At 38.0% G+C, this 115343-nt stretch carries 113 protein-coding genes, 4 tRNA genes and 1 pseudogene (1 of these 118 running past the window's edge); 69 read left to right on the top strand and 49 right to left on the bottom strand.

Annotated features, from left to right (window positions below; all coding sequences use genetic code 11):
* Together EG365_RS01760 and EG365_RS01755 are read left to right on the top strand one after the other, a co-directional pair.
* A protein-coding gene (locus EG365_RS01760; protein WP_000569997.1) for an ABC transporter permease crosses the window boundary here: on the top strand, positions 1 to 550 show its 3' portion. 164 nt of this gene lie to the left of the window's left edge; the window shows 550 of its 714 coding nt (coding positions 165-714); the start codon falls outside the window, past its left edge; it ends in the stop codon at positions 548 to 550.
* Positions 551 to 559: 9 nt separating this feature from the next.
* Entirely contained in the window at positions 560 to 1336 is a 777-nt protein-coding gene (locus EG365_RS01755; protein WP_000438614.1) for an ABC transporter ATP-binding protein, read from the top strand.
* 71 nt (positions 1337 to 1407) lie between these two features.
* Here EG365_RS01755 and abeS read toward each other — a convergent pair whose 3' ends face one another.
* From abeS to EG365_RS01735, 4 genes are all read right to left on the bottom strand, one after another.
* On the bottom strand, positions 1408 to 1737 hold the full coding sequence (gene abeS, locus EG365_RS01750; protein WP_000121131.1) for a multidrug efflux SMR transporter AbeS: 330 nt from the start codon (positions 1735 to 1737) through the stop codon (positions 1408 to 1410).
* 236 nt (positions 1738 to 1973) lie between these two features.
* A complete protein-coding gene (locus EG365_RS01745) occupies positions 1974 to 2237 on the bottom strand; it encodes a YfhL family 4Fe-4S dicluster ferredoxin (RefSeq protein ID WP_001196299.1) in 264 nt (87 codons plus the stop codon).
* A 2-nt stretch (positions 2238 to 2239) separates the two neighbouring features.
* The gene (gene yegQ, locus EG365_RS01740; RefSeq protein WP_000845862.1) at positions 2240 to 3610 is read right to left on the bottom strand and encodes a tRNA 5-hydroxyuridine modification protein YegQ; all 1371 of its coding nucleotides are present in this window, start codon (positions 3608 to 3610) and stop codon (positions 2240 to 2242) included.
* A gap of 56 nt (positions 3611 to 3666) precedes the next feature.
* Positions 3667 to 5136 (bottom strand): PLP-dependent aminotransferase family protein, encoded by a 1470-nt coding sequence (locus EG365_RS01735; RefSeq protein WP_085916934.1) that lies wholly within the window; start codon positions 5134 to 5136, stop codon positions 3667 to 3669.
* A 228-nt stretch (positions 5137 to 5364) separates the two neighbouring features.
* Here EG365_RS01735 and EG365_RS01730 point away from each other — a divergent pair, with 228 nt between their 5' ends.
* Positions 5365 to 6234 carry a PhzF family phenazine biosynthesis protein gene (locus EG365_RS01730; RefSeq protein ID WP_000117606.1) on the top strand — a complete coding sequence of 290 codons (870 nt, stop codon included), beginning with the start codon at positions 5365 to 5367 and terminating at the stop codon, positions 6232 to 6234.
* A gap of 54 nt (positions 6235 to 6288) precedes the next feature.
* Here EG365_RS01730 and EG365_RS01725 read toward each other — a convergent pair whose 3' ends face one another.
* The gene (locus tag EG365_RS01725; RefSeq protein ID WP_000718711.1) at positions 6289 to 7068 is read right to left on the bottom strand and encodes a ferredoxin--NADP reductase; all 780 of its coding nucleotides are present in this window, start codon (positions 7066 to 7068) and stop codon (positions 6289 to 6291) included.
* 104 nt (positions 7069 to 7172) lie between these two features.
* Here EG365_RS01725 and tsaA point away from each other — a divergent pair, with 104 nt between their 5' ends.
* On the top strand, positions 7173 to 7901 hold the full coding sequence (gene tsaA / locus EG365_RS01720) for a tRNA (N6-threonylcarbamoyladenosine(37)-N6)-methyltransferase TrmO (protein ID WP_002022825.1): 729 nt from the start codon (positions 7173 to 7175) through the stop codon (positions 7899 to 7901).
* A gap of 9 nt (positions 7902 to 7910) precedes the next feature.
* On the opposite strand, the gene EG365_RS01715 is transcribed toward tsaA, so the two are convergent.
* Positions 7911 to 9179: an MgtC/SapB family protein gene (locus tag EG365_RS01715; protein WP_001052956.1), complete on the bottom strand. Its 1269-nt coding sequence runs from the start codon at positions 9177 to 9179 to the stop codon at positions 7911 to 7913.
* A 287-nt stretch (positions 9180 to 9466) separates the two neighbouring features.
* On the opposite strand from EG365_RS01715, the gene EG365_RS01710 reads away from it, so the two are divergent.
* The 4 genes from EG365_RS01710 to EG365_RS01695 all read left to right on the top strand — a co-directional run bounded on the left by EG365_RS01710 (position 9467) and on the right by EG365_RS01695 (position 13790).
* Positions 9467 to 11224, top strand: coding sequence for a GspE/PulE family protein (locus EG365_RS01710; RefSeq protein ID WP_001020922.1), 1758 nt, complete (start codon positions 9467 to 9469; stop codon positions 11222 to 11224).
* Between the two features lie 81 nt (positions 11225 to 11305).
* Positions 11306 to 11665, top strand: coding sequence for a NirD/YgiW/YdeI family stress tolerance protein (locus tag EG365_RS01705; RefSeq protein ID WP_000783090.1), 360 nt, complete (start codon positions 11306 to 11308; stop codon positions 11663 to 11665).
* Positions 11666 to 11772: 107 nt separating this feature from the next.
* Positions 11773 to 12435: a response regulator transcription factor gene (locus EG365_RS01700; RefSeq protein WP_001221447.1), complete on the top strand. Its 663-nt coding sequence runs from the start codon at positions 11773 to 11775 to the stop codon at positions 12433 to 12435.
* Complete coding sequence (locus EG365_RS01695) at positions 12432 to 13790, top strand: sensor histidine kinase (RefSeq protein WP_001257360.1); 1359 nt, start codon at positions 12432 to 12434, stop codon at positions 13788 to 13790. Before EG365_RS01700 ends, EG365_RS01695 begins: the two co-directional genes overlap by 4 nt.
* Positions 13791 to 13855: 65 nt before the next feature.
* On the opposite strand, the gene hemP is transcribed toward EG365_RS01695, so the two are convergent.
* Positions 13856 to 14026 (bottom strand): hemin uptake protein HemP, encoded by a 171-nt coding sequence (gene hemP / locus EG365_RS01690; RefSeq protein ID WP_000993415.1) that lies wholly within the window; start codon positions 14024 to 14026, stop codon positions 13856 to 13858.
* Between the two features lie 136 nt (positions 14027 to 14162).
* Between hemP and EG365_RS01685 the strand changes: the two genes are divergently transcribed.
* A complete protein-coding gene (locus tag EG365_RS01685; RefSeq protein WP_001125744.1) occupies positions 14163 to 15062 on the top strand; it encodes an NUDIX domain-containing protein in 900 nt (299 codons plus the stop codon).
* Positions 15063 to 15083: 21 nt separating this feature from the next.
* Here the strand turns inward: EG365_RS01685 and EG365_RS01680 are convergent, their stop codons facing one another.
* Positions 15084 to 15635, bottom strand: coding sequence for a tetratricopeptide repeat protein (locus EG365_RS01680; RefSeq protein WP_000913439.1), 552 nt, complete (start codon positions 15633 to 15635; stop codon positions 15084 to 15086).
* 20 nt (positions 15636 to 15655) lie between these two features.
* Entirely contained in the window at positions 15656 to 18052 is a 2397-nt protein-coding gene (gene mrcB, locus EG365_RS01675; RefSeq protein WP_000667420.1) for a penicillin-binding protein 1B, read from the bottom strand.
* Between the two features lie 185 nt (positions 18053 to 18237).
* Here mrcB and EG365_RS01670 point away from each other — a divergent pair, with 185 nt between their 5' ends.
* Both EG365_RS01670 and EG365_RS01665 read left to right on the top strand, forming a co-directional pair.
* Positions 18238 to 19146: an NAD(+) kinase gene (locus EG365_RS01670; protein WP_001167242.1), complete on the top strand. Its 909-nt coding sequence runs from the start codon at positions 18238 to 18240 to the stop codon at positions 19144 to 19146.
* Positions 19143 to 19415, top strand: a complete 273-nt coding sequence (locus EG365_RS01665; RefSeq protein WP_001019667.1) for a YeaC family protein — start codon at positions 19143 to 19145, stop codon at positions 19413 to 19415. Before EG365_RS01670 ends, EG365_RS01665 begins: the two co-directional genes overlap by 4 nt.
* Positions 19416 to 19616: 201 nt before the next feature.
* Here EG365_RS01665 and EG365_RS01660 read toward each other — a convergent pair whose 3' ends face one another.
* Entirely contained in the window at positions 19617 to 20630 is a 1014-nt protein-coding gene (locus tag EG365_RS01660; RefSeq protein ID WP_001093417.1) for a glycosyl transferase family protein, read from the bottom strand.
* 499 nt (positions 20631 to 21129) lie between these two features.
* Here EG365_RS01660 and EG365_RS01650 point away from each other — a divergent pair, with 499 nt between their 5' ends.
* Both EG365_RS01650 and EG365_RS01645 read left to right on the top strand, forming a co-directional pair.
* Positions 21130 to 22488 (top strand): dicarboxylate/amino acid:cation symporter, encoded by a 1359-nt coding sequence (locus tag EG365_RS01650; protein ID WP_001085436.1) that lies wholly within the window; start codon positions 21130 to 21132, stop codon positions 22486 to 22488.
* A gap of 163 nt (positions 22489 to 22651) precedes the next feature.
* Positions 22652 to 23797, top strand: a complete 1146-nt coding sequence (locus tag EG365_RS01645) for an acyl-CoA dehydrogenase family protein (RefSeq protein WP_000881868.1) — start codon at positions 22652 to 22654, stop codon at positions 23795 to 23797.
* A 43-nt stretch (positions 23798 to 23840) separates the two neighbouring features.
* Here EG365_RS01645 and EG365_RS01640 read toward each other — a convergent pair whose 3' ends face one another.
* Positions 23841 to 24785: an alpha/beta hydrolase gene (locus EG365_RS01640; protein WP_000920189.1), complete on the bottom strand. Its 945-nt coding sequence runs from the start codon at positions 24783 to 24785 to the stop codon at positions 23841 to 23843.
* Positions 24786 to 24970: 185 nt separating this feature from the next.
* On the opposite strand from EG365_RS01640, the gene pheA reads away from it, so the two are divergent.
* From pheA to EG365_RS01620, 4 genes are all read left to right on the top strand, one after another.
* Positions 24971 to 26080, top strand: a complete 1110-nt coding sequence (gene pheA, locus EG365_RS01635) for a prephenate dehydratase (RefSeq protein WP_000606364.1) — start codon at positions 24971 to 24973, stop codon at positions 26078 to 26080.
* A gap of 108 nt (positions 26081 to 26188) precedes the next feature.
* Positions 26189 to 28435 (top strand): bifunctional prephenate dehydrogenase/3-phosphoshikimate 1-carboxyvinyltransferase, encoded by a 2247-nt coding sequence (locus EG365_RS01630; protein ID WP_000082057.1) that lies wholly within the window; start codon positions 26189 to 26191, stop codon positions 28433 to 28435.
* A 127-nt stretch (positions 28436 to 28562) separates the two neighbouring features.
* Complete coding sequence (locus EG365_RS01625) at positions 28563 to 28946, top strand: hypothetical protein (RefSeq protein WP_000735997.1); 384 nt, start codon at positions 28563 to 28565, stop codon at positions 28944 to 28946.
* 170 nt (positions 28947 to 29116) lie between these two features.
* Positions 29117 to 30577, top strand: a complete 1461-nt coding sequence (locus EG365_RS01620) for an aminoacyl-histidine dipeptidase (protein ID WP_000195372.1) — start codon at positions 29117 to 29119, stop codon at positions 30575 to 30577.
* Positions 30578 to 30648: 71 nt separating this feature from the next.
* Here EG365_RS01620 and EG365_RS01615 read toward each other — a convergent pair whose 3' ends face one another.
* Positions 30649 to 31605, bottom strand: coding sequence for a ribonuclease Z (locus tag EG365_RS01615; protein WP_000902243.1), 957 nt, complete (start codon positions 31603 to 31605; stop codon positions 30649 to 30651).
* A 196-nt stretch (positions 31606 to 31801) separates the two neighbouring features.
* A complete protein-coding gene (locus EG365_RS01610; protein ID WP_000003114.1) occupies positions 31802 to 32434 on the bottom strand; it encodes an alpha/beta hydrolase in 633 nt (210 codons plus the stop codon).
* Between the two features lie 127 nt (positions 32435 to 32561).
* On the opposite strand from EG365_RS01610, the gene yaaA reads away from it, so the two are divergent.
* Positions 32562 to 33335: a peroxide stress protein YaaA gene (gene yaaA, locus EG365_RS01605; protein WP_000880404.1), complete on the top strand. Its 774-nt coding sequence runs from the start codon at positions 32562 to 32564 to the stop codon at positions 33333 to 33335.
* A 19-nt stretch (positions 33336 to 33354) separates the two neighbouring features.
* The gene (locus EG365_RS01600; protein WP_000928993.1) at positions 33355 to 33978 is read left to right on the top strand and encodes a metal-dependent hydrolase; all 624 of its coding nucleotides are present in this window, start codon (positions 33355 to 33357) and stop codon (positions 33976 to 33978) included.
* Between the two features lie 138 nt (positions 33979 to 34116).
* Here the strand turns inward: EG365_RS01600 and EG365_RS01595 are convergent, their stop codons facing one another.
* From EG365_RS01595 to EG365_RS01575, 5 genes are all read right to left on the bottom strand, one after another.
* Complete coding sequence (locus EG365_RS01595) at positions 34117 to 34902, bottom strand: thiazole synthase (protein WP_001154366.1); 786 nt, start codon at positions 34900 to 34902, stop codon at positions 34117 to 34119.
* Positions 34903 to 34915: 13 nt separating this feature from the next.
* A complete protein-coding gene (gene thiS, locus EG365_RS01590; RefSeq protein WP_001167820.1) occupies positions 34916 to 35113 on the bottom strand; it encodes a sulfur carrier protein ThiS in 198 nt (65 codons plus the stop codon).
* 13 nt (positions 35114 to 35126) lie between these two features.
* Complete coding sequence (locus tag EG365_RS01585; RefSeq protein WP_000264715.1) at positions 35127 to 35492, bottom strand: DUF423 domain-containing protein; 366 nt, start codon at positions 35490 to 35492, stop codon at positions 35127 to 35129.
* Between the two features lie 111 nt (positions 35493 to 35603).
* Complete coding sequence (gene rpoH, locus EG365_RS01580; protein WP_001285359.1) at positions 35604 to 36470, bottom strand: RNA polymerase sigma factor RpoH; 867 nt, start codon at positions 36468 to 36470, stop codon at positions 35604 to 35606.
* 133 nt (positions 36471 to 36603) lie between these two features.
* On the bottom strand, positions 36604 to 36849 hold the full coding sequence (locus EG365_RS01575; protein WP_000108398.1) for a sulfurtransferase TusA family protein: 246 nt from the start codon (positions 36847 to 36849) through the stop codon (positions 36604 to 36606).
* Positions 36850 to 37223: 374 nt separating this feature from the next.
* Here EG365_RS01575 and EG365_RS01570 point away from each other — a divergent pair, with 374 nt between their 5' ends.
* Both EG365_RS01570 and rhlB read left to right on the top strand, forming a co-directional pair.
* The gene (locus EG365_RS01570; RefSeq protein WP_000126912.1) at positions 37224 to 37436 is read left to right on the top strand and encodes a cold-shock protein; all 213 of its coding nucleotides are present in this window, start codon (positions 37224 to 37226) and stop codon (positions 37434 to 37436) included.
* A gap of 103 nt (positions 37437 to 37539) precedes the next feature.
* On the top strand, positions 37540 to 38691 hold the full coding sequence (rhlB, locus tag EG365_RS01565; RefSeq protein WP_000200418.1) for an ATP-dependent RNA helicase RhlB: 1152 nt from the start codon (positions 37540 to 37542) through the stop codon (positions 38689 to 38691).
* A gap of 38 nt (positions 38692 to 38729) precedes the next feature.
* Here rhlB and EG365_RS01560 read toward each other — a convergent pair whose 3' ends face one another.
* Positions 38730 to 39110 (bottom strand): hypothetical protein, encoded by a 381-nt coding sequence (locus EG365_RS01560; RefSeq protein WP_000720499.1) that lies wholly within the window; start codon positions 39108 to 39110, stop codon positions 38730 to 38732.
* 203 nt (positions 39111 to 39313) lie between these two features.
* On the opposite strand from EG365_RS01560, the gene EG365_RS01555 reads away from it, so the two are divergent.
* The 12 genes from EG365_RS01555 to EG365_RS01500 all read left to right on the top strand — a co-directional run bounded on the left by EG365_RS01555 (position 39314) and on the right by EG365_RS01500 (position 51675).
* Positions 39314 to 39889 carry a nitroreductase gene (locus EG365_RS01555; RefSeq protein ID WP_000132179.1) on the top strand — a complete coding sequence of 192 codons (576 nt, stop codon included), beginning with the start codon at positions 39314 to 39316 and terminating at the stop codon, positions 39887 to 39889.
* 34 nt (positions 39890 to 39923) lie between these two features.
* A complete protein-coding gene (locus tag EG365_RS01550; RefSeq protein WP_000807316.1) occupies positions 39924 to 40997 on the top strand; it encodes an NAD(P)H-dependent glycerol-3-phosphate dehydrogenase in 1074 nt (357 codons plus the stop codon).
* Positions 40998 to 41053: 56 nt separating this feature from the next.
* Complete coding sequence (locus tag EG365_RS01545) at positions 41054 to 41509, top strand: SixA phosphatase family protein (protein ID WP_001177595.1); 456 nt, start codon at positions 41054 to 41056, stop codon at positions 41507 to 41509.
* Between the two features lie 22 nt (positions 41510 to 41531).
* Complete coding sequence (gene gspL / locus EG365_RS01540; RefSeq protein WP_001989189.1) at positions 41532 to 42671, top strand: type II secretion system protein GspL; 1140 nt, start codon at positions 41532 to 41534, stop codon at positions 42669 to 42671.
* Positions 42671 to 43150 (top strand): type II secretion system protein GspM, encoded by a 480-nt coding sequence (gene gspM, locus EG365_RS01535; protein WP_000783000.1) that lies wholly within the window; start codon positions 42671 to 42673, stop codon positions 43148 to 43150. The genes gspL and gspM overlap by 1 nt, the downstream gene beginning before the upstream one ends.
* 89 nt (positions 43151 to 43239) lie before the next feature.
* Positions 43240 to 44244, top strand: coding sequence for a quinone-dependent dihydroorotate dehydrogenase (locus tag EG365_RS01530; protein WP_000966986.1), 1005 nt, complete (start codon positions 43240 to 43242; stop codon positions 44242 to 44244).
* A 6-nt stretch (positions 44245 to 44250) separates the two neighbouring features.
* On the top strand, positions 44251 to 44838 hold the full coding sequence (locus EG365_RS01525; RefSeq protein WP_001091968.1) for a CvpA family protein: 588 nt from the start codon (positions 44251 to 44253) through the stop codon (positions 44836 to 44838).
* Positions 44839 to 44863: 25 nt separating this feature from the next.
* Complete coding sequence (purF, locus tag EG365_RS01520; RefSeq protein ID WP_000334670.1) at positions 44864 to 46405, top strand: amidophosphoribosyltransferase; 1542 nt, start codon at positions 44864 to 44866, stop codon at positions 46403 to 46405.
* Between the two features lie 78 nt (positions 46406 to 46483).
* Complete coding sequence (locus EG365_RS01515) at positions 46484 to 48373, top strand: M48 family metalloprotease (RefSeq protein WP_000665946.1); 1890 nt, start codon at positions 46484 to 46486, stop codon at positions 48371 to 48373.
* 100 nt (positions 48374 to 48473) lie between these two features.
* Entirely contained in the window at positions 48474 to 49124 is a 651-nt protein-coding gene (locus EG365_RS01510; RefSeq protein ID WP_000580181.1) for a hypothetical protein, read from the top strand.
* A gap of 11 nt (positions 49125 to 49135) precedes the next feature.
* Positions 49136 to 50101 (top strand): 2-hydroxyacid dehydrogenase, encoded by a 966-nt coding sequence (locus tag EG365_RS01505; protein ID WP_000758326.1) that lies wholly within the window; start codon positions 49136 to 49138, stop codon positions 50099 to 50101.
* Positions 50102 to 50247: 146 nt separating this feature from the next.
* Positions 50248 to 51675 (top strand): M48 family metalloprotease, encoded by a 1428-nt coding sequence (locus tag EG365_RS01500; protein WP_002000697.1) that lies wholly within the window; start codon positions 50248 to 50250, stop codon positions 51673 to 51675.
* A gap of 90 nt (positions 51676 to 51765) precedes the next feature.
* Here EG365_RS01500 and EG365_RS01495 read toward each other — a convergent pair whose 3' ends face one another.
* Together EG365_RS01495 and rpsU are read right to left on the bottom strand one after the other, a co-directional pair.
* Complete coding sequence (locus EG365_RS01495) at positions 51766 to 52212, bottom strand: GatB/YqeY domain-containing protein (RefSeq protein WP_000209410.1); 447 nt, start codon at positions 52210 to 52212, stop codon at positions 51766 to 51768.
* A 26-nt stretch (positions 52213 to 52238) separates the two neighbouring features.
* The gene (gene rpsU, locus EG365_RS01490) at positions 52239 to 52454 is read right to left on the bottom strand and encodes a 30S ribosomal protein S21 (protein WP_001136722.1); all 216 of its coding nucleotides are present in this window, start codon (positions 52452 to 52454) and stop codon (positions 52239 to 52241) included.
* Positions 52455 to 52599: 145 nt separating this feature from the next.
* Between rpsU and tsaD the strand changes: the two genes are divergently transcribed.
* The gene (tsaD, locus tag EG365_RS01485; protein ID WP_000636263.1) at positions 52600 to 53610 is read left to right on the top strand and encodes a tRNA (adenosine(37)-N6)-threonylcarbamoyltransferase complex transferase subunit TsaD; all 1011 of its coding nucleotides are present in this window, start codon (positions 52600 to 52602) and stop codon (positions 53608 to 53610) included.
* A 2-nt stretch (positions 53611 to 53612) separates the two neighbouring features.
* Here the strand turns inward: tsaD and EG365_RS01480 are convergent, their stop codons facing one another.
* Positions 53613 to 54716 carry a DUF6670 family protein gene (locus EG365_RS01480; RefSeq protein WP_000744455.1) on the bottom strand — a complete coding sequence of 368 codons (1104 nt, stop codon included), beginning with the start codon at positions 54714 to 54716 and terminating at the stop codon, positions 53613 to 53615.
* Between the two features lie 103 nt (positions 54717 to 54819).
* A complete protein-coding gene (locus tag EG365_RS01475) occupies positions 54820 to 55701 on the bottom strand; it encodes an ATP-binding protein (protein WP_000190819.1) in 882 nt (293 codons plus the stop codon).
* 178 nt (positions 55702 to 55879) lie between these two features.
* Between EG365_RS01475 and EG365_RS01470 the strand changes: the two genes are divergently transcribed.
* From EG365_RS01470 to EG365_RS01445, 6 genes are all read left to right on the top strand, one after another.
* The gene (locus EG365_RS01470; protein ID WP_000461855.1) at positions 55880 to 57388 is read left to right on the top strand and encodes a DUF3336 domain-containing protein; all 1509 of its coding nucleotides are present in this window, start codon (positions 55880 to 55882) and stop codon (positions 57386 to 57388) included.
* Positions 57375 to 58178, top strand: a complete 804-nt coding sequence (locus tag EG365_RS01465) for a protein kinase domain-containing protein (RefSeq protein WP_000912071.1) — start codon at positions 57375 to 57377, stop codon at positions 58176 to 58178. The genes EG365_RS01470 and EG365_RS01465 overlap by 14 nt, the downstream gene beginning before the upstream one ends.
* Positions 58179 to 58283: 105 nt before the next feature.
* Positions 58284 to 58368: transfer RNA gene (locus EG365_RS01460), tRNA-Leu, on the top strand.
* A gap of 54 nt (positions 58369 to 58422) precedes the next feature.
* Positions 58423 to 58496: transfer RNA gene (locus tag EG365_RS01455), tRNA-Trp, on the top strand.
* 27 nt (positions 58497 to 58523) lie between these two features.
* Positions 58524 to 58608 (top strand) — tRNA-Leu (locus EG365_RS01450).
* Between the two features lie 65 nt (positions 58609 to 58673).
* Positions 58674 to 58747, top strand: a tRNA-Trp gene (locus EG365_RS01445).
* 57 nt (positions 58748 to 58804) lie between these two features.
* Here EG365_RS01445 and EG365_RS01440 read toward each other — a convergent pair.
* A complete protein-coding gene (locus EG365_RS01440) occupies positions 58805 to 59722 on the bottom strand; it encodes a LysR family transcriptional regulator (RefSeq protein ID WP_000802863.1) in 918 nt (305 codons plus the stop codon).
* Positions 59723 to 59819: 97 nt separating this feature from the next.
* Here EG365_RS01440 and EG365_RS01435 point away from each other — a divergent pair, with 97 nt between their 5' ends.
* The 3 genes from EG365_RS01435 to EG365_RS01425 all read left to right on the top strand — a co-directional run bounded on the left by EG365_RS01435 (position 59820) and on the right by EG365_RS01425 (position 64381).
* Complete coding sequence (locus EG365_RS01435; RefSeq protein WP_001989184.1) at positions 59820 to 61202, top strand: aspartate aminotransferase family protein; 1383 nt, start codon at positions 59820 to 59822, stop codon at positions 61200 to 61202.
* 110 nt (positions 61203 to 61312) lie between these two features.
* Positions 61313 to 62881, top strand: coding sequence for a CoA-acylating methylmalonate-semialdehyde dehydrogenase (locus EG365_RS01430; RefSeq protein ID WP_000181284.1), 1569 nt, complete (start codon positions 61313 to 61315; stop codon positions 62879 to 62881).
* A gap of 102 nt (positions 62882 to 62983) precedes the next feature.
* Positions 62984 to 64381, top strand: a complete 1398-nt coding sequence (locus EG365_RS01425) for an amino acid permease (protein WP_001058168.1) — start codon at positions 62984 to 62986, stop codon at positions 64379 to 64381.
* A gap of 147 nt (positions 64382 to 64528) precedes the next feature.
* On the opposite strand, the gene EG365_RS01420 is transcribed toward EG365_RS01425, so the two are convergent.
* The gene (locus EG365_RS01420; protein WP_001094391.1) at positions 64529 to 64762 is read right to left on the bottom strand and encodes a DUF2171 domain-containing protein; all 234 of its coding nucleotides are present in this window, start codon (positions 64760 to 64762) and stop codon (positions 64529 to 64531) included.
* 298 nt (positions 64763 to 65060) lie between these two features.
* Between EG365_RS01420 and EG365_RS01415 the strand changes: the two genes are divergently transcribed.
* The 6 genes from EG365_RS01415 (at position 65061) to EG365_RS01390 (ending at position 69315) form a co-directional block, all read left to right on the top strand.
* On the top strand, positions 65061 to 66035 hold the full coding sequence (locus EG365_RS01415) for an acyl-CoA dehydrogenase (protein WP_000947660.1): 975 nt from the start codon (positions 65061 to 65063) through the stop codon (positions 66033 to 66035).
* Positions 66023 to 66817 carry a PIG-L deacetylase family protein gene (locus EG365_RS01410; protein WP_000536980.1) on the top strand — a complete coding sequence of 265 codons (795 nt, stop codon included), beginning with the start codon at positions 66023 to 66025 and terminating at the stop codon, positions 66815 to 66817. Before EG365_RS01415 ends, EG365_RS01410 begins: the two co-directional genes overlap by 13 nt.
* Entirely contained in the window at positions 66792 to 67391 is a 600-nt protein-coding gene (locus EG365_RS01405; protein WP_000581927.1) for a class I SAM-dependent methyltransferase, read from the top strand. The genes EG365_RS01410 and EG365_RS01405 overlap by 26 nt, the downstream gene beginning before the upstream one ends.
* Positions 67388 to 68032 carry a glycosyltransferase gene (locus EG365_RS01400; RefSeq protein WP_000690470.1) on the top strand — a complete coding sequence of 215 codons (645 nt, stop codon included), beginning with the start codon at positions 67388 to 67390 and terminating at the stop codon, positions 68030 to 68032. Before EG365_RS01405 ends, EG365_RS01400 begins: the two co-directional genes overlap by 4 nt.
* A gap of 286 nt (positions 68033 to 68318) precedes the next feature.
* A complete protein-coding gene (locus EG365_RS01395; RefSeq protein ID WP_000721834.1) occupies positions 68319 to 68681 on the top strand; it encodes a NirD/YgiW/YdeI family stress tolerance protein in 363 nt (120 codons plus the stop codon).
* 163 nt (positions 68682 to 68844) lie between these two features.
* Positions 68845 to 69315, top strand: coding sequence for an AnBLUF65 family BLUF photoreceptors (locus tag EG365_RS01390; RefSeq protein WP_001102889.1), 471 nt, complete (start codon positions 68845 to 68847; stop codon positions 69313 to 69315).
* Here the strand turns inward: EG365_RS01390 and EG365_RS01385 are convergent.
* From EG365_RS01385 to EG365_RS01370, 4 genes are all read right to left on the bottom strand, one after another.
* Positions 69312 to 69638: a hypothetical protein gene (locus tag EG365_RS01385; RefSeq protein WP_000469223.1), complete on the bottom strand. Its 327-nt coding sequence runs from the start codon at positions 69636 to 69638 to the stop codon at positions 69312 to 69314. The two genes, EG365_RS01390 and EG365_RS01385, sit on opposite strands and share 4 nt — an antisense overlap.
* Positions 69639 to 70205: 567 nt before the next feature.
* Positions 70206 to 70811 (bottom strand): LysE family translocator, encoded by a 606-nt coding sequence (locus EG365_RS01380; RefSeq protein ID WP_000429471.1) that lies wholly within the window; start codon positions 70809 to 70811, stop codon positions 70206 to 70208.
* Between the two features lie 50 nt (positions 70812 to 70861).
* The gene (locus EG365_RS01375) at positions 70862 to 71698 is read right to left on the bottom strand and encodes an AraC family transcriptional regulator (protein ID WP_000097866.1); all 837 of its coding nucleotides are present in this window, start codon (positions 71696 to 71698) and stop codon (positions 70862 to 70864) included.
* Positions 71699 to 71855: 157 nt separating this feature from the next.
* Positions 71856 to 73004, bottom strand: coding sequence for an alpha/beta fold hydrolase (locus tag EG365_RS01370; RefSeq protein ID WP_000054921.1), 1149 nt, complete (start codon positions 73002 to 73004; stop codon positions 71856 to 71858).
* A gap of 360 nt (positions 73005 to 73364) precedes the next feature.
* Between EG365_RS01370 and gltS the strand changes: the two genes are divergently transcribed.
* Positions 73365 to 74600, top strand: a complete 1236-nt coding sequence (gene gltS, locus EG365_RS01365) for a sodium/glutamate symporter (protein ID WP_000397471.1) — start codon at positions 73365 to 73367, stop codon at positions 74598 to 74600.
* Positions 74601 to 74651: 51 nt separating this feature from the next.
* On the opposite strand, the gene EG365_RS01360 is transcribed toward gltS, so the two are convergent.
* Positions 74652 to 75554 (bottom strand): ATP-binding protein, encoded by a 903-nt coding sequence (locus EG365_RS01360; RefSeq protein WP_000423647.1) that lies wholly within the window; start codon positions 75552 to 75554, stop codon positions 74652 to 74654.
* 96 nt (positions 75555 to 75650) lie between these two features.
* Here EG365_RS01360 and EG365_RS01355 point away from each other — a divergent pair, with 96 nt between their 5' ends.
* Positions 75651 to 76364: a FadR/GntR family transcriptional regulator gene (locus EG365_RS01355; protein ID WP_000572513.1), complete on the top strand. Its 714-nt coding sequence runs from the start codon at positions 75651 to 75653 to the stop codon at positions 76362 to 76364.
* A gap of 5 nt (positions 76365 to 76369) precedes the next feature.
* Positions 76370 to 76561 (top strand): hypothetical protein, encoded by a 192-nt coding sequence (locus EG365_RS01350; RefSeq protein WP_000637306.1) that lies wholly within the window; start codon positions 76370 to 76372, stop codon positions 76559 to 76561.
* Positions 76562 to 76629: 68 nt separating this feature from the next.
* Here EG365_RS01350 and EG365_RS01345 read toward each other — a convergent pair whose 3' ends face one another.
* Positions 76630 to 77268, bottom strand: coding sequence for a TetR/AcrR family transcriptional regulator (locus EG365_RS01345; RefSeq protein ID WP_000590088.1), 639 nt, complete (start codon positions 77266 to 77268; stop codon positions 76630 to 76632).
* Positions 77269 to 77850: 582 nt separating this feature from the next.
* Here EG365_RS01345 and csuAB point away from each other — a divergent pair.
* From csuAB to csuE, 6 genes are all read left to right on the top strand, one after another.
* Complete coding sequence (gene csuAB / locus EG365_RS01340) at positions 77851 to 78387, top strand: Csu fimbrial major subunit CsuAB (protein WP_000790104.1); 537 nt, start codon at positions 77851 to 77853, stop codon at positions 78385 to 78387.
* 74 nt (positions 78388 to 78461) lie between these two features.
* The gene (gene csuA / locus EG365_RS01335) at positions 78462 to 79010 is read left to right on the top strand and encodes a Csu fimbrial biogenesis protein CsuA (RefSeq protein ID WP_000576999.1); all 549 of its coding nucleotides are present in this window, start codon (positions 78462 to 78464) and stop codon (positions 79008 to 79010) included.
* 5 nt (positions 79011 to 79015) lie between these two features.
* Positions 79016 to 79534: a Csu fimbrial biogenesis protein CsuB gene (gene csuB / locus EG365_RS01330; RefSeq protein ID WP_000876480.1), complete on the top strand. Its 519-nt coding sequence runs from the start codon at positions 79016 to 79018 to the stop codon at positions 79532 to 79534.
* Complete coding sequence (gene csuC, locus EG365_RS01325) at positions 79528 to 80361, top strand: Csu fimbrial biogenesis chaperone CsuC (protein ID WP_001988023.1); 834 nt, start codon at positions 79528 to 79530, stop codon at positions 80359 to 80361. The genes csuB and csuC overlap by 7 nt, the downstream gene beginning before the upstream one ends.
* Positions 80358 to 82856, top strand: a complete 2499-nt coding sequence (gene csuD / locus EG365_RS01320; RefSeq protein ID WP_000603301.1) for a Csu fimbrial usher CsuD — start codon at positions 80358 to 80360, stop codon at positions 82854 to 82856. The genes csuC and csuD overlap by 4 nt, the downstream gene beginning before the upstream one ends.
* Entirely contained in the window at positions 82853 to 83872 is a 1020-nt protein-coding gene (gene csuE / locus EG365_RS01315; protein WP_001022735.1) for a Csu fimbrial tip adhesin CsuE, read from the top strand. The genes csuD and csuE overlap by 4 nt, the downstream gene beginning before the upstream one ends.
* 57 nt (positions 83873 to 83929) lie before the next feature.
* Here the strand turns inward: csuE and EG365_RS19360 are convergent, their stop codons facing one another.
* The 3 genes and pseudogenes from EG365_RS19360 to EG365_RS01300 form a co-directional block, all read right to left on the bottom strand.
* Complete coding sequence (locus tag EG365_RS19360) at positions 83930 to 84163, bottom strand: hypothetical protein (protein WP_000437831.1); 234 nt, start codon at positions 84161 to 84163, stop codon at positions 83930 to 83932.
* Between the two features lie 425 nt (positions 84164 to 84588).
* Positions 84589 to 86076 (bottom strand): glycine betaine/L-proline transporter ProP, encoded by a 1488-nt coding sequence (gene proP, locus EG365_RS01305; RefSeq protein WP_001260530.1) that lies wholly within the window; start codon positions 86074 to 86076, stop codon positions 84589 to 84591.
* A 390-nt stretch (positions 86077 to 86466) separates the two neighbouring features.
* Positions 86467 to 86589: pseudogene (locus EG365_RS01300) on the bottom strand (ADP-ribose pyrophosphatase); the annotation flags it as partial.
* A 645-nt stretch (positions 86590 to 87234) separates the two neighbouring features.
* On the opposite strand from EG365_RS01300, the gene EG365_RS01290 reads away from it, so the two are divergent.
* Together EG365_RS01290 and EG365_RS01285 are read left to right on the top strand one after the other, a co-directional pair.
* Positions 87235 to 87789, top strand: a complete 555-nt coding sequence (locus EG365_RS01290) for a TetR/AcrR family transcriptional regulator (RefSeq protein ID WP_000792950.1) — start codon at positions 87235 to 87237, stop codon at positions 87787 to 87789.
* Positions 87790 to 88023: 234 nt separating this feature from the next.
* Positions 88024 to 88926 carry a DMT family transporter gene (locus tag EG365_RS01285; RefSeq protein WP_000340895.1) on the top strand — a complete coding sequence of 301 codons (903 nt, stop codon included), beginning with the start codon at positions 88024 to 88026 and terminating at the stop codon, positions 88924 to 88926.
* A gap of 50 nt (positions 88927 to 88976) precedes the next feature.
* Here EG365_RS01285 and EG365_RS01280 read toward each other — a convergent pair whose 3' ends face one another.
* Together EG365_RS01280 and aspT are read right to left on the bottom strand one after the other, a co-directional pair.
* Positions 88977 to 90575 carry a bifunctional aspartate transaminase/aspartate 4-decarboxylase gene (locus EG365_RS01280; RefSeq protein ID WP_000520927.1) on the bottom strand — a complete coding sequence of 533 codons (1599 nt, stop codon included), beginning with the start codon at positions 90573 to 90575 and terminating at the stop codon, positions 88977 to 88979.
* A 56-nt stretch (positions 90576 to 90631) separates the two neighbouring features.
* Positions 90632 to 92317: an aspartate-alanine antiporter gene (gene aspT / locus EG365_RS01275; protein WP_000574045.1), complete on the bottom strand. Its 1686-nt coding sequence runs from the start codon at positions 92315 to 92317 to the stop codon at positions 90632 to 90634.
* Positions 92318 to 93319: 1002 nt separating this feature from the next.
* Between aspT and EG365_RS01270 the strand changes: the two genes are divergently transcribed.
* From EG365_RS01270 to EG365_RS01250, 5 genes are all read left to right on the top strand, one after another.
* A complete protein-coding gene (locus tag EG365_RS01270) occupies positions 93320 to 93937 on the top strand; it encodes a paraquat-inducible protein A (protein ID WP_000768105.1) in 618 nt (205 codons plus the stop codon).
* Complete coding sequence (locus tag EG365_RS01265) at positions 93925 to 94731, top strand: paraquat-inducible protein A (protein ID WP_001062699.1); 807 nt, start codon at positions 93925 to 93927, stop codon at positions 94729 to 94731. Before EG365_RS01270 ends, EG365_RS01265 begins: the two co-directional genes overlap by 13 nt.
* Before the next feature lie 7 nt (positions 94732 to 94738).
* Positions 94739 to 96406, top strand: a complete 1668-nt coding sequence (locus EG365_RS01260; RefSeq protein ID WP_002016783.1) for an intermembrane transport protein PqiB — start codon at positions 94739 to 94741, stop codon at positions 96404 to 96406.
* Complete coding sequence (locus EG365_RS01255) at positions 96396 to 97106, top strand: PqiC family protein (RefSeq protein ID WP_000791373.1); 711 nt, start codon at positions 96396 to 96398, stop codon at positions 97104 to 97106. The genes EG365_RS01260 and EG365_RS01255 overlap by 11 nt, the downstream gene beginning before the upstream one ends.
* A gap of 192 nt (positions 97107 to 97298) precedes the next feature.
* Positions 97299 to 98027: an aspartate/glutamate racemase family protein gene (locus EG365_RS01250; protein WP_000848609.1), complete on the top strand. Its 729-nt coding sequence runs from the start codon at positions 97299 to 97301 to the stop codon at positions 98025 to 98027.
* Positions 98028 to 98041: 14 nt separating this feature from the next.
* On the opposite strand, the gene yddG is transcribed toward EG365_RS01250, so the two are convergent.
* On the bottom strand, positions 98042 to 98953 hold the full coding sequence (gene yddG, locus EG365_RS01245; protein ID WP_000042002.1) for an aromatic amino acid DMT transporter YddG: 912 nt from the start codon (positions 98951 to 98953) through the stop codon (positions 98042 to 98044).
* A gap of 350 nt (positions 98954 to 99303) precedes the next feature.
* Between yddG and EG365_RS01240 the strand changes: the two genes are divergently transcribed.
* Together EG365_RS01240 and EG365_RS01235 are read left to right on the top strand one after the other, a co-directional pair.
* Positions 99304 to 100671 (top strand): PQQ-dependent sugar dehydrogenase, encoded by a 1368-nt coding sequence (locus EG365_RS01240; RefSeq protein WP_000957803.1) that lies wholly within the window; start codon positions 99304 to 99306, stop codon positions 100669 to 100671.
* Between the two features lie 27 nt (positions 100672 to 100698).
* Positions 100699 to 101151 (top strand): GNAT family N-acetyltransferase, encoded by a 453-nt coding sequence (locus tag EG365_RS01235; RefSeq protein ID WP_001166571.1) that lies wholly within the window; start codon positions 100699 to 100701, stop codon positions 101149 to 101151.
* 57 nt (positions 101152 to 101208) lie between these two features.
* Here EG365_RS01235 and EG365_RS01230 read toward each other — a convergent pair whose 3' ends face one another.
* A complete protein-coding gene (locus EG365_RS01230) occupies positions 101209 to 102411 on the bottom strand; it encodes an MFS transporter (RefSeq protein ID WP_001066100.1) in 1203 nt (400 codons plus the stop codon).
* Positions 102412 to 102548: 137 nt separating this feature from the next.
* On the opposite strand from EG365_RS01230, the gene EG365_RS01225 reads away from it, so the two are divergent.
* Positions 102549 to 103115: a TetR/AcrR family transcriptional regulator gene (locus EG365_RS01225; protein ID WP_001151708.1), complete on the top strand. Its 567-nt coding sequence runs from the start codon at positions 102549 to 102551 to the stop codon at positions 103113 to 103115.
* 428 nt (positions 103116 to 103543) lie between these two features.
* Complete coding sequence (locus tag EG365_RS01220) at positions 103544 to 104842, top strand: dicarboxylate/amino acid:cation symporter (RefSeq protein ID WP_000347180.1); 1299 nt, start codon at positions 103544 to 103546, stop codon at positions 104840 to 104842.
* Between the two features lie 235 nt (positions 104843 to 105077).
* Here EG365_RS01220 and EG365_RS01215 read toward each other — a convergent pair whose 3' ends face one another.
* From EG365_RS01215 to EG365_RS01165, 11 genes are all read right to left on the bottom strand, one after another.
* The gene (locus tag EG365_RS01215) at positions 105078 to 105281 is read right to left on the bottom strand and encodes a hypothetical protein (RefSeq protein WP_000758190.1); all 204 of its coding nucleotides are present in this window, start codon (positions 105279 to 105281) and stop codon (positions 105078 to 105080) included.
* A gap of 356 nt (positions 105282 to 105637) precedes the next feature.
* Positions 105638 to 106369: a hydroxyacylglutathione hydrolase gene (gene gloB / locus EG365_RS01210; RefSeq protein ID WP_001270570.1), complete on the bottom strand. Its 732-nt coding sequence runs from the start codon at positions 106367 to 106369 to the stop codon at positions 105638 to 105640.
* 157 nt (positions 106370 to 106526) lie between these two features.
* Positions 106527 to 107222 carry a methionine ABC transporter permease gene (locus EG365_RS01205; RefSeq protein ID WP_001205190.1) on the bottom strand — a complete coding sequence of 232 codons (696 nt, stop codon included), beginning with the start codon at positions 107220 to 107222 and terminating at the stop codon, positions 106527 to 106529.
* Entirely contained in the window at positions 107219 to 108244 is a 1026-nt protein-coding gene (locus EG365_RS01200; RefSeq protein WP_000614025.1) for a methionine ABC transporter ATP-binding protein, read from the bottom strand. The genes EG365_RS01205 and EG365_RS01200 overlap by 4 nt, the downstream gene beginning before the upstream one ends.
* A 75-nt stretch (positions 108245 to 108319) precedes the next feature.
* Entirely contained in the window at positions 108320 to 109186 is an 867-nt protein-coding gene (locus tag EG365_RS01195) for a MetQ/NlpA family ABC transporter substrate-binding protein (protein WP_000733783.1), read from the bottom strand.
* Between the two features lie 248 nt (positions 109187 to 109434).
* Positions 109435 to 110721, bottom strand: coding sequence for a phosphoribosylamine--glycine ligase (purD, locus tag EG365_RS01190; protein WP_001024112.1), 1287 nt, complete (start codon positions 110719 to 110721; stop codon positions 109435 to 109437).
* Between the two features lie 125 nt (positions 110722 to 110846).
* Positions 110847 to 112421: a bifunctional phosphoribosylaminoimidazolecarboxamide formyltransferase/IMP cyclohydrolase gene (gene purH / locus EG365_RS01185; RefSeq protein ID WP_000153210.1), complete on the bottom strand. Its 1575-nt coding sequence runs from the start codon at positions 112419 to 112421 to the stop codon at positions 110847 to 110849.
* 89 nt (positions 112422 to 112510) lie between these two features.
* Entirely contained in the window at positions 112511 to 112780 is a 270-nt protein-coding gene (gene fis, locus EG365_RS01180; RefSeq protein ID WP_001086304.1) for a DNA-binding transcriptional regulator Fis, read from the bottom strand.
* A 376-nt stretch (positions 112781 to 113156) separates the two neighbouring features.
* Positions 113157 to 113999 (bottom strand): zinc-ribbon and DUF3426 domain-containing protein, encoded by an 843-nt coding sequence (locus tag EG365_RS01175; RefSeq protein WP_001003277.1) that lies wholly within the window; start codon positions 113997 to 113999, stop codon positions 113157 to 113159.
* Positions 114000 to 114012: 13 nt separating this feature from the next.
* Positions 114013 to 114918, bottom strand: coding sequence for a 50S ribosomal protein L11 methyltransferase (gene prmA, locus EG365_RS01170; RefSeq protein WP_000871703.1), 906 nt, complete (start codon positions 114916 to 114918; stop codon positions 114013 to 114015).
* 156 nt (positions 114919 to 115074) lie between these two features.
* A complete protein-coding gene (locus EG365_RS01165; RefSeq protein ID WP_000859008.1) occupies positions 115075 to 115305 on the bottom strand; it encodes a hypothetical protein in 231 nt (76 codons plus the stop codon).
* Between the last annotated feature and the right edge of the window lie 38 nt (positions 115306 to 115343).

The following is a 115343-nucleotide window of genomic DNA, read 5'->3' as shown; positions in this document are numbered from 1 at the left end:
GCGTGGTCCAGTTTGGTTGTTTACTTATGTTTTTCGTGGCACACCACTGTACATCCAACTACTGATTATTTACTCGGGTATTTATAGCTTTGATTATATCCACGAGCATCAGACACTCGATGCATTCTTTCGAGAGGGCATAAATTGCACCATTTTGGCATTCGCGCTCAATACTGGTGCATATACCACTGAAATCTTCACTGGAGCAATTCGTTCTATTCCACATGGTGAGATTGAAGCTGCCCAAGCTTTTGGTATGTCAAAATGGAAACTCTACACACGTATTATCATTCCGTCGATGTTACGCCGTGCTTTACCGTTTTACGGAAATGAAGTCATTTTAATGTTGCATGCCACAACCATTGCATTTACAGCAACAGTTCCCGACATTTTAAAAATTGCGCGTGATGTGAATGCGGCAACCTATGACACTTTCAGTGCTTTTGGAATTGCTGCGGTGTTGTATGCGGTGTTGGCTTTTATTTTGATTTGGATATTTCGTAAGTTGGAAAAACGTTGGTTGGCATTTTTAAAGCCATCGAATCATTAGGAGACATAAATGGAACAGGTTGCAAAACTAGTGATTCGCGATTTACATAAGACATTCGGCGATCATGAGGTACTTAAAGGAATATCACTTGATGCAAATGCCGGTGATGTAATTAGTATTATTGGTTCATCTGGTTCAGGTAAAAGTACCTTGCTGCGTTGTATCAACTTTTTAGAACAACCGAGCAATGGTACGATTAAGCTCAATGGTGAAAAATTACGCACGGTCTTTGATAAAAAAGGCAATTTAAAAGTGGTTGAACCAAAGCAACTACAAAAAATGCGTACCCAGCTGATGATGGTATTTCAGCACTTTAATTTATGGTCTCACATGACAGTACTGGAAAATGTCATTGAAGGGCCAATCCATGTACTTGGAGTAAAGTGTTCTGAAGCGGAAGAACGTGCGCGCAAATATTTACGTAAAGTGGGATTACCTGAAAGCGTTGAAAGTAAATATCCGGCATTTTTATCTGGTGGTCAGCAACAACGTGTAGCGATTGCTCGTGCTTTGGCTATGGAACCGGAAGTGATGTTGTTTGATGAACCAACCAGTGCGCTTGACCCAGAGTTGGTAGGTGAAGTACTAAAAGTAATGCAGGGCTTGGCTGAAGAAGGACGTACCATGATTGTGGTGACACATGAAATGGGTTTCGCGCGTCATGTATCTAATCAGGTGATTTTTTTGCATCAAGGGAAAATTGAGGAACAGGGCCATCCTGATGAAGTACTCAATAACCCGAAAAGTGAACGTTTAAAGCAATTTTTGACGGGCAGTTTAAAATAAGCTGCTGATACCGAGTATGATGAAATTTTTTAAAAGGCTTCTCAGCATACTCGGTTGCTTTTTATTATATTTTATAGATGGGTGTTTTTAGAAAACACATTAATAATCACAATACCTGCGATCATTAAAGCCAAACCAATACAGGCAGCCAAGTCTAAATGCTGTTTGTAAAATATCCAGCCAATTGCAGAAATTAAAATAATACCTGCGCCTGACCAAATGGCATAGGCAATCCCGATCGGAATTGTTTTGAGCGTAAGAGATAATAAATAAAAAGCAACTGCATAACCCACAACCGTAATAATAGACGGAATTGGAACAGTAAAACCTTGAGATGCTTTTAATGCTGAAGTTGCAATAACTTCACAAGCAATCGCAATTGCTAAATAAAGATAAGACATGGGAAGCTGCGCCAGAAAGGGTTTTAATCAATCTACATGAGATGTTGATATAGTTTGACCAGTTTTAACGATTGTTCAATTTTTTTGGTACAAAAGTACCAGTAAATGGAACTAAACTGATAAATTGATTTTATCACTAGCAATATGCTCTAGACCATTTCTTCATTTATTTAATAGCTGGTCAGCATAGTCATAAAAAGAGGATCAGCGATTTTAACTTGAACCTCTAAATGGTTTTAAAAAGAGAATGAGCCGATTAAATTCAGGTCTTTAAATTTCTCTAATAATTGTTCTTTGTTTTCAATATGCACAGGGTCTTGTTTTATGCAATCGATGGGGCAAACAACCTTACATGTTGGCGCATCGTAAAAACCTACACATTCTGTACAACGAAGTGGATCGATTTCATAAACTTTGTTGCCTTCAAAAATAGCCGTATTGGGGCATTCTGGTAAGCACATATCACAATTGATGCAGTCATTTGTAATTAAAAGTGCCATATTTAACTCGCTGAATAAGCCAATGTAGATGCAGTAATACTTTCTTTTGCATGCGGCAAATTGCGTATGAGTAGGGCATAACTGATATCAACATCTTGTGAGAGCGGAATTTCAACAAAATGCCCCGAACCTTTAGCATCTGTAATTGGGTTGCCTTTTAAATCGCGCATTTCGGTTAAGTTAAAGGTGATATTGCCTTGAGGCGTCATCAGCTCAAGTGAGTCGCCCACCACAAAACGGTTTTTAACTTCAATCCGAATATAATTGCCGTGACGTTCTACAACCTCTCCACAAAATTGTTGGTAGTCGAAATGTGATGATCCGTCAGCATAGTTTTGATATTCGCTATGCACATGCCGTCTTAAAAAGCCTTCGGTATAACCGCGATTTGCCAACCCTTCGAGTTGAGTCATTAATCTTGGGTCAAAAGGTTTACCTGCTAAAGCATCATCAATGGCTTTTCGATAAATTTGAGCAGTACGGGCACAGTAAAAATAGGATTTAGTACGGCCTTCTATTTTGAGTGAGGCGATGCCCATTTTTGTTAAACGATCTACATGTTGTACCGCACGTAAATCTTTGGAGTTCATAAAATAGGTGCCGTGTTCATCTTCTTCGGCAGCAAACATTTCTTCATCATTACGTTGTACGAGTAAAGTTTGAACCGAGGTTGTTTCTGATTGTCCTGATGAGCAGCAAGACTTTTCTGGTGTATTTAGCTGAGTGACTGGAATTACATCGCCGTTTAAATCTTCTTGGGCTTCATGCAGTTTATAGTCCCAACGGCAAGCATTGGTACAAGCACCTTGGTTGGCATCACGCTTGTTCATATATCCAGAAAGTAAACAGCGGCCTGAGTAGGCCATGCATAGTGCACCATGTACAAAAACTTCGAGTTCAATATCTGGCACATGTTGCTGGATTTCTTCTATTTCTTCTAAAGATAATTCACGAGATAAAATCACACGGCTTAGGCCGTAGTCTTTCCAAAATTTAACAGTGGCCCAGTTAATAGCGTTGGCTTGAACCGATAGATGAATTTGTATTTCTGGAAAATGCTCACGTACCATCATAATTAAGCCGGGATCAGACATAATGAGTGCATCTGGCTGCATAGCCACAATCGGTTCAAGATCACGAATAAAGTTTTTTAATTTGCTGTTATGTGGCTGGATATTCACCACAACATAAAACTTTTTACCCAAAGCGTGGGCTTCATCAATTCCGATTTTTAAATTTTCATGGTCAAAAGCATTATTTCGTACACGTAAGCTATAACGTGGTTGTCCTGCATATACGGCATCTGCACCATAGGCAAATGCATAGCGCATGTTTTTAAGTGAACCTGCGGGAGAGAGAAGTTCGGTTTTCATAAAATAAAAGGCATAAAAAATATATGGTTTTATTTTATTAACTCTATATTTTCGATTCAACCTACTGAATTAGTAAGGATTTGATCTATAGCTTTTTGTACAGGTAGCATATTTTTTGCTAACTCTCCTAAACGCATCAAAGCATTTAACATTTTAGGATTTAACTCAAAACAAGCTGCAATACGTAAACAATGACTAAAACGTTTATCAGCCGAGCACAAAATTCCCGGCATACATAAGATTTTTTCATCCATGGCCTGATGAAACAGTTCTAGGGTATCAATTGATTCGGGTAGCTCTAACCATAAAATAAATCCCGCTTGTGGACGACTGACTCGAGTACCGACTGGAAAATAACGACAAATATAAGATTTGATGGTGTCAATTTGTTGTTGATAGCGTTTTTTGAGCTGACGTAAATGTAGATCATATCCGCCATTTTCTAAAAAAAGTCCCAACGTTTCTGTGAGTAAAGCTGGCTCGGCAACAGTGGTTGTAAATTTAAGCTGCTGCACAATATTGCGGAAGCGTCCAGCTTCTAGCCAACCAATTCGATAGTCGGGTGCCACAGTTTTGGTGTAGCTGCCACAGACCAAAACCCATCCATTTTGGTCAAATGCCTTAATGTTGGGCAAAAGAGGCTCGGTGAGTTGTAATTCGGCATACATCGCATCTTCAATAACAGGAATTTGGAATTGATTAGCGAGCTCTGCTAAACGACGTCGGTTGTTTTCAGGCATGCTAAAACCAAGAGGATTATGTCCTGTTGGAATAGTTAATATGGCTTGTACGCTTTGAGATTTTAAGAGTTCTTCAAGTGCGTCTAGACACATCCCTGTATGCGGCGAAGTAGGCACTTCTACAATTTTTCGTCCTAAATTCTGAAGAAGTGGATATAAGTTATGAAAAGTAGGGATCTCAAGCGCTATGCTGTCACCTGCTTGGGTGGTTGCCATAATCGCGAGACTTAAAGCCTCCATAGTGCCATGAGTCAGCACAATGTCATCTGCGGATAGAAACATACCAAGCTGTAAACTACGTCTAGCAATTTGAGTACGTAAACGTATAGAGCCGCCGGGCGGTAAAGTATAGCTTTTAAAAATATCCGGCTGTGTTCGTAAAACCTGAGCAGTTAAACGTTTTAAGCGTTCAATCGGGTAGAAGTTTTCACCAGATGGGCAAGCTAGGGCCAAATTGATATAGTCGGGGTCCATCTGCTTTTTAACAATTTGCGCGAGAAAACAGCTAATTCCTGAAAGGGGCACTTTTTCTTCACTGATATAACGCTCCTCAAGATCTGGCAAGTTTGAAGGTGCATGACAAACATAGTAGCCAGACTGTGGGCGAACTGAAATTAAACCTTGGTCTTCAAGCTTCCGATAAGCTTCTTTTACGGTATTAATACTAACTTGATAATGTTGGGCACAGTCTCGAATTGATGGCAACCGAGAACCCACAGGTTGCCTGCCATTCTGAATTTGAAGAGTAAGGTCATCACTCACTTTTTTATATTTGTACATATCAATTTATTAAAAAGCAAAAACAATGGATACACTTTATAGTGATCTCATATTTATCTCAAACATTGTGATTAATTTAGATTAATGCTTTTAGCGGAGATTTAGTTTTAAAAACTGTGTCTATTATTTTTCATATTAACTGATACTGTGACCATTAAAAATAAAACAGTAAGATCAAAAAATGGTGAGGATTTAAAGCAATATTTTAAATTACAAAATCAGTAGGAGAGGTCTATGTCTGTTGTTGCATTTAAACAAGTTGATGTTTTTACTTCACAAGCATTTAAAGGTAATCCTGTTGCGGTGATTATGGACGCCAGTACCTTAACATCTGAACAGATGCAGGAAATTGCGAATTGGACCAATCTTTCTGAAACGACATTTGTGCTCCCTGCGACCGATTCTCATGCTGATTATCAGGTTCGAATTTTTACTCCGCAAAGTGAGTTGCCATTTGCAGGCCATCCTACAATTGGTACTGCCTATGCTTTGCTTGAGGCGGGCCTCGTGACAGCTAAAGGCGGTAAACTGGTACAGCAATGTGGTGCGGGTTTGGTGACTCTGACTGTAAGTGACTCAAAGCATATTTCATTTGAATTACCTCAGCCTAAAATTACACCACTCGATGCAATACACACTGAAAAATTGGTAGAGATTTTAAAATGCGAAATTAATACTCAATGGAATGCTACATTGGTGGATGTAGGCGCGCGTTGGGTTGTATTGCAAGCGGTCAATGCAGAAGCTGTTTTAGCGACTCAACCAGACTTTGCAGCCTTGAAACAACATGATTTAGAAATGAAAGTTACGGGCGCGACTGTTTTTGGTTTTTATGAAAATAATGATGAGCAAAAACATATAGAAGTTCGTTCATTTGCCCCTTCATGCGGAATAAATGAAGATCCAGTTTGTGGTAGCGGGAATGGTAGTGTGGCGTCTTTTATTCGTTACCATGGGATTTTGCCGGCACAAAATGATGTCGTGTTTTCTTCACAAGGTCAGGCTTTAGGCCGTGATGGACAGCTGAAACTTGAATTGTATCAAGATAAAATTTTGGTGGGTGGAACCGCTGTTACCTGTATCGATGGCAGTATCACCTTATAAAAGAGGTATTAAAAAACCGAGGACTTAGCCTCGGTTTTTTAATTAGAAAAAATCTTATTTTTCTACGAACGCACGTTCAATGACATAGTCGCCCATTTCACCCATACGAGGTGATTCAACTAAACCGTGTTGGTCAAGTAACGCAGCAACATCTTTCAAGAATGCAGGGCTACCACAAAGCATTGCGCGGTCAGTTTCACGGTTGAAACGTGGTAAACCAATTTTTTCAAATAAAGCACCAGTTTCAATTGCAGTTGTTACACGGCCTTGAGTATGGAAAGGTTCACGAGTAACGGTAGGGTAGTAAACAAGTTTGTCTTTAATACCTAATTCTTCAAAGAACTCATTGTTTGGTAATTCGTTCAAGATTAGGTCTTGATAAGCTAATTCAGAAATATAACGCGTACCGTGAACTACGATTACTTTTTCAAAGCGTTCGTAAGTTTCTGGGTCACGAATAATTGACAAGAATGGAGCAAGACCAGTACCAGAAGATAATAGATACAAGTTTTTACCAGGTAAAAGGTCATCATGAACCAATGTACCTGTTGGTTTTTTAGAAACTAAAATTTCGTCGCCAACTTGTACTTTTTGCAAAATCGAAGTTAAAGGACCGTCTTGTACTTTAATCGAGAAGAATTCTAACTCTTCTTCGTAGTTCGCACTTGCAATCGAATATGCACGCATTAACGGTTTGCCATTCACTTCAAGTCCGATCATCACGAACTGACCATTTTTAAAACGTAAGCTAGCGTCGCGTGTAGTTTTAAAACTGAAAAGGGTGTCATTCCAGTGGTGCACATGAGTAATGCGTTCAACGTTAAAAGCAGCCATTAAAGGTCTCGATCACGATTAAAAGAAAACAGGTTGCTATTCTAATCTAATTTCATTCCCGATAAACTGAATATATTTAATTGTGTTTATAAGAAAAAGTGATGATGAATTCTGTCACCCTCCCAATAGTCGGGCACATGTGCTCACCTTTTCGAGAAAAATTTGGTATTCCACGTCAGCCTAATTTGGTCAATATCGAGTCTTATATCGAAATGGTAGAACCTTATAATGACTTATTAGCTTTTGAGGGAATCGAACAATTTAGTCATCTTTGGCTCATCTGGCAGTTTCATGACAATAAAAATCAGGAGACTGCGACTAAATTCCGGCCTCAAGTTCGCCCACCACGTCTAGGGGGCAATGAAAAAATTGGTGTGTTTGCGACACGTAGTATGTATCGTCCAGCGCCTATAGGCTTATCTGTAGTACGTTTAAACAAGGTTGAAAAAGTCGGTAAATCATTAAGAGTTTATGTTACTGGCAGTGATTTATTAAATGGCACGCCAATTTTAGATATTAAGCCTTATATTCACTATTCAGATGCAATTGTTGATGCTCAAAGTGGTTATGCGCAGGCCGAACCAGAACGAAAATCGGTCTTGTGGTCTGAAAATGCATTGTCTACCCAGCAGTCTCTTTTTAAAAATAAAGAAATTAATGCACAATATCTTGATGAATTAGAAAAAGTATTGTCATTAGATCCTAGACCTGCCTATCAAGAAGACCCTGAACGAGTCTATAAAATGAAATTTTCGAATTTTGATATTCATTTTAAAGTTAATGGCAATGTCATTACAGTTGTTGATATGGTGAAAGACACATCTCTCGTGTAATAAAGCTATTTAGAACCAATGTATGTTCATCCATAGCAAGCTAATAAATATTGTCATATGCAAAATTTGGGCAGGTATGAAAGCAAGGGCATAATGCAGTCCACCAGAAATGGCAGAGTTAATGCTCTTGGCAATTGCATGAACAGCAAAGCCACCCATGAACGCGATTAATAACGAAGTCTGAGAGTTATTTGGTTCACCTTGTACAATCACTGCTGCAATAGCGGCATGTATTTCGAATAAAGAAGCAAGTAGTGTCCCCGCGATTAAGCCTGCATTGCCTAAATATAGACTTAGGCCATAAACCCCTGCCTGAATGAGCGTAAGTGTCCCAGCAATAATAATCGCTTCTTTTAAGCTGAACATTCTGGTATCGAGTTCAGATGAAGTCGTACTTAGTTCTGCCTTACGTAATAAGATGAAAGCCCATACCGCTAAAAAAGCCAATGCAATGAGTGTTGGAAATATAATGAGTTTGAACCATGCCAAACTTATACCGACGACAATAATTAAGGTTTGTACCAATGTGGAAACGCATGACATTAATGCTGCACCTGCATTTGTTTTTGCATTCGCGCGACCAGAGCGTACTTCTAAGCCTAGACTCGCGATGGTGGCAGTACTTGAAACAAAACCCGAGGCTAAAGAAGAAAGTAATAAGGCATTTTTAGAGGATAAAAGCCGCTTTGCAATATGTGCGAGGGCTTGTACAAATAAAATCAACGTCAGTAACTTTAAAATCACATGAGGGTTTAGAACGGGTCCCCAAAAAGGTTTATTGGGAACTAAGGGTAAAGCAATTAGAAGTAGAGCAAGTAAAAAAATCCCGTCGCGCAATTCCGATTCGGTAATCCATTGACTGGCAATGCCGTGCATTGATTGTTTTGCTAATAAAATAATCGTCATGATGACGGCGAGTCCCGCAGCTAACGAAATATTCCAGATACAAAGTGCCCCAATAAAGTAAGTCATAATAAAGGCAAGTTCTGTGGTGACACCGGGGTCATTTGGCTGATTTTTAAGAGATACAATACTGATCGCGCCTATAAGTAGAGCGCCTACAATCCCGATTGCGGTACCAAATAAAAAACAAACTGCTCCGAGTAAGGAACTAATTGCAAAAGAGCGAAAACCCGCGAAAGTTTTATATTCGTGTTTTAACTTACTTCGTTCGCGCTCCAGACCTACCAATAAGCCGCAGCCTAATGCAGCCGCAATAGTGGTAATAAACTCTTCAAAAGATACGGTTTGTAATGACATTGTCATTGGAAGATTCATAATACTTCCTCTTTGGTTTATTGTTATATGTAGATGTCAGCCATTTAAAAATCATGTATTCCATTTCAGTTTATGCTTTTTCTTGTATTGAGCCTAGTCTCTTTTTTAATCAAACTATCACAATAAGCATCTTTATAAATATGATCTATGACACAAAAAAATACTAAGTTGAGAATTGGATTAATTATTTGAAGTTCAAAGATATTTAAAAGCTAAACTTGGGTTTTTTATACAGGCTAAACCTAAAACTTCTCTGATATATTATAAAAATATATTGGGGAAAACACATGAATATACATGTAGAAATAGACACACATTGGTGTCTAGAACAACTATTACAAGAAGGCCGTATCACTGAACGAGATAAGTTACTTGTACAAACCACAAATAGGCAAAAAGATCAGTTGAAATGGCATCCATTACAGTGGATTGCGCATTTTAATTTAAAAGACCAACATCATGTGCAAGCACATTTAAGTTTAAACCGTCTGTGCCAATGGTTTGCAGATCGGGCGCAATTACCTTTATTTGTGATTGATCCTTTAAAGGCGGATGTGAGTGCTTTAACTCAAGTCATGTCGCAAGAGTTTGCGATCCGTAATCATATTTTAGCTGTAGAAGTCCACACGGACCGAATTGTGATAGGAACAGACCAGCCTTTTCAAACAGACTGGCTAAATAATTTAGAGAAGAGTTTAGCACCCAAAAAAATTGAACGTGTATTTCTCAACCCCGAGCAATTACAACGTTATTTACGAGAATATTATCAAGTCAGCCGAGCAGTAAACTCAGCTCAAAAAGATGCGGCTCATGACCGTGATAACAACGGTGTAGAGGCACTTTTACAACTTGGTGATAGCCAAAACCCTGATGCCAATGATCAGCATATTGTGAAATTGGTAGACTGGATTTTGCAATTTGCATTTGAACAGAGCGCCAGTGACATTCACATGGAACCGCGTAAAGACAATGGCAAAGTTCGGTTCCGTATCGATGGTGTTTTACATACCATTTATAACATGCCTTCAAATACCCTGACCGCCGTGATTTCTCGGATTAAAATTTTAGGGCGGCTAAATGTAGCAGAAAAGCGTAAACCGCAAGATGGTCGATTAAAAACACGTACGCCGAAAGGACAAGAAACCGAACTACGTCTATCTACCTTACCAACAGCGTTTGGTGAAAAACTGGTTATGCGTATTTTTGATCCAGATGTGTTAGTACGTTCCTTTCAGCAATTGGGTTTTGACCAGTCTTTATTACAACAATGGCAGCGTATTACGCAAAATAGTCACGGCATTATTTTAGTTACGGGGCCAACAGGTTCTGGTAAAACCACAACGCTATATTCTTCTTTAAAGCAGCTTGCAACCGAGCAGGTTAATGTCTGTACCATTGAAGACCCGATTGAAATGCTAGAGCCTAGTTTTAACCAAATGCAGGTCAATCATGCAATTGAACTGGGCTTTGCAGATGGTGTGCGTGCGCTTATGCGACAAGACCCAGACATTATTATGATTGGGGAAATTCGTGACCAAGATACTGCGAATATGGCCATTCAGGCTGCACTCACAGGCCACTTGGTATTATCAACTTTACATACCAATGATGCGCCGTCTAGTTTGACCCGTTTACATGATTTAGGTGTACAACCATTTTTGACTGCTGCAACAATTTTGGGTGTTCTCGCGCAGCGCTTAGTGCGTAAGCTTTGCCCAAACTGCAAACAACAAACTCATATTAATGAAGATGAATGGCAGCACCTAACATTTGACTACATTATGGAAATGCCAGAAAAAGTTTATCGGGCAGTAGGTTGTGAAGAGTGCCGGCATACGGGTTATAAAGGTCGAATCGGCATTTATGAGTTTATGCCAGTTAGTCTTGAGCTTAAGCATCTTATTAGCAGTCATGCGACATTAAATGAATTAAGAAGCCAAACTAAAAAAGAAAGTGTAGAGCCTTTAAGAATTGCAGGAGCTCGCAAAGTTCTTGAAGGTTTGACCACCTTGGAAGAGGTATTGCGGGTTGTTCCATTAAATTAAATTTTTCTTAAGATTCACCTCATCTATCGATGGTGTAATTGTTTTATTCCAAGGGTAAACCAAATAACAGAGGGTAATTTTATGAAAATGCTTAAAGTAATTTTGATGACTGCGGGTATGGCAACTGCGGGTGTGGTTGTAGCAAATACACCTGTGAATCAGGCAGCTATTGCTCCAGCGACAGTTACTACAGTGAAACAAGCTTTAGCATCAAAAGATAATACACCTGTAAAATTACATGGTCAGGTCGTAAAATCTTTAGGTGATGAAAAATATCAATTCCGCGATAAGAGCGGTAGCATTACAATTGATGTAGATGATGAGCTTTGGCAAGGACGTCCTGTTTCAGCCAATACAAATGTGACTTTAATTGGTGAAGTAGACATAGATTATAAGCCTTTAAAACGTGTAGAAATTGATGTGGACCAGGTCCAGTTCTAATAAATTAATTTCTATATTAATTCCTTTTAGCCGCATTTAAATCATGCGGCTTTGCTTTTTTTATAAAGACTTGGCAACATCCAATCAGGATATAACAGGAAAAACAGATGAGAATTTTGCTTGCAGAAGATGATCGCTCTCAAGCTGAAAGTATTCAATCATGGTTAGAATTAGACGGTTATCAAGTAGACTGGGTCGAAAGAGGTGATTATGCCCTTACAGCAATTGAGCAGCATGATTATGACTGCATTTTGCTTGATAGGGGCTTGCCCCAACTGGCTGGTGAAAAAGTTTTAACAACCATCCGCCACAAACAAAAAAACGTTCCCGTGATTTTTATTACTGCACGTGACAGTATTCATGACCGCGTAGAAGGGCTTGATTTAGGTGCAAATGATTATTTGGTTAAACCATTTAGCCTAGAAGAATTATCGGCTCGCATCCGTGCTCAATTACGTAAACAAACTCTGAATCAGCAATCGATTTTAACTTGGGGTGATTTGCAACTTGATACACAAGCGAAAGTTGTATTATGTGCTGGTAAAACTATCGATTTAACAGCAAAAGAATTTCAAATATTACGTAAACTTATGGTTCATCCTGAGCATATTATTACCCGTGATCAATTAGAAGAAGCACTTTATGCATGGGGCGAGGAAATCGAGAGTAACGCAATCGAAGTTTTTATTTACCAACTTCGAAAGAAAATCGGAAGCAGCAGTATTAAAACCATACGGGGGCTAGGCTACCGTATGGGAGACTTAAAATGAGATCAAATCGTTCATCCTTGCAGTCACAACTGGTTAAAACCACCATGTGGAGCAGTATTGTGGTGGGGCTACTGGCATTAAGTTTACTCACTATATTTTCGATTTATCACAACATGTCAGTACAAGATGAAATCATGGATGAAATTTCAGATACCTTACTGGTTTCTGACCTTTCTAAACACTCGATGAAGCAGTTTGATGAGCTGAGTGATGAGTTTGATATTCAATATGAGTTATTAGATACAGGTCAGGTGCTTACCCATTCTCATACCTATCAGCATGAACTTTTTGAAAAAGGTAATTTATCAGAAGGTTTTTCATATTTTTGGTTTGATGGCCAATTATGGCGTAGTCTGGCTGCACAACAAGAAGATTCTCAACTACAAGTTGAAGTTTTTCAGCCTATCAGTACACGCATTGAAGAGGTATTGAAAGCACTAGCTGGATATAGCGGCCTTATGGTGCTGTTCTGGTTACTACAGTGGGTTATTGTAAGTTGGCGTACCGAGCAACAATTGGCTGCGCTGAATTTACTCTCTAAACGTATTGCTCAAAAAACTGCCTCAAACTTAGAGCCAATTCAAGAACCAGATGTTATTACAGAAATTCAGCCTGTGATTGATGCTTTAAATCAGCTACTTGCAAGGCTACAAAGGGCACTGGTTGCTGAACAGCGTTTTACTGCAGATGCTTCACATGAACTACGTTCACCTTTATCAGCCATACAAATGCGTCTTCAGGTGTTGCAACGGAAATATCAGCATATTCCAGAGCTTGATCATGATTTTGAGCGTATTCAAGAAGACGTTTCAAGAAGTACAAAAATACTGGAAAATTTATTGTTACTCGCTCGCTTGGAACCTAATGAAACAGAGCAATTAGAACTCTCTAAGAGTGTCGTTGATTTAAATCATGTATTAGCTAGAGTGATAGATACAGTAAATATTGATGCACAAGCCAAACACATGGTAATTGGGACAAACATTCTGTCAAATGAAACCAAAACATTTGCAAATGAAGAGCTCATGTTTATTGCTTTTAGAAATCTATTTGATAACGCTATTCGTTATAGTCCGGCTTTGGGTGCTATTCATGTTGAGCTAAGCCAGTACCAGCAAAAGCTGAAGATTTCTATAGAAGATACTGGGAATGGTGTGGATGATGAGGTCTTAAGGCGTTTAGGACAGCGTTTTTTTCGTGTATTAGGGACAAAGCAACAAGGCTCAGGGTTAGGGTTATCAATTACTAAAAAAATTATTCAACTCCATGGTGGGGAATTACATTTTATGCATGCAAGCCAAGGTGGCTTAAAAGTTGAAGTAATACTGCCTTTTAACCGTGAAATACAAAAATAGCATGGTTACCCATGCTATCCATTTTTTGTTTTCCCACGAATATTATTGAAACGCGAGGATCGTTCTTATTTAGTTAAAATGAGACGGTTATTGCGAGTAAGGCGTAAACGATATTCCTCGCCAGCATGCATAATTCGAATTTCACGACCTAAGGCGAATAGGTTGTTAGAATGCAGCATTGGTAAGGCATGAGCTGAATCTGTATTGCGTGTAAATAAGCTAAAAGGTGCGTTCATTTGTTGTGCTCCGTGGTATATTCTTGAACGATTTAAATGATAATCATTATCGAATAGATCTGTCAATGAGATTTTAAAGATTTTATAAATTGATAAAATTTGCTTACACTTGTGAAAAATTTTAGTGAGTAGAAAAATGCCCAAACCGATTGTCGATGTCGCAATAGCTATCTTAATTCATCGTGGAAAAATATTAGTGGGATGGCGTGGTGAACAGCAGCATCAAGGTGGAAAGCATGAGTTTCCTGGTGGAAAGGTAGAGCAGGGTGAAACGCCTGAAGAAGCCTGCCGCCGTGAAATTTATGAAGAAGTCGGTATTGGTTTAAAAGATTGGCATCAATTTGATTATATTCACCATGAATATGATGACATTATTGTCAACCTTCATTTGTTCCATAGTTATGTACCTGATGAGTTATTAAATCTTATCCATCAGCCTTGGACATGGTACACACGTGAACAGCTACTTCACCTAAACTTCCCGAAAGCTAATAAAGACATTATTAAAAGATTATATTGGCCTCATTTTATTAAAATTAGCCATACACTTACATCTGTAGAGAATAGTGATGCTTTATTATATTGGCGTATAGAAGATGAATTTGGCCCGCGAGAAGTAGAACAATTAACGGCCTTAGATGAAGGGCAACGATCAAATTTAATTATAAATGTAGATATTTGGCAGCAATTGAACCCCGAGTTAAAAAAACAGATCAAGACTGTTCATTTAAAACAATCTCAGCTCATGAGTTTACATAAAGGTGATTTAGAGGTAGGAGTACGTTTTATTGCTGCTTGTCACGATGCAGTTTCTTTACAACATGCTCAGCAAATTGGCTGTGATGCCGTTTTTGTTAGTCCTGTAAAAGTGACGGCTACTCATCCGGACGTTAGTGCATTAGGATGGGATCGTTTTGCTGATTTAATCGAGAAGTGCCAAATTCCCGTATTTGCTTTGGGAGGCATGAGTCCTGATGATTTAGCCACTGCACAACAACATGGTGCATATGGCTTGGCGGGTATTCGTAATTTTTAATAAGAAATAAAGCATTAAAAGCTAGAAAGCTTTCAATGCTTGTTGTGCTTCTTGAACAGTTTTTGGGTTATTGCGCTGTTGTCCAGCTTTTAAAATGACCAACCAAAGTTGTTTTTTCATGGCTTGACTCTGCGCAAAGCTTAAACCACGTCTTGCAAGAGACTCAGCGTTAGAATATTGCTGTTTATGATTTGCAGTTAATGCCAGAAATAAATAGGTCTCGGCTGCCTGTGGCGCTAAACGCTGTGCTTGAAGAGCGTAGCGCTCAGCCTCGGACCATTGTTGGTTTTTGTAAGCCTGCTCGGTTTTTTGCATTAAAGTTTTAAAAGCGGGTAACTGGCTTCCATCATCATTAAAGCGTTGCGGCTTTTTCTGCTGAGGAACAATCACTTGTAAACTTTTACGTTGAATTTCCGGATGATCATAAGGTGTAATTTTTACACCAGATGAGGACTCGGACTTCTTCTTTTCAGAAACAGGAGGTGTTTTCTCTTTTGGAGCTGAATGATCTGGTAAAGTTGTACAGCCGACCATAAGTACAGCACCAATATAAAAAACACCTTTCTTTAACATATCCTGTTTCCTGTTAACGCTTAGTTGTTATAACTACCACTTGAAATGATTCGTGTGTTATTCGACAGATCTTGTTCCATCTGGTTTTCACTTTCACGAATATAACTGTCGGTATTATCATCCTGAGGCTCAGGAATTGTGTTATCACTTTGTGGCGTATATGTTGGATCAACTTGATAATACGGTGCTCCACATGGCGTAGCACGATGTGGGACTGTATGCGCTAGCATTGGAATATACATGGCACCATCACAAGCTTGTGCTGATAAGTCACCCGATGCACGGTCAATCCATTGCCACTGTACAGAGTCTGGTTGACGTAAGTTTACTGGTGTCTGGCGTAATTGTTTCATCACATTAATCCATACTGGTAATGCACCAGATGAACCTGTTAAACCAGTTACTTTATTGTCATCTAAACCTAACCATACTACTGCAACATGATTACCTGAATAGCCGGCAAACCATGAGTCACGTGTATCGTTAGTCGTACCTGATTTACCCGCTAATTTTAAAGCTGGAGATAAGCTGTTATAGGCTGCACGTCCTGTACCTGATGACATGACCTGTTGTAAACCATAGTTCATGATATAACCGACAGATGGATCAATGGTTTGTTGTACGTTTAGACCATAACGATCAAGTAAACGTCCATTTGCATCTACAACAGAACGAATCGCACGAGTCGGATATTTGAAACCGCCTGTAGCAAAGTTTTCATAAATACCCAGTACTTCCATTGGTGACATATTGACTGCACCAAGGAAAATAGAAGGGTAGGCCGGGATTGTCGATTCAACACCAAATTTTCTTAAATTGTTGGTAAATGTAGATAACCCGAACTCTTGACCTAAGCGCACAGCAGAAAGGTTATAAGAATTTGCTAAGGCTTCACTTAAACTCACAATTCCATGACCACCGCCGCTATAGTTCTTCGGTGTCCAACTTTTACCGCCGTCTACTGGAACACTAATTGGAGCGTCTTCAATCTGGCTTGCCCAGTTATAACGTCCAGATTCAATTGCGCTCAAATAAATGACAGGTTTCAATAAAGAACCGACTTGGCGTTTTGCATCTAAGGCACGGTTAAAGCCGGTAAAGTCTTGCGTTGACCCGACAGCTGCAATTAATTCGCCATTTTCAGGATGGGCAATCAGTACAGCCCCTTGCAGGTTTTTCAAGCGAGCAGGGTTGCTATTAGCTAAGCGCTCTACAGAAGCTTTAAAGGCATTTTGAACTTGTGTTTGAGCAATTGGGTCCAAGGTCGTAAAAATACGTAATCCTTGATTGGTTAAATCACTTTCCTGATATTCGGTACGTAATTGACGACGCACAATATCTAAAAAGTCAGGGAATTTTGCTGGACCTAGGCTTGGTTTGCTTAGAACATTTAAAGGACGCGCAATTTCAGTTTCATACTCTGCTTGAGTTAAATACCCCATGACACGCATGTTATTTAATACTGTATCGCGACGATTTTTTGCCCCTTCGGGGTTTTTCCAAGGATTATATAAAGATGGACCTTGAACCAAACCGACTAAATAAGCTTGTTGTGCAACATTAAGCTCACGTAGTGGTAAACCGAAATAAAACTGAGAGGCCAATCCATAACCATTGATTGAATAGTTACCGTTTTGACCTAAATTCACTTCATTTAAATATGCTTCTAAAATTTCATCTTTGCTGTAATGCAACTCAATAAGTAAAGCCATTAATGCTTCATTAACTTTACGTTTAAGTGTGCGTTCAGGGGTTAGATAGAAGTTTTTGACTAACTGTTGGGTGAGGGTCGAACCACCTTGGCGACGTCCTCCAGTTACATTACTTACCAAAGCACGTGCTGTACCACGAATCGAAATACCGTGGTGATGATAAAAGTTACGGTCTTCTGTAGAAATTAAAGCTTCAATAAGTGGTTTAGGAACACTATTAAGCTTAATCAAAACGCGGTCTTCATTATGTTGAGGATAAATGCCCCCAATTAATAAAGGTTCTAAACGGGCAACTCCAGTTGAGGAAGGTTTTGTACTGCGAACTTCTACAACTTGGTCGTTTGCAAAACTCAGTTCTAAAACCTGTTCAGACTCTACGCTGTCGCCATAGTCGAAACCACGTGTATGGACATACATGTTGCTGCCTTGAGCAACATAGGTTCCAGACTTGTCATAATTACTTGAAGTTTTGTAACCTAGTAATTTTAATTCTTGGGTGAAATTTGCTTGAGTAATTGGCGCATTATTATAAATTTCCAAAGGTCGAGCAAACACCTTGGCCGGAATGTCCCAGCGTTGTCCTTCAAATTTTTCACGTATAATATTATCTAAACGAATCAGATAGATACTAAGAGCAATAAAAGCACCAATCACCAAAATGGAAAAAATTAGCGCGAAGAAACCGATACCACGTTCAAACTTCATATAAATGAGATAAAACCCTAAACAATGCGTTAATGATGCGATAGCTTGTCATCAATTTGCAATGATAAAACTGTGAATAAATGGAAAACTTAGATTGAATTTTACAGTATCTTGTTGTTATGTTTTTTTAAATTAATCTGGTTAATGTTATGATAGCGTAGAATCGCAGCGGAGCTTACTCATTCGTGCAAATTTCACATAAGTCCTTCAGAAACGTCGGGTTAATTGGTCGACCAGATAAATCATCAGTTGTAGAAACACTATGTTTAATTCATGACCATTTGCTAAGTTTAGGCCTAAACCCCATTTTTGATCAGGAAACTGCCGAATTAGTGCCCTATGATCATGCGCAAGTCGTTAGTCGTCACTTATTAGGTGAAGTCGCTGATCTGGTGATTGTTGTAGGCGGTGACGGTTCATTGCTTCATGCAGCCAGAGCTTTAGTGCGCTACAATACGCCTGTAATCGGGATTAACCGTGGACGTTTAGGTTTTTTAACCGATATTAAGCCTTCGGAAGCTATTTTTAAGCTTGATCAGGTTTTACAAGGTCATTTCCAGCTTGATCGCCGTTTCTTGCTTGAAATGGAAGTACGTACCAATGGTGAAGTCATTTATGACGCAATTGCTTTAAATGATGTCGTACTACACTCTGGTAAGTCGGTACATATGATCGATTTTGAACTCAATATCGATGGGCAATATGTTTATCGCCAGCATAGTGATGGTTTAATTGTTTCGACACCAACCGGTTCAACTGCTTATGCTTTATCAGGTGGTGGTCCAATTTTACATCCAAGTATGGATGCTATTGCATTAGTTCCTATGCATCCCCATACATTATCTTCACGTCCGATCGTAGTTGGTGGGCAAAGTGAAATTAAAATCGTCATTCGCGAAAATCGGGTATTACCGATGGTAAGTGCAGATGGACAACATAGTGTCTCTCTCAATGTCGGTGATAGTTTGCACATCCGCAAACACCCATTTAAATTAAGTTTATTACACCCACCTGGTTATGATTTCTATATGGCTTGTCGTACCAAATTGGGTTGGAACCAAGATTTTGAATCTTTTCAAAGAGATGAATCATGAATATTGAACAAATGCTATCTGTTTTAAACCCTGAGATTGTAGAGCGTTTAAAAACAGCAGTAGAAATTGGTAAATGGCCAAATGGTGTTGCTTTAACGAAAGAACAGCGTGAAACATGTATGCAAGCTGTTATTGCTTGGGAGTTAAAGAACTTACCAGAAGAACAGCGTAGTGGTTATATTGACCGTGGTACTAAAGAAGAGGGTGAGGTTTGTGAAGATGATCATCACAAGCATGAGCCTGAATTTAAACCGATTCGTTTTGTTTAAAACTTAATAAGACAGAAAAATTATTTTTGGTTATTCCATACAGCCTTATATAGCATGTTTTTCATAAGTTATAGCATATAGGCTTTTATTACTTTTGAAGGATCAAAAGTAACCAGAAATCCTCTGTATCACTGACGATACTTCCTGTATCGCAGTGATACGGTCGACATCCATGTCGACCTTCACGATAGCATTTGTTAACTACGAATTAAGATTGCTTAAATTTCGTGTTTCCCATAATACTTTTGCTTTTTGCATCGCTTCCTCGAAATTAGAAACTACGCCCATGGTATATAACGCAATACCCATGGTTTCTGTTACGGCCATTTCCCCATATTCGTGATGCTGTTGACCAAGCCAGACAGCTTTAAAGGTTGCTAAGTCTAACTCTTCTTCAATTGGGCTACGTTCAGGTGTAAGCTTTGGCAACTCATGCTCATAGAGTTCACCATTTTTAATTCCGCAAATCAGCGTTTTCGCGTCTGGGTTTCGTTCAAATTCGCCGCCTTCGCCCTTAATAACTGCGCTATTTTGATAGCCTAAGCGAAGTGCACTATGCTGATGGGAAGTTCTGTAAGCAGGATGGAATATGGCTTGTAAGGTGGCTTTAGCGTTAAAAGGATTAATTAAACGGGCTAAAGTATGAATAGGTGAACGCAATCCCATGACATTTCTTAGAGAAATCAGTTCGCTTAAAACTGGTGAAATTACTTCTAAGGGTAGGTAAGCGAAATTTTGTTCTGCCAATTGGGTGCGAACTTCTTGTTCAGAATGACAAATTTTATAATCTAAATATTCCAAAACTTGTTCGGTATAAACCCGGTTTATGGTATGCCCGGAAGCGCCATGCATTACGATTTTATAACCGTGATGAGCAAGGGTAAGAGCCGCTAATAAGAACCAAGGATAATGTTTACGTTTACCGGCATAAGAGGACCAATCTAAGTCAACTTCTAAAGGTGCAAAATGAAGCTGGTCTTTTGTGGCTTGTACAAAACCTGCAAGTTCATCAATCGATTCTTCTTTAACACGTAGCAGCATTAAAAAAGCACCCAACTGGACGTCAAGAACTTCGCCTTTTAAAATCATAGTAAAAGCCTGATAGGCTTCTTCATAACTCAGTGAGCGAGATCCAGTTTTCCCCTTACCTAAAATACGGACATATTGAGCAAAGGGATGTTCAGCATCTTTATAAATATTACGTTTAGTATTCATGGCAATTCAAAACAGTAAAAATAAGGGGAGTAGGCAGCTCAAAATGAAATGTCTACAAGGACTTATCAATATGACATAAAAAACTGATGAAAAAATATCAAAAGTGTTTCTCATACTAAAGTCTTAAGGCTGCATGAGTATTTTTTGTGCGTATTAGCCAAAATTTTAATCGAATCGTTATTTAATTCGAGTAAACTTCATGTGCTTTTTTGAGCACTCATATCATAATTTTCTGTGATTCTCCTATATCTTCAGCTTTTTATTGAAAAAGTAAGAGGTTATTTCTAGCTACTCAAAGTAGTTAGAAACTTCAGGTATTCTCCTGTTTTAGAAAACAGTTTTTTGTTTTCATTGAGGTAGTAGGAAGGTTTTTTGTTTCTAAAAAACCGTTTCCCTTTTGCGGTGTTCATGTGAAAGGTTAGGGCTGTGTATTCGTAAAGAATAGACGTTTCATTTTGATATTTCCAACGGACTTGGAAATATAGATTGAAGTAAAGTTATGGCTAAAAAACCGATTTATAAATCACTTTATTTTCAAGTGATTATTGCGATTATTGCGGGTGTTTTGGTAGGGCATTTCTCACCAAGTACAACGCAAATTGTTAATGGTGTTGAACAACATATTCCAGGTTTAGGTGAGCAACTCAAGCCATTAGGTGATGCTTTTATTCGTTTGATTAAAATGATCATCGCACCTGTTATTTTCTGTACAGTAGTAAGTGGTATTGCTGGTATGGAAAGCATGAAGTCAGTTGGTAAAACTGGCGGTGTTGCGTTGTTATACTTCGAGATCGTTTCAACAATCGCGCTTCTGATTGGCCTTGTGGTGATTAACATTGCAAAGCCGGGCGTAGGAATGAATGTTGATCCTGCAACTCTGGACACTTCAGGTATCCAAAAATACGTCACTTCTGGTGAGTCACAATCTACCATTGATTTCTTGATGCACATCATCCCAGATACGGTGGTTGGTGCATTTGCAAATGGTGAAATCTTACAGGTCCTTCTTTTTGCAATCCTATTTGGTTTTGCGCTCCATAAGTTAGGTGATGCAGGACGCCCAGTTTTAAAGTTAATTGATCAAATTGCACACGTGTTCTTCAACATTGTGAATATGATTATGAAGCTTGCGCCAATTGGTGCATTTGGGGCAATGGCGTTTACTATCGGTAAATATGGTGTAGGTTCACTGGTACAGTTAGGCCAGCTTATTATCTGTTTCTATATTACGTGTTTACTCTTTATTTTCTTAATTTTGGGTACAATCAGCCGCATTAGTGGATTCAGTATTCTGAAAATGATTCGCCTGATTCGTGAAGAACTATTAATTGTACTGGGTACATCTTCTTCTGAATCGGTCTTACCACGCATGCTCCGTAAACTTGAAATTGCAGGTTGTGAAAAGTCGGTTGTTGGTTTAGTTATTCCAACAGGTTATTCATTTAACCTTGATGGTACGTCAATCTATTTGACTATGGCTGCAATCTTTATTGCTCAGGCAACGAATACACAGCTTGATATTCAACATCAAATTACTTTGTTGTTGGTACTCCTAATCTCATCTAAAGGTGCAGCGGGTGTAACAGGCTCTGGCTTTATTGTTATGGCAGCAACTTTATCTGCAGTAGGACATATTCCGGTAGCTGGTTTGGCATTGATTTTAGGTATTGACCGCTTCATGTCAGAAGCACGTGCTTTAACCAATCTTGTTGGTAACTCTTTGGCAACGATTGTAGTTGCAAAATGGGTGGGTGCTTTAGACAAAGATAAGCTCAATGATGCTTTAAACAACCCAGATGAAGTTGACAGAAAAATGTTGGCTCCAAAAAATCCTCAGGTTGCAGAAGGTTTAGATTAATTCAGATCTACCTATATAAAAAAGGAAGCTTTGGCTTCCTTTTTTATTGGCTGACTGAAAAGTACAGTTTAAATGAGCAGCTAAGCCATGACAGTTGTGTAAAAAATGATTAGCATGCACAGCAATGAGATTCGATAAAACAATAAAGCCGAAGGAAAATATTATGTTGGCATATGATGCAGATTTAGAATTATTCCGTGATAATTTTAAACGTTTTATGAATGAGCATATTGCTCCACATTATGACCAATGGGAACGTGAAGGAATTATGCCACGTTCAGTTTGGTCTCAACTGGGCGAAAATGGTTTTTTATGTGTGGATGTCCCAGAAGAATATGGTGGTTATGGCGTCCCAACGTATTATTCATTAATGTTAGTTGAAGAATCGGCTCGTGCTGGATTTTGCGCATTATCAACTGCTATTTCTTGTCACTCTGAGATTGCGGCGCCTTATATTTTACATATTGGGACCGAAGAACAAAAACAATACTGGTTACCGAAAATGGTAACAGGTGAAGTAGTCGGAGCAATTGGTATGACAGAACCGGGTGCCGGTTCAGACTTACAGTCAATGCGTACCAGTGCCATTTTGCAAGATGACCATTATTTGCTAAATGGTTCTAAAACGTTTATTTCAAATGGACAACATGCTGATCTTGTAGTGCTTGCAGTAAAAACCGATCCGCAAGCGCGTGCGAAAGGTGTATCGTTATTATTGGTGGATACTCACCTAGAAGGTTTCAAAAAAGGAACTAACCTCGACAAAATCGGATTGCATTCTCAAGACACATCTGAGCTATTTTTTGACAATGTTAAGGTTCCTAAAAATCAGTTACTCGGACAAGCTGGACAAGGTTTTGCTTATTTAATGCAAGAATTACCGCGCGAACGTACGGCTATCGCATCGACAGCGGTCGGCGCTATTCGTGGTGCAATTGATTTGGCAACCGCTTATGTAAAAGAACGTCATGCATTTGGTCAACCTATTTCACAGTTCCAAAATACTCGTTTTGTTTTAGCGCAAGCAAAAATTGATGAGCTTGCGACAACAGCTTTCTATGAGCGAAATGTTGCTTTATATCAAGAAGGTAAACTTGATGTTGAGACGGCTGCCGCACTGAAAAGTTTTAGTACAGATATGCAAATGAAGGTTGCGGATAACCTATTACAACTGTTTGGTGGTTATGGTTATATGACTGAATATCCAATTTCACGCTTCTTTGTAGATGCCCGTATCCAACGTATTTACGGCGGTACAAATGAAATTATGAAAGAAATCGTAGCACGTGGATTAATCGGCAAAGCTTAATAATAGTTTCAAAAAAAGCCTACCTTTGAGTAGGCTTTTTTTATTATTTAGCTGTTTTCTGCGATGGTTCATCGAATAAAGATTTACAGCTTTCTAGATTTTGGCATGAAGCAAACATAAGCGCTTTAGGTAAGCTCGCATACAAATTGGTGATATGCTGTTCAGCAGGATTATTGAAATGCCAATAAGTAAATTGGTCTGAACGCTTATTTTCTAAGACTTTAAAGAAATCGTCTTTATTAATTCTTTGATTAAACTGGGTATGTGGCCCACCTTGTTCATGTGTACCGACTGTCGTCATTAGCATTGGGAACACGGTTTGCTTTTGACTTTGCCATTGTTCTAATTCTCGAAATAACATGCCTTGATCAAACCAGAGAGAAGGACTTGCAGCAAAGTAACGCTGGAATGCAGTAGGTTTTTGAAAAAAATGATAAAGCACAAACAACCCTCCAAAAGAATGCCCATAGAGACTTTGCTGTTGGCTATTAATTGGAAATTGTTTAGCGATTTCAGGCTTAAGCTCATTATTTAAAAAAGCAATAAACTGGTCAGCACCACCATATTTATATTTACCTTGTGCTTGAAACTCGGCAGAAGGTTTTGGGGTGTAATCATAAGCGCGTTTTTGCACATCAAAGGTTTTTTGCTGAGGATAGCCCACAGCTACAATAATGAGCGGATCTAAACCTAATTTTGCAGAACCTGCTCCAATCGACTGGGCAATATTTATTGCGCTTGGAAATGTTGCATTACCATCTAATATATAAAGTACAGGATAACCATGTTGGGGTGGGGCAACAGGTGGTTTATAAATTTGAATAAGGTATTCATGTCCAGTATTTTTAGATTTGATTTGGAACTGAGCCTGATTGTTGTGAAAATCGATTTTTGATTGATTTTTTACAGGGGCTTGAGCCAAAACGGAACTACTTATTAAAAAACCTAGAAAGAAATTACAAGATAAAAAGAAAAAAGATTTAAGCATGATAAAGTTAAGAAAATATTATAAGTCAAATAATAAATGAAAATCATTATCAAATAAAGTGGTCTTATACAAAGGTTCGAGCCGGATTAATGAAAAAAGCCCATACACCCATATTGCCTAACAAATCAAAGCCGACTATTGTTATACTCTCGTTTAAAAGATGATTTTGCTGAGGCTGCCTTCCAATGATCAACGATGATCAAAACAAAACGACTTCTCTTAGTTTAGAACAAATTCGCGAAGATATTGATAGCGTAGATCAACAGATTCAAGAGTTATTAAATCGCCGCGCAAGCCTTGCTGAAGCTGTTGCGAAAGCTAAATTTGCTTCTGAAGAGAATCCTTTGTTTTATCGTCCTGAACGTGAAGCACAAGTTTTACGTAAAGTTATGGAGCGCAATCAAGGGCCTTTATCTGACGTAACTATGGCCCGTTTGTTCCGTGAAATTATGTCTGCTTGCCTTGCTTTAGAAGCTCCGCAAAGTATTGCATTTTTAGGCCCAGAAGGTACTTTTACTCAATCTGCCGTACTTAAACATTTTGGTAAAGATGCGGTTGTTCGTCCGCTACCAACTATTGATGAAGTATTCCGTGAAGTAGAAGCGGGTAGTGCGCATTACGGTGTAGTTCCGGTTGAAAACTCATCTGAAGGTATCGTAAACCATACTTTAGATTGTTTTAAAACTTCGAATTTAAATGTGATTGGTGAAGTTGAATTGCGTATTCATCATCAATTCCTTGTTTCTGAAAATACACGTAAAGATAGTATTAAGCAGATTTATGCGCATCAGCAAACTTTGGCTCAATGTCGTCAGTGGTTAGACGCACATTATCCGGGTGTTGAGCGTGTTGCCTTAAACTCAAATGCAGAAGCTGCACGCCGTATTCGCAACGAATGGCACTCAGCAGCGATTGCGTCTGATATTGCAGCAGGCATGTATAACCTTGAAATCTTGCATAGCAATATTGAAGATAATCCGGAAAATACTACTCGTTTCTTAGTGATTGGCCGTGAAAAAATTCCACAAAGTGGCAATGACAAAACATCGTTATTAATTTCAGCGCATGACCGTGCAGGTGCTTTATTAGAAATTTTAGCGCCGTTTGCAAAACATAATATCAGCTTAACGAGCATTGAAACTCGCCCAGCACTACCTGAAAAATGGGCATATGTATTCTTTATTGACTTAGAAGGTCATATCGATCAGGAAAATGTGGCTGCGGCAATCAATGAGATTCGTCCAATGGTAAAAGAACTTCGTATTTTAGGTTCTTATCCTGCTGCCGTTCTTTAATCACTCATGTTGGAATAATGACATGTATCAAGATGGGCATGTCATTATGCTTAAAAAACAAATTGCTCAAAGGTTTAAATAACGTTGAGCAAAAGCAAAGTTGAAGTTATGTCACAACCCCTATTTAAAAAAGTTGCATTTATTGGTTTAGGACTCATTGGGTCGAGTTTGGCACGGGTTATTGTTGCCGAAAAGTTGGCGACAACTATAGTGGCATCTACACGCTCACAGAAAACTTTAGAAGATGCAAAATCACTTGGCTTAATACAAGAAGGGTTTTCCGATCCTGTTGAAGCCGTGAAAGGGGCAGATTTAGTTGTTTTAGCCTTGCCAGTGCGTGCCACTCAAAAAGTGCTTGAGCAAATTAAACCTTATTTGTCAGAAACCACAATTGTAACTGATGTGGGAAGTACAAAAGGTAATGTCGTAGATGCAGCAAAAGCTGTATTTGGTGAAGATTTACCAGCAGGGTTTGTTCCCGGGCATCCTATTGCGGGAAGTGAACACACGGGTGTTCACGCAGGTAAGGTCGATCTCTTTGCAAATCACAAAGTGATTTTGACGCCATTACCAACAAGTGCAGAATGGGCAGTTGAGAAATTGATTCAACTTTGGTCAGCTGCTAAAGCTGAAGTGATATGTATGGATGTCGCCAAACATGATGAGGTTTTGGCGCATACCAGTCATTTACCGCACTTAATGGCATTTAATCTGGTCGAGCAACTTGCAAACCGTGAAGATAACCTTGATATTTTCCGTTATGCAGCTGGTGGTTTCCGTGACTTTTCACGAATTGCTGCCAGTGATCCTCAAATGTGGCATGACATTTTCTTTGCCAATAAAACAGCTATATTAAATGCTGTAGATGGCTTCGAGAAACAACTTACCGTACTTAGAAAATTGATTGAAAACGAAGATTCTCATGCATTAATGGGTTTACTCGGCCATGCTCAGGCAGCACGTCAGCATTTCAATCATATGTTAGCCAAAAAACCTTTAATGGAGAAAAATAAGGTGACACAGCAATTCAGTATCTTACCGGGAAATAAGGCTTTTAAAGGTAAATTTACCGTACCGGGTGACAAATCTGTGTCACATCGCTCCATTATGTTTGGTGCTATTGCCGAAGGCACGACTCATGTAACTGGCTTCCTTGAAGGTGAAGATGCTTTAGCAACTTTACAAGCTTTCCGTGATATGGGTGTAAGCATTGAAGGCCCTAAAAATGGTGAAGTGACCATTCATGGCGTGGGTATGTATGGCTTAAAAGCACCAGCAAGTGCCTTATATATGGGTAACTCTGGAACAAGCATGCGTTTGCTTTCAGGTATGCTTTCTGCACAAAAGTTTGATTCTGTTATGACAGGTGATGCTTCGCTCTCTAAACGTCCAATGGAGCGTATTGCTAAACCATTACGTTTAATGGGTGCGCAAATCCAAACGACAGGTGAGAAAGGTACACCACCTGTAAGCATTACTGGTGGTCAGCAATTAAAAGGTATTCAATATGATTTACCTATGGCATCTGCTCAAGTGAAATCTGGTATTTTACTAGCTGGTTTATGGGCTGAAGGTGAAACTTCGGTAACTGAGCCGGAACCAACACGTGATCATACAGAGCGTATGCTTCGTGCATTTGGCTATGATGTTAAAACTGAAGGCAATAAAATTTCCCTTGTCGGCGGCGGTAAGTTAGTGGGTACTAATATTCAAGTACCATCTGATATTTCATCTGCTGCTTTCTTCATGGTGGGCGCTGCAATTACTGAAGGTGCAGACGTTGTACTTGAAGCTGTAGGTATTAATCCAACACGTACTGGCGTAATTGAAATTTTAAAACAGATGGGTGCTGACCTGACTGTTGAAAATGAGCGGATCGCTGGTGGAGAGCCTATTGCTGATATTCATATTAAAGGTTCACGTACCCTTAAAGGTATTCATATGCCTGAAGACCAAGTACCTTTAGCAATTGATGAATTCCCAGCCTTATTTATTGCAGCGGCTTGTGCCGAAGGCCAAACAGTATTAACAGGTGCAGCAGAGCTTCGCGTGAAAGAATCTGACCGTATTCAAGTTATGGCAGATGGTTTAAAAATCATGGGCATTGATTGCACACCTACTGAAGATGGCATCATTATCGAAGGTAAAGGCAAATCTGGTGATTGGTCACCAATCTTTGCTGGTGGTGAAATTGAATCACACCATGACCACCGTATTGCGATGAGTTTTAGTATGGCAGGTCTTCGTACTTCTGGTCCGATTACAATTCACGGTACTGAGACTGTTGCTACAAGTTTCCCAACTTTTACTGAGTTGGCGAATCGTGCAGGCTTAACGATAGAAGTTAGCCAATAACTTTTTACCTGACACATTTTATAATTGCTAACACAATAGCAACGGCAGCAGCGAGCTAAAGGCTTGGCTGCTGTTTGTTTATTGCTTATGCTAAGTGCAGATAATGATAAAAGTGTTAGGACAAAGGATGAAAAAATTACAATTTATTGCCAGTTGCCCACAACATGGGGTGCTTGATCATCCACCAAATGAATGCCATATCACTCAAGAATATGTAGCGGCTTTACTGTTTAAACAATTGGGGAATTATGGTTTTGATGCACAGCATATTGTGCATGAACATGAAAAGGTGGAAGTAAGTATTGATAATCACCTTTTACCATTGTCTATTACTTGCCAGCAAACAGACCATGATGGGCATTTAATGTGTGAAATCTCTGCCAATCCTGATGAAGAACAAGACTGGTTTGAGAAAATCGAAACACAAAGTATTATTCGTCAGCTTGCACAGGCTGTTGAAAATAGCTTGAAAGCCGATCATAGCTTTTCAGCATTTGAGTGGAAAAGCTAAACATATTATTGTTAAGACTTATTTGTGAAGTACGGCTTTTTAGAAAAGTCGTACAATTTCTTTAAATTAAATATAAAAATACAAAATCTTTCCCGAAATCGCTACCTATCTTTAATGCTTTGTGTATATTGAAATTATTAAGATATTTACATAATTAGAGTGTAGTTTTCATGACACAAGTTGATATTGCAGCATTATCTCCTCAAGTCGTTTGGCAGCATTTTCAAACACTTTGTACTATTCCTCGTCCGTCAAAGCATGAACAGCAACTTCGTGAGTTTTTACAAAACTGGGCCGAAAGTCGGAATTTAGAAACTTATGTAGATGAAGTAGGAAATTTGATTATCCGAAAGGATGCAACTGCCGGTAAAGAACATGTGTCTGGAGTTATTCTTCAGGGCCATTTAGATATGGTTACACAAGCCAATACTGGTACGGTACATGACTTTTTTAAAGACCCGATTCGTCCAGTTCTTGAGGATGGCTGGCTAATTGCCAAAGACACTACTTTAGGTGCTGATAATGGCATTGGGGTGGCTTTGGCATTAGCTGTTTTAGATTCAAATGATATTGCTCATGGCCCAATAGAAGTTCTTTTAACAGTCGATGAAGAAGCAGGGATGAGTGGTGCGCGGCTTTTAGAGACAGGTGTGCTAAAAGGAAAATGGCTATTTAATATTGATACAGAAGAGTGGGGTGAGTTGTATTTGGGGTGTGCTGGTAGTATTGATGTTGAGGTAGAGCAGCCGCTTAGTTATGAGCCAATCCCTGAAAATTTGAATATTGTTAATATTCAGGTGGCTGGTCTTAAAGGTGGCCACTCTGGCGTAGATATCCATTTAGGACGTGGCAATGCCAACGTTATTTTGGCTCGCTTTTTAAATCAACATTTAGCCTCACTGGGTGGGTATCTTGTTGAGTTTATAGGTGGTACAGCTCGTAATGCTTTACCGCGAGAAGCAGTGGCAACTATTGCAATTTCGCCTAATCAGTTATCAAGCTTAGAAAAGTTACTTGCTGAATATCAAACGACATGGAAAAAACAGCTAAAGGGTATTGATGACAACTTGCAATTAAGTATTCAATCCACTGGTGTTGAAGTGACCGAAGTGATTAATCAACAACAGCAAAATGAATGGTTGCAAGCTTTAGCAACAAGTCCTTATGGGGTTGCAAGTATGAGTCAGGTTCTACCAGATGTAATTGAAACCTCAAATAACATTGGGGTGGTGAGACTAAATCGAGAAGGTGGAAAAGCTGTCTTAATGGTTCGTTCAATGGTGAACCAAGAAGCTCAAGATTTTGCAGAAAAAATTCAGGCACATTTTAGCCAGTTTAATATCGGCTCTACACTTACGCCGTTAGTGTCGGGTTGGACACCAAATCCAGATTCGGCTGCTCTAAAGTGCTTACAACAAGCCTATCAAAATGCATTTAATATTGAGCCAAATCTAAAAGTAATTCATGCAGGCTTAGAATGTGGGATTATTGCTGAACATTACCCACATTTACAGATGGTTTCGTTTGGACCGGATATTCAAGGTGCACATGCACCGGGTGAACGAGTCAAAGTTGATACTGTAGAGAAATGCTGGAAGCTACTGGTAACCGCTTTGGCATCTGTAGAGTAATTTTTTAAGAGATAAGAAGCTCAATTATGAGCTTCTTAAACTTTTATATGGAAATGATATGTAGCTAATTTTTACTCGATTTTTAAAAGTTGTCCTGTTTCACTTAAAGTAAACTCATCAAAATCATTCGCTAAATAAAAATGACCTTTATAAAACTGGCGAACTTCTTCGGTAATAGCTTGCTGCCCAGTTTTATCCTGATGTCTAGGGCTAAAGTGTGTCAGAATTAAATTGTCTAGAGATTGCTGCTCAGCAAATTCAGCCACCATTTTTGCTGAGCTGTGCATTGGTCCTTTACCTACTTTATCTAAGACTGTTTGCAAATAAGTTGCTTCATGAATAAGTAATTGAGCATCCTTACAAGTATCGGCTAATAATTCTGGCCGATCATTATCACCACCTATAATTGCATGAATCTGCTGTTTTTGAATTTTGATAAAGTCTTGAGATTTTAAAATTCGCCCCTCAAACTCAACATCGTAGCCTCGTTTTAAATGCCCCCAAATATCGCCTTTAGGTACGCCAAGCTGAGTTAAAGCTTGAATATCTATCTTCTTCTGGGTGGATTTTATATAAATACTAAATGCAAAACTCGGAACACGATGACTTAGTGGATGTGCTTGAATAAAGAGTTCATCGGTGAGCTGCTGTGGCCGAGTTGCTTCATTAACATCAATAAATTTTATTGAATAAGGCAAATGTAAGTCTGTAAGTTGAGCAGTGATTTCAAACCATTGTTGAATTTCTTTGGGCGCAATCACGATTAATGGTTTTGTACGGGCATTCATGCCTGCACTTGCCAGTAAACCAACTAGGCCATAACAATGATCGCCGTGAACGTGTGTAATACAAATGGCAATTAAGTTTTGTAGTGAGAGTCTAGCTTGCTGAATACGATGCTGTGTACCCTCACCAGTATCAACTAAAATCCAGTCCTTATTTTTACTGTTACGAACAGCTAATCCTGAAACATTGCGTGAAAGCGTGGGTACACCTGATGATGTGCCTAAAAAGGTAAAATGAAGCATATTCTTGGAATTTTTTAGTCAAATGCGTAATTTTTATATTATAGACACTTATTAAAATTTTATAAAAATTATAGTAGATGGTAGTGACCGAGTAAAAAATATTTGGCGCGTTTTGGCTTAAGTTGGAATAATTTTCAATCAGGACATGGCTTGAAAATGATGGGCATACTCTCAAGTTATGCCCATCAAATACACTTTATTTCATGATAATAAAACGTGTAATGATTTGGCGAAGCTGTTTTAAATAACCTGTAAAGAAGTGGTTAGCGCCCGGCAAAATCGTAATTGGATGCTTTTGAGGTTTTGCCCACTCAATTGCATCTGAAAGTAAGGTGATGTCATCTTGCTCACCATGAATGAGTAGAATATCACCTTGAATTTCAGGTGTTTTATAGTGACGTAATCCCACAACAGTAGCTGTTGGTAAACCACATAAAATTAACTGTATTGGCTGTAATTCAGGGCTAAGCTGCGCATGACATTTTGCCAAAACATGTGAGCCAAAGCTAAAGCCACCTGCATAAAATGGCAAACCTGCATGAAGCTTACGAACATGCTCAATCACAGCTAAAATATCTTCAGTTTCTCCATGACCTTCATCATGAACACCTTCACTGCCGCCTAAACCACGGAAACTAGGACGGTAAACAATACAGCCATATTCATTAAAGATTTGGGTTAAAAGAGCAGGGACTTTATGTTGAGGGGTTCCACCTTGTAATGGGTGAGGGTGACAAACAACTGCAAAGCCTTTGATTTCACCTTCAGGACGGTCAACGAAAAGTTCAATTTTACCTACTGGACCCTGGATGAAAATTTGCTCAGACATAGAAGAACCGCTAAATAACAATACGTAAGTGCTATTTTACCGATAGTCGTCATTGAAAACACGAGTTAGCATTAAAAAATATCTACTGTTATAGTTGGCATTAATAATAATTTTTTTCAGGTTGTCTATGCTTGCTTTAATTTCTCCTGCAAAAACTTTAGATTATGAAACAGCGTTACCTACAGATGAGTTTACTCAGCCGCGCTTGTTAGAACACTCCGCACAATTAATTGATGTTTGCCGCAAACTTTCTGCTTCGGAAATTGCGAGTCTAATGAGTGTCAGTGAAAAAATTGCCACACTTAATGCTGATCGTTTTAGAGACTGGAAGCCAGAATTTGATTTTTCAAATGCTCGTCAGGCAATTTATGCATTTAAAGGGGATGTTTACACCGGTTTAGATGCTTATCATTTAAAAGACAAAGATATTGATTTTGCCCAGCAGCATTTACGTATGCTCTCTGGTTTATATGGTTTATTGCGTCCTTTAGATTTAATGATGCCTTATCGTTTAGAGATGGGTACTAAATTAAAAAATACGCGCGGTCACAATTTGTATGAATTTTGGGATGATATTATCACCAATCGGATTAATGAAGACTTGGCAGCAATTAAATCTGAATTGCTGGTAAATTTGGCTTCAGATGAATATTACAAATCTGTCAATGAAAAGAAAATTAAGGCTGAAATTGTGAAGCCTGTTTTCCTTGACCAGAAAAATGGCAAATATAAAGTCATTAGTTTCTATGCGAAAAAAGCACGTGGTTTAATGGCTCGTTTTATTATTGAAAACCAATTAAATAAAGCTGAAGACATCAAAGCTTTTAATACTGAAGGTTACTACTTTGATGCTGATAACTCATCGGCAAAAGAGTTGGTGTTTAAACGTGATGAGCAATAATCCTAAGCGTGGTTAATAAATGCTGATGCAGCTTTACTTATTAAAACTGGAACTTTTTTGGTTTGAACTGCATCAGCATTATCATTTTTCTGAACCGCAGAAAATTTTAAATGAACTTATTGCTGCTTATAGTGAAAAGCAGCGAGCCTACCACACCGTACAACATTTATATGAATGTTTGAGTTTAATTGAGACGATTCAGTCCGAATTAAATGATCCATATGCTGTTGCATTGGCTCTCTGGTTCCATGATGTAGTCTACGAACCTCAAGCGCTAGATAATGAACTTAAAAGTGCCGAGTTATTTGAGCAATTGATGGCTCAAGATTTACAGCTCGATACAATGCAGAAAATAAAGCGTTGGATTCTTGCGACTCAAAAGCATGCACCAACCGATGAAACAGATTTGCAATTTTTGTTAGATATCGATTTAGCTATTTTGGCAGCAACACCTGAACGTTTTATCCAGTATGAACAGCAAATTCAGCAGGAGTATTCTTGGGTTGATCCAGAAGTATATTCAATTAAGCGAAAAGAAGTTTTAATGAATTTTTATCAGTCTGAGCCGCTTTATCAAACTGCATATTTCCAAAAGAATTTTGAGTTAAACGCCAAGCAAAATTTAAAGAAAATATTGGAATAGCCTAAGCTAAATATAAAATTTAAATCTGTTGATTGAATAAAGTGATATAGATTTTTAATCTTTTTTGAAAAGTGAAAATGGTTACATGAGGGGAAAGAGGAACCACTGAAAAAAAAACAGTGATTCCTTAGAAATAAATTATTTAAAGAAATAACCTGTTTCTGGTGAACTTGCATTTGCCATGCGTTTGCGTGGCATACGCCCAGCTAAAAATGCTTCACGTCCTGCTTCAACAGCTTTCTTCATTGCAGAAGCCATCAAAATAGGATTTTGAGCCGCTGCAATCGCTGTGTTCATCAATACGCCATCACAACCAAGTTCCATCGCAATAGCAGCGTCACTTGCTGTACCAACACCTGCATCTACTAAAACCGGTACTTTGGCATTTTCTTTAATAATTGAAATGGTATGCGGGTTTAAAATACCTAGGCCTGAACCAATCAAACTACCTAAAGGCATAATTGCAACACAGCCCATACTTTCAAGTTCTTGAGCAATGATTGGGTCGTCAGAGGTATAGACCATAATCTCAAAACCATCATCAATCAAAGTGCGAGCGGCTTTTAAAGTCTCGGTTACATTTGGATATAAGGTTTTTTCATCACCCAACACTTCAAGTTTTACTAGGTTGTGACCATCCAGTAGCTCGCGCGCTAGCATACACGTGCGTACTGCGCTGTCAGCGTCAAAACAACCTGCAGTATTTGGCAAGATTGTATATTTTTCTGGTGGAATGACAGAAAGTAAATTCGGTTGATCTGGATTTTGTCCAATATTCACACGGCGGATTGCGACAGTTACGATTTCTGCACCACTAGCTTGAATGGCTAAATCCGTTTCATTTAAGTCTTTATATTTCCCTGTTCCTACCAATAAACGAGATTGAAAAGAACGTGAACCAATAATGAGAGGGGTGTCTTGCATGGATAACTCCGACTTAGCCGCCGCCAACAGCGTGAATAATTTCGATACGGTCATGTTGAGCAATCGTAATTTGCTCTAATTTGCTTTTAGGCACGATTTGCTGATTGTGTTCAACAGCAAAACGTTTTCCTTCAAGTGCCAGTTCCTGAATGAGTTGCAACAGGTTTTGGCTAGGCGTGTCCGTTAATTCGCCATTTAAATAAATTTGCATGATCACATTCCGATTATTTTGCGTATTTGAAAGCATTCCAAGCCAAGATTAGCCATCCAGCAATCATCAAAGCTCCACCTATTGGCGTAATCGCACCTAATATCCGCGGTAAACCCAATGCCATGATATAAAGCGAACCACAAAAGAACAGAATGCCAATCTGAATAAGCAAGAAAGATAACTTGATTGGGAAATGAGGAAGAACCTTGCTTAAAATACCAAGCGCTAACAATCCAAGCGCATGATAAAAAAAGTAGTCGGTTGCAGTCTGCCACCAAGCAAGTTGTTCAGGGCTCGCGTGAGCTTTAAGACCATGTGCTCCAAAAGCACCCAACATGACTGCGAAAGCAAGATTAAGGGCTGAAATGGCAATCCACATAACAAAAAACGCAACTGAATAATGAAAGGCAACGTTACCATAGAATAGGTTGGCTAAACATAGCCAGATAAAACAAAAGGGCTTATCGCCCTTTTATTTTTTTGATTTTCTTTAGCTTGCAGACATTGCGACTTTAATTTTTTCCATCGCATTCTTTTCAAGCTGACGAATACGTTCGGCAGAAACATTATATTCGGCAGCAAGCTCATGGAGGGTAGATTTATCGTCATCTAACCAACGGCGCTGCAAAATATTACGTGAACGGTCATCTAGCTGGTTCATTGCGTCATGCAAAGCAGATGTACTTTGTTCTTCCCAATCCTCATTTTCTACTAAACGAGCAGGGTCATAACGATTATCTTCAAGATATAACACTGGCGCAGTGTGCGGGGTGTCATCATCGTCATCGCCTTGAGCTTCAAAAGCAGCATCATATGCTGTTAAACGACCTTCCATTTCCAAAACTTGTTCTGGAGTAACATTTAAGTCGTTTGCAATAGATTGCGCTTCTTCTAATGTGAGCTTTTTACTCGATTTTTTTAAGCTGCGTAAATTGAAGAAAAGTTTACGCTGAGCTTTGGTTGTTGCAATTTTTACAATACGCCAGTTACGAATAACATATTCGTGAATTTCTGCCTTAATCCAGTGGACGGCAAAAGATACAAGACGTACGCCCATATTTGGGTCAAAACGTTTTACGGCTTTCATTAAGCCTAAGTTACCTTCTTGAATAAGGTCACCTTGAGGTAGGCCATAACCTGCATAGCTGCGCGCAATGTGAACGACGAAGCGTAAATGCGACATTACCAGCATTTTTGCGGCATCAAGATCTTGGTCATAATAATAACGCTCAGCAAGCTCTTTTTCTTGCTCAGCCGTTAAAATAGGAATCTGATTGACAGTACTGATATATGCACCAAGGTTTACACCGGGCGCAGACAATGACAGGGGCATCAATTGATTGCTGCTGTCACTCATGAGTTCTCCTTATAGGATAGGATGGATTAACCAATAAGTTCATCTTAATTTGAATCGGCTTCATAATTAAGGAAAATTGGGTATAGAAATGTAAAATTTTATGCAGTTTCTAATCTTTTAGTTTAGCAAAGAATTATTGAGTTTCAATTAAATAGTGAAATTCTCTTTCTGAAATCTGCATGGTTTGACACGTAAAATGATGTAATTGGCAATAACGTGTTACATCAATTTCACTATGCGGGTCAGATGATTTTAATAAGAATAGTTGTTTTCCCGATAATTTTTTAAGTTCACGTTTCAACATTAATAATGGCATTGGACAAGGTTGGCCAAGGGCATTAATTTCAATAGGCGTCGTAGCGGAAGAAGTAGTGCTCATTCATCATCAAAACAACTAAAAAAATTATTTTAACAAATTTTTGTAAACACTACATAACTTTATATAAAGAACAACTAATCAATACTGATAAAAATAATTGTAATAAGCTGTTTAAAAAAACAGCTAAAAATAGGGGAAATAAATGAAAAAAATTCTATTAATTGTCATAAACCCGTGTTAAGCTCGAACCGTTTTAGGAATTACCACACAGTTAAATTGTTTTAATAACCCTATAACAAATGGATGTAACCGGAAATTGTTGATAGTTTTACAGAATGATTACAAGCTTTAAGATTATAAAAATTTTAAAACCTTGTTTGCTCTGCTGTTTGCAACACCGGAAGGTCCTTTTTTCATCATCTGAGGATTGACTTATGACAGCTCGTGAACAAGGCGTAGTAAAGTGGTTTAATGACACTAAAGGCTTTGGTTTTATTCAACGTAACGGCGGCGACGATGTATTCGTTCACTTCCGTGCAATCGTAGGTGACGGTCACCGTTCTCTACGTGACGGTCAACGTGTAGAATTTAGCGTTGTACAAGGTCAAAAAGGTTTTCAAGCTGAAAACGTTCAGCCTTTAGACTAATTCATCTTTTTGATGAATCATGGACGCTCCAATTTTTGAATTGGGGCGTTTTTGTTTATAATGATCTTCTCATTCGAGAGATTGTTTGTTAGAGCGCGTATTTATGACATCTGGTTTTGAAACCTTGAATTTACATCCGCAACTTAAAAAGGCGATTGATGCTTTAGGGTTTACTCAAATGACCCCAATTCAGCAAAAGGTTTTAAAATATACATTAGCCGGGCATGATGCAATTGGGCGAGCACAGACAGGAACAGGTAAGACTGCTGCCTTTCTGATTAGTGTAATTAATGATTTGCTCAATAATCCGGTTCAGGAGCAACGCTTCCGTGGTGAGCCTCGTGCTTTAATCTTAGCACCTACTCGTGAGTTGGCATTGCAGATTGAAAGTGATGCAAAATCTCTCACAAAATTTTCTAATTTACACCTAGTGACCCTATTAGGTGGCGTTGATTTCGATAAGCAGAAGAAGCAACTTGATGCTAATTTTGTCGATATCATGGTTGCCACACCAGGGCGTTTAATTGATTTTGTAGAACAAAAAGAAGTTTGGCTCGATCAAATTGAATTTTTAGTGATTGATGAAGCTGACCGTTTATTGGATATGGGCTTTATTCCTTCCGTAAAACGTATTGTGCGTTATTCACCACGTAAGGAACAACGACAAACCTTAATGTTCTCTGCAACATTTAGTTATGATGTCTTGAACTTGGCAAGACAATGGTTATTTGAACCAGTAACTGTTGAAATTGAACCTGAACAAAAGACCAATAATGATGTCGAACAACGTGTTTACGTTGTGGCTAAACAGGATAAATATCGTCTTTTACAAGATATTTTACGTGAAGAGCCAATTGATAAAGTTATGATCTTTGCCAATCGCCGTGATCAGGTACGTCGTCTTTACGACCATTTGAAAAAAGATGGATACAAAGTGGGGATGCTATCTGGTGAAATTGCTCAAGATAAACGTTTAAAAATGTTGGAGCAGTTTAAGCAAGGCAAGCATAACATCATGATCGCAACCGATGTTGCTGGTCGTGGTATTCATGTAGACGGTGTATCACATGTAGTGAATTTTACATTGCCTGAGCAGTCTGATGATTATGTCCATCGTATTGGTCGTACAGGTCGTGCAGGGGCACAAGGGGTAAGTATTAGTTTCTTATCTGAAGATGATGCTTTCTATTTACCCGAAATTGAAAAAGCAATTGGTAAGAAATTGCCTCTAACCCGACTAGATGGTTATTGCTAATAAAAAAATCCCAATCAAATGATTGGGATTTTTTTTGATTAATTTATTTTACAATAGAAGGTAAGCGTTGTTTGATAATCATCATCTTTTGCTAAAGATGCATTTTTACCAGTTAAAGTACCGATGACACCCGCAGCAGCTTCTACCATTTGACCAGTCTTTTCACTTACCACATCTTTTAAAACCCCGTGATAAGACGTTTTTTCATCAACAATAACTGGTGTTGTGCTCTTAGAGCATGTTTTTTGTGCCGCAGTAACCGCATTATTCTTTGCAATTAAATTGGTTTTGCCAATTCCAGTCACTTCAAACTGATTATTTTCTTTTTGAATTGCTAAAGTGTTTTTAGGCGTGGTTGCACAAGCACCTAGTAATAAAACAACACCGCTCATTGCGGTCGCTAAAATTATTTTTTTCATAATGCACCTAAGTTAATCACCAAAAGATAGGGTTATTTGAACATAAGTTTTCTAATTGATTTTGAAGACGTTGTATGAGTTTTGATGTTTTGTATTAAAAAATGTCAAACTATGAATTCGCTAAGTTTATAAGCTAGATTCAATGGTGGATTAACGGTAGATTATGCTAATCTATTTCGAATTTTTGAGTTAGATTAATATTAATGACGGATTCAGCAATACAAATAATTCACCAAAATATTCATCAGCGTCAGTCTATTGGTCAATTAGTTGAGCCAGCCCCAAATACAGATCAGTTAGAGTTGGCTTTTCAGGCAGCTTTAACAGCTCCAGATCATCATAGACTTAAGCCAACGCGTTTTGTAATTGTGTCAGGTGACCAACGTGCTGCTTTTGGTGAAGTTCTGGCAAAAGCATTGGTCGATTTGGGTGAGTCTGATCCTGCACAGCTTGAACGAGTGAAGCAACATCCTTTTCGAGCTCCGCTACTTATTTTAGCTCTTACGCAATTACAAGATCATCCGAAAGTTCCACACTTCGAACAAATTTTGAGTACAGGCGCAGCAGTACAAAATCTTTTGTTATCTTTACAAGCTCAAGGGTTCGCGACCATGTGGCGTAGTGGTGCCGTTGTCGAATCAAACTGGTTAAAACAGCATTTAGGTCTGCAACCGCATGATTTGATTTCAGGTATTATTTATGTCGGCACAGCAGCTAAAGCAATTGCACCGCGTGCAGATATTGATAGTAAAGAATTCGTAAAAGTTTGGCAGGCTTAAACGTCTGTAAAAGTAAGAAATAGGATAATAAAGCATGGCTGAATTTAAGTTTACAGATTTGGTGGAACCTGTTGCGGTCGATAAAAAAACGGCATTACGTATTACCGTTTTAGGGGGCGGTAGCTTTGGTACAGCTATGGCAAATTTAGCTGCTCGTAATGGCTGCGATACCATGATCTGGATTCGTGATGCCGAAACAGCAGAAGAAATTAATAAAACCCATATTAATAAACGTTATTTACCAGACTTCACTTTAGAATCTTCATTACGTGCAGTTTCTGATCTTGAGCAAGCGGTATGTGATCGAGATATTATTTTAGTTGCAATTCCAAGCCACTCATTCCGTGATGTTTTAAAACAAATAGCGCCTTATATTACTGCACAAGCTGTGGTGTCTTTAACCAAAGGTGTTGAAGCTAAAACATTTAGCTTCATGAGCGATATTATTCGTGAAGAATTACCAGAAGTGCCGTATGGCGTATTGTCAGGACCAAATCTCGCTAAAGAAATTATGGCAGGTATGCCTTCTGGTACTGTAATTGCAAGTGATTCTGAACTCGTCCGTTATGCCGTACAACATGCACTTCATAGTGCGTTATTCCGCGTTTTTGGTAGCGATGATGTGCATGGAGTTGAGTTAGGCGGTGCGCTTAAGAATATTTATGCCGTTGCTATGGGAATTGGAGCAGCATATAAAATTGGTGAAAATACCAAGAGTATGATTTTAACGCGTGCTTTGGCTGAAATGAGCCGTTTCGCGGTAAAACAAGGTGCAAACCCACTTACGTTCTTAGGTTTATCTGGAGTAGGTGATTTATTTGCGACTTGTAATAGTCCATTAAGCCGTAATTATCAAATTGGTTATGCGCTAGGTTCTGGTAAAACGCTTGAACAAGCGAGTAAAGAATTGGGACAAACTGCAGAAGGTATTAACACGATTGTTCAGGTGCGTGGCAAGGCGCAAGAACTAGACGTATATATGCCAATTACCAATGCTTTATATGAGGTCATTTTTGAAGGCGCTCCACCATTAAATATTGCACTTTCTCTTATGAAAAATGGACACCGTAGTGATGTTGAGTTTGTTTTACCTCATCATGAAGTCTGACGAATAAATGTCATAAATTGTGGTTATAATGCAGGAATTGTTTACAAGGAAATTTTATGCAACTGACATTAGTTCGTCATGGGGAAGCTGCTCCACCAGTAAATGGTAATGATATTAAACGTCCCCTTACTGCGCGTGGACATGCACAAGCCGAGCAAACGGCAACGTTTTTAAAAGATATTGTAAAACCAGATATTTTTGTTGTTAGTCCTTTGCTGCGTGCTCAGGAAACGTTGGCGCATATCCAGACCTATTTTAAAGATGTGCCAGTACTGTTATGCGACAAAATTAAGCCTGACGATGATGCAAAAGAAGCGATTGAATGGCTATCCCAAATTCCTTATGAGTCGATTGTGGTTGTTTGCCATATGAATGTGGTAGGGCATATTGCAGAGTTACTGACTCATGAAAATTTCAATCCATTTGCACTTGCTGAAGCAAGAATTTATGATCAAGCTGTTATTGCAAATGGTTTATCAACACAAAAAAATAGTTTTATACCCACAATATAATTAAAAAGGTTATTTAGCCCACATGCTGTACATATGGATGCCTGAAACCAATGGAGTTTGGCATTGGTCTAACGGAGAAAACTGGTTGCAGGCTGCAAGTCTCGATCAATTAATACAAGACTTGCAAATACATCAAGGAAAAGAAGCTACGGTCTTTTTTCCGAGTCGTCATGCTCAAATGCTTCAGCAAACGATGGCAAAGTCCCATTACAAACAGCTTGGCGCTGATGGGGTTAAATATCTACTTGAAGAGTTTGTGACTTTACCGATTGATCACATGAAAGTGGTTCACCATTTTCATGCGGATCAGTTAACTGTTTTGGGTGTTGCTCAGGGGGTGGTAGAGACATGGCAACATTCTTTAGCTTTGTTACCAACCAAACTTGTGGCTTTGTTGCCAGATTTTCTAGTTTTACCTGAACCACAAGCTCAGCAAGTTATTCTGTGTAATATTGATCATCAGCTTTTGGTGCGTGAGAATAAGTGGTTAGGTAATTCCATTGATGACTTGGGGCTTTTTTTAGAGTTCCAGTCAGCCGAAACACATTATCAATATAGCGGTTTAACAGCAGAGCAACTAGAGAGCTTAGAAGCCGCTTCAAGCGCAGAGCAACGTTCTGAGTTTGTTTATCAATTTCAGCCTTTAGATAAAACTAAGCAGCATCCTTTTAATGTTTTGCCAAAATCAAAAGGGCAAGAACGTACTTTTTCTAGTTATTGGAAAGCTTGTGCCGCCGTTGTTCTAGCAATTATTGTCGTGCAGTTTAGCTATGATTTATTGCGTTGGGTAAAATTGAAAAAGGTGGCAGATCAGACTGCTGAACAGGCAATTGAGCAATATAAATATTGGTTTGGTCCATCTAGTCGTGTGACTGAACAAAATATTAAAGGACAATTCGAAAGTCATTTAAGAATGAGCCAGCAAGGTGATACCCAGGCACTTTCTCTGTTAAGCCGGGTTGGGCCTATTTTAATGCAAAGACAGATTTTAGCTCAGCAACTCAATTATGATGCTTCAATCTTAACAATGGCACTAAAAGCAAAATCAGCAGATGATTTGCAAGCTTTAACCCAACAACTTAATCAACAAGGTTTTAAAGCTGAGTTAGGTAATGTTCAAGCTGATGGTAATGGTGCGATTGGGGTGGTGAAAATACAATAATGAAAATGTTAGCTCAGTTGCAAAACCGTTTTGATCAGTGGGTTGAACAAATTGTTCAATATTTAGATCGCTTAACTGTCCGTGAACGTATTATGGTGGTCTTTACTACTATTTTTGTTGTAGTAGTCATTGTTGGATATTCACTTTGGAAAATGCATTCCTTGGCAGAACAACAGCAAAAACGTTTAAATGATTTAAAAGATTTGATGGTGTGGATGCAGAGTAATGCAGTCACGATGAAGCCTGCCAATGAGCTTGAACTAGATAAGTCTGGAAAAATACAACGAGTAGCTCAGCAACAAGGTTTAACTGTGTCTTCCCAGCAAAATGGGGAACAGTTACAAATTGTTGTAACACATCAGAATTATGCAATTTTGGCTAACTTTTTAACACAACTTGCACAGATGGGCTTAAGTATTCAAAAGATGGAAATGGTTTCTAGTGAAGGTCAGATTAAATTAACAGCGACAGTTCAATAACATATCAAAATATGCTTGTGTCAAGCATGGTGTTTTGTGCTGCCTGTGCCTATAATATGCGTACCTAAAATCAGTAGACTGTGATTGGTATGTTATATTCACTTGCTCGCCCGATGTTGTTTAGTTTAGCACCAGAGCGTGCCCATGAATTAACATTATCCATGCTTGATAAAGCGCATAAGCTAGGCATGATGCGCCAGACCGTAGAAGCAAAGCCAACTACATGTATGGGAATCGAATTTCCTAATCCGGTAGGGTTGGCAGCCGGTCTAGATAAAAATGGTGCTCATATTGATGCATTAGCTGGGTTGGGTTTCGGTTTCATTGAAATTGGTACAATTACACCTCGCCCGCAATCTGGTAACCCAAAACCACGTTTATTCCGTATTCCTGAAGCTAAAGCTATTATTAACCGTATGGGTTTTAATAATGATGGCGTTGATAAGCTAATCGAGAATGTTAAAGCATCAAAATTTAGAGGCATTTTAGGTATTAATATTGGTAAAAATGCTGATACACCTGTCGAAAAAGCCGTTGATGATTATTTGATTTGTCTTGAGAAAGTTTATAACTACGCTTCATACATTACGGTTAATATTTCGTCTCCAAATACTAAAAATTTGCGTAGTTTGCAAAGTGGTGATGCATTAACTGAATTATTGCAAACCTTAAAAGCACGTCAACTTGAGTTGGCAGAGCAATATAATCACTATGTACCTTTAGTTCTTAAAGTCGCTCCAGACTTAACAGCTGAAGATGTTGAATTTATTTCGGCACAATTATTAGATTTTAAAATTGATGGTCTTATTGTGACGAACACTACCTTATCGAGAGAAGGGGTAGAGAATCTGCCTTACGGTAATGAGTCAGGTGGTTTGTCGGGTGCACCTGTATTTGAAAAAAGTACGGAATGTTTACGTTTATTTGCTCAAACATTAAAAGGACAAATTCCTTTAATTGGTGTGGGCGGAATTTTGTCGGGTGAACAAGCTGCAGCGAAACAACAGGCTGGAGCAACGCTTGTACAAATTTATAGTGGTCTGATTTATACGGGACCAACGCTTGTGAAGCAATGTGTTGAAGCCATGACTTAATTGAACATGAACACCATTGATATCATCATTCTGATACTTTTGCTCATTGGGGGGCTAAACGGTTTGCGACAAGGATTTATAAAAGCCTTTGCGAACTTGGTAGGATGGATTTTTGCATTAATTATGGGTGCAAAATATGCTGTTCTTCTAGCTCCGTCAATGTCAGGTTTAAGTCAGGATCCGGTGGTTCAAAAGATCGCGGCTTTCGCTTTTATTGCACTTTTAATTATCGTTTTAACTTGGATCGTCACTGCATTTTTAAATGGCCTCTTGAAAAGTTTGAAGTTGGGGCCATTAAATCGTTTAGCAGGTGGTGCTTTTGGTTCGTTGAAAGGTTTATTGGTTGTTCTTATTACCATGCAGGGTGTTGGTCCTTGGGTAGAAAGTTCGCCTCATTGGAAACAATCCAAATTTATCCAGTTTTTATTGCCTTATGCACCTTTAGCGACAGAGCTTTCTAAAGATGCAGCAAGTGAGGCATTGCATCAGATAACATCTGGAGGTGGTGTAACGCGCACTTCTCCAAAACCAATGGACGAGTCGGAGGAAACAGAACTTCGACCTGACCATTCAACAAAGAATCCTTTTTATTAATTCCTAGCTTGTCTGCGAGGTTGCTATGTGTGGAGTTGTTGGTATAGCCGGTAAATCGCCAGTGAACCAAATGTTGTTTGATGCATTAACGATGTTGCAACATCGTGGGCAAGATGCAGCTGGAATAGTAACCTGCCATGAAGGCCGTCTTTTCCTTCGTAAGGATAACGGTATGGTACGTGATGTTTTTCATACTCGTCATATGAGAGCATTACTTGGTAATTACGGTATTGGTCATGTGCGCTATCCAACTGCTGGTTCTTCAAGCAGTGCGGAAGCTCAACCATTTTATGTGAACTCACCTTACGGTATTACACTTGCACATAATGGTAACTTGACAAATGCAGAAGAAATTCATGATGACCTGTTCAAAACAGATTTGCGTCACATGAATACGGACTCTGATTCAGAAGTTCTTTTAAACGTCTTTGCTCATGAATTGCAAAAGATAGGAACTTTAAATCCTACACCGGAAGATATTTTCCATACCGTTTCACGTGTACATGAGCGCTGTCAAGGTGCTTATGGTGTAGTGGCAATGATTACTGGTCACGGCTTAGTTGGTTTCCGTGATCCAAATGGTATCCGTCCGCTTATTTACGGTTCTCGTGTAACTGAGCAAGGCGAGATGGAATATATCATTGCATCTGAATCAGTAGCAATTACAGCGCTTGGCTTTAAAATTGAGCGTGATATTGCTCCGGGTGAAGCAATTTTCATTAATGCTGACGGTGAGTTATTTACAAAGCAATGTGCGGCAGATCCAAAATACCGTCCATGTATTTTTGAATATGTTTATTTTGCTCGTCCAGATGCAATTATTGATGGTATTTCGGTTTATAAAGCTCGCTTAAAAATGGGTGAGAAATTAGCGCATAAAATTTTGCGTGACTGGGGTGAAGACCATGATATTGACGTGGTTATCCCAATTCCAGATACAAGCCGTACCTCAGCTTTAGAGTTGGCAAATATTCTTGGCGTGAAGTTCCGTGAAGGTTTTATGAAAAACCGTTATATCGGTCGTACCTTTATTATGCCAGGTCAACAACAGCGTAAAAAATCTGTACGTCAGAAATTAAACCCTGTTGAGTTAGAGTTTAAAGGCAAGAACGTTCTATTAGTGGATGACTCAATTGTGCGTGGTACAACGTGTAATGAGATCATTCAAATGGCGCGTGACTCAGGTGCGAAAAAAGTATACTTTGCTTCAGCTGCACCGAAAGTGATGTATCCGAACGTATATGGTATCGATATGCCTGCTAAAACTGAGCTTATTGCTTCAGAACGCAGTGTAGAAGAAATTCAGGAAATTATTGGTGCTGATCGTTTAATTTTCCAAGATTTGGAAGATTTGAAGAACGCTGTACGTACAAGTAAAGTACCTACATTAACCGAGTTTGATTGCTCTGTTTTTGATGGTATCTATGTAACTGGTGGAATTGATGCAGACTATCTGAATAATTTGGAGCAGAAACGTAATGATTCTGCGAAAAAGAAAAAAGATGGTTATATTGATGTCAATATTGATGCAGCATCAGTAGATTTGACCGGTATTAAAGAAGAATAGAAATAGCCGAAAAAAGCGGGTATTTCCCGCTTTTTTCTTTTATGATGAAACTTAACAATGTAATTGGGATTATTTACATTGAAAGAAGTAAGCCACTATTTAATCGAAAATAAAAATATGGCATGGTCCATCACTATGTGTTTGGTTGCTGTGCTTTTAACTATTTTTATTTTAAATCTAATTTTAGGTTTACTTGTTCATTTCTTTGATTATAGCGAGCCAATTTGGTGGCATGCTTTAAGTCCATATTTTATTGCTCTTTTGCTTTTTATCATGGTTTGGTCTGTGGTGACCGAACTTTATATTTTGCGTAAAGGTGGCCATTCACTTGCCAAGCAGTTGAAAGCTCGTCGTTTGGTAAAAGGTGAAAGTACACCAGAAGAACATGCCGCATTAAAAATTACAGAACATCTGGCACAAACATTTTCCCTGAACGTTCCAACACTTTATGTTTTACCTGATGAAGTAGGTGTTAATGCATTAACGGCAGGCTTTCACTCGAATGATATTGTAATTATTTTAACTTGGGGTGCCTTACAGAACCTTGATGAGCTAGAGCTATATGGCTTATTGGGTCATGAATTTAACCAGATTTTATCGGGTGAAGCAGTAGAAAATACTAAACTAAAAATTTTATATAGTGGTTTGACTACTTTTAGTCAGTGGGGGAGTAAGCTCGCCAAACAAGGGTTTAAGCGCTACAGTCCGGGTTATAAGCATAAGTTCGAGACTGTATTTGTAGCCGTAGGTGGTGTGATTTGGTTAGCGGGAAGTTTAGGTGTTTTAATCACTCGTTTTATTAAATATTTAACATTAAGTGGTCGTACATTTCGTAATGACCAAAAAACCATGCGGTTATTAAAAAATAGCACTAATACCCAAACTTTATTGCGTATTTACGTTCACCATTCTGGTTCGCAGATTCATAGTGCTTATTCTGAATCGATTGCACATATGTGTTTTGCGAATTCACTTAGCCCGCAAAGTTGGATGAATATTCACCCAAGTATTCGTGAACGTATTTATGAGCTTAACCCAACTTTATTACAAGATTTGCAATTAGAAAATTTAAAGAAACTTCGAAATCGTCCTTTATTTAGTTTGTTCCATGTACTAGAAGAATCTGAGACTGAAATTTATACGCCGTGGTCATCTCCACAACCTTTGCCTTTGTTGCGTCTTTCTCCAATCAGTTTTGCTTTGAATGATGCAATTAAGCCGTTAAGCAGTGATATCCGTCGTAATAAAAAGCGGCCTGAACTTATTCAACGTGCATTACAAACTGCGACTGGTTCACGTGAGGTGATGGTTGCTATTTTAATGATTCGTCAATATCGAGAATTTATTCCACAAGATGCGCCAGTAAGCCATGCAATTGTGGATGCCTTACTTAATCTTGATGGGCGTATTCATATTCAGATATTTCATGATGCATGTAAAAATATTGGTCATATGCCTGCCAGTATTGCTCGTCAATTTTTGACTAAACTGGCCCTTATTATTCAGGAAGATGGGGAAATTGGATTACTTGATGCACTTCTACTCGAGCGTGTTAAGTACGAGTTAAACTTAATGCCACTTCATTTGCCGACAGCATTTGAAGAGGTAAAACCTCAAATTGTTCGTTTAATTGATGCATTACTTCATGTGCAACAAATCAATAGTCCGAATCAGTTAGAGGTTCGCGAACGTATCTTACGTTCTTTGCTTAATCCTGATGAAATGCATATTTATGATGAAATTTCGGATGAACCTTTAGACTTAGCAGAAATTTTAAATGATATTGCTGGATTATTGCTGCGTGACCGCTTAAGTATATTGGCAATTGCTGAAATGTGCTTGTGGAGTGATCGTATTATTACTCAAGATGAACTTGATGTGCTTGAGTTGCTCTATTGGCGATTTGGTTTTGAGTCTGATGAAATTGTAGAGCAAATGCAGAAGAAAAATAGCGTTATGATTATTTAAGAAACATATGTGGTTTCCAAAGAGTATCATTAAAAGAAAACGCTGAAAAAAAATCAGAAGCCCGTTAGAATGTGTGTAGATTAGAGGTACTGATTTAGACATGATTGGGCAGCAAAGAAATATACTGGCAACTTTAGGAATAGACGTATGGATTCCTAGAACACAAGTGTGCCAAAAAAATAATGCCCATACTTTGTGGCGAGATCAGGTTGTTGAACCTCATGAGTCAATTACCGTACCTACCATAGATGTTCCTGCTTTTGAGCAAAAGAACACTCAGCCACAGGTGTTTGAAATTCCTAAAGTGGTGGAAGAGCCACCAATAGTAGTTGCAGAAGTTTCGCAGCCAGAGATACTTGTAGAAAAACCTAAAGTCATTGCGCAAGAGACAATTACTCCATTTGAGTTACAGGCTTATTGTCTTGAAAAATGTGTAATTTTTGTTGATGTAACGGCTTTGGAAACAGAAGAAAAACAACTTTGGGTGAATATACAAAAGGCGAAGGTGGGACAATATTCTGAATTAAGATGGCCTTTCCCTCTGGCAGCCTATCAAGATCAACGAGGGGTAGGTTCTTATATTCAAGGTTTCTTAGATGCTGTAGCAACAGAGAAAAAGATTTTATGTTTGGGTAAATGTACCTATATTCAACATGCAAATATTATTCATTTAGCTAGTTTAAAAGAAATGTTAGATAAGCCTCTTCTTAAGAAAAGATTGTGGCAACTTATGCAAGATAACAATGAGTAGTAGGGATTTACATGAAAAAGGTTGTGGTTTTTAGCCAAATTGATGAGGAAATTTTGTCACGGTTACAGCAGCATTACCATGTTGTCGTATTGAACCCTAAACTGGGTGATATTAATGAACAGATACGACAAGAAGTAGTAGATGCTGATGGCATGATTGGGGCTGGTCGTTTGCTCAATGAAAGTAATCTTTCTCCTGCCCAAAAATTAAAAATTATTTCTTCTGTGACTGTAGGTTATGACAATTATGATGTTGGTTATTTAAATCAGAAAAAAATCTGGTTAGCAAACACACCTCATGTTCTAACTGAAACGACAGCAGATCTTGCTTTTACTTTGTTATTAAGTGCAGCCAGAAAAGTTCCTTTTCTAGATCACTGGACTAAACAAGGTGAGTGGAAAAGAACAGTTGGGCCACAGCAGTTTGGTCTCGATGTTTTTGGAAAAACATTAGGTATTATTGGGCTTGGTAATATTGGTGCTGCAATCGCACGTCGTGGCTTTTATGGATTTAACATGAATATTGTTTACCATAATCGCCGCGAGAAACCTGAGTTGGCGGAACCTTTAAAAGCTCAATATCTGGGATTGGAAGAATTATTACAACAATCTGATTTTGTAGTGACAGCTGTTGATTTAAATGCGGAATCTAAAGCTTTAATGGGTAAGGCTCAATTTGAGCTTATGCAAAAGCATGCCATATTTATTAATATTGCGCGTGGCTCAGTTGTCGATGAGCAAGCCCTAATTGAAGCATTGCAAAATGAAGTTATTTTTGCGGCTGGTTTAGATGTCTATGAGAAAGAACCTCTGCAAGAATCTGCACTTTTCAATTTGCCGAACGTTGTCACTTTGCCTCACGTAGGTTCTGCTACAGCTGAAACACGTAAGAAAATGGCAAATTTAGCTTATAAAAACTTGGTGGAAGCACTAGAGGACAAGACGCCTAGATATTTAGTGAATCCTAATTTTGTGTAAAGGATGAATAACACTTCATTGCAAATATAGTCTATTTTCAATGTTATAGTGAAAGCCTGTTGATATGATGCAAAATAACTGAAGCATGATATTGATGGGCTTTTTTGTTATTTTAATTTTTAATAAGAGAAGAACTTTTGAAATTTTTGCCAGTTATTTTAAGTTTGGCTTTGATAACAAATGCCTCTTACGCTAATCCTTTTGACCCCAAACCAGCTTCTGGGCAGGTTGAAATTCCAAATATTGGAAGTGGAATAGGGCTGCTCGACCAACAGAAAGAAAAATTTATTGGCGAAAAAGTTTTCCGTGAAGTTCATAAGCAAATGTCGGTTATACAGGATGTATGGCTAGAAGATCAGTTTTTTCAAGTTTTCTCTAATATTTTAAGTGAAACTCAGCTGGGGCAGCCGATCGCTCTGGTTGTAATTAAAGACCCACAAATTAACGCATTTGCTGTTCCAGGTGGGTTATTTGCATTAAATACTGGCCTTATCTCATCGGCACGAAATATTGATGAAATTGCGGGGGTAATGGCCCATGAAATTGCTCACGTTTCGCAAAGGCACTTTAGTCGTTCGGAAGAAGCTTTTAAAGGACAAACTCTTTTAAGTTTGGCTGGTTTATTAGCAGGGGTGGCTTTAGCTGCCCAGGCTGGTGGAGACGCTGGTGCTGCTGTTATGTTGGGTACACAAGCAGCACTTCTTGATAAACAGCTCACTTATAGTCGTAATCAAGAGCGTGAAGCGGATCGAATTGGTATGCAATATATGTATGCCGCTGGTTATAACCCGCAAAGCATGGCGGATTATTTTGAAACGATGCATAGAGCGACGAGCCGTGTAAGTTTTTTACCAGATTTTTGGCTGACTCACCCTCTTACATCTGAACGTATGAGTGAGGCTCGCTTGAGAGCAAACCAGATGCCTAAAGTTAAAAGTCGAATATATGATGTCGATTTTGAAATTTTAAAATGGTATACCATGGTGGTTGCTGGAGAAGCTACTGAAAATCAGTTGCAAAGTCTGGCATCGCAAAAAAATCTGGCAGGCTTATTGGCTTTGTCGGCTTTCTATCTTAAACAAGGTGATTATACTCAAGCCCAAGCAACGTTGGAGCAGGCGAAATCAAGCGGTAAGCCATTAGTTGCCTTAATTCAAACAGATATTTATTTAGGCCAGAATAAACTTGATCAGGCCTATAATTCAATTGCTCCCTTGCAAATGACAATGCCTGAAAATAAAGCTTTTAGCTACAAATTGGCTGAGGTTTTATTACGTCAAGGTAAATATGCTCAAGTGCAAACTTTGGTGCAGCGTTTTATTAATAAAAATGCCCGAGATATTCAAGGTTGGCAATTATTACAACAAGCAGCCAATTTGGATAAAAATTCGCCATTAAGAGCTGTGAATGTATTGCGATATCGTGCTGAAGCACAGTACTGGTCTGGTAGTGAAGAGGATGCAATTAAATCGATGTTGCATGCACAACGTCTTGCAAAAGGTAATCAGGCCATGTCAGCCAGAATAGATAGTCGATTAAAGCAAATGCAAGATGAGCGACGAATGAAAATCTAAGGTCTAAGATAACTTTGGAATTTTCACAGGCATAAATATACTTAAACTTATAAGAAAGTTTAATTTAAGGATATATAAGAAGAGAGGGGATTAAGCTAATTTAGCTTTAATTTTTGCTGAAACTTGAGCAGGATCGGCACGCCCGGCTATGATCGGACGTAGAGAATTCATCACCTTACCCATATCTTTCATGCTAGTTGCTTCTTGAGCAGCAATCGTTTGCTCAATGAGAGAATCAAGCTCTTCCTCAGTCATAGCTTCTGGTAGAAACTGAGATAAAACCTCAGCTTCGGCTTGTTCTTTACTAGCTAAATCATCACGACCAGCACCTTCGAAGGCTTTGATCGATTCTTTACGTTGTTTAATTTGCTTTTCAATGACCGCAAGAACCTGAGCGTCGTCAAGCTCTATGCGCTCATCGACTTCGATTTGCTTAATTGCTGCTTGTAGACTACGCAAAACCGTCACTGTTGCCATATCTTTGGCACGCATAGAAGTTTTTAATGCATCAGTAATTTGGTTTTTTAAAGTAGTCATAATGTTAGCAGTCAATCACAAATTAATTAGTAAAGGCGAGTAGTACGTACAGATTCGCGAGCCAATTTCTTTTGGTAGCGTTTAACTGCAGCAGCTTTTTTGCGCTTACGTTCTTGAGTTGGTTTTTCGTAGAATTCGCGTTTACGAACGTCAGCTAAAACACCAGCTTTTTCGCATGAACGTTTGAAACGACGGATAGCTACGTCAACTGGTTCGCCTTCTTTCAACTTAACTTGTGGCATGTAAAATCCTCTAGATTATGGATAAGATCAGGCACACCATTGCGCCAGATCACAAGTGAAGGTCAGTATTTTACTCATTTACAACTCATATCACAAGTCTATAATAGCGATTGCAATATTTTGACTCATATAAAAGGCAGTTTTGATGATTGTTTTAGGCTTGGAAACTTCTTGTGATGAAACAGGGTTGGCACTTTATGATAGCGAACTCGGCTTACGGGGACAGGTTCTTTATAGCCAGATAAAACTTCATGCCGAATATGGTGGTGTGGTTCCAGAGTTAGCTTCTCGTGACCATGTTCGTAAGCTTATTCCTTTAATGAATCAGCTGCTTGAACAAAGTGGTGTTAAGAAACAGGAAATTGATGCAGTCGCATATACGCGTGGCCCGGGTTTAATGGGAGCGTTAATGACCGGAGCCTTGTTTGGAAGAACTTTAGCATTTTCACTTAATAAACCGGCAATTGGTGTTCACCACATGGAAGGCCATATGTTGGCTCCTTTGCTTTCAAGCCAACCGCCTGAGTTTCCATTTGTTGCATTGCTTGTTTCAGGTGGTCATACACAATTGATGGCAGCTCATGGTATTGGTCAATATGAGCTATTAGGTGAGTCAATTGATGATGCGGCAGGTGAAGCTTTCGACAAAGTCGCAAAAATGATGAATCTGCCATATCCGGGTGGACCAAATATTGCTAAGTTGGCGTTATCTGGTGATCCTTTAGCATTTGAATTTCCACGCCCAATGCTTCATCAGGGCTTAGACTTTTCTTTTAGTGGTTTAAAGACGGCAGTTTCTGTTCAGTTGAAAAAATTGAACGGCGAAAACCGTGATGCTGATATTGCTGCTTCATTCCAAGAAGCCATTGTAGATACCTTAGTAAAAAAATCTGTAAAAGCTTTAAAGCAGACTGGGCTTAAGCGTTTAGTAATTGCTGGTGGGGTAAGTGCAAATTTACGATTACGTGAACAGTTGGAAACTTCATTGGCGAAAATTAAAGCTCAGGTTTACTATGCAGAACCTGCTTTATGTACTGATAATGGTGCAATGATTGCATTTGCAGGTTATCAGCGTTTAAAAGCAGGTCAGCATGATGGTTTAGCTGTCACTACTACACCACGTTGGCCAATGACTGAACTTACTATTCCTGAGTAAGATTATTCATCTTCAAAGGCTTGTGGATTTTCGATATCAATATATTCGATGTATCCACGGCCTTGAACTTCATTGCCAAAATAATGACCAGTAAATATATAGCTACTTGCATAACCTCGCCCATGACCATAGCGGAATGGGCAGTCAATTTCTGCCTGAATGTTTAAGATAATTTGCTTTGCATCATTTCGAGCGATCCATGAAAAATATTTTGGAAGTCGCATTTTTTGCCCACTAGGTGAAACGAAGTCATCAACTTGATGCGAAATAATATCAAAGCTTACATCTGTGTAAATTTCAGCTGGCTGGTCCAGATGTCTAATATGCAGGGTGTATGCAGCTGTTTGTCCTGCAATATCGGCTTTGGTAAGAAGAAGTTGAGTGGCCTCGTTTAAATTGATAATTTGATAAGTAAAAAAATCAAGTGGCAGTTTATATGCATCAGGAATAAGTTTATTTGTAATGGAGTGAGGACCCACTGCTCGTGCATATTCGTAAGTACAAAGTCCTTGGGTTTCAATGCGTTTTGCTTGATAGTTTAAAAAACCTTTAAACTTTGCCAATAAACTAAAATGATCATAGATTGGTGTTTTTATAAACCATGAAACATGTGAAGTGATATCGATATCAAAGTCGAAATCAAACCCATCATAATGTCCATTAATATGGATGTGTGGAAATTTTCCTTGAATTGAAATTTCCTGACCTAGTTCTATTAAGGTTCCATCTTTATTAATTTTTGTATCTTCAGAAATGATATAGGCCTTCAGTAAAGCTTGTTCCAGAGCAGCTGTGCTTGAAAAGAAAGTAGCGGTTTTTCTCGGGTTTCCAGTGATGATGTCATCATGGTCAAAAGCAAGTGCACCGGGCGTACCGATTAAAATCATAATATTTAAGTAACGATGCGGCTCTGGTAAAAGTGGGAAAAAGATACCGTAGTGTGTCCAGCTATAATATTTTTCGTCAATTCGTGGACGGATGATATGAGTTTGAGTAAAAGGAAGAGTTGAATATTTTTTTGCTTGGTCTAAAACGCCTTGTGCAAGTAATAAACTTTTAGCAAGCGCTTTACTTGTTGTAGAAATTTTTGGCAATTGTTTTTTCATATATAAACCTAAAGAAGGGCTATCTTTGTTTTAGGTTATGAAAAACAACTGCCAAAGCTAAGCGGTTTATAGGCCAAAGCTAAGGCTTTGCGGGACATTTTATTTAATTGTTAGACAAATCTTTTAAGGCGTTTAAACCAATCCAATGCTTAGAAAACTGATAAGCAGCTCGACCAGAGCGCTGACCCCGCATTTGGCACCAACGCAAGCTTTCAGCACGAACTTCATCATTAAAAGGCATGTTTGCTTTATCTAGATAATGCTCTACGATTTCTAAATATAAGTTTTGATCCATTGGATAAAAAGATAACCACAAACCAAAACGGTCAGACAAAGAGATCTTTTCTTCAATCGCTTCTTGCGGATGAAGCTCAGTATATTGAGGCACATCTACTTTGGTTACAGGGGTGTTTTCATGCATGAACTCAGGTAATAAGTGACGACGGTTACTGGTCGCATAAATAATAAAATTTGTTGAACCCGACTGTAAGGAACCATCTAATACGCTTTTTAAACTACGGTAATTTTCATCTTCAGCATTAAATGCTAGATCATCACAATAGACGATGTATTTTTCAGGTCGGTTTTGAATAATTTTTTGAATTTTTGGTAAGTCTGCTAAATCATCACGTTCAATTTCAATCAAACGTAATCCTTGAGGTGCATACTCCGTGAGTAAAGCACGAACAATAGAGGATTTACCCGTACCACGTGAACCCGTTAAAAGTACATCATTTGCCGGTAAGCCATTTAAAAACTGCAAAGTATTTTGAATGATCTTTTCTTTTTGTCTTTCGATGCCTTTTAAGTCATCAAGATAAATATTTTTAGGTGTATAAATAGCTTTAAGCTGCTGGTTTTCCCATCTAAAAGCAGGGGCAGTAAAATCGGTCTCTTGTTTCGGTTCAGGTAAGACCTGCTGTAACTGATTTAATACAAGTGATAAGGTTTGAACTAAATTGTCGGGTAAATCAATGGTAGCCATGGTTAATCAATCATGTTAAACAGTAATTTACTAGGATACTAACACCGAAATTTGCAAGCTGACAAAAAAGATACGACTCATGCAGTTTATCGGTTTTGCAATTGATTGAAATGTTCAGACCGCGCATAGTGTTGTCATGTCTATTCAGTAAAATCATCTGTGAAGATGAGGACGAAATATGTTTGAAAAAATACGAAGTGATATGAATCCGCATCAGGCTTACCGTATCAAAAAATTACAACGTCAGTTAGACATGGCTGAATCTTATGAAGAGTGGAAGTCTTTTGCATTAAAACTGGATGAAGAAACTGGGGCGCAAGAGTGGAAGTTTGATAATAGTTCGCCTTACTTCGATGCCGAGCTCATTTCTTATCGTTACACTTTACTGAAAAGATACCGTCAGCAGCACCGCACTTTAGATTTGATTTATCTTTTAAAAGAAGGGTTGACCTACGATATTGCAAATATTGGTCACCCTATGTTGTTTGCTGCCACACATGTAGGCACAAAAAAACTAATTGAAGATTATATTGAAGAAGTCAGCCAAAGCTTGGCTTATATTGCATCTAGTGAATGTATTACATTCCAAAGAAAAGAAAAAATCGAATTTTTTGAAAACTGTGAAAAAGCATATGGACAGCCTGCTCTTATGTTCTCGGGCGGAGCAACCTTAGGTCTTTTTCATACCGGTGTATGTAAGGCTTTAATTGAACAAGATTTAATGCCTAAAGTCCTGTCTGGTTCAAGTGCGGGCGCCATTATGACGGGTATGTTGGGAATTTCTGCCAGTGAAGATATCCAAAACTTGCTAAATGGTGAGCAATTTTTTAGTGATGCTTTTCACTTTAGAAAACTTCGTGAACTTATAAAAGGGAATGGAGGGATTGCCGATGTTCACTATTTAAAAAAATTCTTAATTGAAAATTTAGGTGATCTTACTTTTGAAGAAGCATTCAAAAAATCAGGTTTGAATATTAATGTCGCTGTTGCGCCGTACGATGCAACTGAAAACCCTCGAATTATGAATGCGATTATGACTCCAAATGTTTTGGTTTGGAGTGCGGTATTGGCTTCTTGTGCTGTGCCAGTTTTATTTCCACCTGTGCGTTTAACCAGTAAGCGTTATGATGGTGAACATACTCCATATATGGCAAATACTAAATGGGTGGACGGCAGTGTACGTAGCGATTTCCCACAAGAAAGAATGGCAAGACTTTATAATTTAAACTACACCATTGCCAGTCAAGTGAATCCGCATGTTGTACCGTTTATGCAAGATGATGCGCGCCGTTTCCGTAAAGACGTTTTAAGTTGGCCTGAACGAATTTTAAGACGCCAAGGTAAAGTACTCTCAATGGGGCTGATGGACTTTACACGTCAAAGATTAGGCGCAATTTCACCCGTAAGAAGACTGCTCGATCATGGATATGGCGTAGTAGGGCAGCGCTATTATGGTGATGTTAATATTATTGCTAAATATAGCTTAAAACATTATGCCTATACGCTACAAAACCCACGCCCACATTTGTTTAAACGTTTACAGCGAGAAGGTGAGCGCGCGACTTGGCCGAAAATCTCTTCTATTGAAACGCACGCGCGTATTGGTAAAACGATTCAGCACTGTTTAGAAGTTTTACGTTTTGAAGAAAAGAAACAACAGCCAGAATCTTATTATGCTGAAGCATGATTTTGCTTCTCATATAGAAAACCTAAAATGTGCGACAAAGCCTAGAAGTGAAGCTTTAGGACGGCATCTATGGACATGTACTATAGGTGCTGATTCCTACTGGTTAAAATTTCATTTGCCAAATGTACATGCTCAAAGTGAGCAAGATTTTTTGCATGAATTGCAATTTTATGTAGATATTACATATAAAAAAGCGAATTGGCTTTTGCCATTTAAAATTATCGAGGGCAGTACTGTTTCTCAACAACCACAATTTCAAGGAAGAGTATTAGTTTTACCGGATACAGATTGTTGGTTTGATGATTTAGATCAAAAGCAAAATTTAAAAAATATAAATGAGAAAATCTATCTGACACTTGTTAAGTTAGCAGAGCTTCATGAGTTAGGATGGATTCATGGTGATATTAAAAAAGAACATTTTCGAAAGTTTAAGCAAGAGCTTTATTTAATTGACTTTGAAAAAACACGGCTTGTTTCAAGCCCTGATCCAATAACTGATGCTACACCACGGTATATGGCGCCAGAGCTATTTCATGGTGCCAATAAAACCGTTCAAAGTGATTTATATGCATTGGGAATCGTATTGTATGAATGGTTAACACAAACTCGTTTACAAGCAAATAGTTACCATGAGTGGGCGGTATTGCACTGTCAAAAATTAAATGTGGAATTACCAAGTTCGTTCCAAATTTTCTTGCCACTACTTTCAGGCTTGTTACAAAAACAGCAGCAAAACCGGTTTTCAAATGTACATGAAGCGATAAATTGCTTAAAAGCGCTCTCAACCTGATAAAAATCATTGATCTAGTAACTGTATACAAATTACTCGGTCAGTTTTTTTTGAAAAAAAAACACTTGTCACTGTTAGATCTTATCGCTAATATACACAGCCATCGGGGGCGTGGCGAAATTGGTAGACGCACTGGATTTAGGTTCCAGCGCCGCAAGGTGTAAGAGTTCGAGTCTCTTCGCCCCCACCACTTTAAGTTAAGTCTTAAAGTTTGATATAGATGTTAAGACATCTAGATCTCGGAAGAGGATTGGTGTAATGGTAGCATGACGGTCTCCAAAACCGTTCGTCAAGGTTCGAGTCCTTGATCCTCTGCCACATTTATTTTAAATAAATGTCCCAGATGGGGGCGTGGCGAAATTGGTAGACGCACTGGATTTAGGTTCCAGCGCCGCAAGGTGTAAGAGTTCGAGTCTCTTCGCCCCCACCATAGAAAGAAGCAAGACGATGATCTTGCTTTTTTTATGATTAAATCTGAATGATTTAATTGTCTATAGAGGATTGGTGTAATGGTAGCATGACGGTCTCCAAAACCGTTCGTCAAGGTTCGAGTCCTTGATCCTCTGCCAAGATTCTAAAAAAGCTCCTTTTGTGGAGCTTTTTTATTTCAATATCAGTACCTACCTTTAATTGTTAGCTATTCGCTTCTCAAGCATTTCCATAAAGGTTTTTAAAATATTATTGTGATTTTTACCCTTATGAGTAATTAAGCATATAGGGGTGCTGTAGTGCATTTTGTCTTTTAAAACAGGCTGCATAACACCGTCTTCAACCCATTTTTTTGCATAGTGGTCGGGTAAAAAACCTAAAAATTTTCCGGTTAAAATGAGAAAGGCAATACCTTCGCGGTCACTTGCGGTCGCTTTACAATCTAAAAGCTGATGCAACTTGGCCGCTTCCGAGGTAATGGCATAATTAGGAAGAATAGCTTGCCATTTTTTTAATTCATTTAAATGAATGTTGCTACATTGGTTAAATAAAGGATGATTTTTGCCACAATATAAAAATGAACTTTCACTATATAAATCAAAATAGTCTAGACCGGACAAAGGTGTAACAAGGGGGATAACACCTGCATGTAAACGGTTATCGAGTACGCGGCATTCAATATCTGACAAAGTACTCATACTAATATTAATAATAACTTCGGCATGTTCTTCGGCAAGTTGAGTCAAGGTGTTGGTGATATAGCCTCTAGGCATAGTTACAAGGTTGTTAATAATGCCGATATTAAACTCACCCTTAAGGCGGTTATGCATTTGGTTGACTTTAGAACGGAAGTCTTCAATCGCTGCTGTGAGCACTTCAATATATTCTAAAATTTCCCGCCCTTCGTCGGTCAGGGCAAATCCGGCACGGCCTCGCTGACATAGCCGAATGCCCAAACGATTTTCTAAATCACTCATATGCAAACTAATGGCAGAGCGGCTAATACCTAAAATACTTTCGGCAGATGTAAAGCTGTGACAGTCGCAAACCGTTTTAAATATTTTTAGAAGTTTTATATCAAAATCAGTGACTTGATTTAATTTTTTAGGTTTCATTTAGTTTTGTTTTTTTAAATCTAAACTCAAGATAATTTGAATTTATCAAACTTATCTCGCTATGTACACTCAAACCATAATTTGAAAATAAACAGGAATGGTTATGTTTGATACGGATAAATTTAGCGACTCAGAACATACTTTGGATGCGGTTCAAACTAATAATAATATGCACATAAATTATCAGGTGCACTGGATGCCTTTTTCAGCAAACCGAAACTTTGCTAAAGACCCACGTATGATTGTGGGTGCCAAAGGGTCTTATCTGATTGATGATTCTGGCCGTGAAATATTCGATTCACTTTCAGGCTTATGGACGTGTGGTGCAGGTCATACCTTGCCCGAAATTCAACAAGCGGTGAGCGCTCAGTTAGGTCAGCTCGATTACTCACCGGCTTTCCAATTTGGTCATCCGCTTTCTTTTAAGCTGGCAGATAAAATTGTTCAGCATATGCCTGAAAAACTACAACACGTTTTCTTTACCAACTCAGGTTCGGAGTCGGCAGATACGTCTATAAAAATGGCACGCGCCTATTGGCGCATTAAAGGCAAACCAAGTAAAACCAAATTGATTGGTCGTGCCCGTGGCTACCATGGCGTAAACGTTGCGGGAACAAGTCTAGGTGGGATTGGCGGCAACCGTAAAATGTTTGGTCAGCTTATGGATGTTGACCATTTACCACATACTTTACAGCCGAATTTAACTTTTACCAAAGGCTGTGCAGAAACAGGCGGGGTAGAACTTGCCAATGAAATGCTTAAATTAATTGAGCTACATGATGCTTCAAATATTGCAGCCGTCATTGTGGAGCCTATTTCCGGTTCGGCAGGTTGTATTGTACCGCCAACAGGCTATTTACAACGTTTACGAGAGATCTGTGATCAGCATGACATCTTGTTAATTTTTGATGAGGTGATTACAGGTTTTGGTCGTTTAGGAACATGGACTGCGGCGGAATATTTCGGAGTTACGCCAGATATTTTGAACTTTGCGAAACAAGTCACCAACGGTGCCATTCCTTTAGGTGGTGTGGTGGCAAGCCATGAAATTTACTCTGCGTTTATGCAGCAAGACTTACCAGAACACGCCATTGAATTTACCCACGGCTATACCTATTCGGCACATCCGGTTGCTTGTGCTGCCGCTTTAGCTGCGCTTGAAATTTTAGAGAAGAAAAACCTGCTGGCTCAATCGGCAGCGTTGGCACCAAGTTTTGAAAAAATGCTGCATGGTTTAAAAGGCGCACCGCACATTTTAGACATTCGCAACTGTGGCTTGATTGGTGCTTTGCAGTTAGCTCCGCGTGATGGTGATGCCACCATCCGAGGCTTTGAGCTTGGTATGAAACTCTGGAAAGAAGGTTTCTATGTTCGCTTTGGTGGCGACACGCTTCAGTTCGGTCCAATGTTTAACAGTACAGAAGCAGATATTGACCGCTTAATGAATGCTGTGGGCGATGCACTTTATCAAGTGAATTAAAGTTTATTAGGCATTTTATCGGGGTCTGTAATGTCAACAGACCTATCTTCAAAATCTAAATGAAAAATACAGTTTGATCTGAAAACTAATTGTAGTAAGGAGTAACAACAATGACAAATGGCCTAGAAGATTTTAGCTATGACGAAGTTTCAACTGAAAATAGTACGCAGAGTGAACAAGCCAAAAAAGTGCTAGGGCATTTCATTCAAGGAAGAATTGTATCTAAAACGGCAAGAAAACAGCCAGTTTACAATCCTGCGACGGGTGAAATTAGTAAAGAAGTCGAAATTGCAGATGCACAAACGGTAAATGAAGCAGTTCAGGCAGCCGAGCAAGCATTTCCTGCATGGCGAGATACACCAGTCATTAAACGTGCACGTGTCATGTTTAAGTTCAAACAATTATTAGAGCAAAATGCCGAAAAGATTTGCGCTTTGATTGGGCAAGAGCACGGTAAAATTTCTCATGATGCTCAAGGCGAACTGCAACGTGGTATTGAAAATGTTGAATACGCTTGCGGTGCACCAGAGCTTTTAAAAGGGGAGTTTTCAAAAAATGTCGGTCCAGATATCGACTCATGGAGTGAGTTCCAGCCGTTAGGTGTTGTGGCTGGAATTACACCGTTTAACTTCCCGGCCATGGTGGCGTTATGGATGTTCCCAATGGCACTGGTTTGCGGTAACTGCTTTATTTTAAAACCTTCTGAAAAAGCACCTTCAGTGGTTTTATTCCTTGCTGAACTTTTAAAAAAGGCAGGTTTACCTGACGGCGTGTTTAACGTGGTGAATGGTGACAAAGAAGCGGTAGATGCTTTATTGCATCATCCTCGCATTCAGGCAGTCAGCTTTGTGGGTTCAACACCAATTGCTGAATATATTTACCGTACCGCGACTTCAACGGGTAAACGTTGCCAAGCATTAGGCGGTGCAAAAAATCATGCGATCATTATGGCTGATGCCGATATTGATAACGTAGTGACTTCATTATTAGGTGCAGCTTTTGGCTCTTCTGGTGAACGTTGTATGGCACTTTCGGTTGCAGTTGCCATTGGAGATGAAGTTGCCGATGTTGTGATTGATAAGCTGACTCAAGAAATGAAAAAATTGAAGTTCGGCCACTATGCAGATGCAAGCAACGACTTTGGGCCACTTATTACCCAAGCGCATAAAGACAAAGTGCAGGCTTATATTCAAAGCGCAGAGCAGCAAGGCGCAAAAATTGTGGTCGATGGCCGCGATGCAAAACCGGCAGGCTATGAAAAAGGTTTCTTTGTTGGGCCAACTTTAATTGATCAAGTCACACCAAACATGACCAGTTACCAGCAAGAGATTTTTGGTCCTGTGTTGCAAGTTATGCGTGTAAATACCATGCAAGAAGCGATGCAACTCATTAATGACCATGAATATGGTAACGGTACTTGTATCTATACCCGTGACGGTGAGGCAGCACGCTATTTTAGCAGTCATATTCAAGTCGGTATGGTGGGTATTAATGTGCCTTTACCAGTACCTGTGGCTTATCATAGCTTTGGTGGCTGGAAGCGTTCACTGTTTGGTGATTTACATGCGTATGGCCCAGATGGTGTCCGTTTTTACACACGCCGTAAAACCATTACACAGCGTTGGCCATCTGCTCAAGTCCGTGAAGCAAAACAATTTTCAATGCCAACTTTAAATTAATTTTTATTATTAGGGAAAACAGCCGTTTTCCCTTTTTTCATGACTGTAGGATTTTGAAATGTAATAGATCGTTTTGATGGATATATTTTTAAGGAATGAAATATGAATAATGATAGAACAAAAAAATTAGGCGAAGGACTTTCAAATCGCCATATCACAATGATTAGTATTGGCGGTGTTATTGGTGCTGGTTTATTTGTCGGTTCATCTTCTGCAATTGCCAAAGCAGGCCCAGCGGTGATTCTTGCGTACCTGATTACCAGCATTATGGTTTTTCTAGTGATGCGCATGTTAGGTGAAATGGCCGTTTTAGAGCCGGACACTGGTTCATTTTCTACCTATGCCCGTAAAGCAATTGGCCCGTGGGCAGGCTTTACCATTGGCTGGTTGTATTGGTGGTTTTGGGTACTTGCGATTCCGGTAGAAGCCATTGCAGGTGCTGAAATTTTACATTCGTGGTTTCCGAGCGTTTCAGTTTCTATCTATGCGTTTTGCTTTATTGTGTTCTTAAGCTTAGCCAACTTTTTTAGTACCAAAAGTTTTGGTGAGTTTGAGTTCTGGTTTTCTTTGGTCAAAGTGGTTGCCATTATTGGTTTCATTATTATTGGTATTTTGGCAATTTCAGGTATTTGGCCTTTAGCTAAAAATGTCAGTGGTGTTGCTAATTTATACAACAACGCTGGTTTTATGCCGCACGGGATGGGAGGCATTTTAGCTGCCATTTTAATTACGGCATTTTCATTCTTTGGTGTGGAAATTGTCTCGATTGCCGCAGCAGAGTCATCTAACCCTAAACAGAAAATTAGACGTGCCACCAATTTGGTGTTGTACCGTATTATTCTTTTTTTCGTGGTCTCAATGTTTATTGCGGTTTCACTTGTCGATTGGCGTTCACCGGACTTACAAAAGTACGGGACATTCCAATACGTTTTAATGAGCTTAAACGTACCGGGCACTAAACTTATTATTGATACGGTCGTGTTTATCGCCGTAGCGAGCTGTATGAATGCGGCAATTTATACGTCTTCTCGTATGTTATTTCGTTTGGGAACACGCAATGAAGCACCGCAGGCAGTCACTAAAGTGAACTATGCTGGTGTACCAGCAATTGCGGTGTTTTCCTCAACTTTTATTGGTTTAGTGTGCTGTGTCATAAACTATGTATTTCCTGGAAAAGTCTTTGGCTTATTGCTCTCAAGCACAGGGTCAATTGCTTTACTCGTGTACTTGGTTATTGCGTTTTCACAACTACGTTTAAGACATAAGCTAGAAGCAGTTGGAGCGGAAATTCCATTTAAAATGTGGTTATTCCCATGGCTGACTTGGTTTGTGATTATCATTATTTTAAGTGTATTGGCTTATATGTTCTTCTCACCAGCCTATAGTTATGAAACGACTCTATCTTTAGGTGTAACCTTAGGTGTGGTGGTTTGCGGTTTGTTTGTGACCCGAAAGCGTAAAGCAACCCGTTCGGTTGCGATCAATCAGAGTAATTTATAAAATATTAAATTAATTTTTAATGATATAAATAAAAAGCTCCTTAATAAAAAGGAGCTTTTTACTTTTTTAATTCTAATTATTTTATTTTAATTGTAGGTGGGTTTTTATAATAATATAAAGAGTTAAAAGCTAACTAAGCAAAGACGTTTAAATCGCTTGCCAGTTTTCTTTAACTTCTTCTGAGTTTTTATTTAAAATGACTTGATCTTCTTTTACCTCCCCAATCCATGAAGTAGGGATAAGATGATGTTGATCATTTTCATCTTTGGTGAGTTTTAACTGATTTTCACCTTCAAGATGATCGACAGTTCCTACTTTGGTGCCACAAGAAGCAATAACGTCTGCATGTTTTTTAATATCATTAATATTTAAAGTATTCATCTTTGACCTCTTCTTTGGAAATAGAAAAACGGTAGAAACTAAATTACTGGATAAAACAGCAGAAATCCTTAATTTTTAATAAACCTTACATGATTATTTTATAATTTCACTTAAGCGATATATTTAGGTAACAATGAAATAAAAAGAAATATTCATTGAATAAAGTTATAGAAAATATCTTTTTATTACATTTTATATCTTTAATTAAACAGAATTATTTCGATATGTTTAAGTGAATACTTTTGAATAATTATTTGTAATGAATATTAAAATATCTATAAATATGACAATCTTGAGTATGTTGAGTGAATTTGAACATGCTCAGGCCGAAAACAAAAGTCAGCTCCGCCAAGATTTACTCTACCAATTGGTAAGTTTATCTAAAAGTTTGCCTTATCCAGCTTCAGGTCATACCTATCAGCGATGGCAATTGTTTGCTCAAATTGCAGGGTATGATTTAAGTCTCGCTAAATTATTTGAGTCACATCATGATGCTTTAAGTATTCTAAATGAATTGGGCTATCAAGACGAAATCGATGACCAAACTTGGGCGGTATGGGCAGCAGATGGCGGACCGGCACCTGTACAGGTCCAGAACAATCACTGTAATGGCATAAAAACCTGGTGCTCAGGTGCAGAGTTTATTCAAAAAGCCCTAATGAGTTATAAGGACAAAGAAGGCCAAGCACAGCTTTGTATCGTTGATTTGGCTCATCCCTCTGTTCATGTTGACTTGAGCCACTGGCAAGCAGTCGGTATGCAGGGAACCCAAACAGCTCAAGTGCATTTTGACAATACTCCTGTTATTCCTATCGGACTGCCAAATTGCTATTTGGAACGTCCGGGTTTTTGGCATGGTGCTGCTGGTGTTGCGGCTTGTTGGTATGGTGCCGCGGTACGCTTGGTTAGCTTCTTACATAAAAGTTGCACCCTTAACCCAAACGCATTTAAAAAAATGTATTTAGGGGAGTTGGCTCAACAGCTCTCTGTAACCAAACAGTATTTTCAATATATTGCCAAGCTCATTGATGATGAGCCTGCGCTCAGCCATGAGCGTGAAATCCGTATATTACGTGCCCAAACAGAACAATGCTGCCAGAGTGTTATTCAACTCGTTGGTAAAGCTTTGGGCGCGCGTCCTTATTGTGAAGAGCCTACATTTTCACAGCTCATCGCTGATTTACCAGTATTTATCCGACAGAGCCATGCGGCTTTTGATTATGAGTCTATTGCTGAGCTCTGTTTACCGGAGAAAAGCTTATGGGAACTTTGAAGCATCCCTTAGTAGAGGACCGTATGATTTCAGGTGAAGGTACACCCGAATTCATGTGGCTTGAGGCATTTAAAAAGAATCCTTTAGATCGGCTGAATTTAAAGTTGTTTCAGTCTAAAAGAGTGGTGATTGTTGCTCCGCATCCTGATGACGAAGTGCTGGGTTGTGGCGGCTTAATGCAGCAGCTAGTTGAGCAAAACTGTCATATTGTCATTTTGGCAGTCAGTAATGGAACACAAAGCCATCCTCATTCAGTGAAATATACTCCTGACCAATTGAACGATTTACGTCCGCAAGAAACACTGGCTGCTTTAAACACTTTAGGTATTTCAGCTTTTTCTGAACGGATTGGTTTAAATCTAATGGATGGTCAAATTCATTTACAGACTGATCAATTGAATCAGGCGCTTAGCCAAATAGTTCAGCCCGAAGATATTTTAATTTGTAGCTATGCACTTGATGGCCATCCAGATCATGAGGCTGTCGGGAAAACAGTACAAGCTTTTGCTGAAGCTCGGGACTTACTATGTTTGCATGTATTGATTTGGGCATGGCATTGGGCAGAGCCTTTTGACACACGAATTAACTGGTCCAAAGCAAAAGCTTATGCCTTAACTGAAAACCAGTTAATTAAAAAACATCAGGCGGTTATGCAATTTAAAACACAACTTGAAGCCGATGAGAGCACAGGAAATTCCGCCGTTTTATCCTCAAGTGCGATTAGCCGTCTTTTAATGCCTTATGAGGTATATCTGAGTGATTCATTCTCGTGTGTATTTTGAAGAGTTGTATCGTAGTAATAATGACCCATGGGGCTATGACTATCACTGGTATGAAGCCCGTAAAAGACAAATCTGCCTTGCATTATTAACGCGACCACACTACGAAAGAGTTTTAGAAATTGGTTGTTCAAATGGGCATTTAAGTGTTTATCTGGCTCAGCGCGCTGCTCATCTGTTATGTATTGATGTGTCGAAGCAAGCCGTTCAGCTCGCATCCCAACGGTTAGAAGCATTTGAACATGTGACTGTTGAAAATAGAAAAATACCTGAAGATTTTTATGAACAAAAATTTGACCTGATTGTAATTAGCGAAGTGGCGTACTACCTCACATTCGATGAGTTAGGTGAGTTTATTGAACAGTTAAAGCAGGCCTTAAACCCGGAAGGGGAAATTTTGTGTTGCCATTGGCGACATGATATTCAGGATTTTGAATTGAATGCCCAAAAAGTCCATCAAAGCTTTCAACAATCTTTTCCATTTCATCACTATTTAAGTCTGAACGATCCGGACTTTATGGTAGATGTTTGGACGGTTAATCCTTCATCAATAGCTCAGCGAGAACAATTACGATGAAAATAGGTGTTGTAGTTCCAGCGCATAATGAAGAGCAACATTTGCCCGCCTGTTTGCAATCAATTCAGGAGGCGATTGAAAAAGTACCGGATGAACAAGTCGAGGTTATGGTTGTACTTGATAGTTGTACGGATCAGTCGCGCTCAATTGTACAGCGCTACGGAGTAAGCTGGATTGAATGCAATTATGCATGTGTCGGAAAGGCACGGGACTTAGGTATCCGCCAACTTATTCAAAACGGCGCAACTTGGCTGGCTTGTACAGATGCTGATAGTGTGGTCAGCCCTGACTGGTTACGCTGCCAGATTTTGCATCAACCTACAGATGCAATTTGTGGCATTGTGACTTTAGATGACCTTAGCCGTTTATCGGTTATGAAACAAAAAAAATATTTATCGCATTATCAGGATTGTATGGATCATCACCATATTCATGGCGCAAATTTAAGTTTTAGTGCTGCTGCTTATATGCAAGTAGGCGGTTTTGAACCTGTTCCTTGCCATGAAGATGTTTCGCTCATTCAAAAACTGATAAGGCAGTGCTGTAATATTACATGGAGCAATTTAGTTCGGGTAACTACCAGTAGTCGACTCGAAGGAAGAGCGCCAGAAGGCTTATCAAAATTTTTAGAAAATCTTTAATTAAACTTATTTTCTTAAGATTATTTTAATAATTGAAATATATTCTAAACTCAGATCCTCTGTTATACATAGTGTTTTAGTGTTCATTGAGCTATACCTTTTTGCCACATCACCCGATGTGGTTTTTTTTCATTATGACCATACAAACATCTAGGCCAACGAAAAGACCTTCTCAACAATAGTGCTGTATATCTGACACGATGACACAAAAAATCACAAAAGCTAAAACTCACGGTTTTCATAAATTGTTTAGATAGCTATAGATAAAATAACGAGGAGAATATTCATGAAAAAAATATTATTTACCACACTCACTGGACTTGTTTTATTAACTAGTAGTACAGCATTTGCAAGAACAGATTCCGCTTTACTTAATCAAGCAGCAAAAAATGTAGTCACTGTTTCAAAAGCTAAAACTTTAGCTGATGAAACAGGGGTAACCTTAACTGGTACTATCGTTAAGCATATTGCTGGCGACCATTATGAATTTAAAGACAAAACAGGTTCAATCATGATTGATGTCGATGATGATTTGGCAAATGGTTGGCAGTTAAAGGTTGGAGATAAAGTGCGTATTGTAGGTGAGGTTGATACCCACCGCGTTAAACCGACTGAAATTGAAGTGTTACAAATTGAACGTGTTAAATAATTTTTCATTTTAAATAAAAAGCTCGAACTAGATTCGGGCTTTTTTATTGAAATAAGCAAGCTTATAAATTTTTTATAATAATGAAATATAAAGTATTTTAAATAAAGGTATGTTAAGTTGAAAATTCCATTAATAATGAAATTTTATATTTCACGGAAGTCTTATGAACGTTCGCCTGTGTTATGCCAGCCAACGAAATGAAAAAAATGAAGATTTGCTACAAGATTTACGTGATATTCTGACAGAAGCTCGTGATTTCAACGATTTAAACGGGATTTGTGGGGTGCTTTATTATGCCGATAATGCATTTTTTCAATGTCTAGAAGGCGAACAAGAGGTCGTTGAAAGATTATTTGAAAAAATTCAAAAAGATCAAAGGCATTATAATATTAAATGGTTATGCACATACTCCATTGATGAACACTCTTTTCAGCGTTGGTCAATGAAATACGTGCAGCGTAATACAAATATTGAAACTTTCTTTCTTAACATGGGAGAAAATACCTTTAACCCGCTTTTGCTGAACCAGCAAAACCTCAAATTTTTCTTAAATGAACTCTTAATTGCAGAGCAAACTAAGATGAATACGGTTAAAAAAGTTGGAATGGTGAATCGGGGAGTAAACCCGTTCTAGCTATTAGATGCGATACCGATATGGATGTGTTTGAGTTCAGGTACGATTTGTGTCATGACTAAATAGACAATTACTGAAATCGACAGCATCCATATCACTTCTAAACTTTGACTAATCACAAACATTGCCCAGTAAAAAAAGCTAAAAAGGGCAATACACAGTCCGCTTCCTTTGTAGTACCAAGTAATAAATATTCCAAAGAGCGCTGAAGAAATGATGAGATTTAGTGTCTGATTCATTCCTAGATAGTTAAAAAGAATAATTAGTAAGCATAAAGCTAACATTGATAGTAAATATACAAATATATTTTTTGCAATAAACATTCTTTATATCCTATCTGAAGATTTAAAAAGTAATCTTTCCTCTGTTTCCAGAGGAAAGATAGTACATATTCATTTTTTGAGATTCTTTTTCTATTATTGAGACTTTTTATATTAATAAAGATGACTTTATCATTTTCTCCAGATCTCTTTATTAATATTCAGCTTTCTATTTAATAGTAAAGAGTGCTTATATGTACTGAAATTAATTATAGGAAAAACAATCAATTATGTTGTAAGCTTTAGCTTACATAATTGTGAGACATTGCCTACATTTGTATAAAAAATAACCTAATTTTACAAAGTTATATGAATAAAACTTTATATTTTACATATGTTTATTTAAAATTATTGTTGGGGTGGTCTTTACATAAATAACAAAAAGTAACATCGGATTTTCAATCATTATTTTTAAATAAAACTTGATGAATTAAAAATATTATTATTAAAAATTTAGTTAATATGAGTTTTTATAATTTGTATAATGAAAAGTAATAATTTAAAGATATAAATTTAAAATATGTTTGTTAAAAATAGATTTCCTTATCTATTTTGATTAGGTTTGGGTGATCAAAATCTAGGCAACATGGGCCACCAGACTGAGGCTAGTAATATAATAGCCATTATTTTGTTAAAAATATTTATATGTTTTGGTTTTGAAAGAAGCCGAGTACTTAGTCTGCCTACTAAGGCCCATAGGTAGAGACAAGGAAATGCTATAAGTAAAAAAATGCAGGATAAAATTGAGACATTTATCAAGATATCTTGTCCCTGTTTTGTATAGACGCTAATAACTGCAAAAGCCATCATCCATGTTTTAGGATTAATCGCTTGCATTAAAAAAGCAGCTTTAAAACCAATAGGAGGGTATTGTTCATTTTTTTCTAAAGAGATAACAGGATTGTAGTTATATAGTTTCCAAGCTAGAACGGTAAGCCAGATTAAACCACTCCATGTCATAATTTTTTGAATAACAGGGTAAGCAAGAATAGTGGAGCCAAGGCCAATACCAACCACTAATACAAGTAAGGCTGCTCCAATACAAGAACCTAAAATAACGGGAAGTGTTTTAGAAATTTTATAATGACTACTTAAACTTAAAATTATAAAGTTGGTCGGGCCTGGAGTAATTGAGGCAACAATTGCAAATAATGAAAATGCAGTGAGGTTTTCCATCTTGTCTACCTTAGTTAATTGGGAGAGACAAGATGAAATAATTAAGATTTTTAATCTTGAAGATTTGTGCAGATTTTTCTGTAAGCGGCTGGTGTTAGTTCATAACAGCGTTTAAACCAACGACTTAAATGACTTTGGTCTGAAAAACATAAATCAGAAGCAACTTGTGCTGGAGAAATACTTCTAGCGAGTAAATCACGTGCTCGAGTAAGCCTAAGTTGAATAAGATATTGATGAGGAGCTAAATGAAAAGTGGATTTAAAAATACGGTGAATATGGTAACGGTCTAGTCCCACCATACGTGATATATCTTTTAACCCAATATCTTCAAATAAATGATCATGCAGAATATCTCGGATTTGATGGGCGATTTGGGGTACATGAATACACGAAGATTGAGAAGCTTTTTTTAACCATTTACCTTGGGCAATATATTGAATAAGCACATCTAGACTATTGTCTTTCACAATATTCATTTCTTTATAGTGTAAGTGTCGAAATGCTTGTGAAGTAATGATTGCGAGTTGATCATCGGATTTTAATGGCGCATCAATCACTAGTTCGTAATGATCGGGGCTGTTGTGAAACAAACCTTGAAGGCGTTGCTTTAACCATTCTGGATGTAGATAAAGCATTTGGTAGGTAAAACCATCAGATGCAGGCGCATGTCCATCATGAATTTCTTCTGGCTCAAGCATAAAAACTTGCCCAGCATGACTATTGATTTGCTTTTTACGGCAATGAAATTGTTGAATACCAGATTCAGTTACACCAATTAAATAACTTGAATGCCAATGGGGATCATAAGCATGGCCAGTAAAATGAGCACGGATTGTTTCGATACCCGTATTGGTATCTTTTGAAATATCCACCCAGTTACTACTCATAAGCACTGACCTATAAACTTTTAATTTTAGCCCCTGAAACAGTATAAAAGAGATAAAATTAGTTCTAGAAGATTTGTGCAAAAACTTTAAAAATTTAGTGTGTATTAAAACCAGCCTAAGGTTTAACAGGCTGGTTTTTCATTAACGTTTGAATTGATTAATCTGAACGCGTAGCCAGCCAATTACTCATTTCAGGCCAAACAGAGGTCGGAGCTTGACTACCGGACACTACGCCCATATGGCCGCCGGGCACAGTTTTGAACGTTTTATCTTGGCTACTAATTAAATCCATAAGAGGCTTAACAGCATCGGCGGTCACAATAATGTCGGTATCGCCACCTACAGCCAACACTGAACAATCAATATCTTTTAAATAAGCTGTAAGTTCCCCAAATTTGATTACACCTGTTGAGAGTTCATTATCAATCCAGAAACGTAAAATAATGTCGCGCATAACGCCACCCGGATAGGCCAGCATATTGTCGATAAATGAACTAGAGGTAGCGTGGTCGACAATAAATTCTCGGTTATCCAGATTTTTAAGAAGTTGCCAATAGGTTTTTAAATTGCCAATGGGGTCCGTTAATTTAAAACCGAGTGTGTTTTGCCATCCATGGATATGAAACACTTCACTTGGTACATGTTGGCGAATACGAAAAGGCGTATGCTTACGGACCCACTGTGCAGGTTTAGTCAGACTTCCATAGAGCTTACCCATATAACCTGCTTTATGTGTGTCGATCGGGGAAGCAAGAATTATCAGATTCTTAATATCTTTATCTTTAAATAATGCGGTATAGCAAAGTGAAAGGGCGCCACCTAAACTCCAGCCATGTAATGAAAGCTGTTGTTGTCCACTATGTATACGGACTTGCTTTAACATTTCAGGCATAAAGACTTTTACATAGGTGCCAAAATTGTATTTGGCTTGATTGCGAGTAGGTACACCCCAGTCTATTAAATAAACCTCGAAGCCTTGATCTAAAAAATAGCGTATCAGGCTGCGGGTAGGAAACAAATCGTAAATAAGCATGTTCACAGCTAAAGGCGGAACAATCACTAACGGCACACGGTGTTTGGCTGAAGCTTCTGTCTCATTTCTATAATGGCGAAGGCTTATAATTTCATGCTTATAAATTACATCAAAAGGTGTTTTTCCTGACAGGGCAATTTCCGACCCTCTAAAAAACAGATCTGATGCATTGGAGAGCATGTGAGGTATTTTCTGACCAGCACGCTTTTTAAGAGATGTTTTAATCGACTGTACCTGTGGAACATTCTGTCGAACTTTAAGCAATAAACTCATTGAATATAAAACCTATAAAGATGTTGCCCAGAGCAAATAACGAGCTGGTCTTTTGCGGATATTAAAGGGAATAAAAGATGAGTTCAGTGACCTAAAAGACAGGATTTTCTGTTTAAGAGATCAAAGTGAAGTTATACTAAATTAATGATTTCTTTACATAAGATTTTGAAATGATTGATAAATTAAATTATAGGGCATGATTTTGTATAAAATATTTAAAAATTTAAGCTATTCTTAAGAATAGTAAAAATTTATTGGTAGGGTAATTTTGTAAAGTTTATTTGTGTTTTTTTTACATATTAAAAAATAAAATATAATTATTTTACAATCCGTTAGGAATGTAATCAGAAAGTAGTATATATGGAATTTGTTTTTAATGGTTTTTATACACTAATTTCGGCGGTCATCGTTCTATTGTTGGGTCGCTTTCTTGTCAATCGGATTGATTTTTTAAAACGTTATAATATCCCTGAACCAGTAGCAGGTGGTTTGGTCGCTGCGGTAGTTTCTTTACTTGTCCACACTTTTTGGGGATACAGTATTGTTTTTAGCAGTGAATTACAAACCAGCTTTATGCTCGTGTTCTTTGCTTCAATTGGTTTAAGTGCCAATTTTATGAAGCTTAAAGAGGGTGGTACTGCTTTAGTCATCTTCTTAATTTGTGTAGCCTCATTTATTGTTGTTCAAAATGCTGTCGGTATGAGCCTTGCAACCTTATTGGGTCTAGACCCACTTATTGGTTTGATTGCAGGTTCAATTACATTAACCGGTGGTCATGGTACAGCAGGTGCGTGGGGTGAAATTTTAGAAAGCCAGCATGGTATTCAGGGTGCTTTAGCGTTAGGTATGGCAAGTGCTACGTTTGGCTTGATTATTGGTGGTGTCATTGGTGGTCCTTTAGCCAAATTGCTCATTAATCGTTATAGCCTTGCTCAAGCAAAAACCAATGCTGAGATTCAGCAGCGTGACACGCATGTTGAACAAAATTCAGATGATCTTGCACCGTTTGAAAACCCGCATCAAGTTCGTTTAATTACTGCCGACAATGCAATTACTACGCTTGGTATGTTTGCAGCATGTTTAGCATTTGCTGAATTTATGACTGGCTTCAGTAAGGGAACTTGGTTTGAGTTACCAACTTTCGTTTGGGCACTTGGTGGCGGTGTAATCTTAAGAAATATTTTAGAAAGCGTGTTGAAGGTTGATATTTTTGACCGCGCGATTGACGTTTTTGGTAATGCGTCTTTATCTCTTTATTTAGCAATGGCATTGCTTTCATTAAAGCTTTGGCAACTTGCTGACTTAGCAGGTCCACTTGTGGTTATTTTAGGTGCTCAAACACTGACTATGGCTTTATATGCAGCATTTGTGACTTTCCGTGTAATGGGGAAAAATTACGATGCGGCAGTATTGGCAGCAGGTCACTGTGGTTTCGGTATGGGGGCTACACCAACCGCCGTTGCAAATATGCAGGCGATTACCAATATGTATGGCCCATCGCATAAAGCATTCTTAATTGTTCCGCTTTGTGGTGCATTCTTTGTCGACTTGATTAATGCAACTGTGATTCAGCTTATGTTGAAATTTATTGCTTAATTAAAAAAAGCCCGTAAGGGCTTTTTTATGGGGCATTTTATAGCCAACAACTTAAACCGTTAAATCTGCTGCACTTAGCATTTCTTGGCCCACAATCATTTTGGCAAATTGATTGGCAATTCTTCCTGAACGGTTGCCTTGCTGAGTTGCATATTGAATAGCTTTTAACTGAATCGTTTCCCAAGTTTCGCGTTGCTGCCATTTGTATTCATTTAGCCAGTATTGAACAGTTTTTAAATACTCTTGTTGGCTAAAGCCATAGAAATTAATTTGTAAACCAAATCTGTCCGCTAAAGAAATCTTTTGTTCAATGCTATCGCCTGGGCGTAATTCGCCATTTTCCCCGACATTTAGCTCTGTATTATCTTTGTTGTATTCGGCCACCATATGCTTTCGATTTGATGTCGCATAAATGAGTGTATTGTCTGAACTAGAGGCCAGTGAACCATCTAATACAGTTTTTAAAGTTGCGTAACTTGAGTCGCCTGCTTCAAAGGCCAAGTCATCACAAAAGATAATAAAACGCTCAGTACGGTCTTGCAGTAAGTTAATAATTTTAGGCAAATCTTCTAAATACTTTTTCTCAAGTTCAATCACCCGAAGGCCTAAGTGGTGATATTCATTTAAACAGGCTTTTACAATAGACGACTTGCCTGTACCACGTGAGCCTGTCATGAGTACATTGTTTGCCAACAAGCCTTTTGCAAAGGCTTCAGTATTTAGTTTTACTTTGTTGAGTTGGCTGTCGATATTGCAAAGATGATTAAAAGAAATGAGTTGAGGTTTGCGGATCGCGACGAGCGAACCTTTATTATTTTCTCTTTCCCATCTAAAGGCAATCGCCTCATCTAAGACATCTACAGAAATTTCTTGGGTTTTAGAAATTTTTTCGACTGCTTGAGTAAGCTTTTGAATTTCAAAAATAAGATTTGAAATTGTCTGACTTAATTCCATGAGCTCAACCTTTAAAAATGCATGAAAGAGAAATTGAACAATTAAACATAGGATGATAGTATCACCGTATGTTTAAGCTTACTAGTACCAATTTTAATGATTGAGCAAATTCAAAAAAGATCACTGGTCGATGAAGTGATTCATGTCATACGTCAGAATATTAAAAATGACATTTGGAAAGTAGATGAGAAAATTCCGACTGAACCTGAGCTTGTTCAAGGTTTGGGTGTGGGCCGAAACACCATTCGTGAAGCAATTAAAATTTTAGAATATTTAGGTGTTTTAGAAGTCAAACAGGGGCTGGGTACTTTTGTACGCACGAAAAATGACTTTTCAATTGTGATTAATTCAATTCATCATTCTGATTTATATGAACACGTAGAAGTACGATGTTTATTAGAAATCGAAATTGCTAAATTAGCCGCTAGACATTGCACGCCTGAAAATATGCGCGATGTTATAGCGTGTTTAGAAGATAGAGCAGCAACAAATCAACAAGATGTTGCTAACTTCATGTTAAGTGATAAGAAACTACATTTGGCAATTGCCAAGGCGACTCATAATAAAGCTTTACAGGCAACTTATGAGTATTTCTTAAACTCAAGCTATCAATACACCTTAGAGCTAGTGACTAATAAAAATTTACCTGACCCAAACCAGCAAATACATACTGAACTTGTTCAAGCTATTCAACACAAGTCTGAGTCAGAAGCCATGCGAATTGCGGAGTCTATGTTGGCGCCCATATTACGTTCGCTAGATTCAATTAAAGCTGACTTTGTCCAAAACCACCTAGATCAAATACTATGAGTTTTATGATTGTTTCGAACAACTTTGCTGTTCCTTACTATTTAAATGTGAGGAAAGAAAAGGGAATGACGGCTTATTATTGGGCAACTCACCAATCTCAGTTAGCTCTATTTGACTCTTACGAATTGGCTTATCGCTTTTACTTTCCATCTCGACATATTTTGATTCGAAGTGAAATTAAAGCTTTCGCTCAGTAATATAATAATTGAGTACAACACCACCATATATTAAAAACATAGGAGAACTGGCTCCTATGTTTTAAAATTTATGGTTCACTGACTAATCTTAATATATTTTTTAACAGTATACTTCTTAAAAATTCTTTATAACTTTCATCTGTATTTTTGTTCGAATGTTGAACTAAATATCCATTAAGTTGAGTGATTATAATAATCGCTCTTTCTTTATATTCTTCTGAAGATATTTTATTATGAATGGGGAGGATGATTTTATAGATAAGTTCGAGATTATACTTTTGTATGATTGACAAAGCTTCATATACATAGGGCAAATGATCTGAAATAGAGAAAAACTCTTTAAATGCATTTGTGATGATCGGTTGCTCTATTTCATAAATTATATTAGTGATAATATTCATAAACCGAATTAAAGGTGGTTCATTTGCATTCAAATTAATTAAAATTTCAATACGCTGTATATAGTCACAAATTAATTTATTAAGTAAAGCTTTTAATAAAATATCTTTATTTTGAAAATAATGTTGCAAAGTACTTAAACTAATATTTGATTGAGTTGCAACTCCTCTCATACTAAATCCGGAATAACCTTTAGTAAGAAAAACTATTTCAGCATTTCTTAAGATCTGCTTTATTCTTTCTTGCCCTTTTAGAGTGGTAAAGGACTTCTTTATTTGCATAGTATCAAAGGTATCAATTTTGATCATTATCCAGCCTGTAAGTACTATTTAAAAAAAGCATTCTAAACCATGAAATTAAAAAAATATAAATAAAATATTTAAATTCTATTAAACTAAAATTAGGTCGAACGACCTATATTTTTTTAATCTAGGTCATTCGACCTAATTAATGGTTAAAAAATGGGTCAAATGACTTATTTTTATTTCTTTAGGTAGGGTTAAAATAGGTCATGTTACCTATTTTAATAAAAACAAATAATACTTGTTTTTGTTGTGTGTATAAATAATTGTATTTGAATAATTATTTAAAAAGTATGATCGTTAAAAAGATAATTTCTTTTTCTAATTTTTAGCCATTTTAATAAAGTAGGGGTGGGTATTTAATTGGGAGTTTTTGTAAGATTAAAAAAATTGATTTTAAATAACTCAACATAGTCTTTTTGTAATATGTGTATACAAGTTAAATAATTGTTATTAAATTGTGAAGAGAATCACACAATAGTAAAAGGTAGTTTGTTTTATATATAAAACAGATTAGCCATATTTTATTTGTCGAGTTTGATTCATTTTGTTCTACAAATCTAATCATTATATATGTAGGTTATGAATATGAAAAACATTCAGAAATCACTTCTTGCAGCATTAATAGTTGCTGGTTATGCGGTAAATACTCAAGCAGCTGTTACTGGACAGGTTGACGTTAAATTAAATATCTCAACAGGCTGTACTGTAGGTGGTAGTCAAACTGAAGGAAATATGAACAAGTTTGGTACTTTAGATTTTGGTAAAACTTCCGGTACTTGGAACAACGTATTAACAGCTGAAGTTGCTTCAGCAGCAACAGGTGGCAATATTTCTGTGACTTGTGATGGAACAGATCCTGTTGATTTTACAGTCGCAATTGACGGTGGTGAACGTACAGACCGCACTTTAAAAAATACTGCTTCTGCTGATGTAGTTGCATATAACGTTTATCGCGATGCTGCACGTACAAACCTATATGTTGTAAACCAACCACAACAGTTCACTACAGTAAGTGGCCAAGCTACTGCTGTACCAATTTTCGGTGCAATTGCTCCAAACACAGGTACACCAAAAGCACAAGGCGATTATAAAGATACTCTATTAGTCACTGTAAATTTCTAAATATAAAAAAGAAATAATTAATTGAGTAGCAGGTTTGCTCAAATATGAGTAGACCTGTTTTAAATGGAGGGAAGATGATATTCAATCGTGGTTCGGCATTTATAATTTCTTATTTTTTAATTTCTTTATTAAATGCGGGTGAAATTGGAGCTAAATTAACTAGTCAAATTGAATTATTGCCTTCTTGTTCTATTAATAATAACGTTGTAGAAAATAATGCAGCAAATTTAAATTTTGGAACTATAGATTTTGGTGAAGCTACCACAGGTTTTAAAGGGGTTTTAGAAGCCAGTTTAGTTAATAATGGTAATTCAGGTTTTAAGATTGAGTGTGCAGGTATTTCGACTGTAAAAATAATATTTGGAGCAGGAAATAATGATAGTAATATTCCAGCTTCATTTTCACAAAATTATTATCATGCTTTAAGTAATGGTAAAGATTTTATTGCTTATAACTTGCTCTATGGTTTAAATAAACAAGTCATTAAAGCAAATGAAGCTTTTATTCTTAATGATATGAATAATAAAAAGAATATCGATATTTTTGGTCAAGCAGCCCATGATGGTAGTCGTATATCTAAGGGTGAATATAAAGATATAGTACCAATTACGATTGAGTTTTAAGAAAAATGAAATACTTATATTTTAAAGCAATATTTTTGCTATCTGTTAGTCAATTTATATATGCAGCAGATCCTCAGCTCAATTCAAGTTTTAAAGTACAAGCTAAAATTGAAAATGGCTGTTCAATAGATAATATTGAGCAAAACATGGATTTTGGTAAATACTCTGCTTTATCAAAAAATAAAGTAATGACTAATGTTATTAATAGCAAAGGTTCTTGGAATATCCGTTGTACGGAAAGTTTACCTGTAAGTATTTCTATAGATGGTGGTGAAAACCTTCAAAATAATACAAGACGTATGAAGAATAGTTCATCCCCTAATTATTTATCTTACAAACTGTATAACTCTAGCAGTTTATCCAATGAATATATTGTAGGTAATAAATATTTATTGCCTGCTACAACACCTACAAACCGTCTGGCAAATTTTGAAATATATGGTGTCGTTGATTTAGAAAATAATAATGAACCCCATGCGGCCGGAATTTATAAAGATACTGTTTCAATAATGATTACATGGTGATTTGTATGAACAATTCTGCATTTATTAAAAATGGCATTTTAAAATCTTTTTTATTTGCAAGTACATTATCACTTGTTACACCTGTGATGGCACAAGCAACTTTTCTAATTTGGCCGATTTATCCAAAAATTGAAGCCAATGAAAAGGCAACTGCGGTTTGGCTTCAAAATACGGGTAAGACCGATGCAATGGTGCAAATTCGGGTATTTAAATGGAATCAAGATGGCTTAAAAGATAACTATAGTGAGCAATCAGAAATTATACCAAGCCCGCCTGTAGCTAAAATTAAAGCAGGCGAGAAGCATATGCTTCGCTTAACCAAAAGCGCCAATTTGCCGGATGGCAAAGAGCAGTCATATCGTCTGATTGTAGATGAGTTGCCGATCCGACTTTCTGATGGCAACGAGCAAGATGCTTCTAAAGTAAGTTTCCAAATGCGTTACTCAATTCCATTGTTTGCTTATGGGAAAGGAATTGGCAGTGGATTAACCGAAGAAAGTCAAAAAATTAATGCAAAAAATGCTTTAGCAAAACCGGTTTTACAGTGGTCAGTTCGCAATAATCAACAAGGCCAGTCTGAGCTATATCTTAAAAATAATGGTCAGAAGTTTGCGCGTCTTTCGGCACTGAAAACTTCAAAAACAGGTAATGATATCTCTTTAGGAAAGGCTGCTTTTGGCTATGTTTTATCAAATAGCACTGTAAAGTTTGCTATTGATCAGTCAACGGCACATGAGTTGGCAAAAACATCTAAAATTTATGGTGTGGACAGTTCTGGTATTAAACAAGAATTGATCGAAATCACCAAAATGGAGGATCCATCATGATCCTTCGGCATAATAATTTATGCAAAAGTATTTTGCTGATTTTATTGTCGGGTGGATGTTTAAATATTCCAAATACTGTGTTCGCAGGCGATTTGCCTCCACCACCAAGAGACATTAATGAAATTAATCAACTTTTTAAACTGTATCTCGATTTGGTTGTGAACCAATATTCGGTCCAGCAAGTTGTGCCAGTGATTGTGAAAAATGATGAGTACTTCATACAAAAAAAGAAGCTGATTGATGAATTAGAAATTAAGATCCCTCAAGAGTTATTAACAAACACTGACACATCTTTATCGAATCAAGATGTTTTGACATTGGGGTTTAGTGGTGACGCGAGTGATTGGATATCTTTAGATAAATTAAAAGATGTAAGTTATGAATATCAATCTTCGAACCAATACTTTAAGCTCAATTTTCCGCCCGCTTGGATGCCCACTCAAGTTTTGGGTAAAGACTCATGGTATAAGCCGGAAGTCGCTCAGTCTGGTATAGGGCTGCTCAATAACTATGATTTTTATACATATAGACCCTATCAAGGCGGTTCAACCAGTAGTTTATTTACTGAGCAGCGTTTTTTCTCTCCGTTAGGGGTCATTAAAAACTCTGGTGTCTATGTCAAAAACCATTACAAAAATGAAGGTAACGCCGAGTCTGTAGATAATGATGGCTATCGTCGTTATGACACATCTTGGCAGTTTGATAACCAAAAGAATGCTACATCTTTTTTACTGGGTGACATTATTACCGGTAGTAAAACGACATGGGGAAGTTCTGTTCGACTAGGCGGTTTTCAGGTACAGAGAAACTATTCAACTCGACCGGATTTAATTACCTATCCATTGCCACAATTTATTGGGCAAGCTGCGTTGCCAAGTACAGTCGATTTAATTATTAATGGGCAAAAGACCAGCTCAACAGAAGTACAGTCTGGGCCATTTATTTTAAACAATGTTCCTTTTATTAACGGTAAAGGGGAAGCTGTTGTGGTCACGACTGATGCAGTCGGGCGCCAGGTCACAACATCGGTCCCATTTTATATTTCTAATACTTTGCTCAAGCCCGGCTTATTTGATTACTCATTGTCTTTAGGGAAAATCCGTGAAGACTACGGACTTAAGAATTTTTCTTATGGAAAATTTGCAAGTGCAGCCGATGCCCGTTATGGGGTAAATGACTGGCTGACTGTAGAAGGACGCACCGAACTTTCTTCAGATTTACAGTTATTGGGTGCTGGGTCTGTACTCAAGCTTGCAAATTTAGGTGTGCTGAGTGCCTCTTTTACCCAAAGTAAAGCCGACAAATCTATGTCTGAAGATCGAACGAAAGACTTGGAAGGTAATCAATATACAGTTGGATACAGCTATAACCGTAATCGGTTTGGTTTTAGCATTAACCATAACCAACGTGATGATGAATATACCGACCTTTCACGGCTGCAATATAGCAATTTAATTTCAGTTAATAGCAATAAAAGCCTAACGGCCAATACTTACTTTGCCACTAAAAACTCAGGAACTTTTGGCGTTGGTTATATCAATACCAAGGCGAATGACTTCAAAAATCGCTTTTTAAACTTGTCTTGGGCGCCTGTTTTACCGACTTATATGAATGGCGTGACTGTTTCATTAAGTGCCAACCGTGATTTCATCGAAAAAGAATGGAGTGCTGCATTTCAGCTTTCGATACCGTTGTTTCAGCGAAACGCGACTGTTAACTCAGGTTATGCGTTTAATAAGCAGGGCGATACTGGCTACCTTAACTTCAACCGCTCTGTTCCGTCTGAAGGTGGTTTTGGTGTCGATTTAACCCGACGCTTTAATGAAAATAGTGAAGATTTAAATCAGGCACGCGTCAATTACCGCAACAGTTATATTAATACTGACTTTGGTCTGTCTGGAAACCATGACTATAACTACTGGTTTGGCCTATCCGGATCTCTCATTTATATGGCAGGAGATTTATTTGCCTCAAACCGATTAGGTGAATCTTTTGCATTGATCGATACAAACCAAGTGCCTGATGTTTTGGTCAGATACGAAAACAGTTTAATTGGCCGCAGTAATAAAAAAGGCCATATTTTTGTGCCATCGGTAACACCTTATTATTCGGGTAAATACAGCGTCGACCCAATCGACTTACCTTCCAACTTTACAATCACACAAGTTGAACAACGGATAGCGGCTAAACGCGGTTCGGGCGTTGTGATTAAGTTCCCTGTTCATCAGTCTATTTCTGCAAATGTCTATTTGACTCAGGCAGATGGCAAACCTGTGCCGGTAGGGTCTGTAGTACATAGAGCTGATCAAGAGTCTTCTTATGTGGGAATGGATGGCATTGTCTATTTAGAAAATTTAAAACCGAATAACACCGTAACGGTTCAGCGTTCGGACCAAAGTATTTGTAAAGCAGATTTTTCTGTAGATGTAGAACAAGCCAAGCAGCAGATTGTGGTGGTTAAACCTGTTACTTGTCACGAGGTATCTTTGCCATGAATATAAAAACAAAAAAATTACTCAGACATTTATGTATGTTTTCTGGACTGATGTTGACGGGAAATATGGCTCATGCTGCATGTAGTGTGAGCGCTTCAGGTACATCTTCTATTTCGGTCCCGTCTATTTACTTAATGGAAAATGGTGAAAACTCATCACAATTTAATTCGGGTTTGTCGTGTACAGGTTTTAGCTTGGCTTTAGCAAACATGACCTACCTAAAATATCGGGTTGAGCAAATGTCAAATTCATTTACCAATGCTCAGACCGGAGAAAAACTTAACGCCATTATTTTAGACAGTAACAATGAAATCATTAGTTTAGGCCAAGAAAAAGACATGAGTAGGTTTGCGCTGGTCAATCTTTTTAGCGGGCCTGATGGCAATTTACCTTTCTACATACGGCTTCCGGCTGGGCAAAGTGTATCGCCGGGTGTTTATCAAGCCGACTCGCCGTTAAAAGTAAAATGGTTCTATTCTGTACCCGCAGTTGCGATTGTGGGAATCGGGGTGTTCTTTGAGAGTCCTGGGTTTAGACGCGGTGCATTGGGTATTGGTTTTAACTGGGGAAGTGGGGCAGACTCGCTTGGTTCATTCTCAATTACTGTACTGCCAGACTGCCGAATTTTAGCTCAAGACGTAAACTTTGGTACGGCGGCGTTTGCTTCCAAGCTTGAACCTGTTCAGTCGTCTATGGGAATACGTTGCTCTGTAAATACACCATATTATGTGAGTTTAAATAATGGACTTTCCCCGCAAAATGGCAACCAGCGAGCTATGAAGTCACAAACGGGAAATACATTTTTAAAATACGATATTTTCAAGAATTCATCGAATGACCGATGGGGAAGCGGTAACGAGCGTTGGTCGAGTTTAAATGCAACGATTAACCCGGGTGTACATAACGGGGTAACTCAGCAGAACTATGTGTTTACTACAAAAATTGTTGATGAAAACGCAGATACAGTACCAGCGGGAACTTATCAAGATACGGTCACGGTACAAGTCGAGTTTTAAAAGCTGTTTTATAGAGGAGATAAAAGCTCAGTTCATGGGCTTTTATCTTTAACCAAACTATTCAATTTCTAACTGATCATCATCTTTGGTAATTTTAATTTTTATTTTTTTATATTTCCGCTTATTTGGATCGAGCGCCGAGTTTATTACTTCATCGGCAAAAGGCGGGCACTGCATGAGTTTTGCATAAGCTCTATAGCCGATGCGTATTCGATTAGGCGGGCAATCGGTTCTTTTTGAATAGTATTCAATGAGTGAGTTCAGTTCTTGTAATAAAGTTTGCTGTTCCATCATACATACTTAACAATTAGATAACTCAAGCATAATAGATTTAAACCTTTTGCTGTGTAGCTGTTTATCATAAGCACCCATCAAAATTGTGATGGAGTTCTCTAAAATAACTTATAAATGTATTAAGTTTGTTTTGGGGTAGGCTGAGGTGTTTTTTTAATTGAACTGTCACAATGGAAAGCTAAGTTAGACCTATAACAAAAAGAATGAAGATTGTTGCGAACAATAAAACCAAGAAGCAATTTTCAACTAAAGCTGGTCTGCTGTAATTAAGCTAATTCGAAAGAATTGGCTTTTTTATTTATTAAATATTATTCCAATAGATTTACTAAGTTAATTATTTCTTTACTATCAAATTGAATGAAAAATATATTAAAAGAATAGCGACATTTAAGTCGCTACTCTTATAAAAAACGTTGCTTTACTCATGCTATATCAGGGTGTTTATCAGCAAGTTTTTGACGTTTTTGTTGAAGCTCCTGAATTTTCTGATCAATATTTTCAATTTTCTGTTCAATAGTTTCATGAAACTCTTCAAGTAACTCTTGTGCTTCCTCTATATTGTGAGCAATAGGCACGCCCCCAATTAAAGGCTTATTGGCTGTTTCCTTTAAATACATTGCAGTAGCAATACCTACCACCCCGCAAATCATCAAGTAATAGGCTGGAACCATCAGATTATGGGTAGTTTCAACCAGCGTTGCGGTAAGAGTTGGGGTTAAACCAGCGATAACTACTGAGAAATTAAAGGCAATACCTAAAGCGCTATAACGGATTTCAGTTGGAAATAGGGCAGGTAAAGTTGATGCCATCACTCCGATAGACATATTGAGAGATAAAGCAAGAATAAGTAAGCCTATAAAAATTTGATAATTTACTCCAGAGTTAAGTAATACAAAGGCCGGATAGGACAAGAAAATAAGAGAAAAGCTTCCAATAAAAATAAATGGGCGACGTCCGAACTTATCACTCAAATAACCAATCACAGGTTGTACAAATAGCATGCCAACCATAACCGCAATGATAATAAGTGCACCATGTGCTTCTGAATAGCCTAAGTTATGCGAAAAATAGCTTGGTAAATAAGTTAGCAACATGTAGTAAGTAACGTTAGTGCTGATTACTAGACCAATGCACACCAATAAACTACGCTTATGTTTAACAAAAATTTCTTTGAAACTAAATTTTTGGGGTTTACTTTTTTGTGCTTGTTGCTCTGAATGCTGTTGATATACAGGGGTTTCTTCAAGGCGGTTTCGTAAATATAAACCGATTATGCCCAGTGGTAGAGCGAGAAAGAAGGGAATACGCCAACCCCACTCGGCAAAGCGTGCCTCACCCACGGCGTGTGTGATCAAGGCGACAGTTGCAGCCCCAAGTACAAAGCCGGCTATCGATCCAAAATCAAGCCAGCTTCCCATAAAACCACGTTTTCGGTCCGGAGAATATTCAGCTACAAAAATCGCAGCACCTGAGTATTCACCACCAATGGAGAAGCCTTGTACAATTTTTACGATGAGTAAAAGAATAGGTGCCCATAAACCGATTGTTTCATAAGATGGAATAAGGCCAATACCAAAGGTACTGATGGACATAATAATGACAGTAATGGCCAGAACTTTTTGACGTCCGTATTTGTCACCTAAATGTCCAAAGAAAAGACCACCTAATGGACGGAAAATAAAAGGTACTGAAAATGTAGCAAGCGCGGCAATCATTTGCACGCTTGGTGAAGTATCTGGGAAAAATACTTTACCGAGAACGTATGCCACATAACCATAAACTCCGAAATCAAACCATTCAATTGCATTACCTAATGCAGCTGCAGTAATCGCTTTTTTGGTTTTTTCGTTCTCGATGATATTGATATCATCAATCTCAATAGGTTTTACTTGTTTTTCAGATGTGCGCATATCTAGCCTAAGAATTGAATCTCAGTATTTAAAGTGAAAATATACGGTTTTAAATACTGAATTAAAAAATTGCAGAATAAAGAGACAGAATAACGATAAGTTACTCAAGAAAAGGGAATTAAGAGGTGTTCTCTTAATGATCAACAAGATAGCAAAAGAGAACTAATTATTTGTTTATGTTAGAGTTTTAAATTGTGGAGAAATTGTATGGATAAAGTTACATAAGTTTACTTAGTGGTAAAACTGAATCAAGGGTTAAAAAAATTATATAAAAATTGATAAAAGACATGAGATTAGCATAAAAGTTAAGCGCTATTTTTTGAGCTTAAAAGGCCAAGTTTTTTTACTTTTAATATACAAAAACTGAACTTGCCTTATATCAGGTTTTCATTAATCAAACTTCGTTGCTTCAGGGATTGACTCTAAATAATCAAAAAATTGTTGAATCTGTTCTTCAGTTACACGTGCTGTAGAAATCGGGGCCAATTCATCTCTACCCAAGAAACCGATATCTACCTATGTAACGTTGATAAGTATTTTATACACCCCAATTTAACAATAAATTTTAATTATTTATCCTTACTTTTTAATGATCTATTTTAAAACAAATGTCATTTTGTGTGCTTGACTGTAATAGGGCAGAGCACTATCCTTGCCTGCTGGCCTACATTGCCAGCCGGCTTTGACAGGCTGATTTAGACCGCATCAGAGTTATTTCTTCTGAGGAATAGTTCTGTGTGTAAGCTTCTCGTCTCCTCCCGTAGCGGTAGGACGGGAGAGGGACACCTTCGGGTGTGCTGGCGTCTAACCAGTCTGTCAACCTTCTCTCGTTCTGCCACCATAATCATTTGACAGTGATTCGGTAGAGCTTCTTTAGACATGAGGAGTTTTCTATGCGTACTATTTCTTATTTATTGGCCTTTGCCAAATTCTCTCTATTTATACCGCCTAAACAGTCATTAAAACGGCTCAATAGACCGTAGGTTTTCTACGCCTTAAGCATCGTTACGACTCAAAATCATAGCAACAATAAACCCGAGATAGGCGAGCACACCATTTTGTGCGGTTTTCGCATGCCTGTATTTAGCACTCATTTTAAGAGTGACGGCATTTTTATCTCTTTTTACATACAACAAAAAATTATTTTAAGCGGTATACATGAAAAATTTAGGCACTTCATTTAGAGCATTACACGTGCTCTACATAGCATCGGATTTATTTAAACAATACGGGTTTCATAAGGTTGGGGTAGACCGAATTATTAGCGAAACTAAAATTTCCAAAGCTACTTTTTATAACTACTTTCATTCAAAAGAACGTCTGATTGAAATGTGCCTCTTACTTCAAAAAGACACATTAATGGAAAAAGTAAGAGTGGAGATAGAAACGACTCACTATTCAACTTTCGCTCATAAACTCAGGCAAATCTATCACTTACATGCCAATTTAAAGAGCGCTTATTATCTGTTGTTTAAAGCAATTTTTGAAATTAAAACGAGTTATCCTACAGCTTACCAAACGGCAATACGCTATAGACGATGGATTAAAAACGAAATTTTCTGCCTGCTTATGGAAACTAAAAAAGCCGTTTCATATGCCGAAGCGGAAATTTTTATATTTATGATAGATGGGGCAATTTTAGGACTTTTGACTTCAGACAGAGCCGAAGAACAAACCAAGTTGTTAGATTACTTTTTAGTGAGGGTTAACTAAATTTATTGAACTAAAGAATCAGTATTTTAGAATGAATTAACTATCTTTTTATTTTGAAATAATGATTTCTTAATTAAAAATTAACATGATTAATCTTTTATTTTATTGTTCTAGATTTTAAAAAGGACAAGTTATTTAGACTGAAAACTCACCAAATACTAAGAAAGAGTGAGTTTATAAAATCTGAAATAAAAATAGATGAAGACTTAACAATATAAATTTTTGGAGATATTCGTGGATGATCATCATTTAAAAAGAAAAGTCGGCACGCTTGAAATGGTCGTAGCCATGCTGCTTTCAGGGAGTATTGGTCTATTTGTGATTAAGTCAGGTCAATCACCCGTTAATATTGTATTTTTCCGTTGCCTTATTTCAGCATTGTGTTTAATACCGATTTGTTACTTTTATGGTCATTTTAAAAAAGTATACTTCGGTAAAAAAGAACTGTTTTTAATGGTGACTTCGGGCCTTCTAATTATTTTTAACTGGGTTCTACTGTTTGCTGCTTTTCCTAAAACTTCTATTTCTTTAGCGACGATTGTTTATCACGTGAACCCGTTTGTCATTTTATTTTTAGGGGCGTTGGCCTTTCACGAAAAGCTCAATAAGAATGATGTGCTATGGACCATCGTTGCTTTTGTAGGGCTAATCGTGATTATAGGCTTAGGCAGTGCTTCGGTGAACTCTAATGAGTTGGTCGGCTTGGGGCTGGTTCTTATTGCCACAACACTTTATTCCATATCGGTATTAATCACTAAAAAATTAAGTAATACACCGCCGTTATTAATTGTATTTATACAAACCCTGAGCGGGGCCATTGCCATGACTCCATTTATGTCGGTTTTTGAAAACCCGCCGATCGGTCAACAATGGCTGTTTGTGGTCGGATTGGGAGTTTTGCATACCGCATTTCTCTACTATTTAATGTATTCGGCGATTAAGAAAATACCTTTAAATAATATTGCGATCTTATCTTTTATTTATCCAATATCGACCATAGTGATTGATTATTTCTTCTTTGATCATGTGTTGACTAGTACTCAAGTTTTAGGTGCAGGTTTAATTTTATTAGGCGTATTGGGTGTGAAGTTGCATTGGAATATTTTTGCAGTAAAAAAAGTAGGAATAAGGAATTAAGATATAAAAATAAAAGGTGAGGTTGTTAAAGCCTCACCTTAGTTATAATTTTATTTTATCTTTTTCGCTTTTGTGTATTCGGCATAAGCTTCATCTGCAAAGCGTCGTAAAGATTCACCAATTGCGGCATATTGATATTCATTAAGGTTAGCTAAAGATGCACGAGCAGAAGGGTGCTGCACACCGAAGCCAGAACCGGGTAATAAAACCACACCTGTTTCATCAGCTACTCTAAATAATAGCTCGGTTGGGTTTTTATTTTTCATGACCCAATCGGCAAACTCATCTCCATAGAGAGTTCGTGAAGTGTTTTCGAGGTTGACTAGGGTGTAGTAGTCCACAGCATTTGGATCTGTTGGGACATCGACACCAAGCTGTCTATAAAGTGCTGCATCACGTTCACGAACAACAGATTTGACTGCTTTTTTATAGCTTTGGCGTGAGTCCATCATATTAAATAGCGCAAATAAAACCATTTGAACTTGCTGTGGGGTAGACAGACCAGCGGTATGGTTCAAAGCAACATTTCGGCTATCGGCAACTAAGCGGTCAATAAACTTAATGCTTGCTGGGTCGGTGGTTAAAGATGAATAGCGGTCTTCCAGCTCTTTCTTCTCTTTTTTCGATAAGTTCGCAATTTGTTTATCAAGCACATTGTTATTTGAAAGTGCAATGACACCAAGTCGCCAACCAGTCGCACCAAAGTATTTAGAAAATGAATAAACCAAGATCGTGTTGTCAGGACAGATCGCAAATAGTGATTTGAAGTTATCGGCAAAAGTACCATAAACGTCATCTGTCAAAATGATCAGGTCGGGGCGTTTTTTAACAATATCTGCCAAAATCGCAAGGCCTTCATCACTCATTTTCACTGATGGCGGATTACTAGGGTTCACTAAGAAGAACGCTTTAATAGACGGATCTTCTAACTTTCTAAGTTCTGACTCTGGATATTGCCAGCCGAGTTTAGGGTCTGCCTCAATAAGTACTTCTTCAAGCTGGTAGTCATTAAGTTTTGGAATTTCCAGATATGGCGTGAAAATAGGGCTACCAATGGCAATACGGTCGCCGTTTTTAATAATTTTATTTTCTTTTAATGAGTTAAAAATATAGGCCATTGCAGCTGTTCCGCCTTCAACAGCAAACAAATCTAAATCACTTTTTTGCATGCCTTGTACGCCCATTTCTCGTAAGACATACTCTTTAATAATCGTTTCACTTACTCTGAGCATACGATCTGGAACTGGATAGTTACAGCCTAAAATTCCTTCAACCATTTCAAGCAGAAAAAGATCTGGGTCTAAACCTAACTGGTCGCGTACATAAGAAACAGCTTTGCCTAAAAAGACGATGCCGGGTTTGTCACGGTTTTCCAAAATGAAATTATCAAAACGTGACTGGAGACCAACGGGGCGCGGGAAGCCACCTAAACCTTCAGGCATATAGGAAAATGAAAACTCGGATTCAGTCGCAGAAAACAAACCCAGTTGAAAGAATGCTCTACGTGGGATAGTGGCAAGAAAGTTCGGATTACCACGCCCAGCATTTAACATCATTCGGTCAGTTTTGCTTTGAGCTAATTCTATTAAATTATCTTTAAGTTCAAATGGGCTGAGTTTTGCGTATTTAGAATAATCGACTTTCCCCATGGGACGTCTCCTTAATTATAGTGAGATGAATAAAATTTCTAATTCAATGTAGAAAATCAGGCCAAGCCTACAATCAGTGGTCCGAGTAAGGTTAAGAACACATTTGCTAGGGCATAGGTAATTGCAAATGGAACAGTCGGAATCGAGTTGCCTGCTTTGTCTAAGATTGCCCCAAATGCAGGGTTTGCACTGCGTGAACCTGATAATGCACCAGCCATCACTGCAACGTTGTCATAACGCAGAACATAACGAGCAAAGAGCATGGAAAGTAGGAGAGGAACCAGTGTGACCACCACCCCAATCATAAAGAGTGAAAGACCACTTTCTTTAATGGTTTGAATAGCCTGTAAACCTGATTGTAAACCGACGGCTGCAACGAAGCCTGCAAGCCCTAAATCTTTAAGAAGCTGGGAAGCTGCTAAAGGCATATTGCCATGCACCTGATTTCGACTTCGAATCCAACCAAACAGAAGACCTGATAGTAAAGCACCACCACCAGCGCCAAGTGTTAGGGGCACATCACCTAGACGAATCACAAAAAGACCAATCACTAAACCAACCACAAGGCCAGCACCATGAAAAATCCAGTCTGTTTTTAAGCTTTCAGGCAGGGCTTTACCAGCCTCTTTCACCAAGCGGTCGAGGTCACTTTTTGTACCGTAGACGGTGACTACATCACCTTGGCGTAAAACGGTGTCGTTACTTAAAGGTTGGGACTCATCGTTACGCTTAATCGCAAGTACATAAATACCGTGCTTTAAATACGCAGGCGTATTGGCCTTAATATCTCCTAAAGTACGATTGAGATATTTGGAATTTCTTAGGATGACATCGCTGGTATCCATAATCATTTCCATACCTTGCGATGACTGTAATTCGCTACCGATTTGCTCGGCAACCGAAACAACACTGGCACGGCGACCAACCAGTAAAATGACATCGTCTGTTTGTAAAGTTAGTTCAGGAGCAACATCAATAAACTGATCTTTACGTTTTAACCGTTCAATCGTAATACTCGGCTCTTTTGCTTCAATTTCCGCAATAGTTTGCCCATTGGCTTGTTTAACTTTATAAATACGGCCAACAATTTCCGGCATTGCGAGTTCTTGGCCCGGTGCGAGTTCAAAAGCACCTTTGAGTCGTTCACTCTGAGCTTTTAATGCATCGTCGTGAATTTCTTTACCCATAAATTTAGGCAAGATATTCACACAGACAATAATTGCTCCCAATGAACCAAAAATGTAAGTCACTGCATAGCCAATCGCGACATTTGCTTGAAGTCTTTGAATTTCTGCGAGTGGGAGATCAAGTCTAGAAATTGCGTCTCCCGCAGTCCCAATAATGGCTGATTGAGTCATGCCGCCCGCAGCGAGACCTGCAGCCAAGCCTTTATCGAGATGAAAAATTTTAGCCATCACTAAAACAGTAACTAAACCACACACTGCCATAAATACTGCTAAAAGAATTTCTTTTATGGACTGTGGTCCAAGTGATTTAAAAAACTGTGGACCACTTTCAAAGCCTACTGCGTAAATGAAGAGAGCAAATAAAATTGCTTTAACGCCGTTATCGACAGGCACACCAATAAGACTTAAAACAACTGCGACGAGTAAGGAGCCTGCAACTCCACCAAACTGAAACTTTCCGAACTGGAATTGTCCAATCCAGAAACCTATTGCGAGTGATAAGAACAATAATATTTCGGGGCTGTGCTTTAAAACACCTTGTAACCATTCAATCATTTTGATCTCACTTTTATTATTAGCTCTATCTTTAATATATAAATTTATTTATTTTTCATTTTTAAAAATACATTATCAAAATTACTTAAGCAAACCTTCAATCCTGGTGATTTTCTTAAGTTTAAATATCAAAAATAATACTTTTAAAATACTTGTGATCAATACATACCAGTAATTCTGACTGATTAAATCAACTTATATTTTTTTAATGGATGGTAAAATTTATTTACAATAATATAAAGAATATTTTATGAAATTAAAGAATCTTACTTATAAATTAGCTTGAAAAATCATTTTTTAATATATTGATTTATAATGACTAGTTATTAAGTGTCATACTGGTCTTAATTTTGTATAAATTAAAAAAAAATTTACTTAAAATTATTTTTTTGATAATTGTGTCGCATAAATTAATTTTTAATATATTTGAATTAATTTTCATAAATATATTTGTTTCAAGGGGGAGTATAAGATTTAAAATTGCTATTTTTGAATGGACTATATATTTGGATGCAAAAATGATTAATATTTTGGTTTTATATTTTGATTAAATTTATTGTATTGAAAAATAGGGGTTTAGGGCTATTAAAAAATTGAATTTGCTCTATTGGCGCTCTTATTTTTAAGTGATTTCCTGTCCGCTTTATGACCCACACGCTATTTTTTCTTATTCTTTTTTCAAACACTCACATGCCATACTGCTTAGGAGTGCTAAATTTTGATGGATTTATGCTGTCACATGCTGATCTTAGATATTTTGGCCATAAAACTGTGTTATCTCAGCTTAAGCCTTTAAATTTGGGCCTCTATTTTCAATTCCACCACACAATCTGTACATATTATTCAGCAGTTTCAACGATATATTGAACAGCACCTACGGTAATTTTTATTCTAAAATTTCCATTATCTGATATAGCTTTTAGATTGATTTATATTTTAATTTATCTTAGTAATAAAAAGAGTTTTGTGGCACAGTAAAACGATAAATCTTAGAGTATAACTATGAAGCTTAAAGAATTAGCAGGTTGTGAGGAGTGCGATACCGTCTATCGTAGAGTCCCGCTTGCTTACGGAAAAAGAGCTTATTGTGTCTGCTGTGGTGCAGAGCTTTATCGGCATACCAAGCCTTTTACTACATTGTTAGCTCTAATTTTAACGGCCCTCATTGTATTTGTTATTGCCAATAGCTTTCCCATTGTCAAAATTGAACTGCAAGGCAACATATCCGAAACCACTTTACTGGGCGCCGTGTGGGTAATGTTTCATTACGATAGGGCATTTGTCGGTGTTCTTATTTTAATTACTACATTCATTGTGCCACTTACGTATTTGTTATTGCTGGGCTATGTACTCGGTACGGTCAGTATATTAAAGAAATGCCCCCAATTTTTAGTCGGTGCCTTGCGAACACTTTATTTTATGAGAGTGTGGGGAATGGTTGAGGTGTTCCTGATCGGAATTCTGGTCACGCTTGTAAAACTAATGGGCATGGTTCTTGTTATTCCGGAAATTGCTCTATGGGCATTTGCGGTCTTGAGCCTATTAATGGTTTATATTACTTCCGTAAAGGTGAGTGATATATGGAATGAAATTGATAGGTCACAGCCATGGCAAAAATAAAAAATGTGACTCCTGAAAAAATCACAAATACCAATATGATTTTAAAACAATATCCAAGAGCCAAAGATCTTTCACTGATATTGTGTCATTGTTGTGGGTTATTGAATTCTTCAAAAGTAAATAAAACTGATGCTCATAAAAATCAAATTCTACGTTGTGTTAGATGCCATAGCGTTTTGCACGAGCGTAAGCCGGGAAGTTTAAATCGTACCTTTGCTTTAGTGGTGGCTGCGACCATTCTCTATATTCCTGCAAATGTCCTTCCTATGACGGTAACTGACTCTCTTTTGGGCCGTCAGCAAGATACCATCATGAGTGGGGTCATTTACTTTTGGCAAAGTGGAGACTATTTAGTATCGGTGGTCATTTTTATGGCGAGTATTTTTATTCCGATGCTAAAGCTTCTTATTTTGTATTTCCTGTTGTTGGTTGTATATATACAGTCATCTGCGGCGTGGAAGTTTGCACCGGAGCAATGCATTAAACTCTACCGCATTGTTGAGTTTGTAGGGCGCTGGTCCATGATTGATGTGTTTGTGGTAGCCTTACTTACTGCTCTCATTCAAATTCAATCACTTGCAACTATTTTAGCGGGACCGGGTTCAATTGCTTTTGGTGCGGTTGTGGTTTTAACCATGTTTGCATCTTTAAGTTTTGACCCACGTATTATTTGGGATAATTTTTATGCATCTCAAAATACAAATAAACCTAACCGTGTTTCTTCGGAAAAAAACACAATTATTCAGGCTGAACACTCGCCTTTGAATAATGATTCCATTAATCCCAGTCAATAAAAGAACAATGAGTATGTCTGAAAACAAAACAACCAGTGAGACCTCAGATCATCATGAAACAGATGTTGAACTGGAAAACATGAATGATTTACCAGAACCCCAAGAAAAGAAAAATCGGTGGAAGCCTCTACTAATCTGGATTATTCCACTTATTGCGCTGCTGATTGCGCTTTCTTTGGCGGTGAAAGCACTACTTTCTAATGGACCAACCATTGAAGTATCTTTTCGTACCGCCGAAGGTTTAGTCGCAGGTAAAACAACAGTACGCTATAAGCAGGTAGACATTGGGGTGGTACGGCAAATCGATCTTGCAGAAGACCGATCTCATATTATTGCGCGCATTGATTTACGTAAGGATGCAAGCAATTTTGCTGCTCAAGATTCACGGTTCTGGGTAGTGCGTCCACGGATTGGGACAAGTGGGGTTTCAGGCATCGACACTTTATTGTCGGGTTCATATATTGAAGTAGATGGCGGGAAATCACCCGAGAAAAAACTTGAATTCACAGGTCTGGAAATACCGCCAGTGATTACGTCCGATGTGCCGGGCAAAGAGTTTTTCTTGAAAGCCGATGATTTGGGATCTTTAGATATTGGTTCGCCAATTTATTACCGGAGAATTAACGTAGGACAAATTACAGCTTATAAGCTATCTGATGACGGTAAAAGCGTAGAACTTCAGACGTTTATTCGTGCGCCGTACGATAAATTTGTAACGACTGACACACGTTTCTGGCAGGCAAGTGGTATTGATGTGACGTTAAATGCTTCAGGCTTTAACTTAGATACTCAATCGCTTGCAAGTATTGTTGCTGGTGGTATTGCGTTTGGTTTCCCTGAAAACTCAAATGCGACTGTCGCTGCTAACAAGAGCCGTTTTAATCTTTGGGACTCAAAAGCTGAAGCATTAAAAGAGCCGGATGGTCTACCGCGTGGCGTGATTATGTATTTTGATCACTCATTACGTGGTTTGGCTGTGGGTGCGCCAATCGACTTCATGGGAATTGAAATTGGTAGCATTAAATCAATTAATGCAGAGTTTTATAACAACTATAAGCAGATTCGCATGCGTGTTGAGGCAGTGATTTATCCTTCGCGTGTTGAAAACGGCCAAGCACTCAATCCAAACAGCGACATTTTCAAAGATTTTGTTGAGCATGGATGGCGTGCCCAAATGAGAACTGGCAACCTCTTAACGGGTCAAAACTATATTGCTTTAGATAAGTTCCCTAAAGCAAAACCTGCCACTCTACAAATCTTGAATGATGGCCGTGTGGTAATTCCAACCACTGCAACAGAGTTAAGTGGTTTACAGGCACAGGTTTCCCAAATTGCTGATAAGTTAACAAAATTCCCACTAGTCGAAATTGGGCAGGATGTTCGCAAAACGCTTAAGAATATGAATACAGCCATTGAGTCTACCGACAAGCTGGTTAAACAGTTAGATGGTAAAGTTGCTCCTGGTTTACAAGCAACCTTAGACGATGTTCGTAAAACTGTAAGATCTTCCGAGTCTATTTTGTCGAGCGATGCGCCGTTACAACAAGACGTACGTAAAGCACTGCAACAAATGACTCGTGCGGCTGCGTCATTACAGTTAATGGCAGACTATATTGAACAACATCCTGAATCTATTATTCGTGGTAAGAGACCAGAGGCCAACGATGAAAAATAAAAAGAACCGATCATTGCAACACTCTAAAGTAGCCAAATGGCTGCTTGGGAGTGGAGTGCTTTTGACAGCGATAGCCATGACAGCATGTTCTAGTTCACCAACACCAAACTATTATACGCTTACACCTAAAGTGACTCCGGTCTCGAACTCAACTGTGCAGGTGATTGAGGTCTTGCCGGTCGGGATCCCAGATCGTTTAGACCGTGCACCATTGGTGCTACAAGAGAGTAATGGTAAGTCGACTGTACTTGATAATGAGCGCTGGACATCGACTTTGGGTACACAATTACGCGATACCTTATCGGCGGGTTTGCAGCAAAAATTAGGAGCAATTGACAGTTATAGCAGTGGGCTTTCTGGAAACAATCAGCCTCTATATCGAGTTTCTACTGACTTTTCTCATTTTGATATTGTAGATAATAGCAATATCAACGTTGCCGTATCTTGGGTAGTGAAGCGCCAAATACCGCCCACTCAACTAGAGTCAACGAATCCGAAAGTAATCTCGAATAGAGGAGCGCAGCTCAATTGTAGAATTGCGTTTAAACAGCCGATTGATCAAAAAGCTAAAAAAATGGAAGCAATTGTAAGTGCTTCAAATGAAGCGATGAGCCAAATTATTAATACCATCTCTTCTTCAATTGTGGCGCTAGATTCAAATAAAAAGATGAACATCAATAACGGTATATGTTCATCTTAATAAAGGCTTATTTGTTATACGTTTAATTTAAAGCTCCTTATGGTTAAGGAGCTTTTTTATTTACTTTTATTGGTAAAAATTAAAGATCTTTTAAAACAGTTATAAATTTAATCAAGAGAGCAATTTTATTCTAGCTGTCTATTTATCTAAGAAGATATAGATAAGCTTTAGATTCGGTAAAAGGTTTAAATAATGAAAACAATCGGGTTACTCGGCGGCATGAGCTGGGAGTCTACAGCACTTTACTATCAACAAATTAATAGAATGGTTCAGAACAAGTTAGGGAAACTACATTCAGCCAAAATCATTCTAAATAGTGTCGATTTTGAAGAAATAGCAGCATTACAATCGAAAGGTTTATGGCAAGAAGCTGGAGCCTACTTAGCTGAGCAAGCACAAAATTTAGAAAAAGCAGGGGCAGACTGTATTTTAGTCTGTACTAATACCATGCATAAGGTAGCACCTCAAATTGAAGATGCCATTACGGTTCCATTTATACATATTGCTGATGCCACAGCAAAAGAAATTTTAAGTCAAAATATCCGAAAAGTTGCACTGTTGGGAACCGCTTTCACCATGGAGCAAGACTTTTATAAAGCCAGATTACAAGATCTTGGAATTGAGGTGATTATTCCAAATGATGCAAATCGGAAAATAGTACATAGCATTATCTATGACGAGCTTTGTTTAGGTGTGATCAACCCCGATTCGCAACATAAATACACGACCATTGTTGAAGAGTTGATTGGGCAGGGTGCCGAGGGCATTATTTTGGGGTGTACCGAAATTTGTATGTTGATTGGTGATATCAAATTTTCTGTGCCTCTATTTGATACCACCACCATTCATGCGAAAGAAGCTGTAAATTTTGCATTAGAGCAAAAAACGGCAGCCCGTTCTATTGCTGCTGGTTCGGTATAAATACTCATCAGCTTTTAATTTATTCTGAAATACGAACGAATCACAGCCCAATTTGTTGAAAGCCAGCAGATCAGTGAACCCGCCGTGACCATGGCTGTACCTTGCCAAAAACTGATTGATAACTCTGTCTGTAAAACCAGCATGGCAAGTAAAGATGAAATGATGGGGGTAAAATAAGAAGCAACCACTAGCATGGTAATGTTGCCATGAATAATGCCAATATTCCATGCTGCATAACCGAGACCAATTGCAGCAGAAGCAACGATTAAAGATAAAATTGTATTTAAATCGAGTGAAGGCAAACTCACTTGGCCGCTAAAAAGCAATTTTAGCCATAAGGTTAGGGCAACACCAAGAAAGAAAATAGAAATAGGGTTTTGTCCTTTACCCATTTTCTTGGTCAACACACAGTAAAAAGCCCAAATAATGGCACCTATAAAGGCCAAAATATAACTTAAAGGATTACTATGAAAATTATCGACAACACGACCTAAACTAAAATCTCCGTTCCCGGTCTGAATAAAAATGATACCGGAAATTGAAATGAGTAATCCTAAAATAATAAACACATTAAATTTTAACTCTCTAAAAATAACAAAAGCTAAAACAGTCAGGCTTGGCCAAAGGTAGTTTACAATACTTACTTCAATCGCTTGTTGCGCCGTCTTTGAATAGGCAAGTGCAAACGAAAAGCAAAGCTCATAAGCAATAAATAAAATTGCCCCTAAAATCAAATATTTTTTAGAAATTAATTTAAAATTTGGCACCCTAAAAATAATGAGCAGGAGTAAAGCACTTAAGGAATAGATTAGCGTAATGCCAACATCTGGACCGATTGCAGTCGTAATATGTTTTACAAAACCCACCATAGAGGCCCACATTAGGATGGCACTTAAACCAATCAAGGTTGCTAAATTTTTTGACATAAGAAATAAATGAACTTAATTGAACACCTGAGCTACAGTGAAAGTTAAAAATAATTAAAGTAAGTCAGGGTAAAGGAATTTTTAATTAAAAAATAGGCACAATAAACCAAATTACCTAATAAGTATTATCAGCCAACATAAATACTTTTGGTAATTAAACTAAATGCCAAGTATTAATTTATAGCTAAGCATTAGAGTAAGCTAAACCTCTAGAAAACACCCAGTTATGTATTAAAATTTTAAAAATATAGACGGTAATGCTCAGTACAGTTAAATAAATCAACTATAAGTCTCTCTTCTAAAGCATTACCCTGTGTTTATTGCGAAAAAATAATAAATGGAGATAAAAGATGCTTACACGTTTTTTACTGCCGATTTTGGGCACTACCGTTTTAGTTACAGGCTGTGCTTCTTCCTCTCAATATCCGATTAACGAGAGTTATGGTCCTGAGCCAAAGTTACCTGAACCGAAAACAAGCTTATTTCCAACCGTAAATATAGCACCGGCACAAGGTTGGCCAAGTGGTGTGATGCCGACTCCGGCAGAAGGTTTAAAAGTAAAAGCATTTGCTAAAGGACTTGAGCACCCACGTTGGCTCTATGTATTACCAAATGGTGATGTGCTGGTGGCTGAAACGGATGCTCCGCCTAAACCTGAAGACAGCAAAGGGATTAAAGGCAAAATTATGACCTTCGTAATGAGACGGGCAGGATCATCTCATCCAAGTGCAAACCGAATTAGTTTACTCCGTGATACGAATGGCGATGGTATAGCTGACCAAAAAACGGTATTCCTTAAAAACCTAAACTCACCGTTTGGTATGGCACTGGTAGGAAATCATTTATACGTTGCCAATACGGATTCACTCATGCGTTTTCCTTACCAAGAAGGTGAAACTCATATTACTTCAACCGGTACTAAAGTATTGGACTTACCGGGTGGGCCTCTAAACCACCATTGGACCAAAAATGTTATTGCCAATCGTGAAGGTACAAAGCTCTACATTACCGTTGGTTCCAATAGTAATGTGGCCGAAAATGGTCTAGATCAAGAAAAAGGCCGTGCACAAATTATGGAGTTTGATATTGCAAGTGGTCAGTCACGTCCATTTGCAACAGGACTGCGTAATCCAAATGGTATGGCTTGGCAGCCTCAAAGTGGAAAACTTTGGACAGTTGTAAATGAGCGCGATGAAATTGGTAGTGATTTAGTGCCCGACTATATGACGTCGGTACAAGATGGCGCTTTTTATGGCTGGCCTTATAGTTACTATGGTCAACACGTAGATGTACGAATCAAACCACAAAATCCTGACATGGTGGCTCGTGCAATTAAACCAGACTATGCTCTAGGTAACCACACTGCTTCGTTAGGTCTTGCATTTTATACAGCCGAACTCATGCCACAATTTAGAGGCGGAGCATTTATTGGACAGCATGGTTCTTGGAACCGTAAACCACATAGTGGATATAAAGTCATTTTTGTGCCATTTAGAAGTGGTCAGCCCTCTGGTCCACCGCAAGATATTTTGACAGGATTTTTAAGTGAAAAAGGGAAAGCGTATGGGCGTCCTGTCGGGGTAGCAATTGATTTTTCGGGTGCAGTATTAGTCGCAGATGATGTTGGTAATACGATTTGGCGTGTCTCACCAGTTGCTGAAACAACTTATGAGAGTCCAACCCAGCAATCCATTCGTAGTTCAGTGACTCAACCTTAAAAAGGTTGGGCAAAATAGGTTTATTTTATGCAAATATTACGGTTATCTGATTACCCTCAATACAAAGAAATGGCTGCACAGTGGTTTTCTGAAAAATGGCAAATCCCTGTGGAAGCCTATCTTGAGAGTATTCAGATTTCCATTGATCAAAAGCATGCTATTCCACAGTGGTACATTGTTTTAAATAAAGATAAGTATTTAATTGCTGGAGCAGGAGTTATTGATAATGACTTCCATGAGCGTAAAGATTTAACACCAAACTTATGTGCTTTATTTGTAGAAGAGAACTATCGAAACCAAAATATTGCAAAACAGATTTTAGATTTTGTACGTGAAGACTTGAGTAATCAGGGCATCCAAACACTTTATTTAATAACAGACCATACCGAGTTTTATGAAAAATGTGGTTGGCGGTTTTTAACGTTGGTAAAGGATGAGGAAGGCGAGATGGTACGTATGTATGTAGCAGATACTTTTTAATAGAACTTAAAGAGCATCTATTAAAAAATAGCCTCTAGTGAGGCTATTTTTTATGGCTTATTTATTTTTAAAATTTTTAATAATCATTAGAAGGGCGACCAGTGACAATAAGATAATAAAACTAATATAACTATTTGCCGTACTCATCAGCCCAATTTTACCTACAAAATAGCCAGCTAAAATTGCAGGAATACTAAAAGCCAAATAACTTTCAACAAAAAAAGCAGCCATAAGACCCGCACGTTCTTCGGGAAGTGCCAATGGCATTACACTACGAATAGCCCCCATAAATGCTGTACCAAAACCAACTCCAGTAATAATAGAACCTAAAAATAGAACTACAGCATTGGTTAGATTAATGGCGATGAATAAGACAATGGCACCAATAGCAATCGAGAGCGTACCGGTTAATAAAATACGGAAATTTGTCGACTTCCTAAGCGTTAATATACCTACCGCACCGGAAAGGGCGAGCGCCATAAACATAATCCCGTTTAGCCATGCCGATGACGTGTGGAAAATTTTTGCCAGTAAAGATGGCATAAGCGATAGGAAGAAACCACTGACCATCCAAAGTGCAATGTTAATCGGGCTAATACTCAATAAAGCGCTTTTTGTCTGTGGCGGAATGGCCATATTGGGTTTTAATGAAGCAAGTGCACCGGATCTTCTTTGTGCGGTCTCTGGAGTAAGAAAACTTAAAATGAGTTCACAAATAAGAAGAAAACATAAGAACTCAAAAACAAGCTGTAAGGGGTGGGCAGAGAATTGCAAAATAGAACAAGTCAGAAAAATCCCAACAGCCATACCTATCATTGGTGCAATACTATTAATTAGTGAACCATGAAGCTTACTAAAATCTAAAATTGCTGCGCCTATAGCTGAAACAGCAAGCCCTGTTGCGATTCCTTGTAAGCCTCGTGCAATGAATAACATCGAAACATCTGAAGCAAATAAGAAAAAGCTCATTGAAATAATTTGCAAAGAAATAGCTGCAATAATGACTGGGCGGCGTCCAATATAATCAGACAAAGAACCAATAATGAGTAATGAGCCAAGCAGCGTAAAAGCATAGGTGGCAAAAATCAAAGTCAATGTAACCGGTGAAAATTGCCAAAGCTGTTGGTATAGACGGTAGAGTGGTGTCGGCGCACTAGATGCAGCCATGAATGTCATGAGCGTGATGGTATTAAGTGTCAAAGCACTTGCCGCATCTAATTGAAAAACAGCTCTTGACCGTTTTGAACTTGAATTGTTCATATAAGATGAATAACATAAAAGCAAATATTTAGCTTTTATACATTATTTTTCCACTAAAGCAAATCCTTAGCTTTAGTGTATTTTGTATATAGTTATAAATATTTATAAATTTTTTGATCCCTTTACAGAGTTTATAAATGGCAAAAGTTGTTACTGGATTACGCCCTGGTGGACGCAGCGAAAGAATACAAACTGCGGTGCATCAAGCTGTAAAAGAACTACAAAAAGATTTTGAGCAAAGCCAAATTACTATTCCTATGATTGCAGTGCAGGCAGGGGTTACACCTTCAACCATTTACCGTCGATGGGGTGACATCAATCAATTATTTTCAGATGTAGCTTTAAATGAACTCAAACCTGACATGGAACCCAAAGATTTAGGTTCGTTCCAACAAGATATTACAGCATGGGTTGAGCAATATTTTGAAGAATATGCTTCAGAGGTTGGGCAAGACTTATTGCGAGATGTACTCTATACATCAAACTCGGATTCTAATGCCCGTAAATGTGAGACTTTAATTATCCAGCAGCTCGATATTATTCAAAACAGGGCAAAATTACGTAATGAGCTTACTATACCTAATCAGGTAATCATCGAGGCAGTGATTGCACCTATGTTATTTCGAATTTTATTCACCAATCATGAACTTAGTCTTGAGTATGTATATGATCTTTTAAACCGTCTTTTTATAAAAAATAAGTAGATAAAATCTATAAAAAGACTAGTCCCTTGTTTTTATTAAATAAATATATATCAATCTTTCTTATTATTTAAAAAATAAATTCTCATAATTTAAGATTGATATGAGGATGAGTTAATCATTTATTTTTGAAATACTTGTTCTGCCTATTTAAAAATCAAAAATAAACATAGATAATGCATGATGTAATTAATTAAATTATTTTATAAACATGCATTTATGTAAATTTTTAAAGACTTTTAGTTTTATGAAACTTATTGAGATAAATATTTTCTATACAAAAATATGCATGGTTTTTAAATTTTACATTTTTTAAATTTATGACACAGGGTGTTTTTTATTCTTTACAATGGCTCCACTTCATTTAAAGCAGCTTGTGGTGCACGCTTTATATTTTATTTTTTTATCCCCATCGAAAAGGTATTTAGATAATGGATTTCAATACCCTTGACCAAGAAACGGTACAGAAAAAACAAAAGTTTCATCAAATTTTGTATGTACAGGTCATCTTTGCAATTATTTTGGGCATTTTAATTGGTCATTTTTACCCAGAACTTGGCGAAAGCTTAAAACCGCTTGGTGATGCATTCATCAAAATCGTCAAAATGATTATTGCTCCCGTAATCTTTTTGACAGTGGTTACCGGTATTGCCAGCATGACGAACATGAGTCGAGTTGGGCGAGTGACAGGTAAGGCAATGCTATATTTCCTTACTTTCTCTAGCCTTGCGCTTGTGGTTGGTATGATTGTGGCTAATATCATTCAACCTGGTAAAGGCCTAAATATTGACCCGGCAACCTTAGTCAACGATAAAGTAAATAGTTACGTTGAAAAGGCTCATGCTACAAATATCACTGACTTTTTCATGAATATTATCCCGCAAACATTAGTGAGTCCGCTTGCTGGTGGTGAAATTTTGCAGGTTCTATTTGTGGCAGTCCTATTTGGTATTTCTTTAGCTGCATTGGGTGACCGTGCACGTCCAATTACTGATTTTTTAAATAACCTCACGGCTCCGGTTTTCTATTTGGTTGGCATGTTAATGAAACTTGCACCAATTGGAGCTTTTGGTGCTATGGCATTTACTATCGGTGCGTATGGAATTGAATCAATCGGTAATTTATTACTATTGATTATGACCTTCTATATCACGGCAGTGCTGTTCGTATTAATCATTTTAGGGGCTGTAGCACGCTACAATGGCTTTTCAATTATCGATTTAATTCGTTACATCAAAGACGAACTCTGGTTAGTTCTAGGTACAAGTTCTTCTGAAGCTGCTTTACCATCTTTAATGGATAAAATGCAAAAAGCAGGTTGTGAAAAATCTGTAGTAGGTCTAGTCATTCCGACAGGTTACTCATTTAACCTTGATGGAACTAACATCTATATGACTATGGCGGCTTTATTTATTGCACAAGCATGTAATGTTGATTTATCAATTGGTGAGCAGGTTGCATTGCTTTTAGTGGCAATGGTGAGTTCTAAAGGTGCGGCAGGGGTAACGGGCGCAGGCTTTATTACACTCGCAGCTACTTTATCGGTAGTACCTGCTGTACCAGTGGCAGGTATGGCGCTTATTTTAGGTATTGACCGTTTTATGTCGGAGTGTCGTGCATTAACCAATTTAATTGGTAATGCATGTGCAACCATTGTGGTTGCCCGTTGGGACAAAGCTCTGGACAAGGACGTTCTAGATAAAGCTTTACGCAAATCGAAAACGAATTAATTTTTTAATTCGAAATAAAAAACCTGTAGCAACTGGCAAATCGGGAGAGGTGCTGTGCTACAGGTTTTATTATTTAATGATCAAAAAAATATAATTTAAAAACTATATACTCATTAATAGTTATTAAGGAAAGCCACTATAAAAATTTCACAAATTTTCGTATAGAACTACTTTTTAAAAAGCAGAACTTTTGAGTTATCTACACTATAAAAATAGTATATAAACTAGCTTAGGTTTATGCTTTTAAGTGATCCTCAAATTCTTCACCTAACTGCATTGCTAAAGCATTACCTGCCAAATCACAGGTCACTAAGCCATATTCTTTTTTAAAACTGAAAGTAAAACCTTTTCCATCAGCAAGGTTTTTAACCGAATACCCTAATTTTTCTAACCAAATACGGAACGCAATTAAATTTTTCGCTTTAACAACCTTTTTCACGTGAGAACTCCTTCTATCCGTGTCTTACACCTTATTTATTAATAGGGATTTACTCGAATTTTTTAAAGGGGGAAAACTTTGTTTTATTTTGCATCTTGTAAAAAAAGTAAAATAGATAAAGCAATATCCTTCATTTTATAAATTTATTAAGTTTTTATGTAATTAATCTGAATATTTATAAATCCTAAGCTTTTGTTTTTTATATATATTTTAAAATAATGGTATTGGGTTGAAATTTAATCAATTTAAATTAATCTAAAAACAATAAATGTAAAAAATAATTTCATGCAACATGCTTTATTCAAAAAGATACAGTTCTTAAAATTAAACTGTATCTTGGTTGAAAGCTTATAATTTTAAAAATTGTCTTTTAAGCTACGTAAGTGAGCGAACTCATCTACACTTTCAGCACGTAAAAACGGATTTGTTGCTAGTTCAAGTTCAATACTACTTGGCAAGGTAATTTTACCTTCTTGACGAAGCATGCGGACTTGTTCAGCACGTTCTTGCAGTGCGTGGTTTTCAGGTTCTACACTCAAGGCAAATTCCGCATTAGAAAGTGTATATTCATGTGTGCAATACACTTTGGTTGCAGTGGGTAGTGCAGCAAGACGATTTAGTGAGTGGTACATTTGTTCTGCTGTACCTTCAAATAGCCGACCGCATCCCATTGCAAACAAAGTATCTCCACAAAAGAGGGCATTAAGCTCTTCAATAAAATATACAATATGACCTAAGGTATGGCCGGGTGTTGCAATAATCTCTACATTTAAATCATTAAATTTTAGATGATCATCGTGTTGTAAGGGATGAGTAATGCCAGGGATTTTACTTAGTTCATCTCTTGGGCCATATACCGCCATAGACGTGTTAGCCGTTAAATCAGCAACACCGCCGATATGGTCTTTATGCCAATGGGTAAGCCAAATCTGTTTTAGAGTTAATTGATGTTCTTGGCAAAAGTGGGTGACTAACTCAGCCTCTGTTGGATCAACTGCAACAGCTTCATGAGTCTCAGTATCTTCTAAAATCCAGATATAGTTTTGTAGGGCATTTTGCACATCAATATAATGAATTCTATAACGCATTTTTTTATCCTGAAACTAAATCCAAAAGCAGTATCTACGGGCTAATTTTGATAATAACAGAAATTACCTTGAGTAACGTGTCTAATAAAATGCTCTATAAATTAGACTCTCTAAAATAAAAAAGCCCTCATGGAAGAGGGCTTTTGTAGGAGTTCAATTAGCGCATTTTTGCGAGCCAATTTCCTAGCATTTGAACGATTTGTACCAAAAGTAATAATACAATAACCGTTAAAATAACGACGCTTGTATCAAAACGTTGATAGCCATAAGAAATTGCCAAGTCACCAATACCACCAGCACCAACTGCACCAGCCATAGCGGTTGCACCAATAAGGCTAATCGTAGCAGTCGTTAAGTTCAAAATAAGCGAACTACGAGCTTCAGGTAAGATAAAGCGCGAAATAATCTGCCAAGGAGTTGCACCCATAGCTTGAGCAGATTCGATAATTCCTTCATTTACTTCAAGCAGGGAAGTCTCAATAAGACGTCCCATATATGGCCCAACGTAAATTGTTAAAGGAACGATCGCTGCCCATGTACCAATTGAAGTTCCTACCAATAATTTGGTCAGTGGAATAACTGCAATAAGTAAAATAATAAATGGCAGAGAACGTAAAGCATTTACAATTGGGTTGAGTAAATGATAAATGAATTTATTTGGCAAAATGCCTTCTGGGCGGGTTACAAGTAGAATAATCCCTTGGATAAAGCCCCAAATACCACCAAATAAAAGCGCAAAGAACACCATATGGAAGGTTTCTTGTAACGCAGTTACAAACTGGTCAATTGAAAGTGAACTGTGCCAGAAAGGTTGAGTAAGTTCAGTTAACCACTGTACGATTAAATCTCTCATACTTGATCTCCTGATTGAACTACACTCACTTCATTTTTCTCTAAAAACTCAATCGCCTGACGAATCAACTGTGGATCACCTAAAAGCTGTACAAACATCTGACCAATGACGGTGCCGTTAATTTCAGTCATATTGGCAAATAAGATATTTAAACTAATATCAAATTGTTTAATAAGCGACTGAATCACAGGCTCTTGTGCTGAACGCCCTAAGAACTGTAAGCAATAAATGCTGTGATGATGCTGGTTTTCAAGTTGATTTAAAATATTTACAGGCAACTGCTGATGTAAAACAGTTTGTATAAAGTTTTTAGTTGTCGGATGTTGTGGATTACTAAAGATATCAATGGTTGAGCCTTGCTCAATCACTTTACCAGCTTCCATGACAGCAACATGGTCACATACAGTCTCAATCACATCCATTTCATGAGTTACCATGACGATTGTGATTTTTTGCTCTTGGTTAATTTTCTTTAATAATTCTAAAACCGACTTTGTCGTTTGTGGGTCGAGGGCAGAGGTGGCCTCATCACACAAAAGAATTTTAGGGTGGTTGGCTAAAGCACGAGCGATACCAACACGTTGTTTCTGACCGCCAGAAAGCTCATCTGGATAAGCATCTTTTTTATGCTTAAGATCAATGAATTCAAGTAACTCATTTAAACGCTTTTCACGTTCTGCTTTGCTGTAATTTAGCAGACGCATTGGCATTTCAATATTTTCAGCAACTGTTTTGGTTTGAAGCAAATTGAAGTGCTGAAAAATCATACCAATATTTGCACGTTCCTGACGTAATGAACGCGCATCCAAAGCAGTGAAGTCCTTTTGATTAATGATAACCTGACCTTCATTTGGTCGTTCAAGTAAGTTAATCAGGCGGATTAAAGTACTTTTACCTGCACCACTATAGCCAATAATGCCGAAAATACTGCCTTCAGGAATTTCCAAATTAATTTGGTCCAGTGCACGTATAGTTTGGCCTTTAAGCTGATAGTGCTTTGAAATGTTTTTAAATTGAATCATGTCGTCAAAAACTATGCTAAAAAGAAAAAACAGGCAAAGAGTCTTTGCCTGTTTCGCGTTGCAGCTATTATATTACTATTTAGCTTGCGTGAGGTAGCTGATTGGCTGATTCACGTCAACTTTTGTACCACCAAAGTGCTGTTCAACGTATTTTTTAACAGCTTCAGTGTGGTAAAGCTGACCAACTTTCTGAAGAACAGGGTCATCTTTACGTGATTCAGCAGTTGCAAGAATATTTACATTCAGCTTTGTGCTTTGGTCAACTGGCTCATAATAGATAGAATCTTTAAGCACATTTAAACCACCTTCCATTGCTAAAGTATTACCTAAAACAATTGCATCAACTTCGTCTTTTACACGAACAGCAGTTGCCATCTGAATTGGTTTAATGTCAATTTTTTTGCTGTTGTCAGTAATATCGCTTGGAGTGCCTTTCGCTGGATCAAAGTCAGCTTTAAGCTTGATTAGACCTGCGCTTTGTAACAATAACAATGCACGAGCTTCGTTCGCTGCATCATTAGGAATAGCAATGCTTGCACCTTGAGGGAACTCATCAACTTTTTTGTATTTACTTGAGTAAATACCCATTGGTTCAAGATAAGTTGTAGCAACAGGAGCAATCTTATCTTTATTTGAAGCATTAAATGCAACAAGGTAGGCATAAGATTGGAATGCATTTAGGTCAACTTCTTTGTTTGCAGTAGCTGTATTCATTGCAACATAATCAGTGAAGTTTTTCACCTCAAGTTTAAGACCGGCAGCTTTAGTTTCCGGTAAAGTTGCAATATAGCGCCAAATATCAGCGTCAGAACGAGTAGAAGCAATGACTACAGTTTGTAACTGAGCAGAGTCTTTGCCATTTTGTGGTTCATTTTGCTGTTTGCCGCAAGCTGCAAGTAATACTACAGACACGCTTAAAAAAAGACTGATCAGCTTTTTCATGTAAAAAAAGTCCTGATTATGAGAGATCTCAACCATTCAGGTTGGCTCTCAGCTGGGAAAATTGGTGATGTTGAAAGTTCCAACGGTTTAACCAATCATAACAATAAAAACATATTCAATATAGTGGACATGTTTCGATCTTATTAATCAGAATTGAATAAAAATTAAGATTAATATGAATATTTGTGATAAGTGAATAAGCAAAATAAAAAAGCCCTCATAAGAGAGCTTTTTTACTATTTAAATTTTTATTCAGCTTTTTCACGAGCAATAGCACGGTAACCAATGTCACTGCGGTATTGCATACCTGTGAAGGTTACTTGCCCACATACTTCTAAAGCATTGATTTGTGCTTCAAGAACGCTGTCACCTAGAGCAGTCACGCAAAGTACACGTCCGCCAGAAGTAACGATATGGCCATCTTCACGAGTAGCAGTGCCTGCATGGAAGATTTTAGTATCTTCTGGTGATTGACCGATACCTGAGATAACGTCACCTTTACGCACGCTGTCTGGGTAACCTTCTGCTGCAAGTACAATACCGATTGACTTACGCTCATCCCATTCTGCTTCGCTTGGTAAGTTACCTGCGATACCTGCTTCAACCAAATCAACAAGAGATGACTTCAAACGCATCATGATAGGTTGAGTTTCCGGGTCACCGAAACGGCAGTTAAACTCAATTACGCGTGGTTGACCTTGTTCATCAATCATTAAACCAGCATATAAGAAGCCAGTATAAACATGTCCATCAGCAGCCATACCATCAACAGTTGGGCGCATAATTTCATTCATTACACGCTCAAAAACGTCTGGAGTCACAACTGGAGCAGGAGAGTAGGCACCCATACCACCTGTGTTAGGACCTTGGTCACCTTCAAAAATACGTTTGTGATCTTGTGAAGTTGCCATTGGTAAAATGTTTTTACCGTCAATCATACAAATGAAAGAAGCTTCTTCACCAGCAAGGAACTGTTCAATTACAACACGTGAGCCTGCATCACCAAATTTGTTGCCTGCAAGCATGTCATCAATTGCTGCAAAAGCTTCTTCATTGGTCATTGCAACGATAACGCCTTTACCAGCCGCAAGACCGTCAGCTTTAATTACAATTGGTGCACCATTTTTTTCAACATAAGCTTTTGCTGCATCAACTTCCGTAAATACTTCATAAAAAGCAGTTGGGATGTTGTGGCGTTTTAAAAAGTGCTTAGCAAATGCTTTTGAGCCTTCAAGCTGTGCTGCATATTGAGTAGGTCCCCAAATTTTTACGCCTGCTTCACGTGCAGCATCAACAACACCATTTACTAATGGCGCTTCTGGGCCAACAACAATCAGTTCAACATTATTTTCTTTAGCAAAAGCAATAATTGCCGGGTTGTCTAAAATATCGAGCTGAACGTTAACGCATTTTGGTTCTGTTGCAGTTCCTGCGTTACCAGGCGCAACGAAAACTTGAGTAACTTTGGCATCTTGCGCGATTTTCCATGCTAAAGCATGCTCACGACCACCACTACCTAAAACTAAAATATTCATTTTTAATTTGTTCCTTAACTTTAATCCTTTTTCATCCCCCTCTATTTCTCAAGGTGGAGAGATAGTTCCATTATTGTGGAAAACCCTCCTGAATAAAAGGAGGGTTAGGGAGGACTAGATTTAAATTAGTGGCGGAAATGGCGCATACCAGTGAAGACCATTGCAATTCCAGCTTCATCAGCAGCTGCAATAACTTCTTCATCACGCATAGAACCACCCGGTTGAATAATGCATTTAATGCCAGCTTTCGCTGCATTATCAATACCGTCACGGAACGGGAAGAATGCATCAGATGCCATAACTGCGCCTTCAACAACCAGACCAGCATGCTCAGCTTTAATTGCTGCGATACGTGCTGAGTTAACACGGCTCATTTGGCCAGCACCTACACCAATAGTTTGACGGTTTTTGGCATAAACAATAGCGTTTGATTTTACGTATTTCGCAACTTTCCATGCGAAAATAAGGTCATCAATTTCTTGTTCTGTTGGTGCACGTTTAGTCACAACTTTAAGATCATCTTTGGTGATCATGCCCAAGTCTTGGTCTTGAACAAGTAAGCCGCCGTTAACGCGTTTATAGTCAAGTTGTGGAGCACGTGCATCAATTGCAGGTAATTCACCACATACTAAAACACGAACATTTTTCTTCGCGCCAGTAACTTCAAGTACACCATCAGCAATACTTGGAGCAATAATTACTTCAACGAATTGGCGATCTACAATTGCTTGAGCAGTAGCAACATCTAACTCACGGTTAAATGCAATAATACCGCCGAAAGCAGATTCTGGATCTGTTGCGTAAGCTAAATCATAAGCAGCTTTAATACCGTCTAAAGAAACGGCAACACCACAAGGGTTAGCATGTTTTACGATGACACAAGCTGGTTTTGCAAATGATTTCACGCACTCAAGGGCAGCATCAGTATCAGCAATGTTGTTATAAGACAATTCTTTGCCTTGTAATTGTTTTGCAGTAGAAACAGAAGCTTCTTTTGCATTTGCTTCAACATAGAAAGCAGCAGATTGGTGTGGATTTTCGCCGTAACGTAAATCTTGTGCTTTGTTTAATTGGGTGTTGAACGTACGAGGGAATAAATCTGCTTCACCTTCGGCCTTACCAACGCGAGCGCCTAAGTAAGAAGCAATCATGCCGTCATATTGAGCTGTATGTTCAAATGCTTTAACCGCTAAATCGAAGCGTGTTTCGTAAGAAAGTGAACCAGAAGCTTTTAATTCGCTAATAACTGTATCGTAATCTGAAGCATTTACCACAATACCGACAGATGCATGGTTCTTAGCAGCAGCACGTACCATTGTTGGACCACCGATGTCGATATTTTCGATAGCATCAGCAAGAGAACAGTTAGGTTTAGCTACTGTAGCCGCAAATGGGTAAAGGTTAACGACAACTAAATCGATTGGATCGATGTTGTGTTCTTGCATAACAGCTTCGTCTAGACCACGACGAGCCAAAATACCGCCATGAATTTTTGGATGTAGTGTTTTAACACGGCCATCCATCATTTCCGGGAAACCGGTATGTTCAGATACTTCAACAACAGCAATATTATTATCTTTAAGCAACTTGTATGTGCCGCCTGTAGATAATAATTCTACCCCTAAAGCTGCAAGGTTTTGAGCAAATTCGACAATTCCTGTTTTGTCTGATACAGAAATCAAAGCACGTTTAATAGTCATGATGTTCAAGTCAACAATTTCAAGTCTACGGATTAAAACCAATTAGAAGCACAAAAAAAATGCCCACGAAGCCGTGAGCATTTTATCATTTATTCACTCATTAAACCGTGAGCTTTTAACTTTTTACGTAAAGTGCCACGGTTGAGTCCAAGAATTTCTGCGGCACGTGTTTGGTTACCACGAGTATATTCTAGAACTACAGATAAAAGAGGTTTCTCCATTTCTGCTAGCACCATGTCATATACCTGAGATGGTTGCTCACCTTGCAATTGTGCAAAATAATGGCGAACTGCGCGATCCACGTGGATGCGAAGAGCAACATCAGATTGTGCAGTAAAAATAGGAGATTTGCTATTCATGCGAGTTAATCCGAAAATCAAATACTAGCTTGGGTAAAGTAGTATATAAATGTGGTCTAAAAATACGGAGTCCTGTTTTAGATCCTAAAACAGTGACTCTAAAACATAAGAACAATTAGCTTGCCATATTTCTTCGTATTGAGTAAAAAATAAGCGTAACAATAATTAAATATTTGTTACAGCCCCCTCAAAAACAAAAAAAGTTAGGCTATGCGCTTAATGTAGAAAAGCACACATGCTTAACAGTATATTTTTTGAATTGAGAGCGAGGAGTATATGAGTCAAAGCTTTCGTGGCGCGTATCATACCATTGTCTAGGAAAAAGTGAGCAAATTAACTGCATTTTTTTTTAATTTTTTTTCACTTTTTTTACAAATTAGGGGTGGACAATTTCTAATCGATAATTTACTAGGCTTTTTTTGCTTTTATTTAGCTCAACTTGGAATCTAAAAGGTGTATTGGTCGGAATGCGTTGAATACCCCGTAAGTTTTCGACCAAGTATTGTTGAGGGGTAAAAATGATTTCTTCTTGATCGGTTTCTTTGCCAAAGCTGAGTTTTAGGTTGGGCAACTCAATACTTTTATTATTCTGATTTATGAGAACACCTGAAAGTTGAGTATGCTCTGTACCAATTTTACGTAGCTTTACCTTTTCTATATAAAGAAGTTGATATTGTTCAGCTGACTTGTTGCAATGCAATATTTGACAAACATAATTAAATGCATGGCTAATCGCAGGGCTTTGTTGCATGAGTTTAGGGTTAAACCAAAGAATCTGAAAAGTAAAAACCAAAATCAGAATCAGATTTGCAGAACTCCAAAGCGTATAGTACAACCAGCTATGCTTTTTACCGTTATCTTGTTCAGGAGAGGTTGCTTGCTCAGCCAAATTAAGATTAGGAAGAGCATTAATAGGTTCATTATGGAAGTAATTTAAATTATTCAAATAAGTCAAAAGATCAATATTAGAGTTTTCAACTTTTTGATCAAAGATATCTAACACATGAGAATGGGTCATATATCGTGTTTGCATAGAGCCATGAGCTAAAGCAGATGAGTTTACCGTTTCCGGCTGCTCAACATTTACTAAATTAGTCAGAGCATTAAAATTTAAATTACATTTAGGGCAACAAACCATACCCTGAGCAACAGTTAACTGAGTAAGAGAAACTTTATAAACTGTTAGACACTTAGGGCAGCGGGTTTGTTTTTCATTCATGAGTTAAAACATCTCAATTTGTTGTTTTACGTTTTCCTGAAATGCGGCACCAGTTTTCTTCGCGCTTTTCGACATCTAATATATCAAAAAATTCAGAATAAACACCTGAAACATCAGCAACTTGCTCTTCGATTACACCAGCAAGTGCGAAATCACCATCAGATTTAAGTAATTTTGCGAACTCTGGCGCAAGTGCCATTAAAGGACCCGCTAAAATATTTGCGACTAAAACATCTGCTTGTTGAGGTTTGAATTCTTGATCAAACTCTTCAGGAAGACCTACATATAAACGGTCTAATACACCATTGAGTTCTGCATTTTGTTTAGTTGCTAAAACTGCTTGTGGGTCGATGTCTGTCGCATAGACTTTCTTAGCGCCTAATAATAAAGCTGCAACACCTAAAATGCCTGAGCCACAGCCATAATCAATCACGATCTTATCTTTAACATCAGTTTTACCTAACCATTGTAAGCATAAGAAAGTACTTGCATGATTACCTGTACCAAAAGCAAGGCCTGGGTCAAGCTTAATATTTGTAGCATCTGCTTCTGGTGGCTCTAACCATTCAGGAACAATCCAGAATTTTTCCCCGATCTGAATTGGTTCATAATAATCCATCCATGCGCGTTCCCAAACTTGATCTTCAAGTTCTTCATGACGCATCGGCACATCTGGAAGTTGTGCTTTTAAGAAAGCTTCTAAAGTATCAACATCAATTGGGTCTTGTTCGTCTTGTTGGTAAATACCAGTAACAATGACTTTGTTCCAGAGTGGTGTTTCACCTGGTAATGGTTCCAGTAAAGCCTGATCTTCGGCATCATCCAAAGTTACGCTTACCGCACCTAGAGACATTAAAAGTGTTTCTGTGAATTCAACTTGTTCTTGATCAACGGTAATGTGTATTTGTAACCACTTCACGAAAAGGACCTAAAATTTTATTTAAAGGCATATTGTAGCCGACTAGAGTAGTTTAAAAAAGAAAACGGCCCATCTTTAATGGACCGCTTTTTGAAAATGATGATGTGATATAGAAGAATATAAAACGATTTCTCTATATCTTAAGTCAAAACTGTATTAAGGAGCAGGGGCCTTGAATTGTAATTTGCCATTTTCGTTCGGCTGGCAAGTACCATTAAAGGTTACACCGTTGTGATTGTAAGAAACCCATTCACCTTGCTGTTTTTTTGCACACACTCGAATTTGTTTTTGAGTTTCGGCTTTGCTCGTGTCAGCAGCGTGTGTAAAAGTGACGCCTGAAAAACAAATTAGAGATGCTGTTAAGATTTTCAACATGGTCGTTTTCATTTTGTGTTCCTTCTAGTTGCGTTAATTTTAAAGTCATA

It is taken from the genome of Acinetobacter sp. FDAARGOS_494, from assembly GCF_003812225.1.
Classification (GTDB): Bacteria; Pseudomonadota; Gammaproteobacteria; order Pseudomonadales; family Moraxellaceae; genus Acinetobacter; species Acinetobacter baumannii.
This window is presented reverse-complemented; position numbering and strand designations above follow the sequence as displayed.

What these genes read in the sequence shown, in the direction of transcription:
- EG365_RS01360 (WP_000423647.1), bottom strand. Translation starts at nt 75,554, where the DNA reads ATGGAATTAAGTCAGACAATTTCAAATCTTATTTTTGAAATTCAAAAG.
- EG365_RS01480 (WP_000744455.1), bottom strand. Translation starts at nt 54,716, where the DNA reads ATGAAAAAACAATTGCCAAAAATTTCTACAACAAGTAAAGCGCTTGCT.
- EG365_RS01645 (WP_000881868.1), top strand. Translation starts at nt 22,652, where the DNA reads ATGTTGGCATATGATGCAGATTTAGAATTATTCCGTGATAATTTTAAA.
- EG365_RS01505 (WP_000758326.1), top strand. Translation starts at nt 49,136, where the DNA reads ATGAAAAAGGTTGTGGTTTTTAGCCAAATTGATGAGGAAATTTTGTCA.
- proP (WP_001260530.1), bottom strand. Translation starts at nt 86,076, where the DNA reads ATGCGCACATCTGAAAAACAAGTAAAACCTATTGAGATTGATGATATC.
- EG365_RS01430 (WP_000181284.1), top strand. Translation starts at nt 61,313, where the DNA reads ATGACAAATGGCCTAGAAGATTTTAGCTATGACGAAGTTTCAACTGAA.
- EG365_RS01560 (WP_000720499.1), bottom strand. Translation starts at nt 39,110, where the DNA reads ATGAAAAAAATAATTTTAGCGACCGCAATGAGCGGTGTTGTTTTATTA.
- EG365_RS01730 (WP_000117606.1), top strand. Translation starts at nt 5,365, where the DNA reads ATGTCTGTTGTTGCATTTAAACAAGTTGATGTTTTTACTTCACAAGCA.
- EG365_RS01465 (WP_000912071.1), top strand. Translation starts at nt 57,375, where the DNA reads ATGCTGAAGCATGATTTTGCTTCTCATATAGAAAACCTAAAATGTGCG.
- EG365_RS01250 (WP_000848609.1), top strand. Translation starts at nt 97,299, where the DNA reads ATGAAAACAATCGGGTTACTCGGCGGCATGAGCTGGGAGTCTACAGCA.
- EG365_RS01395 (WP_000721834.1), top strand. Translation starts at nt 68,319, where the DNA reads ATGAAAAAAATATTATTTACCACACTCACTGGACTTGTTTTATTAACT.
- gloB (WP_001270570.1), bottom strand. Translation starts at nt 106,369, where the DNA reads ATGCGTTATAGAATTCATTATATTGATGTGCAAAATGCCCTACAAAAC.
- EG365_RS01610 (WP_000003114.1), bottom strand. Translation starts at nt 32,434, where the DNA reads ATGTCTGAGCAAATTTTCATCCAGGGTCCAGTAGGTAAAATTGAACTT.
- EG365_RS01265 (WP_001062699.1), top strand. Translation starts at nt 93,925, where the DNA reads ATGGCAAAAATAAAAAATGTGACTCCTGAAAAAATCACAAATACCAAT.
- EG365_RS01625 (WP_000735997.1), top strand. Translation starts at nt 28,563, where the DNA reads ATGAAAAAATTACAATTTATTGCCAGTTGCCCACAACATGGGGTGCTT.
- EG365_RS01710 (WP_001020922.1), top strand. Translation starts at nt 9,467, where the DNA reads ATGAATATACATGTAGAAATAGACACACATTGGTGTCTAGAACAACTA.
- rhlB (WP_000200418.1), top strand. Translation starts at nt 37,540, where the DNA reads ATGACATCTGGTTTTGAAACCTTGAATTTACATCCGCAACTTAAAAAG.
- csuE (WP_001022735.1), top strand. Translation starts at nt 82,853, where the DNA reads ATGAATATAAAAACAAAAAAATTACTCAGACATTTATGTATGTTTTCT.
- EG365_RS01175 (WP_001003277.1), bottom strand. Translation starts at nt 113,999, where the DNA reads ATGAATGAAAAACAAACCCGCTGCCCTAAGTGTCTAACAGTTTATAAA.
- yddG (WP_000042002.1), bottom strand. Translation starts at nt 98,953, where the DNA reads ATGTCAAAAAATTTAGCAACCTTGATTGGTTTAAGTGCCATCCTAATG.
- EG365_RS01270 (WP_000768105.1), top strand. Translation starts at nt 93,320, where the DNA reads ATGAAGCTTAAAGAATTAGCAGGTTGTGAGGAGTGCGATACCGTCTAT.
- EG365_RS01575 (WP_000108398.1), bottom strand. Translation starts at nt 36,849, where the DNA reads ATGAGCACTACTTCTTCCGCTACGACGCCTATTGAAATTAATGCCCTT.
- EG365_RS01370 (WP_000054921.1), bottom strand. Translation starts at nt 73,004, where the DNA reads ATGAGTTTATTGCTTAAAGTTCGACAGAATGTTCCACAGGTACAGTCG.
- EG365_RS01235 (WP_001166571.1), top strand. Translation starts at nt 100,699, where the DNA reads ATGCAAATATTACGGTTATCTGATTACCCTCAATACAAAGAAATGGCT.
- EG365_RS01410 (WP_000536980.1), top strand. Translation starts at nt 66,023, where the DNA reads ATGGGAACTTTGAAGCATCCCTTAGTAGAGGACCGTATGATTTCAGGT.
- EG365_RS01435 (WP_001989184.1), top strand. Translation starts at nt 59,820, where the DNA reads ATGGTTATGTTTGATACGGATAAATTTAGCGACTCAGAACATACTTTG.
- pheA (WP_000606364.1), top strand. Translation starts at nt 24,971, where the DNA reads ATGATCAACGATGATCAAAACAAAACGACTTCTCTTAGTTTAGAACAA.
- tsaA (WP_002022825.1), top strand. Translation starts at nt 7,173, where the DNA reads ATGAATTCTGTCACCCTCCCAATAGTCGGGCACATGTGCTCACCTTTT.
- EG365_RS01585 (WP_000264715.1), bottom strand. Translation starts at nt 35,492, where the DNA reads ATGTGGATTGCCATTTCAGCCCTTAATCTTGCTTTCGCAGTCATGTTG.
- hemP (WP_000993415.1), bottom strand. Translation starts at nt 14,026, where the DNA reads ATGAACGCACCTTTTAGCTTATTTACACGCAATACAGATTCAGCTCAT.
- EG365_RS01475 (WP_000190819.1), bottom strand. Translation starts at nt 55,701, where the DNA reads ATGGCTACCATTGATTTACCCGACAATTTAGTTCAAACCTTATCACTT.
- EG365_RS01255 (WP_000791373.1), top strand. Translation starts at nt 96,396, where the DNA reads ATGAAAAATAAAAAGAACCGATCATTGCAACACTCTAAAGTAGCCAAA.
- EG365_RS01725 (WP_000718711.1), bottom strand. Translation starts at nt 7,068, where the DNA reads ATGGCTGCTTTTAACGTTGAACGCATTACTCATGTGCACCACTGGAAT.
- EG365_RS01685 (WP_001125744.1), top strand. Translation starts at nt 14,163, where the DNA reads ATGCCCAAACCGATTGTCGATGTCGCAATAGCTATCTTAATTCATCGT.
- gltS (WP_000397471.1), top strand. Translation starts at nt 73,365, where the DNA reads ATGGAATTTGTTTTTAATGGTTTTTATACACTAATTTCGGCGGTCATC.
- EG365_RS01200 (WP_000614025.1), bottom strand. Translation starts at nt 108,244, where the DNA reads ATGATTCAATTTAAAAACATTTCAAAGCACTATCAGCTTAAAGGCCAA.
- EG365_RS01620 (WP_000195372.1), top strand. Translation starts at nt 29,117, where the DNA reads ATGACACAAGTTGATATTGCAGCATTATCTCCTCAAGTCGTTTGGCAG.
- EG365_RS01745 (WP_001196299.1), bottom strand. Translation starts at nt 2,237, where the DNA reads ATGGCACTTTTAATTACAAATGACTGCATCAATTGTGATATGTGCTTA.
- EG365_RS01550 (WP_000807316.1), top strand. Translation starts at nt 39,924, where the DNA reads ATGGCTGAATTTAAGTTTACAGATTTGGTGGAACCTGTTGCGGTCGAT.
- EG365_RS01525 (WP_001091968.1), top strand. Translation starts at nt 44,251, where the DNA reads ATGAACACCATTGATATCATCATTCTGATACTTTTGCTCATTGGGGGG.
- mrcB (WP_000667420.1), bottom strand. Translation starts at nt 18,052, where the DNA reads ATGAAGTTTGAACGTGGTATCGGTTTCTTCGCGCTAATTTTTTCCATT.
- EG365_RS01615 (WP_000902243.1), bottom strand. Translation starts at nt 31,605, where the DNA reads ATGCTTCATTTTACCTTTTTAGGCACATCATCAGGTGTACCCACGCTT.
- EG365_RS01495 (WP_000209410.1), bottom strand. Translation starts at nt 52,212, where the DNA reads ATGACTACTTTAAAAAACCAAATTACTGATGCATTAAAAACTTCTATG.
- EG365_RS01665 (WP_001019667.1), top strand. Translation starts at nt 19,143, where the DNA reads ATGAATATTGAACAAATGCTATCTGTTTTAAACCCTGAGATTGTAGAG.
- purF (WP_000334670.1), top strand. Translation starts at nt 44,864, where the DNA reads ATGTGTGGAGTTGTTGGTATAGCCGGTAAATCGCCAGTGAACCAAATG.
- EG365_RS01640 (WP_000920189.1), bottom strand. Translation starts at nt 24,785, where the DNA reads ATGCTTAAATCTTTTTTCTTTTTATCTTGTAATTTCTTTCTAGGTTTT.
- csuC (WP_001988023.1), top strand. Translation starts at nt 79,528, where the DNA reads ATGGTGATTTGTATGAACAATTCTGCATTTATTAAAAATGGCATTTTA.
- EG365_RS01425 (WP_001058168.1), top strand. Translation starts at nt 62,984, where the DNA reads ATGAATAATGATAGAACAAAAAAATTAGGCGAAGGACTTTCAAATCGC.
- csuD (WP_000603301.1), top strand. Translation starts at nt 80,358, where the DNA reads ATGATCCTTCGGCATAATAATTTATGCAAAAGTATTTTGCTGATTTTA.
- EG365_RS01415 (WP_000947660.1), top strand. Translation starts at nt 65,061, where the DNA reads ATGTTGAGTGAATTTGAACATGCTCAGGCCGAAAACAAAAGTCAGCTC.
- purH (WP_000153210.1), bottom strand. Translation starts at nt 112,421, where the DNA reads ATGACTATTAAACGTGCTTTGATTTCTGTATCAGACAAAACAGGAATT.
- EG365_RS01420 (WP_001094391.1), bottom strand. Translation starts at nt 64,762, where the DNA reads ATGAATACTTTAAATATTAATGATATTAAAAAACATGCAGACGTTATT.
- abeS (WP_000121131.1), bottom strand. Translation starts at nt 1,737, where the DNA reads ATGTCTTATCTTTATTTAGCAATTGCGATTGCTTGTGAAGTTATTGCA.
- EG365_RS01290 (WP_000792950.1), top strand. Translation starts at nt 87,235, where the DNA reads ATGAAAAATTTAGGCACTTCATTTAGAGCATTACACGTGCTCTACATA.
- EG365_RS01595 (WP_001154366.1), bottom strand. Translation starts at nt 34,902, where the DNA reads ATGCAAGACACCCCTCTCATTATTGGTTCACGTTCTTTTCAATCTCGT.
- EG365_RS01225 (WP_001151708.1), top strand. Translation starts at nt 102,549, where the DNA reads ATGGCAAAAGTTGTTACTGGATTACGCCCTGGTGGACGCAGCGAAAGA.
- EG365_RS01600 (WP_000928993.1), top strand. Translation starts at nt 33,355, where the DNA reads ATGCTGATGCAGCTTTACTTATTAAAACTGGAACTTTTTTGGTTTGAA.
- EG365_RS01195 (WP_000733783.1), bottom strand. Translation starts at nt 109,186, where the DNA reads ATGAAAAAGCTGATCAGTCTTTTTTTAAGCGTGTCTGTAGTATTACTT.
- EG365_RS01375 (WP_000097866.1), bottom strand. Translation starts at nt 71,698, where the DNA reads ATGAGTAGTAACTGGGTGGATATTTCAAAAGATACCAATACGGGTATC.
- EG365_RS01630 (WP_000082057.1), top strand. Translation starts at nt 26,189, where the DNA reads ATGTCACAACCCCTATTTAAAAAAGTTGCATTTATTGGTTTAGGACTC.
- EG365_RS01390 (WP_001102889.1), top strand. Translation starts at nt 68,845, where the DNA reads ATGAACGTTCGCCTGTGTTATGCCAGCCAACGAAATGAAAAAAATGAA.
- EG365_RS01350 (WP_000637306.1), top strand. Translation starts at nt 76,370, where the DNA reads ATGATTGTTTCGAACAACTTTGCTGTTCCTTACTATTTAAATGTGAGG.
- EG365_RS01650 (WP_001085436.1), top strand. Translation starts at nt 21,130, where the DNA reads ATGGCTAAAAAACCGATTTATAAATCACTTTATTTTCAAGTGATTATT.
- yaaA (WP_000880404.1), top strand. Translation starts at nt 32,562, where the DNA reads ATGCTTGCTTTAATTTCTCCTGCAAAAACTTTAGATTATGAAACAGCG.
- EG365_RS19360 (WP_000437831.1), bottom strand. Translation starts at nt 84,163, where the DNA reads ATGGAACAGCAAACTTTATTACAAGAACTGAACTCACTCATTGAATAC.
- EG365_RS01240 (WP_000957803.1), top strand. Translation starts at nt 99,304, where the DNA reads ATGCTTACACGTTTTTTACTGCCGATTTTGGGCACTACCGTTTTAGTT.
- csuA (WP_000576999.1), top strand. Translation starts at nt 78,462, where the DNA reads ATGATATTCAATCGTGGTTCGGCATTTATAATTTCTTATTTTTTAATT.
- EG365_RS01220 (WP_000347180.1), top strand. Translation starts at nt 103,544, where the DNA reads ATGGATTTCAATACCCTTGACCAAGAAACGGTACAGAAAAAACAAAAG.
- csuAB (WP_000790104.1), top strand. Translation starts at nt 77,851, where the DNA reads ATGAAAAACATTCAGAAATCACTTCTTGCAGCATTAATAGTTGCTGGT.
- EG365_RS01205 (WP_001205190.1), bottom strand. Translation starts at nt 107,222, where the DNA reads ATGAGAGATTTAATCGTACAGTGGTTAACTGAACTTACTCAACCTTTC.
- EG365_RS01570 (WP_000126912.1), top strand. Translation starts at nt 37,224, where the DNA reads ATGACAGCTCGTGAACAAGGCGTAGTAAAGTGGTTTAATGACACTAAA.
- EG365_RS01680 (WP_000913439.1), bottom strand. Translation starts at nt 15,635, where the DNA reads ATGTTAAAGAAAGGTGTTTTTTATATTGGTGCTGTACTTATGGTCGGC.
- EG365_RS01260 (WP_002016783.1), top strand. Translation starts at nt 94,739, where the DNA reads ATGAGTATGTCTGAAAACAAAACAACCAGTGAGACCTCAGATCATCAT.
- tsaD (WP_000636263.1), top strand. Translation starts at nt 52,600, where the DNA reads ATGATTGTTTTAGGCTTGGAAACTTCTTGTGATGAAACAGGGTTGGCA.
- EG365_RS01700 (WP_001221447.1), top strand. Translation starts at nt 11,773, where the DNA reads ATGAGAATTTTGCTTGCAGAAGATGATCGCTCTCAAGCTGAAAGTATT.
- EG365_RS01660 (WP_001093417.1), bottom strand. Translation starts at nt 20,630, where the DNA reads ATGAATACTAAACGTAATATTTATAAAGATGCTGAACATCCCTTTGCT.
- EG365_RS01510 (WP_000580181.1), top strand. Translation starts at nt 48,474, where the DNA reads ATGATTGGGCAGCAAAGAAATATACTGGCAACTTTAGGAATAGACGTA.
- fis (WP_001086304.1), bottom strand. Translation starts at nt 112,780, where the DNA reads ATGAATAGCAAATCTCCTATTTTTACTGCACAATCTGATGTTGCTCTT.
- EG365_RS01400 (WP_000690470.1), top strand. Translation starts at nt 67,388, where the DNA reads ATGAAAATAGGTGTTGTAGTTCCAGCGCATAATGAAGAGCAACATTTG.
- EG365_RS01555 (WP_000132179.1), top strand. Translation starts at nt 39,314, where the DNA reads ATGACGGATTCAGCAATACAAATAATTCACCAAAATATTCATCAGCGT.
- EG365_RS01705 (WP_000783090.1), top strand. Translation starts at nt 11,306, where the DNA reads ATGAAAATGCTTAAAGTAATTTTGATGACTGCGGGTATGGCAACTGCG.
- EG365_RS01530 (WP_000966986.1), top strand. Translation starts at nt 43,240, where the DNA reads ATGTTATATTCACTTGCTCGCCCGATGTTGTTTAGTTTAGCACCAGAG.
- EG365_RS01695 (WP_001257360.1), top strand. Translation starts at nt 12,432, where the DNA reads ATGAGATCAAATCGTTCATCCTTGCAGTCACAACTGGTTAAAACCACC.
- gspL (WP_001989189.1), top strand. Translation starts at nt 41,532, where the DNA reads ATGCTGTACATATGGATGCCTGAAACCAATGGAGTTTGGCATTGGTCT.
- gspM (WP_000783000.1), top strand. Translation starts at nt 42,671, where the DNA reads ATGAAAATGTTAGCTCAGTTGCAAAACCGTTTTGATCAGTGGGTTGAA.
- csuB (WP_000876480.1), top strand. Translation starts at nt 79,016, where the DNA reads ATGAAATACTTATATTTTAAAGCAATATTTTTGCTATCTGTTAGTCAA.
- aspT (WP_000574045.1), bottom strand. Translation starts at nt 92,317, where the DNA reads ATGATTGAATGGTTACAAGGTGTTTTAAAGCACAGCCCCGAAATATTA.
- EG365_RS01230 (WP_001066100.1), bottom strand. Translation starts at nt 102,411, where the DNA reads ATGAACAATTCAAGTTCAAAACGGTCAAGAGCTGTTTTTCAATTAGAT.
- EG365_RS01165 (WP_000859008.1), bottom strand. Translation starts at nt 115,305, where the DNA reads ATGAAAACGACCATGTTGAAAATCTTAACAGCATCTCTAATTTGTTTT.
- EG365_RS01380 (WP_000429471.1), bottom strand. Translation starts at nt 70,811, where the DNA reads ATGGAAAACCTCACTGCATTTTCATTATTTGCAATTGTTGCCTCAATT.
- EG365_RS01715 (WP_001052956.1), bottom strand. Translation starts at nt 9,179, where the DNA reads ATGAATCTTCCAATGACAATGTCATTACAAACCGTATCTTTTGAAGAG.
- rpsU (WP_001136722.1), bottom strand. Translation starts at nt 52,454, where the DNA reads ATGCCACAAGTTAAGTTGAAAGAAGGCGAACCAGTTGACGTAGCTATC.
- EG365_RS01545 (WP_001177595.1), top strand. Translation starts at nt 41,054, where the DNA reads ATGCAACTGACATTAGTTCGTCATGGGGAAGCTGCTCCACCAGTAAAT.
- EG365_RS01345 (WP_000590088.1), bottom strand. Translation starts at nt 77,268, where the DNA reads ATGATCAAAATTGATACCTTTGATACTATGCAAATAAAGAAGTCCTTT.
- purD (WP_001024112.1), bottom strand. Translation starts at nt 110,721, where the DNA reads ATGAATATTTTAGTTTTAGGTAGTGGTGGTCGTGAGCATGCTTTAGCA.
- EG365_RS01440 (WP_000802863.1), bottom strand. Translation starts at nt 59,722, where the DNA reads ATGAAACCTAAAAAATTAAATCAAGTCACTGATTTTGATATAAAACTT.
- EG365_RS01470 (WP_000461855.1), top strand. Translation starts at nt 55,880, where the DNA reads ATGTTTGAAAAAATACGAAGTGATATGAATCCGCATCAGGCTTACCGT.
- EG365_RS01755 (WP_000438614.1), top strand. Translation starts at nt 560, where the DNA reads ATGGAACAGGTTGCAAAACTAGTGATTCGCGATTTACATAAGACATTC.
- EG365_RS01385 (WP_000469223.1), bottom strand. Translation starts at nt 69,638, where the DNA reads ATGTTTATTGCAAAAAATATATTTGTATATTTACTATCAATGTTAGCT.
- EG365_RS01355 (WP_000572513.1), top strand. Translation starts at nt 75,651, where the DNA reads ATGATTGAGCAAATTCAAAAAAGATCACTGGTCGATGAAGTGATTCAT.
- thiS (WP_001167820.1), bottom strand. Translation starts at nt 35,113, where the DNA reads ATGCAAATTTATTTAAATGGCGAATTAACGGACACGCCTAGCCAAAAC.
- rpoH (WP_001285359.1), bottom strand. Translation starts at nt 36,470, where the DNA reads ATGAGTGACAGCAGCAATCAATTGATGCCCCTGTCATTGTCTGCGCCC.
- EG365_RS01280 (WP_000520927.1), bottom strand. Translation starts at nt 90,575, where the DNA reads ATGGGGAAAGTCGATTATTCTAAATACGCAAAACTCAGCCCATTTGAA.
- yegQ (WP_000845862.1), bottom strand. Translation starts at nt 3,610, where the DNA reads ATGAAAACCGAACTTCTCTCTCCCGCAGGTTCACTTAAAAACATGCGC.